This window comes from Nitrosospira briensis C-128, assembly GCF_000619905.2.
Classification (GTDB): Bacteria; Pseudomonadota; Gammaproteobacteria; order Burkholderiales; family Nitrosomonadaceae; genus Nitrosospira; species Nitrosospira briensis.
This window is the reverse complement of the sequence record NZ_CP012371.1, coordinates 1,555,676-1,671,018: the sequence shown is the minus strand read 5'-3', so window position 1 is coordinate 1,671,018 and position 115,343 is coordinate 1,555,676. Positions and strand designations below refer to the sequence as shown.

The 115,343-nt window shown below is 53.8% G+C and carries 107 protein-coding genes, 3 tRNA genes, 4 pseudogenes and 1 riboswitch (2 of these 115 running past the window's edge); of the genes and pseudogenes, 67 read left to right on the top strand and 47 right to left on the bottom strand.

The annotated features are described in order from the left end of the window. Positions 1 to 296, top strand: the 3' portion of a protein-coding gene (locus tag F822_RS07520; RefSeq protein WP_025041428.1) for a RelA/SpoT family protein. The gene continues 1,858 nt to the left of window position 1, outside the view; the window shows 296 of its 2,154 coding nt (coding positions 1,859-2,154); its start codon lies off the left edge, out of view; its stop codon occupies positions 294 to 296. Between the two features lie 93 nt (positions 297 to 389). Here F822_RS07520 and metH read toward each other — a convergent pair whose 3' ends face one another. The 9 genes from metH to F822_RS07475 all read right to left on the bottom strand — a co-directional run bounded on the left by metH (position 390) and on the right by F822_RS07475 (position 12,526). After that, the gene (gene metH, locus F822_RS07515) at positions 390 to 4,121 is read right to left on the bottom strand and encodes a methionine synthase (RefSeq protein ID WP_025041427.1); all 3,732 of its coding nucleotides are present in this window, start codon (positions 4,119 to 4,121) and stop codon (positions 390 to 392) included. 169 nt (positions 4,122 to 4,290) lie between these two features. Continuing rightward, entirely contained in the window at positions 4,291 to 4,827 is a 537-nt protein-coding gene (locus F822_RS07510) for a tetratricopeptide repeat protein (RefSeq protein WP_197272799.1), read from the bottom strand. Between the two features lie 61 nt (positions 4,828 to 4,888). Further along, complete coding sequence (locus tag F822_RS07505; protein ID WP_156304372.1) at positions 4,889 to 5,548, bottom strand: hypothetical protein; 660 nt, start codon at positions 5,546 to 5,548, stop codon at positions 4,889 to 4,891. Beyond that, positions 5,545 to 6,780, bottom strand: coding sequence for an aKG-HExxH-type peptide beta-hydroxylase (locus tag F822_RS07500; RefSeq protein WP_025041424.1), 1,236 nt, complete (start codon positions 6,778 to 6,780; stop codon positions 5,545 to 5,547). Before F822_RS07500 ends, F822_RS07505 begins: the two co-directional genes overlap by 4 nt. After that, positions 6,777 to 8,360, bottom strand: a complete 1,584-nt coding sequence (locus tag F822_RS07495; RefSeq protein WP_025041423.1) for a radical SAM/SPASM domain-containing protein — start codon at positions 8,358 to 8,360, stop codon at positions 6,777 to 6,779. The genes F822_RS07500 and F822_RS07495 overlap by 4 nt, the downstream gene beginning before the upstream one ends. Before the next feature lie 12 nt (positions 8,361 to 8,372). Continuing rightward, complete coding sequence (locus F822_RS07490; RefSeq protein ID WP_025041422.1) at positions 8,373 to 9,485, bottom strand: hypothetical protein; 1,113 nt, start codon at positions 9,483 to 9,485, stop codon at positions 8,373 to 8,375. A gap of 31 nt (positions 9,486 to 9,516) precedes the next feature. Beyond that, a complete protein-coding gene (locus tag F822_RS07485; RefSeq protein ID WP_025041421.1) occupies positions 9,517 to 10,248 on the bottom strand; it encodes a hypothetical protein in 732 nt (243 codons plus the stop codon). A gap of 359 nt (positions 10,249 to 10,607) precedes the next feature. Beyond that, on the bottom strand, positions 10,608 to 12,116 hold the full coding sequence (locus tag F822_RS07480; protein ID WP_025041420.1) for a YifB family Mg chelatase-like AAA ATPase: 1,509 nt from the start codon (positions 12,114 to 12,116) through the stop codon (positions 10,608 to 10,610). 107 nt (positions 12,117 to 12,223) lie between these two features. Next, a complete protein-coding gene (locus tag F822_RS07475; protein ID WP_025041419.1) occupies positions 12,224 to 12,526 on the bottom strand; it encodes an accessory factor UbiK family protein in 303 nt (100 codons plus the stop codon). 102 nt (positions 12,527 to 12,628) lie between these two features. Between F822_RS07475 and F822_RS07470 the strand changes: the two genes are divergently transcribed. The 12 genes and pseudogenes from F822_RS07470 to F822_RS14845 all read left to right on the top strand — a co-directional run. Beyond that, positions 12,629 to 13,636, top strand: coding sequence for an aminoglycoside phosphotransferase family protein (locus tag F822_RS07470; protein WP_025041418.1), 1,008 nt, complete (start codon positions 12,629 to 12,631; stop codon positions 13,634 to 13,636). Positions 13,637 to 13,655: 19 nt separating this feature from the next. Beyond that, positions 13,656 to 14,360, top strand: coding sequence for an N-acetylmuramate alpha-1-phosphate uridylyltransferase MurU (gene murU, locus F822_RS07465; protein ID WP_025041417.1), 705 nt, complete (start codon positions 13,656 to 13,658; stop codon positions 14,358 to 14,360). 108 nt (positions 14,361 to 14,468) lie between these two features. Next, on the top strand, positions 14,469 to 15,815 hold the full coding sequence (gene pepP / locus F822_RS07460; protein ID WP_025041416.1) for a Xaa-Pro aminopeptidase: 1,347 nt from the start codon (positions 14,469 to 14,471) through the stop codon (positions 15,813 to 15,815). Next, a complete protein-coding gene (locus F822_RS07455) occupies positions 15,794 to 16,171 on the top strand; it encodes a hypothetical protein (protein ID WP_051536711.1) in 378 nt (125 codons plus the stop codon). Before pepP ends, F822_RS07455 begins: the two co-directional genes overlap by 22 nt. 96 nt (positions 16,172 to 16,267) lie before the next feature. Next, positions 16,268 to 17,548: an FAD-dependent monooxygenase gene (locus F822_RS07450; RefSeq protein WP_025041414.1), complete on the top strand. Its 1,281-nt coding sequence runs from the start codon at positions 16,268 to 16,270 to the stop codon at positions 17,546 to 17,548. A gap of 358 nt (positions 17,549 to 17,906) precedes the next feature. After that, the gene (gene dusB / locus F822_RS07445; RefSeq protein WP_025041413.1) at positions 17,907 to 18,920 is read left to right on the top strand and encodes a tRNA dihydrouridine synthase DusB; all 1,014 of its coding nucleotides are present in this window, start codon (positions 17,907 to 17,909) and stop codon (positions 18,918 to 18,920) included. After that, a complete protein-coding gene (locus tag F822_RS07440) occupies positions 18,917 to 19,159 on the top strand; it encodes a helix-turn-helix domain-containing protein (RefSeq protein ID WP_025041412.1) in 243 nt (80 codons plus the stop codon). The genes dusB and F822_RS07440 overlap by 4 nt, the downstream gene beginning before the upstream one ends. A 103-nt stretch (positions 19,160 to 19,262) precedes the next feature. Then, a complete protein-coding gene (gene purH, locus F822_RS07435; RefSeq protein WP_025041411.1) occupies positions 19,263 to 20,825 on the top strand; it encodes a bifunctional phosphoribosylaminoimidazolecarboxamide formyltransferase/IMP cyclohydrolase in 1,563 nt (520 codons plus the stop codon). A gap of 172 nt (positions 20,826 to 20,997) precedes the next feature. After that, positions 20,998 to 22,311 (top strand): phosphoribosylamine--glycine ligase, encoded by a 1,314-nt coding sequence (gene purD / locus F822_RS07430; RefSeq protein ID WP_025041410.1) that lies wholly within the window; start codon positions 20,998 to 21,000, stop codon positions 22,309 to 22,311. A gap of 65 nt (positions 22,312 to 22,376) precedes the next feature. Next, complete coding sequence (gene hemF / locus F822_RS07425; protein WP_025041409.1) at positions 22,377 to 23,276, top strand: oxygen-dependent coproporphyrinogen oxidase; 900 nt, start codon at positions 22,377 to 22,379, stop codon at positions 23,274 to 23,276. Between the two features lie 141 nt (positions 23,277 to 23,417). After that, positions 23,418 to 23,493, top strand: a tRNA-Ala gene (locus tag F822_RS07420). A 195-nt stretch (positions 23,494 to 23,688) separates the two neighbouring features. After that, positions 23,689 to 23,838: pseudogene (locus F822_RS14845) on the top strand (Arm DNA-binding domain-containing protein); the annotation flags it as partial. Positions 23,839 to 24,071: 233 nt separating this feature from the next. Here F822_RS14845 and F822_RS15745 read toward each other — a convergent pair. After that, positions 24,072 to 24,698, bottom strand: a complete 627-nt coding sequence (locus F822_RS15745; protein ID WP_025041408.1) for a PEP-CTERM sorting domain-containing protein — start codon at positions 24,696 to 24,698, stop codon at positions 24,072 to 24,074. Between the two features lie 324 nt (positions 24,699 to 25,022). Between F822_RS15745 and F822_RS07410 the strand changes: the two genes are divergently transcribed. After that, entirely contained in the window at positions 25,023 to 25,733 is a 711-nt protein-coding gene (locus F822_RS07410) for a transposase (protein WP_025041407.1), read from the top strand. Between the two features lie 259 nt (positions 25,734 to 25,992). On the opposite strand, the gene F822_RS07405 is transcribed toward F822_RS07410, so the two are convergent. After that, a complete protein-coding gene (locus F822_RS07405) occupies positions 25,993 to 26,706 on the bottom strand; it encodes a hypothetical protein (RefSeq protein WP_025041406.1) in 714 nt (237 codons plus the stop codon). Between the two features lie 863 nt (positions 26,707 to 27,569). On the opposite strand from F822_RS07405, the gene trbK reads away from it, so the two are divergent. Together trbK and F822_RS07395 are read left to right on the top strand one after the other, a co-directional pair. After that, positions 27,570 to 27,758, top strand: coding sequence for an entry exclusion lipoprotein TrbK (gene trbK, locus F822_RS07400; protein WP_025041405.1), 189 nt, complete (start codon positions 27,570 to 27,572; stop codon positions 27,756 to 27,758). A gap of 494 nt (positions 27,759 to 28,252) precedes the next feature. Further along, a complete protein-coding gene (locus F822_RS07395; protein ID WP_051536710.1) occupies positions 28,253 to 28,534 on the top strand; it encodes a hypothetical protein in 282 nt (93 codons plus the stop codon). Between the two features lie 239 nt (positions 28,535 to 28,773). Here F822_RS07395 and F822_RS07390 read toward each other — a convergent pair whose 3' ends face one another. Beyond that, on the bottom strand, positions 28,774 to 29,748 hold the full coding sequence (locus F822_RS07390) for a bile acid:sodium symporter family protein (RefSeq protein WP_025041403.1): 975 nt from the start codon (positions 29,746 to 29,748) through the stop codon (positions 28,774 to 28,776). A gap of 17 nt (positions 29,749 to 29,765) precedes the next feature. Further along, positions 29,766 to 30,482 carry a class I SAM-dependent methyltransferase gene (locus tag F822_RS07385; protein ID WP_025041402.1) on the bottom strand — a complete coding sequence of 239 codons (717 nt, stop codon included), beginning with the start codon at positions 30,480 to 30,482 and terminating at the stop codon, positions 29,766 to 29,768. Here F822_RS07385 and F822_RS15605 point away from each other — a divergent pair. The 4 genes from F822_RS15605 to F822_RS07370 all read left to right on the top strand — a co-directional run bounded on the left by F822_RS15605 (position 30,481) and on the right by F822_RS07370 (position 32,375). Then, positions 30,481 to 30,651: a hypothetical protein gene (locus F822_RS15605; RefSeq protein WP_197272798.1), complete on the top strand. Its 171-nt coding sequence runs from the start codon at positions 30,481 to 30,483 to the stop codon at positions 30,649 to 30,651. The two genes, F822_RS07385 and F822_RS15605, sit on opposite strands and share 2 nt — an antisense overlap. 59 nt (positions 30,652 to 30,710) lie before the next feature. Continuing rightward, on the top strand, positions 30,711 to 31,226 hold the full coding sequence (locus F822_RS07380) for a VOC family protein (protein WP_197272797.1): 516 nt from the start codon (positions 30,711 to 30,713) through the stop codon (positions 31,224 to 31,226). 120 nt (positions 31,227 to 31,346) lie between these two features. Beyond that, entirely contained in the window at positions 31,347 to 32,099 is a 753-nt protein-coding gene (locus F822_RS07375) for a Mut7-C RNAse domain-containing protein (protein WP_025041400.1), read from the top strand. Between the two features lie 200 nt (positions 32,100 to 32,299). Continuing rightward, positions 32,300 to 32,375, top strand: a tRNA-Lys gene (locus F822_RS07370). A 529-nt stretch (positions 32,376 to 32,904) separates the two neighbouring features. Here F822_RS07370 and F822_RS07365 read toward each other — a convergent pair. Continuing rightward, on the bottom strand, positions 32,905 to 33,381 hold the full coding sequence (locus F822_RS07365) for a DUF883 domain-containing protein (RefSeq protein WP_197272796.1): 477 nt from the start codon (positions 33,379 to 33,381) through the stop codon (positions 32,905 to 32,907). A 159-nt stretch (positions 33,382 to 33,540) separates the two neighbouring features. Here F822_RS07365 and F822_RS07360 point away from each other — a divergent pair, with 159 nt between their 5' ends. Together F822_RS07360 and hflX are read left to right on the top strand one after the other, a co-directional pair. Further along, on the top strand, positions 33,541 to 34,245 hold the full coding sequence (locus tag F822_RS07360) for a transposase (RefSeq protein WP_025041398.1): 705 nt from the start codon (positions 33,541 to 33,543) through the stop codon (positions 34,243 to 34,245). Between the two features lie 157 nt (positions 34,246 to 34,402). After that, positions 34,403 to 35,743: a GTPase HflX gene (gene hflX / locus F822_RS07355; RefSeq protein ID WP_025041397.1), complete on the top strand. Its 1,341-nt coding sequence runs from the start codon at positions 34,403 to 34,405 to the stop codon at positions 35,741 to 35,743. A gap of 491 nt (positions 35,744 to 36,234) precedes the next feature. Here the strand turns inward: hflX and F822_RS07350 are convergent, their stop codons facing one another. Both F822_RS07350 and F822_RS07345 read right to left on the bottom strand, forming a co-directional pair. Further along, a complete protein-coding gene (locus tag F822_RS07350) occupies positions 36,235 to 37,443 on the bottom strand; it encodes a glycosyltransferase family 4 protein (RefSeq protein ID WP_231623389.1) in 1,209 nt (402 codons plus the stop codon). Continuing rightward, positions 37,427 to 38,533, bottom strand: coding sequence for a glycosyltransferase family 4 protein (locus F822_RS07345; RefSeq protein ID WP_025041395.1), 1,107 nt, complete (start codon positions 38,531 to 38,533; stop codon positions 37,427 to 37,429). The genes F822_RS07350 and F822_RS07345 overlap by 17 nt, the downstream gene beginning before the upstream one ends. A gap of 463 nt (positions 38,534 to 38,996) precedes the next feature. On the opposite strand from F822_RS07345, the gene F822_RS07340 reads away from it, so the two are divergent. The 3 genes from F822_RS07340 (at position 38,997) to F822_RS07330 (ending at position 41,433) form a co-directional block, all read left to right on the top strand. Then, entirely contained in the window at positions 38,997 to 39,572 is a 576-nt protein-coding gene (locus F822_RS07340) for a CNP1-like family protein (RefSeq protein WP_025041394.1), read from the top strand. 628 nt (positions 39,573 to 40,200) lie between these two features. Beyond that, positions 40,201 to 40,590 (top strand): DUF4398 domain-containing protein, encoded by a 390-nt coding sequence (locus F822_RS07335; protein WP_025041393.1) that lies wholly within the window; start codon positions 40,201 to 40,203, stop codon positions 40,588 to 40,590. A gap of 21 nt (positions 40,591 to 40,611) precedes the next feature. Further along, the gene (locus F822_RS07330) at positions 40,612 to 41,433 is read left to right on the top strand and encodes an OmpA family protein (RefSeq protein WP_025041392.1); all 822 of its coding nucleotides are present in this window, start codon (positions 40,612 to 40,614) and stop codon (positions 41,431 to 41,433) included. Positions 41,434 to 41,782: 349 nt separating this feature from the next. On the opposite strand, the gene F822_RS07320 is transcribed toward F822_RS07330, so the two are convergent. From F822_RS07320 to F822_RS14840, 5 genes are all read right to left on the bottom strand, one after another. Continuing rightward, complete coding sequence (locus F822_RS07320; protein ID WP_025041390.1) at positions 41,783 to 44,206, bottom strand: spermine/spermidine synthase domain-containing protein; 2,424 nt, start codon at positions 44,204 to 44,206, stop codon at positions 41,783 to 41,785. A 2-nt stretch (positions 44,207 to 44,208) separates the two neighbouring features. Continuing rightward, on the bottom strand, positions 44,209 to 44,913 hold the full coding sequence (locus tag F822_RS07315; protein WP_025041389.1) for a protein-L-isoaspartate(D-aspartate) O-methyltransferase: 705 nt from the start codon (positions 44,911 to 44,913) through the stop codon (positions 44,209 to 44,211). A gap of 91 nt (positions 44,914 to 45,004) precedes the next feature. Beyond that, complete coding sequence (locus F822_RS07310) at positions 45,005 to 45,586, bottom strand: YMGG-like glycine zipper-containing protein (RefSeq protein WP_025041388.1); 582 nt, start codon at positions 45,584 to 45,586, stop codon at positions 45,005 to 45,007. 141 nt (positions 45,587 to 45,727) lie between these two features. Continuing rightward, entirely contained in the window at positions 45,728 to 46,204 is a 477-nt protein-coding gene (locus tag F822_RS07305; protein WP_025041387.1) for a hypothetical protein, read from the bottom strand. Between the two features lie 58 nt (positions 46,205 to 46,262). Beyond that, entirely contained in the window at positions 46,263 to 46,607 is a 345-nt protein-coding gene (locus tag F822_RS14840) for a hypothetical protein (protein ID WP_231623388.1), read from the bottom strand. Between the two features lie 388 nt (positions 46,608 to 46,995). Here F822_RS14840 and F822_RS07300 point away from each other — a divergent pair, with 388 nt between their 5' ends. Both F822_RS07300 and F822_RS07295 read left to right on the top strand, forming a co-directional pair. Continuing rightward, positions 46,996 to 47,400 (top strand): hypothetical protein, encoded by a 405-nt coding sequence (locus F822_RS07300; protein ID WP_025041386.1) that lies wholly within the window; start codon positions 46,996 to 46,998, stop codon positions 47,398 to 47,400. Positions 47,401 to 47,475: 75 nt separating this feature from the next. Beyond that, on the top strand, positions 47,476 to 48,090 hold the full coding sequence (locus F822_RS07295) for a YMGG-like glycine zipper-containing protein (RefSeq protein WP_025041385.1): 615 nt from the start codon (positions 47,476 to 47,478) through the stop codon (positions 48,088 to 48,090). A gap of 83 nt (positions 48,091 to 48,173) precedes the next feature. On the opposite strand, the gene F822_RS07290 is transcribed toward F822_RS07295, so the two are convergent. Together F822_RS07290 and F822_RS15300 are read right to left on the bottom strand one after the other, a co-directional pair. After that, the gene (locus tag F822_RS07290; protein WP_025041384.1) at positions 48,174 to 49,328 is read right to left on the bottom strand and encodes an NAD(P)/FAD-dependent oxidoreductase; all 1,155 of its coding nucleotides are present in this window, start codon (positions 49,326 to 49,328) and stop codon (positions 48,174 to 48,176) included. Continuing rightward, positions 49,325 to 49,492 carry a hypothetical protein gene (locus F822_RS15300; RefSeq protein ID WP_156304371.1) on the bottom strand — a complete coding sequence of 56 codons (168 nt, stop codon included), beginning with the start codon at positions 49,490 to 49,492 and terminating at the stop codon, positions 49,325 to 49,327. Before F822_RS15300 ends, F822_RS07290 begins: the two co-directional genes overlap by 4 nt. 463 nt (positions 49,493 to 49,955) lie before the next feature. Between F822_RS15300 and F822_RS07285 the strand changes: the two genes are divergently transcribed. From F822_RS07285 to F822_RS07265, 5 genes are all read left to right on the top strand, one after another. Then, positions 49,956 to 50,903, top strand: coding sequence for a 2-hydroxy-3-oxopropionate reductase (locus F822_RS07285; protein WP_025041383.1), 948 nt, complete (start codon positions 49,956 to 49,958; stop codon positions 50,901 to 50,903). Between the two features lie 17 nt (positions 50,904 to 50,920). Continuing rightward, positions 50,921 to 52,375, top strand: coding sequence for an FAD-linked oxidase C-terminal domain-containing protein (locus F822_RS07280; protein WP_025041382.1), 1,455 nt, complete (start codon positions 50,921 to 50,923; stop codon positions 52,373 to 52,375). Between the two features lie 49 nt (positions 52,376 to 52,424). Further along, positions 52,425 to 53,537: a glycolate oxidase subunit GlcE gene (gene glcE, locus F822_RS07275; protein ID WP_025041381.1), complete on the top strand. Its 1,113-nt coding sequence runs from the start codon at positions 52,425 to 52,427 to the stop codon at positions 53,535 to 53,537. Next, positions 53,538 to 54,848 carry a glycolate oxidase subunit GlcF gene (gene glcF, locus F822_RS07270; protein ID WP_025041380.1) on the top strand — a complete coding sequence of 437 codons (1,311 nt, stop codon included), beginning with the start codon at positions 53,538 to 53,540 and terminating at the stop codon, positions 54,846 to 54,848. A 204-nt stretch (positions 54,849 to 55,052) separates the two neighbouring features. After that, on the top strand, positions 55,053 to 57,347 hold the full coding sequence (locus F822_RS07265) for a DNA translocase FtsK (RefSeq protein ID WP_025041379.1): 2,295 nt from the start codon (positions 55,053 to 55,055) through the stop codon (positions 57,345 to 57,347). 170 nt (positions 57,348 to 57,517) lie between these two features. Here F822_RS07265 and F822_RS07260 read toward each other — a convergent pair whose 3' ends face one another. Continuing rightward, positions 57,518 to 58,327, bottom strand: coding sequence for a methane monooxygenase/ammonia monooxygenase subunit C (locus tag F822_RS07260; protein ID WP_053111338.1), 810 nt, complete (start codon positions 58,325 to 58,327; stop codon positions 57,518 to 57,520). A 393-nt stretch (positions 58,328 to 58,720) separates the two neighbouring features. On the opposite strand from F822_RS07260, the gene lolA reads away from it, so the two are divergent. Genes lolA through F822_RS07240 form a run of 4 tightly spaced genes read left to right on the top strand, consistent with a single transcriptional unit; the run spans position 58,721 to position 62,796 of the window. Further along, positions 58,721 to 59,344 (top strand): outer membrane lipoprotein periplasmic chaperone LolA, encoded by a 624-nt coding sequence (gene lolA / locus F822_RS07255; RefSeq protein ID WP_025042256.1) that lies wholly within the window; start codon positions 58,721 to 58,723, stop codon positions 59,342 to 59,344. Continuing rightward, positions 59,337 to 60,653, top strand: a complete 1,317-nt coding sequence (locus F822_RS07250; RefSeq protein WP_025042255.1) for a replication-associated recombination protein A — start codon at positions 59,337 to 59,339, stop codon at positions 60,651 to 60,653. Before lolA ends, F822_RS07250 begins: the two co-directional genes overlap by 8 nt. Positions 60,654 to 60,691: 38 nt before the next feature. Next, complete coding sequence (serS, locus tag F822_RS07245) at positions 60,692 to 62,050, top strand: serine--tRNA ligase (RefSeq protein ID WP_025042254.1); 1,359 nt, start codon at positions 60,692 to 60,694, stop codon at positions 62,048 to 62,050. A gap of 35 nt (positions 62,051 to 62,085) precedes the next feature. After that, positions 62,086 to 62,796 (top strand): DUF6781 family protein, encoded by a 711-nt coding sequence (locus F822_RS07240; RefSeq protein WP_025042253.1) that lies wholly within the window; start codon positions 62,086 to 62,088, stop codon positions 62,794 to 62,796. A 278-nt stretch (positions 62,797 to 63,074) separates the two neighbouring features. Here F822_RS07240 and F822_RS07235 read toward each other — a convergent pair whose 3' ends face one another. Continuing rightward, the gene (locus F822_RS07235) at positions 63,075 to 63,647 is read right to left on the bottom strand and encodes a redoxin domain-containing protein (RefSeq protein ID WP_025042252.1); all 573 of its coding nucleotides are present in this window, start codon (positions 63,645 to 63,647) and stop codon (positions 63,075 to 63,077) included. A gap of 1,218 nt (positions 63,648 to 64,865) precedes the next feature. Between F822_RS07235 and coxB the strand changes: the two genes are divergently transcribed. The 5 genes from coxB to F822_RS07210 all read left to right on the top strand — a co-directional run bounded on the left by coxB (position 64,866) and on the right by F822_RS07210 (position 69,378). Then, positions 64,866 to 66,005, top strand: a complete 1,140-nt coding sequence (gene coxB, locus F822_RS07230; RefSeq protein ID WP_082204614.1) for a cytochrome c oxidase subunit II — start codon at positions 64,866 to 64,868, stop codon at positions 66,003 to 66,005. 16 nt (positions 66,006 to 66,021) lie between these two features. Further along, positions 66,022 to 67,614: a cytochrome c oxidase subunit I gene (gene ctaD, locus F822_RS07225; protein ID WP_025042262.1), complete on the top strand. Its 1,593-nt coding sequence runs from the start codon at positions 66,022 to 66,024 to the stop codon at positions 67,612 to 67,614. A 119-nt stretch (positions 67,615 to 67,733) separates the two neighbouring features. Next, positions 67,734 to 68,291, top strand: coding sequence for a cytochrome c oxidase assembly protein (locus tag F822_RS07220; protein WP_025042263.1), 558 nt, complete (start codon positions 67,734 to 67,736; stop codon positions 68,289 to 68,291). Beyond that, positions 68,288 to 68,494 carry a DUF2970 domain-containing protein gene (locus tag F822_RS07215; RefSeq protein ID WP_025042264.1) on the top strand — a complete coding sequence of 69 codons (207 nt, stop codon included), beginning with the start codon at positions 68,288 to 68,290 and terminating at the stop codon, positions 68,492 to 68,494. Before F822_RS07220 ends, F822_RS07215 begins: the two co-directional genes overlap by 4 nt. 32 nt (positions 68,495 to 68,526) lie before the next feature. Then, positions 68,527 to 69,378, top strand: a complete 852-nt coding sequence (locus F822_RS07210) for a cytochrome c oxidase subunit 3 (RefSeq protein WP_053111337.1) — start codon at positions 68,527 to 68,529, stop codon at positions 69,376 to 69,378. A 24-nt stretch (positions 69,379 to 69,402) separates the two neighbouring features. Here the strand turns inward: F822_RS07210 and F822_RS07205 are convergent, their stop codons facing one another. Further along, on the bottom strand, positions 69,403 to 69,597 hold the full coding sequence (locus tag F822_RS07205) for a twin transmembrane helix small protein (RefSeq protein ID WP_025042156.1): 195 nt from the start codon (positions 69,595 to 69,597) through the stop codon (positions 69,403 to 69,405). A 60-nt stretch (positions 69,598 to 69,657) separates the two neighbouring features. On the opposite strand from F822_RS07205, the gene F822_RS07200 reads away from it, so the two are divergent. The 4 genes from F822_RS07200 (at position 69,658) to F822_RS07185 (ending at position 72,625) form a co-directional block, all read left to right on the top strand. Next, positions 69,658 to 70,380, top strand: coding sequence for an SURF1 family protein (locus tag F822_RS07200; protein WP_025042155.1), 723 nt, complete (start codon positions 69,658 to 69,660; stop codon positions 70,378 to 70,380). Further along, the gene (locus F822_RS07195; RefSeq protein ID WP_025042154.1) at positions 70,349 to 70,954 is read left to right on the top strand and encodes an SCO family protein; all 606 of its coding nucleotides are present in this window, start codon (positions 70,349 to 70,351) and stop codon (positions 70,952 to 70,954) included. The genes F822_RS07200 and F822_RS07195 overlap by 32 nt, the downstream gene beginning before the upstream one ends. Before the next feature lie 143 nt (positions 70,955 to 71,097). Beyond that, positions 71,098 to 71,994 (top strand): heme o synthase, encoded by an 897-nt coding sequence (cyoE, locus tag F822_RS07190; protein WP_025042153.1) that lies wholly within the window; start codon positions 71,098 to 71,100, stop codon positions 71,992 to 71,994. A gap of 7 nt (positions 71,995 to 72,001) precedes the next feature. Then, the gene (locus F822_RS07185; RefSeq protein ID WP_025042152.1) at positions 72,002 to 72,625 is read left to right on the top strand and encodes an SCO family protein; all 624 of its coding nucleotides are present in this window, start codon (positions 72,002 to 72,004) and stop codon (positions 72,623 to 72,625) included. Between the two features lie 86 nt (positions 72,626 to 72,711). On the opposite strand, the gene F822_RS07180 is transcribed toward F822_RS07185, so the two are convergent. The 3 genes from F822_RS07180 to F822_RS07170 all read right to left on the bottom strand — a co-directional run bounded on the left by F822_RS07180 (position 72,712) and on the right by F822_RS07170 (position 75,193). Further along, positions 72,712 to 74,079 carry an FAD-binding oxidoreductase gene (locus F822_RS07180; RefSeq protein ID WP_025042151.1) on the bottom strand — a complete coding sequence of 456 codons (1,368 nt, stop codon included), beginning with the start codon at positions 74,077 to 74,079 and terminating at the stop codon, positions 72,712 to 72,714. A gap of 85 nt (positions 74,080 to 74,164) precedes the next feature. Continuing rightward, complete coding sequence (locus tag F822_RS07175) at positions 74,165 to 74,746, bottom strand: BON domain-containing protein (RefSeq protein WP_025042150.1); 582 nt, start codon at positions 74,744 to 74,746, stop codon at positions 74,165 to 74,167. A gap of 108 nt (positions 74,747 to 74,854) precedes the next feature. Then, positions 74,855 to 75,193, bottom strand: coding sequence for a YraN family protein (locus F822_RS07170; protein WP_025042149.1), 339 nt, complete (start codon positions 75,191 to 75,193; stop codon positions 74,855 to 74,857). A 107-nt stretch (positions 75,194 to 75,300) separates the two neighbouring features. Here F822_RS07170 and rsmI point away from each other — a divergent pair, with 107 nt between their 5' ends. The 3 genes from rsmI to sixA all read left to right on the top strand — a co-directional run bounded on the left by rsmI (position 75,301) and on the right by sixA (position 77,424). Beyond that, positions 75,301 to 76,176 (top strand): 16S rRNA (cytidine(1402)-2'-O)-methyltransferase, encoded by an 876-nt coding sequence (gene rsmI, locus F822_RS07165; protein ID WP_025042148.1) that lies wholly within the window; start codon positions 75,301 to 75,303, stop codon positions 76,174 to 76,176. A gap of 290 nt (positions 76,177 to 76,466) precedes the next feature. Then, positions 76,467 to 76,706 (top strand): thioredoxin family protein, encoded by a 240-nt coding sequence (locus F822_RS07160; protein WP_025042147.1) that lies wholly within the window; start codon positions 76,467 to 76,469, stop codon positions 76,704 to 76,706. A gap of 265 nt (positions 76,707 to 76,971) precedes the next feature. Beyond that, entirely contained in the window at positions 76,972 to 77,424 is a 453-nt protein-coding gene (sixA, locus tag F822_RS07155; RefSeq protein WP_025042146.1) for a phosphohistidine phosphatase SixA, read from the top strand. 81 nt (positions 77,425 to 77,505) lie between these two features. On the opposite strand, the gene F822_RS07150 is transcribed toward sixA, so the two are convergent. Then, positions 77,506 to 77,736, bottom strand: a complete 231-nt coding sequence (locus tag F822_RS07150; RefSeq protein ID WP_025042145.1) for a hypothetical protein — start codon at positions 77,734 to 77,736, stop codon at positions 77,506 to 77,508. Between the two features lie 224 nt (positions 77,737 to 77,960). On the opposite strand from F822_RS07150, the gene F822_RS07145 reads away from it, so the two are divergent. Continuing rightward, complete coding sequence (locus F822_RS07145) at positions 77,961 to 79,844, top strand: potassium transporter Kup (protein ID WP_025042144.1); 1,884 nt, start codon at positions 77,961 to 77,963, stop codon at positions 79,842 to 79,844. Positions 79,845 to 79,918: 74 nt separating this feature from the next. Here F822_RS07145 and F822_RS07140 read toward each other — a convergent pair. Next, positions 79,919 to 79,995: transfer RNA gene (locus F822_RS07140), tRNA-Arg, on the bottom strand. A 192-nt stretch (positions 79,996 to 80,187) separates the two neighbouring features. Here F822_RS07140 and F822_RS07135 point away from each other — a divergent pair. Both F822_RS07135 and F822_RS07130 read left to right on the top strand, forming a co-directional pair. Then, positions 80,188 to 80,769: a c-type cytochrome gene (locus tag F822_RS07135; RefSeq protein WP_025042143.1), complete on the top strand. Its 582-nt coding sequence runs from the start codon at positions 80,188 to 80,190 to the stop codon at positions 80,767 to 80,769. Positions 80,770 to 80,894: 125 nt separating this feature from the next. Beyond that, the gene (locus F822_RS07130) at positions 80,895 to 81,722 is read left to right on the top strand and encodes a symmetrical bis(5'-nucleosyl)-tetraphosphatase (RefSeq protein WP_025042142.1); all 828 of its coding nucleotides are present in this window, start codon (positions 80,895 to 80,897) and stop codon (positions 81,720 to 81,722) included. Here the strand turns inward: F822_RS07130 and F822_RS07125 are convergent. The 7 genes from F822_RS07125 to gcvT form a co-directional block, all read right to left on the bottom strand. Further along, on the bottom strand, positions 81,649 to 82,452 hold the full coding sequence (locus tag F822_RS07125; protein ID WP_025042141.1) for a lysophospholipid acyltransferase family protein: 804 nt from the start codon (positions 82,450 to 82,452) through the stop codon (positions 81,649 to 81,651). The genes F822_RS07130 and F822_RS07125 overlap by 74 nt on opposite strands. Positions 82,453 to 82,535: 83 nt before the next feature. Then, complete coding sequence (locus tag F822_RS07120) at positions 82,536 to 83,471, bottom strand: carbohydrate kinase family protein (RefSeq protein WP_025042140.1); 936 nt, start codon at positions 83,469 to 83,471, stop codon at positions 82,536 to 82,538. Positions 83,472 to 83,901: 430 nt separating this feature from the next. Continuing rightward, positions 83,902 to 85,356: an aminomethyl-transferring glycine dehydrogenase subunit GcvPB gene (gene gcvPB, locus F822_RS07115; protein ID WP_025042139.1), complete on the bottom strand. Its 1,455-nt coding sequence runs from the start codon at positions 85,354 to 85,356 to the stop codon at positions 83,902 to 83,904. Positions 85,357 to 85,443: 87 nt separating this feature from the next. Next, positions 85,444 to 85,938 carry a thiol peroxidase gene (gene tpx, locus F822_RS07110; protein WP_025042138.1) on the bottom strand — a complete coding sequence of 165 codons (495 nt, stop codon included), beginning with the start codon at positions 85,936 to 85,938 and terminating at the stop codon, positions 85,444 to 85,446. 59 nt (positions 85,939 to 85,997) lie between these two features. Continuing rightward, a complete protein-coding gene (gene gcvPA, locus F822_RS07105) occupies positions 85,998 to 87,356 on the bottom strand; it encodes an aminomethyl-transferring glycine dehydrogenase subunit GcvPA (protein ID WP_025042137.1) in 1,359 nt (452 codons plus the stop codon). 60 nt (positions 87,357 to 87,416) lie between these two features. Next, a complete protein-coding gene (gcvH, locus tag F822_RS07100) occupies positions 87,417 to 87,806 on the bottom strand; it encodes a glycine cleavage system protein GcvH (protein WP_025042136.1) in 390 nt (129 codons plus the stop codon). A 43-nt stretch (positions 87,807 to 87,849) separates the two neighbouring features. Then, positions 87,850 to 88,965 carry a glycine cleavage system aminomethyltransferase GcvT gene (gcvT, locus tag F822_RS07095; RefSeq protein WP_036576815.1) on the bottom strand — a complete coding sequence of 372 codons (1,116 nt, stop codon included), beginning with the start codon at positions 88,963 to 88,965 and terminating at the stop codon, positions 87,850 to 87,852. 9 nt (positions 88,966 to 88,974) lie between these two features. Beyond that, positions 88,975 to 89,083: riboswitch (glycine riboswitch) on the bottom strand. A 735-nt stretch (positions 89,084 to 89,818) separates the two neighbouring features. Here gcvT and F822_RS07090 point away from each other — a divergent pair. The 8 genes from F822_RS07090 to F822_RS07055 all read left to right on the top strand — a co-directional run bounded on the left by F822_RS07090 (position 89,819) and on the right by F822_RS07055 (position 98,227). Next, positions 89,819 to 91,423 (top strand): AAA family ATPase, encoded by a 1,605-nt coding sequence (locus F822_RS07090; protein ID WP_025042134.1) that lies wholly within the window; start codon positions 89,819 to 89,821, stop codon positions 91,421 to 91,423. Between the two features lie 130 nt (positions 91,424 to 91,553). Beyond that, positions 91,554 to 92,849: a glutamate--cysteine ligase gene (gshA, locus tag F822_RS07085; protein ID WP_025042133.1), complete on the top strand. Its 1,296-nt coding sequence runs from the start codon at positions 91,554 to 91,556 to the stop codon at positions 92,847 to 92,849. 121 nt (positions 92,850 to 92,970) lie between these two features. Then, the gene (gene gshB / locus F822_RS07080; RefSeq protein ID WP_025042132.1) at positions 92,971 to 93,921 is read left to right on the top strand and encodes a glutathione synthase; all 951 of its coding nucleotides are present in this window, start codon (positions 92,971 to 92,973) and stop codon (positions 93,919 to 93,921) included. Positions 93,922 to 93,968: 47 nt separating this feature from the next. Beyond that, positions 93,969 to 94,364, top strand: coding sequence for a PTS sugar transporter subunit IIA (locus F822_RS07075; RefSeq protein ID WP_025042131.1), 396 nt, complete (start codon positions 93,969 to 93,971; stop codon positions 94,362 to 94,364). Next, positions 94,364 to 94,633, top strand: a complete 270-nt coding sequence (locus F822_RS07070) for an HPr family phosphocarrier protein (RefSeq protein ID WP_025042130.1) — start codon at positions 94,364 to 94,366, stop codon at positions 94,631 to 94,633. The genes F822_RS07075 and F822_RS07070 overlap by 1 nt, the downstream gene beginning before the upstream one ends. Continuing rightward, positions 94,630 to 96,357, top strand: coding sequence for a phosphoenolpyruvate--protein phosphotransferase (gene ptsP, locus F822_RS07065; protein ID WP_025042129.1), 1,728 nt, complete (start codon positions 94,630 to 94,632; stop codon positions 96,355 to 96,357). Before F822_RS07070 ends, ptsP begins: the two co-directional genes overlap by 4 nt. 340 nt (positions 96,358 to 96,697) lie before the next feature. After that, on the top strand, positions 96,698 to 97,825 hold the full coding sequence (metX, locus tag F822_RS07060; RefSeq protein WP_025042128.1) for a homoserine O-succinyltransferase MetX: 1,128 nt from the start codon (positions 96,698 to 96,700) through the stop codon (positions 97,823 to 97,825). Between the two features lie 60 nt (positions 97,826 to 97,885). Then, positions 97,886 to 98,227, top strand: coding sequence for a hypothetical protein (locus F822_RS07055; protein ID WP_025042127.1), 342 nt, complete (start codon positions 97,886 to 97,888; stop codon positions 98,225 to 98,227). Positions 98,228 to 98,560: 333 nt separating this feature from the next. Here the strand turns inward: F822_RS07055 and F822_RS07050 are convergent, their stop codons facing one another. Further along, positions 98,561 to 99,094 carry a hypothetical protein gene (locus F822_RS07050; protein WP_025042126.1) on the bottom strand — a complete coding sequence of 178 codons (534 nt, stop codon included), beginning with the start codon at positions 99,092 to 99,094 and terminating at the stop codon, positions 98,561 to 98,563. Here F822_RS07050 and F822_RS15290 point away from each other — a divergent pair. Then, positions 98,996 to 99,401: pseudogene (locus F822_RS15290) on the top strand (DDE-type integrase/transposase/recombinase); the annotation flags it as partial. The gene F822_RS07050 and the pseudogene F822_RS15290 overlap by 99 nt on opposite strands. A 7-nt stretch (positions 99,402 to 99,408) precedes the next feature. On the opposite strand, the pseudogene F822_RS07040 reads toward F822_RS15290, so the two are convergent. Beyond that, positions 99,409 to 100,815, bottom strand: a pseudogene (locus F822_RS07040) (IS30 family transposase). 43 nt (positions 100,816 to 100,858) lie between these two features. Between F822_RS07040 and F822_RS07035 the strand changes: the two are divergent. The 6 genes and pseudogenes from F822_RS07035 to F822_RS07015 all read left to right on the top strand — a co-directional run. Continuing rightward, positions 100,859 to 101,159 (top strand): annotated as a pseudogene (locus tag F822_RS07035) (integrase core domain-containing protein); the annotation flags it as partial. 898 nt (positions 101,160 to 102,057) lie between these two features. Continuing rightward, positions 102,058 to 102,258, top strand: coding sequence for a hypothetical protein (locus tag F822_RS07030; protein WP_156304369.1), 201 nt, complete (start codon positions 102,058 to 102,060; stop codon positions 102,256 to 102,258). After that, positions 102,252 to 102,368, top strand: a complete 117-nt coding sequence (locus F822_RS16015) for a hypothetical protein (RefSeq protein WP_197272888.1) — start codon at positions 102,252 to 102,254, stop codon at positions 102,366 to 102,368. Before F822_RS07030 ends, F822_RS16015 begins: the two co-directional genes overlap by 7 nt. A 279-nt stretch (positions 102,369 to 102,647) precedes the next feature. Next, a complete protein-coding gene (locus F822_RS07025) occupies positions 102,648 to 102,977 on the top strand; it encodes a helix-turn-helix domain-containing protein (protein ID WP_025042123.1) in 330 nt (109 codons plus the stop codon). 381 nt (positions 102,978 to 103,358) lie between these two features. After that, on the top strand, positions 103,359 to 105,968 hold the full coding sequence (locus F822_RS07020; RefSeq protein WP_051536776.1) for a fascin domain-containing protein: 2,610 nt from the start codon (positions 103,359 to 103,361) through the stop codon (positions 105,966 to 105,968). 174 nt (positions 105,969 to 106,142) lie between these two features. Beyond that, on the top strand, positions 106,143 to 106,460 hold the full coding sequence (locus F822_RS07015) for an ATP-dependent DNA ligase (RefSeq protein ID WP_231623593.1): 318 nt from the start codon (positions 106,143 to 106,145) through the stop codon (positions 106,458 to 106,460). 89 nt (positions 106,461 to 106,549) lie between these two features. On the opposite strand, the gene F822_RS07010 is transcribed toward F822_RS07015, so the two are convergent. The 4 genes from F822_RS07010 to F822_RS06995 form a co-directional block, all read right to left on the bottom strand. Beyond that, positions 106,550 to 107,350: a hypothetical protein gene (locus F822_RS07010; RefSeq protein ID WP_156304368.1), complete on the bottom strand. Its 801-nt coding sequence runs from the start codon at positions 107,348 to 107,350 to the stop codon at positions 106,550 to 106,552. Beyond that, entirely contained in the window at positions 107,280 to 107,549 is a 270-nt protein-coding gene (locus F822_RS07005; protein ID WP_025042119.1) for a hypothetical protein, read from the bottom strand. Before F822_RS07005 ends, F822_RS07010 begins: the two co-directional genes overlap by 71 nt. Then, positions 107,546 to 108,208 (bottom strand): hypothetical protein, encoded by a 663-nt coding sequence (locus tag F822_RS07000; RefSeq protein WP_025042118.1) that lies wholly within the window; start codon positions 108,206 to 108,208, stop codon positions 107,546 to 107,548. Before F822_RS07000 ends, F822_RS07005 begins: the two co-directional genes overlap by 4 nt. Positions 108,209 to 108,603: 395 nt before the next feature. Further along, positions 108,604 to 109,736, bottom strand: a protein-coding gene (locus F822_RS06995) for an IS3 family transposase (protein ID WP_156304367.1) whose coding sequence is annotated in 2 segments (ribosomal slippage) — positions 108,604 to 109,475 and positions 109,475 to 109,736 — 1,134 coding nt in all. Because the reading frame shifts where the segments join, the coding sequence is not laid out codon by codon here. Between the two features lie 273 nt (positions 109,737 to 110,009). On the opposite strand from F822_RS06995, the gene F822_RS06985 reads away from it, so the two are divergent. Next, complete coding sequence (locus F822_RS06985; RefSeq protein ID WP_025041375.1) at positions 110,010 to 110,804, top strand: PEP-CTERM sorting domain-containing protein; 795 nt, start codon at positions 110,010 to 110,012, stop codon at positions 110,802 to 110,804. A 260-nt stretch (positions 110,805 to 111,064) separates the two neighbouring features. Here the strand turns inward: F822_RS06985 and F822_RS06980 are convergent, their stop codons facing one another. The 3 genes from F822_RS06980 to F822_RS06970 all read right to left on the bottom strand — a co-directional run. Beyond that, complete coding sequence (locus tag F822_RS06980) at positions 111,065 to 111,562, bottom strand: VOC family protein (protein ID WP_025041374.1); 498 nt, start codon at positions 111,560 to 111,562, stop codon at positions 111,065 to 111,067. Positions 111,563 to 111,836: 274 nt separating this feature from the next. Beyond that, complete coding sequence (locus tag F822_RS06975; RefSeq protein ID WP_025041373.1) at positions 111,837 to 114,962, bottom strand: error-prone DNA polymerase; 3,126 nt, start codon at positions 114,960 to 114,962, stop codon at positions 111,837 to 111,839. Positions 114,963 to 115,006: 44 nt separating this feature from the next. Continuing rightward, positions 115,007 to 115,343, bottom strand: the final stretch of a protein-coding gene (locus F822_RS06970) for a Y-family DNA polymerase (RefSeq protein ID WP_025041372.1). 1,166 nt of this gene lie beyond the right edge of the window; the window shows 337 of its 1,503 coding nt (coding positions 1,167-1,503); its start codon lies beyond the right edge, outside the window; its stop codon occupies positions 115,007 to 115,009.

Below are 115,343 nucleotides of genomic sequence, written 5' to 3'. Positions count from 1 at the left end.
GTAACTCGGAAAACTGGCTGGACGTGGCTTGGGGCAAGGATATCAGCAGGCAGTTCGAGGTCAGCATCAAGCTGCTGGTGGCCGATCAACGTGGTGTGCTGGCGAGAGTGGCCGCTGCGATCGCCGAGGCCGGATCCAATATTGACAATGTTGCCATGGACGAAGATGAAGGAGAGGGTACGTACACAACCATGAATTTCATGTTGCAGGTCCGTAACCGCCATCATCTGGCGCAAGTGATGCGCAGCTTGAGGCGTATTCCCGAAGTGGCGAAAATCACCCGCATGAAGAGCTGATCGACTCGTCTCGCATCACCTTTCTACAGAATACCGCATGCCCGCAGTCAGTTGGCCGGCGTCAGCCGACCAACATTCACTTTTCGACCGTAGCTATCGATCATATGCGAGAACGGGCGCCAGCCATTGCTCGGTTTCCTCCAGCGTCCAGCCTTTGCGCTTCGCATAATCTTCCACCTGATCCTTGCCGATTTTGCCTACCGCAAAATAATCGGCGTCGGGGTGAGAAAAATAAAAACCGGATACCGCCGCAGTAGGCACCATCGCGTAAGATTCAGTGATGATAATGCCCGCATTTTCGGGCGCTTTCAGCATTTCGAACAAAGGCCCTTTCTCGGTATGATCGGGGCAAGCGGGATAGCCCGGCGCGGGGCGGATGCCACGATACTCTTCGCCGACGAGTTGCTCGGTATCCAGGTCTTCATCTTTTGCAAAACCCCAGAATTCGCGCCGTACCCGCCAATGCATGTGCTCGGCGAAAGCTTCGGCCAGACGGTCCGCCAGCGCCTTCAGGATGATTGCGCTGTAGTCGTCATGCGCCTCCTCGAATGCTTTTATCCGCGCGTCGATACCCATACCTGCAGTCACCGCGAATGCCCCGATGGCATCCTTTATACCGGTTTCCTTGGGCGCGACGAAATCAGCCAGGCACAGGTTTGGACGCCCGGCCGGTTTCTTGGTCTGCTGGCGCAAATTGTGAAAAGTCATTGCCAGCCGGGTGCGAGCCTTATCCGTGTAGATTTCAACGTCGTCATCATTTACCGTGTTGGCGGGAAAAAGGCCAAACACGGCATTGGCTGTCAGCCATTTCTGCTCGACGATTTTTTTCAGCATGTCCTGGGCGTCGCGGTACAGATTGGTGGCCGCTTCTCCCACCACCTCGTCCTGCAGAATTGCCGGAAACCGGCCGGACAATTCCCACGCCTGAAAGAACGGCGTCCAGTCGATGAAAGGTACCAGTTTTTCCAGTGGATAGTTTCTCAAGGACCTTACGCCGATGAAATCCGGTTCAGGCGGCGTGTAGCTCTCCCAATCGATTTTAAAAGAATTCTTCCGGGCATCCGCTATGGATAGCATTGGCGCAGGCCCCCTTTTATTTTTATGCTGGGCGCGCACTTTTTCGTACTCGGCCTGGAGTTTCTCCACGTAACCCGCCTTCAGATCCTCCGACAGCAAGTTACTGCACACGCTCACGGCGCGGCTCGCATCCGGGACCCATACGGTAATGCCGCTGTAATGGGGAGCCACTTTCACGGCAGTGTGCACACGCGAAGTGGTTGCCCCGCCGATCAATAAAGGAATGGTAAAACCTTCCCGTTCCATTTCCTTCGCCACATGCGCCATTTCCTCCAGCGAGGGCGTAATCAGGCCCGACAGCCCGATCATGTCGGCCTGCTCACGCCGCGCCATTTCCAGAATCTGTGCAGCAGGCACCATTACGCCCATATTCACCACGGCATAATTGTTACACTGAAGGACTACCGTGACGATATTCTTGCCGATATCGTGAACATCGCCCTTGACCGTGGCGATCACGATCTTGCCCTTGGGCCTGGAATCGCCCAGCAGTTTCTTTTCCGCTTCAATAAACGGCAGCAGGTGCGCCACCGCCTGCTTCATGACTCGCGCTGACTTGACCACCTGGGGCAAAAACATCTTGCCCGAGCCGAACAGGTCGCCCACCACATTCATCCCGTTCATGAGCGGCCCCTCGATCACCTGGATGGGGCGCCCGCCTGCCTCAGCGACTTCGAGCCGTGCCGCCTCGGTATCTTCCACGATGTAAGTGGTGATACCCCTTACCAGCGCGTGAGTCAGGCGTTGCTGCAGCGACTCGTTGCGCCAGGCAAGGTCTTCAACGTTCTCCTTGGTCTGTCCCTTGAAGCTCTCGGCAAATTCCACCAGCCGCTCGGTGGCGCTTGCGTCTCCACCTTCTTTGGGGGGGCGGTTCAGCAGCACATCCTCGACCCGTTCCAGCAGATCCTTGGGGATATCCGAATAAACGCCAAGTTGCCCGGCGTTGACGATGCCCATGGTCATGCCGGCGCGAACCGCGTGGTAGAGGAAAGCGGTATGGATCGCTTCCCGCACCGGCTCGTTGCCGCGGAAAGAGAACGACACATTGGAAACGCCGCCGCTCACCTTGACATACGGCAGGGTTTGCTTGATCAGGCGCGTGGCATTGATGTAATCCAGGCCGTAATTGTTATGTTCCTCGATGCCCGTGGCGACCGCGAAAACATTGGGATCAAAAATGATGTCCTCAGGTGGAAAGCCTACCTCATCCACAAGAATGCGGTAGCAGCGCGTGCAAATGTCCACTTTGCGCTCAAGCGTATCAGCCTGACCTGCTTCATCGAACGCCATGACAATTACCGCTGCCCCGTAGCGGAGCGCAAGCTTCGCATGTTCGATGAACTCCGCTTCGCCTTCCTTCAAGCTGATGGAATTGATGATCGCCTTGCCCTGAATACATTTCAGTCCCGCTTCGATCACCGACCACTTGCTCGAGTCCAGCATGATGGGCACACGGCTGATATCCGGCTCGGCGGCGACAAGGTTCAGGAACGTAACCATCGCCTTCTGCGAGTCCAGCATCGCTTCATCCATGTTGATATCGATGATCTGCGCGCCACTCTCGACCTGGTTGCGGGCAACGCTCAGCGCTTCCGAATAATTGTTGTTCAGTATCAAACGGGCGAAGGCCTTCGAACCGGTAACGTTGGTTCGCTCGCCGACATTCACGAACAATGAATCATCGCCAATGGCGAGCGGCTCCAGGCCGGACAGCCGCAATTTTTTTGGAATATCGGGTATGACTCGCGGTGCGATACCGCTCACTGCATCCGCAATCGCTTTGATATGGGCGGGTGTCGTACCGCAGCAGCCGCCGACGATATTGACGAAACCCGATTGCGCAAAATCTTTTATCAGACCCGCGGTGTATTCAGGCGACTCGTCATAGCCTGTCTCAGCCAGCGGATTGGGCAGGCCGGCATTGGGATGCGCGCTGACACGCACACCGGCCACCCTGGATAAATCTTCGATATAGGGACGCATCAACTCCGCCCCCAGCGCGCAGTTGAGCCCGACCGACAATGGCCGTGCGTTACTTACGGAATTCCAGAAAGCCTCCGGCGTCTGCCCGGAAAGCGTACGTCCCGAAGCATCGGTAATCGTTGCCGAAATCATCACAGGAAATCTTGTGCCGTGCGTCTCGAAATATTGATCCACAGCGAACAGTGCTGCCTTGGCATTGAGCGTATCGAATATGGTTTCGACCAGCAGGATATCCGCGCCGCCGTCGATCAGGCCGCGAATGGATTCGGAATAATCCGCCACCAGTTGATCGAAAGTGATGCCGCGGAAACCCGGGTCATTGACATCCGGGGAGATCGATGCCGTCTTAGTGGTCGGACCCAGCACGCCCGCAACAAAGCGCGGTTTTTCCGGCGTTTTCGCCTCCATCGCCTGTGCCGCTTCCCGCGCGAGTTTGGCGCCGGCAAAATTGAGTTCGTATACCAGATCCTGCATGTGGTAATCCGACATCGAGGCGGCGGTGGAATTGAAGGTGTTGGTTTCGATGATATCCGCACCGGCTTCCAGATAGGCATCGTGGATGGCGCGGATAACCTGCGGCTGGGTGAGCGTCAGAAGATCGTTATTGCCTTTGATGTCATGGGGAAAATCGGCAAAGCGAGCGCCACGATAATCCGCTTCGTTGAGCCTGTAGCTCTGGATCATGGTTCCCATGGCGCCGTCCAGCAGCACAATGCGGCGTGCGAGGATTTCTTCCAGCAATTTGGTGCGAGGGGTTTCGTTCATGGCAGTACTACGTTTGAGGTGGAGGTTGATTCTATCACGCCCCTGCGGGCATTTGCCCTAACCATCCCCAACCGTCGCCAGGCGTTGGGTACAAGCCGACAATGCCGCCGCCCACGATCACGACATCGTAGAGTGCGGTTACCGGTTTGCGGGTTTTATTGTTTGGTACCTATGTTTCCCCCAGGCGCTGCAGTTCTTCCAGGGAATAGTGGTAACCAGGGTCCAGTATCAACGCGGCGCGAAAATAGCATACTGCTTCCGGCAATCTTCCCAGATAGCGCAAGCAGACTCCCTTGTTGTGATGTATTACCGCTCGATCACTGTCGATTGCCAGCGAGGCATCATACAGCGGCAATGCTTCCGCATAGCGACCCACATCGAATAAGACATTTGCCCATTCATTGAGTGCTGGCGCATATTCCGGATCAAGGCCGAGCGCAACGCGAAAGGCCGATATCGCGGCTTGCGGTTCGCCAAGGTCGCGGCGAACCAAGCCCACATTACCCCAGTGCATCGGATTCCACGGCGCCAGGTGTAACGCTGCGCTGAAATGGGTAAGCGCGACCGTAAAATCCTTGCGGGACCAGGCAACATTACCTAACCCGCGCCAGACATCAGCCTGGTCCGGTTGCTTCTCTGCGCTTGCCTGAAAGAACAACCGGGCATCCTCGAGCTTTCCAACTCGCCACGCTTCGTAACCTGGCATAAGCGCAGGATCGCTTGGAGGCCAATCATTCCATTGCATGGCGTTAAGGTTGTCTTGTGGGTTATTCCGGGGTTGCTAGCCGGTAGCAGCCCGCCAGCATCGTCATATGTTCCCCCGCAGCCAGAGCGGGCCGCAGGTGCGCCTGCTCCGCGCCGTTCAGGAAAACAATCCGGTTGGACAACCCGGTGATGCGTAGCAGTAACCCGCTTGCTGCATTGTCGCCGCGAAAGACGTGTAGTTGAAGCCCCGTCGACGGTTGGACACCGGGCATCCAGAGGGTCTGAAGGTAGATCAGCAGAGCAATGCGACAGGCTTCCTTTTTGTCGCAGTGCTCGCCCATGTGTTGACCTGGCTCATCGTAATAGGTATAGCAACTGGCACTCCAGGACGGAGCAAGCCGATGGCCGGTGACACGCTCCAGATAGGCCAGTACAGATGCCGACGAGAGAAAGCTCCGTGCGTGCGGTCCGAGATGCGCGCGTACATTATGCTGGGAGATTTCTCCAGGACACTGCTTCGCAACCAGGCTCCAGCTGGCATCCCGCCGTTGCGCAAGCGCCTCGCCGAGAAGATTCATATGCGTATCATGGTTGAGAGCGGGTGGGCCCAATACGGCCGCGCCACGATCAAGGAATTCCATACGCAGCCGGGCAAGCGACGAAGGGTCGATATTCAAACCCGTGCCGGTATCGATCATGCAGTCGGGAGTGAGAGTATTCACAGCAAGCCTTCCTCGCGGGCAAATTCTTCCAGCAGGAGGGCGCCGATCTGCGTCGGCACAGCGTGCTCGCGCAACGTAATGCCTGCCTGAATCACATTCCGTTTTTGTCGCTCATAAATCGTGCCGGCGGTCCATGCATCGGGAAATCGCATCTCCAACCGACGATAATAGCGGCAAACATTGAGAAAAGCATGTACGCCATCCACCAGTCCCCGCAGTGGACGTAAATCCGGCCGCCAGGGGGAGACGAAACCGATGGCTTCCGAGTCTGGATCGCGCGCACGGGCAATCGCATCGTAGCGCCGGAAAATATTCATCCTGATATGGCTCGATTCATGGCACAACAAATCGCCGATATGCTCGACGTCATCGGCACTCATGAATATTGTTCCCGGCAGCTCCGGCGGGCTGTGGCTGCGCGAGTACCCGCGTTGTTTCAGAATACACAATGCCTTGACGTGGCGATGGAGGGCATGGAAGGCGAGCGGCCAGATCTGGTTAAGCAGTTCCAGCGCTGCTTCGATGCGCCCGGCTCCCACGTCAATCTCATCATCCGTTGCGGGTTCGAAAGAGGATAGCAGGGGAGTGACTTCGGCGACTCCATTAAGCACGGGAAAACCTCCAATAGACGGCAGGGCCGCGAGGCGGGGATGACTGAAACCCGCTGGTAATCCGCTTCCGTCATTGACAAGCGTCAGACTCAATCCATCACTCCAGACGAAATGGGTTTTACCGTCATTTTCCACCACCGCCAGTGTGACGCCTGGCGCATCATTGGACAGCACAGCATGGACATGCGGCAGATACAGCGGACCCGTCGAGAAGAGACAACGGGGCAGAATAAAGGTGATGTTGCGTACGTCGGGATGGTGAATGAAATGCCGCACCCCGGACAATATCTTTCCCGCGCCGGGATTACCGGCGTCGTCCGGTTCCGCCCTCGGGGCGGTGTCTATTTCCGCCAGTGGAGTGGAAAACAGCCGGGCGCGGGCATCGGCAGGCAGGTTGTCAAGGGTCGCGATAAGACGCTGCGCGAGCGGGTGCTCGTTCGCGTCCATTGTGTCCATCGCTACGGAGAGCTGGTTCCGTAAGCGTACCGAACGGGCCAGCGTGGAGAATCCGAGCAATATGTCAACGGTTTCGCCGGGCCCGGCCGGGTAACACAGGCCCGCACAGTCCGTCAGTACATGTTTCGGCAGTCCTTCCTTTAGACCGGCGTCGTTGAGCTTCACACTGCTACCGCATGGTATTTTATGGGGGCAAAGTCGCGGGAAAAGCGTTTACCCTCGTTATTGAAATAATTGTAAGTGTTCAGGTGATCGAACGCGATTTCATCGAAGGACAGCCAGCGCATCAAATAGGGATAAAGCGTTTTGTAAAAGGAGCATTCGGGGGTACGGTGGCGGACCGTGCCATAACGCTCCCAGGCCTGCGCGGAACACCCGGACTGACATAGCTGCCGATAGGAGCAGGTGTCGCACCCTTCGAGATCAGTGGGGCGGCGTTCGCGAATTTGCTGTATGACGGCATTATGCCGGGACGGTTGTGATAGGCTTTCCAGGCCGGCATCGAAAATGTTTCCCAGCTTGAGCCCGGGTGATTGCGTGGCACGGCCGCAGGGATAGATATCACCATTGGCGGCAACGGCCTGGAAAGTTTCCCCCGCTCCGCAGTGGGTTCGCATGCAGCGCGTTCTACGCTGTTTACTGGTGAGAAAGTCGCACATGCTGCGGACGTTGTCCTCCAGCAATGGCAATTTTTGCGCCACTACGTGGCTCATCAGGTCTTTGACAAAATCAATAATCTGATCCTGGCTCAAACCAACCTTGTTCCAGTTCTTTCGCGCATCGCCCAGATAGGCCACGGGATTCAGCCGAAAGCCATGGATGCCGAGATTGAGCATGGTGGCGGCCAAGGCCGCCGGGTCTTCCGCATTGGACCGGTTCAGCACCACCAGGCCACCAAAGGGTACCTCGAACCGGTGCAGCAGGTCGATTCCTCTGGCAATCTTGCTGAAGGACTCCTTGCCGTTGACCTGAGGGCGGCTCGAATTCTGCTGTTGTGCGCCTCCATCGAGAGAAATTCCTACCCGGATATCCTCCTCCTTCAGCCAGCGGACCCGTTCCTCATTCAGTAAGGTGGCATTGGTTTGCGTGCTGAGAAATAGCCTGCGGTTGCCTCGTAATGGATGATTACGAATGTATGTCACGGTTTCCTTCATGAGCTCATATTTCAGGAACGGCTCACCCCCGGCAAACTCGAAAGCCAGCGTGTCGCTCTCGCGCATGGCAAATGCAAGATCCACAGTCTTTCGGGCAATATCCCGATCCATGGCCGGCATGGATGAGTTGGCTCCCGCCAGGCAGTAGGGACAGGCAAGATTGCATTTCTCGGTAATGAGCAGCTCGATCAGGTTTCCCTCGTCGTAATTGGGCCCGTCCGCGAACATCCGCCGGTCCACGGCAGCATGTCCATTAAGCGTCAGCAGACCGCGCCGATAGAGTTGGGCGGCAAAATCGAGTGCATTATCCGGACCGTATTGCGATAGATTATGGCGTAACCAGCCAAAGGGCTTTTTATCCAGTTGCCGAAACCACTTTGACTCGCCGGCACTGAGAAATGCCCACGCCGCATTCTCGGGGTGAATGGCAAGCGTCTCGCCCGCGATATCCTCCAGGACAATGCCTTCCGTGCCCAGCACGGTTTGATCGCTTAAGCTGATCGTACCGAAAGGTTCGTAGTGCTTGCTGTGAGCCTCCGCCAAATAGGTACTTTCGGCACTTTCCCTGTAGGGCCTGCTGAAATATTTCATATCGCGATTCTCCTAAACAGCCTCATCGAGGCTGACATCCAGCAGCCAGCCTGGAACGTCGCCACCGGCAATTTTCCAGCCCCCGTTCATACCCGCCGTCAATCGGGACGAAGATACGATTTCATCGGTAAACATACTGTCCATACCGATAATCCGGACCTGTTCGGGATCATAGATCAGGCTTGTGCCGTTGTTCTCACGTATCACGCATCCGCCGCGAAAAAGGCTGTAGCCGTGATTGGGGATCACCAGCAGGGGAGATGCCAAATATCCCAGTATCTCCTGCGCTTCCGCCGGCCAATAGTGTGTAAGTACCGCGAAATAGCGCCGGGCCAGATTTGTCGTGGCGGGACAATCCAGCCGGCAGGGAAAATGCTGAATAATTTCCCACCCAAAATAGCGCGAAAAAATGTTTGTGGTCCAACTCAGATTATGCACCGTCGGCGCCGCTTCCGATTCCTCCAGCAGCATGAGGCCTACGTCCCCTTCGTGGTTCGAAGCAGCGATTGGCCAGCGGTCTTCGAACGCTTTGCAGCAGCAGGACGGATAACCGAGCAGTCTTCCCAGGAAGCTTTCCCATCCAAACAGCTGACATAGCCATGCCATCAGCACGGTTTGTTCGTCGGGAGCAACCAGCAATCCACGCCATGCGCCGGAACCGGCCCGTGCGCTGGTTACCTTTGTCATGCGATTACTGTAGCCACCCTTGCATGAATCGTGTTGCGGCAGGAATTCGTGCGGACCAAGCAGCGTGTAGTAACCGCGGGCCCGCATCCAGGCTGCCAAGGCGGTCAGGCTTTGCTCGCTGCCATGGATCAGGGCCAGAGGCTTGGCGCCCGCAAGTAAAAGGCGCAGCTGCGTTTGCCGCAACAGTGCTTTATCCGTCTCGGTTCGCCACGCTATCGGACCCAACAGGCTCGCGTCATCGATACAGACCGATACCGCGCCCATAGGCGGAGGCAGCGACGCCGGCACGACATCGGATTCCCACTGCCACTCGCGCAGCGCTGTCGCAGGATCAATTTCGAGTAACCGGCGCAACTTTTCATCCTGGCAGGCCGCTTCGACAAAAGCGCGAAGCGATCGGGCGGCACGACCTGACCAGGTCGCCCCCTCAACCAACATGGAGCGGCATATGATTCATCGGCCGGGTTGGCTAACGTGTAATGTGGAAGCCGCGTACGTGCAAATCCACCGGGCCGGCAGCCGGAATGGCGACCTGGCCTCCGTCCGGCAAGGTGACGTTGATGAGCCCGGCGCCCACGTTAACCCTGGGATCGAAATTGGCATGCCCCCCGCCATTGACGAATCCCGGAGGGCCGGAATTCACATGCGAGCCGGCCCTGGCAAGATCGCCTACATTCACGCGATTGCCGATGCCTCTGGCCGGATCGAAATTGGCATGTCCCCCGCCATTGACGAATCCCGGCGGGCCGGAGTTCACATGGACACCTGCCCTGCCGAGATCACCGACATTCACGCGATTGCCGATGCCTCTGGCTGGGTCGAAATTGGCATGACCGCCGCCGTTGACGAATCCCGGCGGGCCGGAGTTCACATGGACACCTGCCCTGCCGAGATCGCCGACATTCACGCGATTGCCGATGCCTCTGGCTGGGTCGAAATTGGCATGGCCACCACCGTTGACAAATCCCGGCGGACCGGAATTCACATGACTGCCGGCAGCGCCTATATTGCCGAGATTGCCCAAGCGGGATGCGATGGCTTTGTTGGTCTCAGCCGCAATAATGGAAGTCAGATCGCCGATCGTAAGATCGGCCAGTCTGGCATTTGCAGCCAGTGAACGAGGCTGCGGCGCTCTCGCTGCCTGTGGATCAATTTCCGGAACGGGTGCTGGAGAATCCTCCGGTTTCTGCTCATCAGACATTATTAACTCCTTTTTATGGAAAGTAGCAGCGATAACTCAAGGGAATTGGGGAATGTAATATCAGGCTGGATTGAGACTGCGATGTTTGTCCTGCGGGATGAACACAGGCTTCTCCCCGGTTTGTTTCTTCCAGCATGTTTAAAATTAGTATACGGAATTATCGCTGTCAAGCCGTTTGATAAAAAATATTTTACGCCGCAAAGCAGAGGTACGTCGGATTCAATAGATCTGGTTTTTTCAGGGTAGCCGGCGTAACTCGACAAAACCATCTGAATGACAAAGGTGGAATCGAATGGGCTCGCCAAGTTGCGCCATATTGATCCATGTGATTGAGAGTGGCTTGATACACCCTGGCTGGTCTAATTCCTGTCCAGCTTCCGGTACTGCACCGCTTCCGCAATATGGGCGCTGGCTATGGTTTCGCTTGCCGCCAGATCGGCGATGGTGCGTGCCACTTTCAGGACGCGGTGATAAGCGCGTGCGGAAAAATTCAGGCGGCTGATGGCTTGTTTGAGCAAAGTCTCCCCCAGCGCATCCGGCACACAGTACCTATCGATATCCTTTACTGCCAGATGGGCGTTGGCCTTGCCTTGCCGGGCTATTTGGCGCTGATAAGCCAATTCAACCCGTTCCCCGATCGCCTTGCTCGTTTCGCCTTGCGCCTGGCGCATCAAATCTTCCTGTGGTACGGCGGGCACCTCCACCTGTATATCGATACGATCAAGCAACGGGCCCGAGATTTTGCCGCGGTAGCGCGCCACCTGGTCGGGAGTACAATGGCATTTCCCGCTGTAATGTCCCAGATAACCGCAGAGGCAGGGGTTCATCGCCGCAATCAGCTGGAACCGAGCGGGAAAATCCGCCTGGCGTGCCGCACGTGATATGGTAATACGTCCCGATTCCAGCGGTTCGCGCAATACTTCCAGAACCTTGCGGTCGAATTCCGGCAGTTCGTCGAGAAACAACACCCCGTTCATCGCCAGCGAAATCTCGCCGGGGCGCGGATTGCTGCCGCCGCCGACCAGCGCAACACCCGATGCCGTATGGTGCGGCGAGCGATAAGGGCGGCGTTTCCAGTTGGCAACGTTGAAGCCGCCACTGCTCAGGGACTGCATCGCCGCGGATTCAAGTGCCTCATCCTCGGTCATGGAGGGCAAAATGCCGGGAAGGCGCGCAGCCAGCATGGACTTGCCCGTGCCGGGCGGACCCACCATCAACACGCTGTGGCCGCCTGCCGCCGCGATTTCCAGGGCACGCTTGGCGTGCGCCTGGCCTTTCACCTCTTCCATGCCCGGATGCTGGAACGTGCTCGTTTCCGTGCCTGCTACGCTGGATGCCGTATAAAGCTGCAACGGCTCGCGCCCGGCAAGGTGTGCGCAAATCTGAAGCAGCGATGTCGCCGGATAAACGGCGGCTTCCTTGACCAGGGCGGCTTCAGGCGCGTTTTGCGCAGGTAGCACGAAACTTCGTCCGGAACGCGCTGCGCCGTACGTCATTGCCAATGCGCCGCGTATCGCGCGCAGCTCTCCAGTCAGGGCGAGTTCACCCGCCCATTCATATCTGTCGAGCTTGTCCGAAGGGGTTTGGCCCGTTGCCGCCAGTATGCCCAGTGCGATAGGCAGATCGAAGCGCCCGCTCTCCTTGGGCAAATCGGCGGGGGCGAGATTGACGGTGATGCGCCGGGCGGGAAATTCGAATTGCGCGTTTTGCAGCGCCGCCCGCACCCGGTCTTTACTTTCTTTCACTTCCGCTTCCGGTAGTCCGACGATGGTAAAGCTGGGCAGACCGTTTGCGATGTGAACTTCCACCGTGACCAGTGGCGCCTCCATGCCGGAGATCGCTCGGCTATAGAGAATAGCTAGCGGCATGCAGAAAGATCCTCAACCAGAAGCAACAGGATCAATAGGAATAGTACGGCGGAATCGAGTCGTTGCTGGATGTCCGAAAACGCGACATTTTAATATCGAATAGCTGATTATTCCGTCTCCGACAGATCATCCAGCGTCTCCACCGGAACATCGAGCGTGCCTGCCGATTTATCCGACTTAGCGGCAGCTTCAAGCGCGGCGACCCTGGTTTCCAGCGCCGTCAATTTCTCGCGTGTGCGTTTGAGTATTTCCTGCTGCACCTCGAATTCTTCGCGGGTTACCAGATCGAGGCGGGTGAATAATCCCGAAAGCATGACCCGCATGTTCTTTTCCACATCCTTTATAGGATTCTGTGACAAAAGCTCATTGACCTTGGTGACGATTTCGTCCACTACTTTTTGACTAGCCATGGTTATCTCCATAATTTTTGCTCCCTCACCCGGCCGGGTGAGGAGTGACGCACGCGTGCTAAAATCTCATACTTCGGCAAAATAGGCAATCAGCGAACTATTATGGAGCGTTTTCGCCTCCTGGAAAACTGGATCGGGACACAATTTCCCGGTAAACCCTTCACATTGGCGCCCGCCTCCGCAGATGCGAGTTTCCGCCGTTATTTTCGTGTGACGTTCAGCGACGGGACGCTGATCGCAATGGATGCACCGCCGCCTCAGGAAGATTGCGCGCCTTTTGTGCACGTGGCCGGGTTATTCGCCGCGGCAGGCGTGCATGTGCCGGAAATCCTGGCGCAGGATCTGGCGCAAGGTTTCCTGCTGCTTTCCGATCTCGGAAGCACAACCTATCTCCAGGCGCTGAACGGCGATGCAGATGATACTGATTGCTTATACCGTGACGCGGTGGCGGCGCTCATTAAAATCCAGCTTGCGAGCTACGCGAATGTAGTGCCGGATTACGACGAAGCGCTGCTGTTGAGAGAGCTGAACCTGTTCCCGGACTGGTATCTGGGCAGGCATCTGCATGTCGTGCCCGGGTCGGCTCAAAAAGCGGAACTGGACCGCATTTTCCAACGAATCATCCAGAACAACCTGGCTCAACCCAGGGTGTTTGTGCATCGTGACTATCATTCGCGCAACCTGATGGTGACCACCCCCAATCCGGGCATTATCGATTTTCAGGATGCGGTCTATGGACCCATTACCTATGATCTGGTGTCGCTGTTCAAGGACGCGTACATAAGTTGGAGCGAGGAACGCATACTGGACTGGCTGATCCGCTATTGGGAACAGGCGCGCAAACTCGGGCTGCCGGTGGCTGGCGATTTTGCCGATTTTTATCGCGATTTTGAATGGATGGGCGTACAGCGCCATATCAAGGTGCTGGGGATCTTCTCGCGCCTGAATTACCGTGACGGCAAAAGCGATTACCTCACCCATATACCATTGGTGGAGGAATATTTGCGAAAGGCGTGCGAGCGCTACCGCGAACTTCATCCTCTGCTGACGCTGCTGGACGAATGGACGGTCACCAAATCGACGGAAGCGAAAGTTGGCTACACCTTCTGAAAATGTCTCCTTCAAGGCCATGATCCTGGCAGCGGGGCGCGGCGAGCGCATGCGTCCCCTGACGGATACATTACCCAAGCCGCTGCTGCGCGTGGGGAATAAGGCGCTGATCGAATATCAGCTGGAAAGTCTTGCGCGCGTCGGCTTTGCCGACATCGTCATCAACCATGCTCATCTGGGGCACATGATCGAGGCTGCGCTCGGCAACGGCGACCGTTATGGTGTAAACATCCGTTATTCGCGTGAGCCGGTCGCATTGGAAACCGCGGGCGGCATCGCCCAAGCGCTACCCTTTCTGAGACATGAGCGGGAAAATCGGGGGGGTCAACCGTTCCTGGCGGTTAATGCAGATATCTATTGTGAAATCGATTTTTCCTCCCTCCTCCCGGTTTTACGGCACATGCAAGCCAGCCTGGATGGCGATCTCGCCCATCTGGTACTGGTCGATAATCCTCGTCATCATCCCGAGGGCGACTTCACCCTTGATTCCGGCAGAGTGGCGCTTTCGGGGAAAAATAACCTTACCTTCAGCGGTATTGGCGTCTACCAGCCAAAGCTCTTCGCCGATATCGTGCCGGGTTCCCTGGCGAAACTTGCGCCCCTGCTGCGCCAGGCAATTTCATCGGGTAAAGTGAGCGGCCAACATTACCAAGGCGTATGGATAGACGTAGGCACGCCGGAGCGGCTTCAACTGATCGATTCCCGGCTAAAACACACCTATTGACTAACTCTTCCGTAGGATGGGTGAAGCAAAGCGCAACCCATCAAAAATCGACCAAAAACCACCGGGATATTTTGCTTTATCCGGCAAATGCTGTAAGAATCTTTATCCATGATCCCCATTCAAGCCTTCAGCGAACGGCGCCATCGTCTGGCATCCCAAATGCGGAAGGGCGTTGCCATCATTCCTACCGCGCCGGAGCGGGTGCGAAATAGAGATGCGCATTATCCCTATCGCTTCGACAGCTATTTTTATTACCTGACAGGCTTTGGCGAGCCCGAGGCAGTACTTGTGGTCGTGGCAGGGGCCGGTACGGATGCACCAAAGAGCATCCTGTTTTGCCGCGAGAAAAATGTCGAATATGAAATCTGGAATGGGTTCCGTTACGGGCCCGAGGGTGCCCGGGAAGCATTCGAGTTTGACGAAACATATCCCATCGCCAAGCTGGACGAAATGCTGCCCCAACTGCTGGCGGACCAACCCGCCGTTTTTTGCGCGCTGGGCGACGACACGGCGTGGGACGCGCGCGTGATTGGCTGGGTCAACCGGGTGCGGCAACAATCGCGTAGCGGTACTGCCGCGCCGGCCGAAATTCGTGACATCCGGTTGCTGCTGGATGAGATGCGCCTGTTCAAAAGTACGGAAGAGCTTCAAGTCATGCGCCGTGCGGCGGAGATTTCCAGCGGCGCCCATCGCCGTGCCATGCAGAACACGCGTCCCGGCATGGGCGAATATGAAGTGGAGGCCGAATTGCTGCACGAGTTTCGCCGCCATGGCGCGCAGGCGCCTGCCTATACATCCATCGTTGCGTGTGGGGCGAACGCCTGCGTACTGCACTATGTCGAAAACAATACCAGGCTGAAGGCCGGCGAATTGTTATTGATCGACGCCGGTTGCGAATTGGACGGCTACGCCGCCGACATTACGCGGACCTTTCCGGTGGACGGAAAATTCAACCCGGCACAACGGGATTTATACGAATTGGTATTGTCCGCACAGGCAACAGCGATAAAGGCGGTGCGGCCGGGCAACACCTGGGATGCCCCGCATAACGCCGCATTGCAGGTGCTGGCTCAAGGTTTCATCGATCTCGGCCTGTGCCACGGCAGTGTAGATGAAGTTATCCGATCGGAAGACTACAAGCGTTTTTACATGCACCGCACCGGCCACTGGCTGGGATTGGATGTGCATGACGTGGGCGAATACAAGCATAACGGAGAATGGCGCCCGCTGCAGCCGGGAATGACCCTGACAGTGGAACCGGGGTGTTATGTCCGCCCGGCCGACAATGTCCCACGGCATTTCTGGAATATCGGTATACGCATCGAAGACGACGTGGCAGTGACGGAGACCGGGTGTGAAGTATTGACGGGAGCCGCGCCCAAAACGGTAGCGGAGATTGAAGAACTGATGCGCGATCGGAAAAAATCGAAATCATGGACGAAAACGATCGGATAATCATAAAGCGCATATCGCGGCAGGGAAATGCCGGCGGTCCCGAAGACGAGACCGTGCATATTTTTCGTGCCGATGGTGGCAGCCCTGGCAAGCGCTGGCTCACTTACCTGCTCCTGGCCCCATTTTTGATCATCATGGTGGTTCTGGGTATTTTCTTTTTTACCGCATTTCTTGCGTTATTCGCGGTCGCTGCCGTTGGATTTGGACTCAGGTTATGGTGGCTGCGCCGCAAATTGCAAAAATCGATGGATGCAGTGGAAGCACCCTATGTCGTTATCGAGGACGCCGAAATTATCGAGGAAAGCATTGACAGGGCAAATCAAAACAAGCGCAATGATCGCCATGAGCAATCATGAACCGCCTTGGGCCCCATGGGCGATAGGTGGCAACAAAGATGAAGTGTGGCAAAAATGAGGCATCGAGCAAGTCCTCTTAAAATCTCCGGCTAAAACATGAGCACCCATCATTACGATTACGACCTGATCATTATCGGCGGCGGCCCGGTAGGGATGGCATTGGCACTCGCACTACGCGGCAGTGGCACATCCGTGCTGTTGCTGGAAGCGCGCGGAATGCCTGCAAAAACGGAAGACTCCCGTCCGTTGGCGTTGTCTCATGGCAGCCGGCTCATCCTGCAGCGTTTAGGTGTCTGGGACAAGCTGCCGGAAGTCACGCCCATCCTTACCATTCATATCTCCAATCGAGGCGGGTTCGGCCGAACCGTATTGACCGCTGACGAAACCGGTGTGCCGGCTTTGGGTTACGTAGTCAGTCACCATGATGTGTTTCGGGCCATGCATGAGGCGTTGCAAAACTGCAATGTCGACTACCTGGCGGGGGCACAGGTAACCCGGCTGGAAACGTCTGCCGGGCTGGGCCAGGTTGAATTTCAGCATGATGGGGTCACAAAGAAAGTAACGGCGCGGCTGCTGGCGGTTGCGGACGGCGGCCGCCTCACTGCGCAAATCGAAGGCGTAACCCAGCACGTGCATGATTACCAGCAGTGGGCTATCGTTGCACAGGTCAAAACGGAGCGCTCCGGGAGCATGCCGCCCGCCACGGTAGCGAAACCCCCCACCGCCGCATTACGCCGGTCCGCAAAACGAACTTCGCAAACGACGAACGCCAGCGGCAACGGCCCTGTGCGTACTCAGCACGACATCGCTTATGAGCGCTTTACGCCGGATGGCCCGGTGGCGCTGCTGCCTTCGGGCGACCGCTTTGCATTGGTGTGGACCGTTTCTCCATCAGCGGCCCAGGAAATTCTTGCACTGGATGACGCAGCCTTTCTTGCCCGGCTACATGGCCATTTCGGCGACCGTCTCGGCAAATTCATCGAAACCGGCAAGCGGGCCGGTTTTCCCCTCGCATTGAAATACGCCACGCCCGTCACGGCTTGCCGCGTCGTATTGATCGGCAACGCGGCACAAACTTTGCACCCCGTTGCGGGACAGGGTTTCAACCTGGGGTTGCGCGATGCGTGGGAACTGGCTGAAGAAATTATTGCATCGCCCGCCGACATAGGCACGCCGTTAATGCTTGCCAGATATGGTGATAAGCGCCGGACGGATAGTAGCGTCGGGCGGATATTCACCGATTCATTGATAAAGCTTTTTTCCAACGACGATCTCGTGCTGGGCGCCCTGCGGAACAGCGGGCTGAGCGCGCTGGATTGTTTGCCGCAAGCCAAGCGATTCGTCGCGCGGCGTATGATGTTCGGTGCGAGAGGATAACCGGACTATAACCCGGATGTTTCATAAATTGATGCGCGCCCTCGCTGGTCTTTTGTTTCGTATGAAAATTTCGTTCAGTCGGGCATATGAATAACTACGCCACCCTTTCACAAAATCCCCCTACAAAACAAAATCCTGCGCAATCATCACGCGAATTTATAAAACGTCCGGGATAAAACCCGAAGATGCTGCCTGTAGCGAGTCGGTGCAGTTAACTGAATTATCGTCAGCCCGTAAAATCCTGCATCTATCCATTGATGGCGCAGTGGTTTTAGAAGTCATGATCATTTCCTGTTAAGATTGCACCTATTTTGTTTCTCTGTGCGCTTTGCCGTCGGCATTGCCGTCAAATCAAGTCATGCGAATCGGTTCTCACATTCTCAAAAACAAGCTGATCGTCGCACCCATGGCAGGGGTGACTGATCGTCCTTTCCGGCAGTTGTGCAAGAGCATGGGCGCGGGTATGGCGGTATCGGAAATGGTGTCGAGCAATTCGCTGCTGTGGGGTTCCGAAAAGACGCGGCGCCGGGCAAATCATGAAGGTGAAGTGGACCCGATTTCGGTACAGATTGCGGGTGCCGACCCGGCGATGATGGCTGAAGCTGCCCGCTACAATGTGGCGCAAGGGGCACAAATCATAGACATCAACATGGGCTGCCCCGCCAAGAAAATCTGCAATGTCATGGCAGGTTCCGCGTTACTGCAGGATCAACCCCTGGTCGGGCGCATACTCGATGCCGTGGTCGGCGCGGTAGATGTTCCCGTTACCCTGAAAATCCGTACCGGTTGGGACACCCAGCACAAAAACGCGCTCGCGGTGGCGAAGATCGCCGAGAGCGCCGGGGTTCAGGCGCTGGCCATCCATGGACGCACTCGTGCTTGCGCCTACACCGGCCATGCGGAATATGACACTATCGCCGCCGTAAAGGCCGCAGTGAAAATCCCGATTATTGCCAATGGTGACATCACTACCCCTGAAAAAGCAAAACACGTGCTCGAATATACCGGCGCTGATGCCATCATGATCGGCCGCGCCGCCCAAGGGCGACCCTGGATCTTCCGCGAAATCAACCACTATCTGGCAACCGGGAAGCATCTGCAGTTGCCCGAAGTCGCCGAGATTCACCGTGTGCTCATCAAGCATCTGCATGATCTATATAACTTCTATGGAGAATATTCCGGCGTGCGCATTGCCCGCAAGCATATCTCCTGGTACACCAAAGGGCTGGTCGGTTCTGCCGGGTTCCGTCATGCCATGAACCAGTTGCAAAGCACGGACCAGCAGTTGTCGGCGGTGAATGAATTTTTTACCAGACTTGCCGGCTATGGACGGCGGTTGACTTACGTTGAGGCTGAGGAACTCGTCGCATGAGCATTATTAATGAAAATGACATCGCCCGGTGCGTACGGAAGGCCGTGGAAGATTATTTCAATGATCTGGACGGCGAAAAACCGCACGCCATCCACGATATGGTAATACGCAGCGTGGAGAAACCGCTGATCGAACTGGTAATGAAGCATGCCGGCGGCAACCAGACCCGAGCTTCGGAGTTGCTTGGTATCAACCGCAATACGCTCCGCAACAAGATGAAGCAGTATCAGATCAAATAGTCCAGGATAGTTCACGTCCGCCACCATCACAGCAGTACAGGTAACCGAAGCATGAACCGCCGCAGCAGTGGCGCTATATACTCAATTCCAATAATGACCTCGAATGTCCATTAAACAAGCACTGATCAGCGTTTCCGACAAAACCGGCATTGTCGAGTTTGCCAGAGAACTGCGCGAGCTGGGCGTAGCCATCCTGTCCACCGGCGGCACCGCCAAATTACTGAAGGAAGCCGGCCTGGCCGTTACCGAAGTCGGGGATTACACTGGTTTTCCTGAAATGCTCGACGGGCGGGTGAAAACCCTGCATCCAAAAATACACGCCGGTATTCTGGCGCGGAAAGACCTGCCCGAGCATATGTCAGCCATGGAAAAGGCGGCAATCCCGGCTATCGAACTGGTGGTGGTGAATCTTTATCCTTTCCGCGAGACCGTTGCGCGGCCTGGATGCAGCCTGGAAGAGGCCGTTGAAAATATCGACATTGGCGGGCCCACCATGGTGCGCGCCGCGGCGAAGAACTATAAAAGCGTAACCATTGTCACCGACCCGGAGGATTACGCGCCCCTATTGGCGGAAATGAAGTCATCCGGAGGCGCGGTTGCGCAGGATTCCCGTTTCAAGCTGGCTTGCAAGGCTTTCTCTCACACCGCCGCTTACGACAGCGCCATCAGCAATTACCTCACCTCGATCAAAAGTGAAGGTGGAGAACGCCAAGCCTTTCCCGAACGCCTCAATCTCAATTTCAGCATCGGCCAGCATTTGCGCTATGGCGAAAACCCCCATCAACAGGCTGCGTTTTATCGCGAACCTGTTCCTGTTCCCGGCAGTCTTGCCAGTTACACCCAGGTGCAGGGCAAGGAGCTGTCATATAACAATATCGCCGATGCGGATGCCGCGTGGGAATGCGTCAAGACATTTGACCTGCCCGCCTGTGTCATCCTCAAGCATGCCAATCCCTGCGGCGTGGCCGTTGCCACCACACCGCTCGCGGCTTACAAGCTGGCGCTTGCTACCGATCCGACTTCCGCTTTCGGTGGCATCATCGCCTTCAATCGCGTGCTGGACGGGGCAGCGGCTGAGGCGGTGATCAAGCAATTTGTCGAGGTAATCATTGCACCCCAGTTAACCGGCGAGGCGCAACAGATTCTCGCCCGAAAGGCGAACTTACGCGTCCTGACCGTGCCGCTCGAGACCGGCAGTAACACTTTCGACTTCAGGCGCGTAGGCGGTGGGTTGCTGGTACAGACACCCGACAACCTCAACGTCACTGCCGCGCAACTGAAAGTGGTAACCAAAGTACACCCGACGCCGCAACAATTGCAGGATCTACTGTTCGCCTGGCGCGTGGCTAAATTCGTCAAATCCAACGCCATCGTGTTTTGCGCCAACGGCCAGACGCTGGGTGTCGGCGCCGGGCAAATGAGCCGGGTGGACAGCGCGCGCATCGCGTCGATCAAGGCACAGAATGCTGGGCTCACGCTTGCCGGTTCGGTAGTGGCCTCGGACGCGTTTTTTCCGTTTCGAGATGGGCTGGATGTGGTCGTTCAGGCTGGCGCCACGGCAGTTATCCAGCCCGGTGGCAGCGTGCGCGACGAAGAAGTCATTGCTGCCGCGGATGAGCAAGGTGTGGCAATGGTATTGACCGGCGTGCGGCATTTCAGACATTGAGCATGTGTCGAAGCGTCATTTCTTTCGGTAAATATGCGCCACTCCCAGTTTAATGCGTATGCAACTTGGGTAGGATGGGTGAAGCGCAGCGCAACCCATCAAAACTACTAGCGCAAAGTCGGATAGCACAGGCATTCCGCAAAGCGGATGTTCGCAAATTCAGGTTAGAAATATGAAACTACTTGTAGTCGGCGGAGGTGGCAGAGAACACGCTTTAGCGTGGAGGCTCCTCCAGTCATGGCGGATCAGTCGCTCCATAAAGGTCTTCGTCGCGCCGGGTAATGCCGGCACGGCAATGGAAGACGGCCTGGAGAATCTTCCCATCACAGCTATTCCCGAATTAGTGGAATTTGCCAAAAAGGAATCCATCGCGTTCACGATCGTCGGGCCGGAAGCACCTCTGGCGGAGGGCATCGTGGATGCCTTTCGCGCAGCCGGGCAGAAAATTTTCGGCCCCACCAAACAGGCAGCGCGACTGGAAACATCCAAGGATTTTTCCAAGGCTTTCATGCAGCGCCACGGCATTCCCACCGCTGCTTATGCTACCTTCAGTTCCGCTGCCGAAGCCCATCAATATGTGGACCAGAAGGGTGTGCCCATCGTCATCAAGGCAGACGGCCTGGCTGCAGGCAAGGGTGCCATGGTGGCGATGACGTTGGCAGAGGCCCATGAGGCAGTCGATGCGATGATGGTCGAAAACCGGCTGGGTAATGCCGGGGCGCGCGTTGTGATCGAGGATTTTCTGGAAGGCGAAGAGGTCAGTTTTATTGTCATGGCGGATGGGCGCCATGTGCTGCCGCTTGCCACCAGCCAGGATCACAAGCGGCTGAAAGAAGGCGACCAGGGGCCGAATACGGGCGGCATGGGCGCCTATTCTCCCGCACCCATGATTACACCGGCCCTTCACGCCAGGATAATGCGCGAAGTAATCCACGCAGCTATGCAGGGCATGGAACAGGAAGGCGAACGGTACACCGGCTTTCTCTATGCCGGATTGATGATCACGCCGGACGGCGGCATCAAGGTGCTGGAGTTCAATTGCCGCATGGGTGATCCGGAAGCCGAAGTCATCATGTTGCGCCTGAAAAGCAATCTGATAACGCTGTTAGAGCATGCCCTGAATGGAACGCTCGATAAAGTGGAAGCCGAATGGGATCGTCGCACCGCCCTGGGTGTGGTGCTGGCAGCCCATGGCTATCCGGATTCGCCGCGTAAAGGTGACGTGATTCATGACCTGCCGGCGGAGTTGGCGTCTACGGAAGAGCCGGAAAAAGACTTTCACGTGTTCCACTCAGGCACGGCATTGGGTGCAGAAAACGGCAAGGAAATCGTGACTGCGGGCGGCCGTGTGTTGTGCGTAGCCGCGCTTGGGGATAGCGTAAAAATGGCCCAGCGCCGAGCCTACGAAATTGCCGAGCAGATTCATTTCGATGGCTGCCAGATGCGGCGCGACATTGGCTACCGGGCTATCAATCACCGTAAATAGCCCATAGACATGGGCACGGAGCACGGCTGCCCGGAAAAAATAACAAAGCGGTATCGGGAGTGTGTATGGACACCACGCAACAGGCTAAAGAGTTCTTCACCGGACTTCAGGAACGCATTGTCGAGCGCTTGGAGAAAGTGGACGGAAAACGCTTTCACCGCGACAGATGGGAGCGCCCGGAAGGTGGCGGCGGGTTAAGTTGCGTGATGGAGGAAGGCAACGTATTCGAGCGCGGCGGGGTGAACTACTCGCACGTATTCGGCGGCGGCCTGCCCGCCTCCGCCACTGCCGCGCGACCCGAATTATCGGGACGCAGCTTTGAGGCGATGGGGGTATCGATCGTGTTGCATCCCCGCAACCCATACGCACCCACCGTGCACCTGAACGTGCGTTACCTGGAAGCGCGCAAGGAAGGTGCCAAGCCGGTATGGTGGTTTGGCGGCGGCATGGATTTGACTCCCTACTACGGTTTTGAAGAAGATGCCGTACACTTCCACCAAACCTGCAAAAATGCGCTACAACCGTTTGGTGCCGACTATCACCCTCGCTTCAAGAAATGGTGCGACGATTATTTTTACCTGAAGCACCGCAAGGAGCCCCGCGGTATCGGCGGCATCTTCTACGATGATTTAGGCAAGCCGGATTTCGATGCCTGCTTCAACCTGACCAAAAGCGTGGGCGAGCATTTTGTGCCCGCCTATGTGCCGCTCCTGGAGCGCCGCCTGAATACGCCGTATGGCGAGCGCGAACGCGATTTCCAGGCATACCGTCGTGGCCGGTATGTGGAATTCAATCTGGTGTGGGACCGTGGAACCTTATTCGGATTACAATCGGGTGGTCGCACCGAATCCATCCTCATGTCGCTGCCACCCATCGTGAAATGGCGCTATGACTGGAAGCCCGAGGCGGGTAGTGCGGAAGATAAGCTTTATACGGATTTTCTGATTGGGAAGAATTGGGTGTGAGCGGACACGGGCTTCGTCAAGTTCCTTTGTAAGTCATCCACCCTACCGGGGTACTCGCTGGTATTGAGTACTCATTTGCCGCTCTTGGGTAACGTAAATATTCTGCTGTCGTTTTTTGTTATAAAATAGCGCTTAATATGTGGGGACGTAGCTCAGCTGGGAGAGCGTCGCGTTCGCAATGCGAAGGTCGGGAGTTCGATCCTCCTCGTCTCCACCAATCACCCGTTTTAAGCAGTTCAAGTTAGTTCAAAAAACCCTCGTAAATCAAATAGATACGCGAGTTTGTTGTTTCCTGCCATCCATTCCCATCTATTGCAAACAAGCTGTCAAAAGGGGCATAATTTGGCAACAAATGCCTCCAATGCAAATTTGATGCCCCCAGTAGGTGAATTGACATGAATTAAACGATGTCGCAGCCCGGAAGGCGAAGCCTGGAACTAAGTCGTACAAACTAACGGATGGTGGTGGAATGTATCTTGAAGTAATGCCGAACGGTTCAAAATACTGGCGGTTCAAGTATCGGTTCGGAGGAAAAGAAAAGCGCTTGGCGTTTGGGGTGTAGTCGAGCACGCTGCCCAGATACTTGCTACTCCTGCACCGAACATTGGCGTAGCAGTGCGGCGCTACTTATCCGCTTTGAATCCGTATTAGAGGTAAGCTGGGAATGAGTCCGGCAGATCGATCCAAGGTTTCGATATTAAAGACCGATGGAGCGGAGAATCTTTATGGGGAGTTTGGGTACAAAAAAATACCCGCTCTAGGCGGGTTAATTTACACACTTCTTTTATTGGCTGATCAATTTCTAACGCTGCGCATTCTCCATCCTAAAAGACCGAGACCAGCCAGGAGCATGGCGTAGGTTTCGGGTTCTGGCGTGATTGATACAGGACCATTAATAATCAGGTTGTCCATAGCGAATCCTGTCCCGGTGCCGCTAAACGTGCTGTTCGGAATTCCCCCTCTTGCCGAAAACAACAGAGTATCAACATGCTCCCAATCAAATGTCATGAGAGTGGGGTGCTGTGTATCAATAGTGAATGATTTACTATGAATGATTAACCCCTCTGATAAGCCTCTGACGTTAACCTCAAGGCCATCATTCCAATCTGCGGCGAAGTAAGCGGAATTTAGTGTAAACGGCGCTATGGAGTATATCTGGGAGGGCAAACCTGAATCTGTATTCGCTACACCGGGTAATGACACACTTGCCTGTACCGCACCGCTATTGGACCAACTGGGATTTGTAACCTCTATTAGATGGAAATTTGTCCATCCTAGCCAGGCGGATCCATAATAACCATCTGGAACAGCAACACCATTCGGGTGACCGATCACCGCGTCAAATTTAATAACCGTGTTGGCGTGCGAAGCAGAGGCAAATACAATGAGAGCAGTTGCAACTAACGATTTGCTGAGAGTCATGACTGGTTCCTAAGAAATAGGTTTTTCTGAGCTTCCCGTTTTTGGTGCTGTTACTTTGCGTGGTTTACTGCACAAACTTATTAAGTATAGATCGCCTTCAGCAACTTGCTGACAAAAAATCTAATCGCGAATTGCCTCAATAAAAAAGTAACCGAAGGAGTACATCAAGGGGATACGTTGCCTCAAATTGTTGGTAACCGAACTAAGTGGGGGTTATCGACATGGGCAAGCACGGAATCAATGCGGAATCAATGGGGTCAGACTCGATTGATCATGCAGTAACGATGACGTTTACTGAAAACTTTTCCGCGACAGGAATTGCAAATGGCGCGCTTACCGAGATTTATCCTTTCTGACCAACCGCAGCACGTAATTTTACGTGGTAATAATCGGACTGAGATTTTTTGTGTGGAGGCCGATTATCGGTTCTATCTTGATAAGTTGCGATTAGCCTGTCAGAAGCATGGTTGTGACATTCACGCCTATGTGCTGATGACCAACCACGTGCACTTACTCATCACCCCCCATAAAGAGCAGAGTTTAAGCAAAGCCTTGCAAAAGCTGGGCCGTTATTATGTCCAATTTTTCAATCATTGCTACCGGCGCACCGGTACGTTATGGGAAGGGCGCTACAAAGCTACTCTGGTTGATACCGAGGCGTATTTGCTGACCTGTATGCGTTATATAGAACTGAACCCTGTACGCGCCGGTATGGTAGCCCATCCATCCGAATACCGTTGGTCAAGCTATGGCTACAATGCCCTGGGCTGGGCCAATGATTTGGTAACCCCACATTCCGAATACCTACGTTTGGGAAGAATTGACGAGGAACGCCAAAGCGCGTACCAGCGGTTATTCGAGTATCCGATTTCTGAAAAGAGCATTAACGTAATCAGAGAGGCAACCAACAAGGCCTGGGTATTGGGAAACGACCGGTTCAAGCAAAGTATTCAAGAGAAATTGAAGAGGCGGGTAGCGCCTGCGGCCAAGGGCGGAGATAGGAAATCAGAACAATTCAAAATGAATCGACTCTGACCCCATTGATTTTCCTCGGTTCAGACAGCTTGGTCTGGATAACGGGCGCTCAACGCCGCAATTGATGGGGCCGCTTGTTTACGATAATTATAGTTAGCCGGCGGATACATACGCTGGTTGCGGTTGCGAGGTATCAGGGTATTTGGATTGCATCGAGTGAAGGTTGAGCGCTCCCCCAATCCGATAATGCCGATAATGCGGCAAAGTGAATCAAGAGCATGCACCGCGACCCCTCGCCTGATCCGTTATAAAACGGCAGTCAGTCACCAACCCGGGTTTTTTGGCTTCGAACGCGCGTCCAGTGCGGGGGCACCTGGAAGTTGGCCTGCGCAGCCTCTACCACCATTCCGATACGGTCAATGATAGAGCCCAGTTGGCTAGCGCACTTGTCTCGAAGGGAGGGTGAAAGCTCCTCAGATAGTTTGATCAGTTCGTTCAAAGCAACGATCTCATATTCGATTGGGGTTTCCCCGAGTCCGACTTGAACCAGGTGGTGCCGCGCTTGGGCCAACCCGATCAGCGCCTGTTCTGCGGGGCCCTTCCGAAGGAGTATGTCCGCAGTCCACATAAGATCGTGGCCCAGCCAATACAGACTTCCGGTCGCACTCGTTCTCAGAGAATGTGGGGGCGCCGCGGATTGAGATTGTGAGTATTTCTGCAAATTCAGATTGTCGAATTTTGCTTGACCGTAAGTAAGTGTAGCAAGATCGGCGAAGACCCGCGGATCAGGGAAGGCCTCGGGCGGATACAGATTCACATGGCGGAAGCTCACGAGCCAAGCAAAGACCAAGAACACAATCACCGGAAACAATACTAGGAACCATACCAGTATGGACTGATTATTCTCTCCGATATTCGTGGTGAACCCAACAACTAGACTGGCAAATCCATGAATTAGCACGATAAAGAGGGCGATAATACCCAAGGGCCTCTGAGAAAGCTTGACGGCCGTACGCTCAAATTGATCGGTCATTGTCCGGAAATTCCTCTGCTTGATAGCCTTTTGAATATTAACGCCCTTTTCCGAAGTCTTCTCTGTTCGTTAGTGAACATAACGCAAAACAACTCTCGATTCGCATAAGGAGGGCGTTAAACGACATGCCAACCGGATGGGTGGCGCTTCAACCTATAGCAACGGACGAAAAAGGTTTTTGATAGAAATTGACCTGGTCGAGCATGCGCGAACGGCAGATTTGGAACTGAAGTCCGACCGTCTCTTTTGGCACTTTCAGTAATTGACATCTGATAAGGCTGCCAGATCAAGCCGGAACTATCTTAAGGAAAGCGGGTTTGTACCTACTGGTGCTACCTAACGGCGGCAAGTATTGGCGGCTTGATTAGCTACGCTATGCAATAGAATCCTGGTTGTAAAACGGTGCTGGGCTGCAATTTGGCTAGGGCGATATCAAGCGAGTGCGAGTTCCTGTTAAAGGGTATCGACCAGTAATCGCCGAGCTTGCTATTCTCTGTTTCCGCTGCTCTAAATCGCTTAGCGTCAGAAACCTACTGGGCGTGGAAAGAAAAAAATAAGTATCCCGATCTTGCGACGCCGAAGCTCATCTTAAGTGTGTTAGCATCTGACAGATAATGTCGGAACTTCTAACTCCCGAGCGAGGGTGACGGATCAAAACAATACTACTCGGAATTGGTTCTGCGTATAGATGATTGGCGAAAGCGGCGTAAAGCGATACAACCCCGACTACGCAAAATGCTGGGAGTTGGAATCCTTTAAGGCATCCTTCGGGGTGCCTGTGAGTTACACCAAGCAACTGCTGGTTGTTGCACTCGATTTTGAATCCGCGCCATATTAATGATTTTTAAAGAGGAAGAAATTTAATGAGTTTCAAACATATTGTATTTATTATTACCCTTAGTGCCGCATTGGTTAGCTGTGGTGGCGGAGCTCCCGAAGTAAATTCAACGAATTGTTCCGGCACAGGAATGCAGTCGGTGCTTACCACTTTCGAAAGCGAAGCTGAGCGGCAAGCTTTTGTTGATAAATGCCAATCTCTTGCAGGAAAATAAAGCTCAGGACAATCTGTTGCATTGAGTGCGACGGTCATCACCGCCAAGATTTAAGCAAATTGTGAGATTTTTGTTGATCGATGACTGGTCGCACTGGACTTTTCCGTAATCAGCGCCTGACAAGGGCTGCCAGATCAGCCTACAAATCCATGGGGCGCATGTTTCGATTGGATCAGCCTCGATCGAACCGAGAACGGTAAGCGGACAGAGACAATAACAGCATTATCAGTCTCAGCGCGCGCAGGAATGCCCTCTTGGCGGACGCATGATGGCGCGAGCTACTTGCTGTCGGGAAGCGCTCAAAACCGAAGATCACGTTCAGAACTGAAGATCAAAGCGGCAATCACCCCTCTATTCCTCGGTTCAAATAAATCGCGCCTGCGTACACTTACCTGAGGCCACCATTTTAGATGGTGGTCTCGCTCACTTACAGGTCCACGTCTCCCGCGTGGGCCTTTTTTTCGCCCTTAATTAACCTTCACAAGAAAAATACTATGCCCTACCTGAAAAAGCTTGAGCACCATATAGCTCACGTCGATAGATTGATGAATATTGCGAATAAGGCCGAACTGGCGGAATGTGCCAGATTACTTGCAATGAATGTCGCACACTATCAAATGCGTTACGGGAAATTGCCGTTGGACGAAACGCTGGCAATGATAGATGTTCCAACGCCAAATAATGAGCAGCTTGAGCTAGTGGCGAACGGCATGGAAACCATGGCTGCCGCATTGGGTAGTGTTATGCACGGATTGGATGGCGAGACCGAGCATTAATAGCCAAGCTGGGATTTCAGCGAGCGTTGCCTGGCTGAAGATGGGATATCCGGACGATATCAGGATACGCGTTAGGAGCGGGACGATCTATCGCTGGGTTACCTCTTCATCCAAAAGTGTAAAAAAACTGGCAACGCGACCGTGCAAATCCAAGGCGTTAACGATTATCGTGTGGCGGTATTGCATTCCTGCAAAAGCGGGCGCCTGGCTCATTCAAGAATACTGAAGTAGTGGATGGACTAGATATTGCTTCGATCCGATACAGAAGCAGTCTGGATTAGCTCGGTCTTGAGTTCCAATGAGCGCGTGCGCCACAACACTGCCAGCAGACTACCCAGCAAAGAATGCATTACCGCTGAAATAGCACCGACAACAGGCGCCAGCGGCAGCAACGGGAAGGCCTGCTTGGCCAGCACAATGGCAAGCCCGGAGTTTTGCATGCCGACCTCGATGGAAATTGTGCGGGCGGTCTGGCGCTCGCAGCCCAGCATCCACGCGAAACTGTAGCCAAGCAGGAAACCTCCTCCATGTAGCAGCGCAACGGCGAGAATCAGTTCAAGGCCATGGTTCAGTATGGCTTCGGCATTGGCGGCAAACACCACGGCACAGATGAAGCATACCCCTATCACTGACAACAGCGGTGCCACCGGCATCACGCGCATGACCAGGCGCGGAACGTAGCGGTTGAGCAGGATGCCCAGCACCACGGGGACAATCACGACTTGCAGGGTTTGCTTGAACAATAGCCAGGTATCTACCGGGACCATGGTTCCCGCAAGGAATTTGGTCAGCAACGGTGTCAAGACGATAGCCGCCAGAGTGGAGCAGACCGTCATTACCACTGAAAGTGCTACATCCGCATCTGCGATATAGCTCACCAGGTTTGAAGCCGTACCACCGGGGCAGCAGCCCACCAGGATCAAGCCTACGGCAAAGTGCGGCGGCAGGTTCAGTGCATTGGCCACTCCCCAGCCCAACAAAGGCATGATTGTATACTGGGCCGCAAAACCGATTGCCACCGCCCTCGGCATGCGGGCAATCCTGCGAAAATCCTCGAGAGTCAGCGTCAGCCCCATGCACAGCATGATGAAGGCAAGGACCAGCACCATCACCGATCCCTGATTCATGGCCACCAGCCATGTCGGCCAGCACAGGGCGATTGCCCCGGAGAGAACCATCCAGACCGGGAATAGAAGGGTCAGTCTCTGGAGCATGGTGGTGGGGGAAATCCTCAGCCTTTGGCCGGAGCAGACCGTGAGAACAGAAGCGTGTAGTGCTGCGCGTGGCGGCTGATCAGCTGGGTGGAGTTCAAACCCGCTGCACCGGCCATTTCCTGCAAGGTTGAAAGACATTCGGGGTAATCGTGGTCATGGACATGTGTACAGGCTTCCTCCAACTGATCCTGCGGCACGTGCGTCCATTTTTCGCGCATGAATTTCAGATAGCCGTCCAGATAGCTTTTCCGGTCCTGATTTTCCTCGCGCACGACATCCACTAGGATCAGCCAGCCGTTTTCAGAAAGGCAGCGCCCGGCCGCGCGGAAAAAACGTGCCTTCTCATCGGGCATCAGGTGATGAATCGCAAATCCCGTGAAGAGGATGTCCCAGGTTTTTCCTGTCGACTCTACCGCTTCCAGAAGATCTCCATGGGTCAAAATGACCTGGCCGGTCAATTCCGCAAGGTACTCGCGCGCCTCTGCCAGTGCCGCCTCGGATAAATCCACCCCTTCATACAACGCAGGGGGTGATCGCTTCAGGCAGGGTGCCAAATAGCGTGCGTTGCCGCAGCCCAGATCCAACAGACGATAATGTTCCTTATCGCTTCGCAGCGCCAGAAGATCCACGACACCGCTATATATCTCACGGTGAAACATATAGTTGTGTTCCGTGAGCAGGTCATAGAGCGACCAGGAGTGCGTGAAGATGGTGGTGGGTTCGGCAGAAGTCATGAGCTGGTGGTTAGCAATCTGGATCGCACTTTACAATATACTGAGGCTCAAAGGTACCCCCATGCCTTACCGATCAGTGTTGAGCTCCAGCATCAAGCGATTCGAAATTATCGGTAAGTGGATTTCAGGCTTTCTTGACGCATTGGCTGGAATGACCTACAAAACATAATGGACCAAGGGAATACGGCATCGGCATTGATGCCTTGTGTCCCGCCGGACAAATGCATAATGACCATTCTTGATAAAAATGAGGCGAAAAATATGTTGGAGCACATCTACTACCATATCGGCATAGTCGCTCGTGATTATCAGGAAGCCGCTGAGCACTACTCGAAAGTGCTGGACGTGAAATTTACCGAACCCGCAGAGAGTGTCCTATATATCGAAAATCCAGATACGCAGCAGGCCGAAACCATAAAAGTGGCCGCGATGTACTCCCGGAACCGACCACCCTATGTGGAGCTGCTTCAAGCCAACGGTAACGGAATATTTTCGGAAAAAAATACTGGGCAAATTCTCTACTTTGGCATCTGGGAATCAGATATAGAAGGCAAGATAGAAGAATTAAAGCAGCAAGGTATCGGCATTGATGCGCTTCTGCATTCGGAGCCTGGGAAGCGCGCTCACGCGATTATTACCGCACCCGACAAGATGGGTGTGCGTATCGAATATGTAAGCACGTTATTGCGACCCGTTATCGACGCGTGGGTGCTCACCGGCAAGTATCCGGGCCGGCAGCATTAACATCAGGCAGAGCCGCTCACCGATAAGGTTTGCGGGAAGCTCTCCACCAGCAAGCTTGCTATCTAGTCGGTTCATAGACGTCGACATGCGCTTTTTGCTGAAAAGTGCAATACTTTCCGGATGGTCACCGCAACATTCCGGTTCTACGAGGAACTGAACGATTTTCTCGCGCCCGAACGGCGCAAGCAAGAATTTGCTTGCCCTTGCGCCCGAGCGGCGACAACCAAGCACATGATCGAAGCGCTCGGCGTGCCTCATACCGAAGTTGAATTGGTGCTGGTCAATGGAGAATCGGTAGGGTTCGAGCGGCTATTGAAAGATGGCGATCGGGTCGCGGTTTTTCCCAGGTTCGAGATGCTCGACATCACCCCCATGTTGCGAGTGCGGGAGAAGCCCCTACGCACGACGCACTTTATTGCAGACGCCCACATGGGTGGGCTCGCCCGGTTACTTCGCATGGCAGGCTTCGATACACTTTACGATAACAACTTCCAGGATGGCAATATAGAGGCTATCGTCGCGCGCGATGGGCGCATTCTGCTTACGCGCGACAGAGAACTGCTCAAGCGCCGCACAATCACCCACGGGTGTTACGTGCACGCATTAAAACCGGCGCAACAGTTGTGCGAAATATTCGACCGGCTGGACCTCGCGCGGAGCGTACGGCCATTTACGCTATGCCTGGAATGCAACACGGCATTGCATTCCATTGATAAAACAGAAGTGCTGACGCGTATTCCACCCTTTATACGCGAGCATTTCGATCACTTCAGCACGTGCGATACTTGCCAGCGCGTTTTCTGGAAAGGTTCGCACTGGCAGCGCATGCTTGCCCTATTGGATGAGTGCATGGCGGGTAGCCAATCCTCCTGAACAATTTATATAGACGATTTTTGAAAGTCGAGCTATCCGCTTGATCGAATAAAAAGCTTCTTGTCGCGTAACATTACGCCATCATTCGTTCGCGTTCCCCATTCGAATTTATCGATGGATGTGGTAGCATTGCATCGCTGAGGTCGGTACACAAAGATAAGTTGTATTTCTTGTGCCGCCCAAGGTCGCTTAGAAATTCCGGGTCGTTAGCTCAGCTGGTAGAGCAGCGGACTCTTAATCCGTAGGTCGAGCGTTCGAACCGCTCACGACCCACCAATAAACAAGCGGTTATCCTATTTATTTTCTTTAGGGTAACTGCTTTTTTTTGTGTAAGTCCTGATGTAAGTGAGTTGTTTTAACTTACTCTGTGGCCATGCCCATGTAACGGCGCGTTTCGTTTGGGGCTATTTCGCGCGGAATTTGGGACTGAGGGCGGAAACCTTTCAGCTATTTTAACGGCAATCCGCCGCTGCCTTCGTCGTCTGTCTCTGTCCGTTGCCTGAGGGACGCTCCGGTATCCATCCTTCGCCAGAATAAATCTGCAAATATTCTATGCCATCGTCAACTTCTGCACATCCGGGCCTGGTTCCCCAGACCCGTACAATATGGATTGTTGCTCCCGGATGATGCCTGTACCACTCCCGTAACGACGGAAGGTCTGGGGCCGAGTAGCAGACACGAGGTACCATTTCCGGATCCCGCACTATTAGAAACTTAAACGGCTCAACCTCTGGCGCTGGCGGCTGTGGAAGGAGTTAAGGTGGAAACAATTCCGCCCGGACGGGCCAGGGGGAGGGGAAACAGATTATTCGGGATTCGATCGACTGTCAAATTCGGTTAGAATTTCCTTCAAGCTCATGTCAGGATTTTTAATGCTGGCCGTACATTCCGGATGCGCGGTATTAAATTGGGTTTTTTTCCGCTCGCGCCGTTGGCGATTATCCGCACTATCGCTAAGCAGGAAGAATGTATCCGCATATCCCATCAAATCCCTGGCAGCTTGCTGGCAAGCTTGATAGGGGAAGATTGCACGGTTTCTGCCATTCATTTCAGGCCAGTTTTTAATCAGCGCTTCCAGTTTTGGCCTTATCTGCAATTGATAGCTGTCTCTATTTGCGCCGGGCAATTCTCCCTGCATTGCTTCTATAGACGTGGCCATTCGTTGTGCTGCTCTCTTTGCTTCCTCGTCAGAAAGCTCACTCTCAGCCATCACTGGAGCTACCAGAGCCATTAGCAAGATCGTGATTAAGTGCTTCATCCCACCCCCAATAATTGAACGCATAATCCTAAAACAAATCCCCTTGCCCGTCATCATCCTCGCTACCGTGCAAAATGTTGCGCACGTGGCGTTCCGTGAGACTGTATTTCCGCAATAATAGGGGACAGACCACGATTATTTCGTGATACGATACCAGTGTCTAGACATTAACTGCAAAGGCCAATGCCGCGCCGCCCTCGCCTGAATCTTCCCGGCATTCCATGGCACATTATCCAGCGCGGTAACAACCGTGCAGTCTGCTTTTATTCCGAAGACGATTACCTCTTCTATCTGCATTACCTGGAGGAGAACGCGGCCCGCTTCGGCTGTGTCGTGCACGCCTACGTGCTCATGACCAACCACGTCCATCTGCTCCTGACACCTGAAAAGGCGGACAGTGCGAGCCTGCTCATGAAACATCTGGGCCAGTGTTACGTGCAGTACATCAACCGCACCTACCGGTGCAGCGGTACCCTCTGGGAAGGACGCTTCCGCTCCTGCCTTACTCAGACCGAGGATTATTTACTTGCCTGCTACCGCTATATCGAACTCAACCCGGTGCGCGCCGGTATGGTACGGCATCCCCGCGACTATCGCTGGTCGAGCTACATGGCGAATGCAGAAGGCCAGCCGAGCCGTCTTATCCGGCCTCACGATCAATATCTTTGCTTGGGCCTAAGTGACGCCCAGCGTCAGATAGCCTATCGCGACCTGTTCAAGACGGATCTGGACGCAGACGTGCTCAGCCAGATTCGGGGCTCAACCAACGGCAATTTTGTGCTTGGGGCTGAGCGTTTTCAAAAGGAAATTGAATCCACGCTCAACCAGCGTGTCACACGCGGCAAGGCGGGCCGTCCGAAAAAAGCCGCCGAAGGCAACAAAGAATAACTGGAGTTGCTCCGGGGGAGACGTGGAAAAATGCATACTGTCTTTCTTATGCACGAGTTGTCAGCCGAAGCATTGTTGTAAATTGCATACTTAGCACAGCGGCTATAGCATTTGCAGGTACTATCTGAATTCGTCCACTCGAGATATGCAATCCCTAATGCAAAGAGAAGTTGAAGAGAAATCCAGGTACGCCGTCGTGGCGGCCGTACAGCTGCCGAGCGTGAGCGATAACGAGTTCGAGGCGTCATTGAGCGAGTTGCGCGAACTTGCAAGAACACTGGGGTATGAGGTCGTTCGCACGTTCGTGCAGAAGCGCTCAAGTTTCGATGTCACAGGATATCTTGGTGCCGGCAAGCGGCAGGAAATACGCGAGTTTGTGAACAACGAACCCGCCGAGTTCGAGGAAATAGCCGCTAGCCCTGATAGCCGGGATATCGATACCCTCCTGGTCGACCACGAGATCTCGCCATCGCAGGCACGCAACCTTGAAAAGGAGGTTGGCTGCGAGGTAATGGACCGCACTATGGTCATCCTCGAAATTTTTCATCGCAACGCCCGTTCTCGTGCTGCGCAGGCCCAGGTGGAGATTGCGCGCCTCGGGTACATGGCGCCGCGCCTGCGCGAGGCGGCGAAGCTTGCGGGGCCGCAAGGTCGGCAGCGCAGCGGTGTCGGTGGTCGGGGCGGCGGCGAGTCGCACACTGAATTGGATCGACGCAAAATCCGTGACCGCATCGCCGAACTTCAACAGGAGATCGCCGCGATGGATGTCGAGCGCAAGACGCAGCGCGTCCGCCGGCAAAAACGTCAAGGGTTCGCTGGCGTGGCGCTCGTCGGCTATACAAATGCCGGCAAATCCACATTGATGCGGGCGCTCACGGGAAGCGAGGTGCTGGTCGCGAATAAGCTCTTCGCTACGCTTGATACCACGGTGCGTGCCCTCTACCCGGAGAGCATGCCACGCGTACTCGTCAGCGACACCGTGGGTTTCATAAAGAACCTGCCGCACGGACTCGTCGCCTCGTTCAAGTCAACGCTGGACGAAGCGCTGGATGCGTCCCTGCTGCTCCATGTCATCGATGCGAGCGACCCCGGGTTTGAGCGCCAGCTTGAGGTCACCGATGGCGTGCTTGAGGAGATCGGTGCGAATGTCGTGCCGCGCATCCGCGTCTTCAACAAGATCGACCACGTCGGCGATGCGGCGGCGCAAGCTGAACGCGAAGCGGCCCTACGGACACAGTACCCGGATTGCGTTGTAATGAGCGCACGCCGTCCTGACGACGTCGCGAAGCTCCGCCAGACGATCATCGCGTTCTTCCAGCAGGACCTGGTTGAGGCCGAGCTTTTTCTTCCCTGGTCGGCACAGCAACTGCGCGGCGGAATCTACGCAAGCTGTCAGGTGCTGGAGGAGTACTCAGACAATGAGGGCACCTTCTTTCGGGTTCGCGGCGAGCCCAATGTGGTGAAGGACTTGCGCGAGCAGTTCAGCCAGTCGCGATAAATTCAGCGCTTTTGATCCCAACGCTCTGATTCTATGTATCAGGTGCTTGGCGCAGGTCAATATTAATTCGAATTATTTACCGGCTGCCAACTGATCATGATGGAACCGATAGAAAGTAAATAACGGTAAGTTGTTGGAATGCAATCGCCCGATCAATTTCAAACGGCACCGATGGTTAATATTACAGGCGGCAACACTAGATAAGTATAAAATGGCTCAAGCCACCTGAAAACTGCAGTCATCGGCGGAAAAGTAATAACGTCAGCTATCGAGCTGGTTGCGTTTATCACTATGTGAGCATCATCAATGCAAGGAGAGCATCATGGCAAAAGGTCAGCAAAAGAAAAACAAAGAAGCAAAGAAACCCAAAAAGAAACCGACACCTGCTATCTAACTCGCTCTTGCGCTGAACAGATGAGAAATAGTCAAATGTTGTAAATGTTGTGTACGGCAGCTTAATGTGCGTAACGCCGCAATGGCCGAGCATGGCTTCATCCAGACCCGGTCGTGGGCGGCAAAGATGCATGTTGCTCCGAAATGGGCAATTTTCGCCCTGCTACAGCCGCATATACTTCACACGTACGTGCCGCGATGTCATGCCAATCGTAGCGCTCCCGCACCCATTGCCGTCGCCGTTCCCGGTCGCTGCCCGCCGAGGGTATCATCGAGAACTCAGTCAGGCGTTGCGATAGAACCGAAACATTTCCGAGGGGAAAATAATGCTCTGCCGCCAGCCCAATCTCCAAATTGGCAGGAATATCGCTGGCAATCACCGGCAACCCATAGCTTAAGGCTTCCAGCATCGCGATAGGCAAACCTTCGTGCGAGGACGGCAACGCAAACATAGCCGCATGGGCATATAATTCGCGCAGCGCCAAACCAGTCTGAAAACCGGTCATCACAACATTGGGTGAACGTTCCGCTATCTCCACCACTTCCCGCATATACGCACCTGGGTGATCGGAACTTCCTACCAGAACCAATTTCCAGCCTGACAGGCCAGCCATCCGGAAAGCCTCAATGAGATCCTTGTGCCGCTTTTCGGGTACCAGGCGACCGACCAGCAAGACATAACGTCCCGCGTCCAGTCCGAAAGATTTCAATGCATGTGATGTAGTCGGCATTTCGGGAACCACTATGCCGTTGGGAATCAGGTCGCTGTCGATTTTGTGCTTTCTACGCACCAGTTCTCTGATGACGTTCGAGATTACGATACGCCTCTGCGAAATCCGCATGGCAAAGAACTCGCCGAGTTGAAGCACGAAACGAGCGAAGCGTCCCCAACCCTGGTGGTCGTAATTAGGTCCATGATGGGTCACAACCACCTTCCGTCCTAGCAATCGGGCAGGCAGGGTCATAATTCCAGGTCCGATAGCCTGTATATGCAAAATATCAGGCCGCTTGGCCGCCGCATATAGCACGCCCAAGAACGTATGAACAAATGCCTCCAGCCCCTTCGACCGAGGGGCCCAGAGGGTCACGAGTTTTACGCCCTTCCATTCCGGCCCGACGTCGGACGGCTGAAAAGAAGAGCGCGTCAGTACGGTCACATCGCAACCAAGATCGACAAGCAACGGACATAAATGTTCGACGTGCGCCTCTACTCCACCCTGAACGCCGGGGCAGCCACGCAGGCCTACCATCATTACCCTCAGGCGCTTAAGCGGCCTTTCCTTCTCTACGTCATGGTTTGAATACATCTAATACCTCTTGGGCCAACTTTTTCCAGTTGTATTCGCGCTCCAGGAGGGCGCGTCCGTTCCTGCCCAATTCCTCGGCACGCTGTGGGTCGGCAAGCAGTTCCAATACCTTGGCTGCCATTGCACTGAAATCATTGGGAGCGGCCAGTAACCCTGTTTCGCCTTCGTTGACCAAGCCACGATAGAACAAGAAATCCCACACGACGGGTGGCAGGCGCATTGCCATTGCCTCCAGGCAGGTGCCTGGCAGTCCCTCGTAATACGACGTGGAAGCATAGACGCGACTGCGATTGTAATAGCTCTGCGTTTCGGAGAACGACACCTTGCCTGTCATGCTCACATTGCGGGCATATAAGCCCATTGCCTCCTTTACCCAACCTTCATCCTCTCCGTATCCGACAATGCAAATTCGAATGTCGTGCTTGAGCGCAACCAACCGATGGCACAACTCAACCATTGCGCGACTGCCCTTGCGGAGCTCGATGCGGCCACAGAACAGCACGTCTATGTCCTTCACAACCGTGTCATCAGGCATAAAATACGAAACATCCGCGCCATTCGGAATAACCGTCACCGGTCCTTGAAACCCGTAGGTCAACACCTCTTGGCGCCCCTGCTCGGTCAAGGTAATTACTTCGCGCGTCAAATCAAAAATTCTATGCTCCATCCACGACTTGGTGGCAAGCGATGCCGCATTCCACTGGCTCTCGAAGTGCCGGGTTGAGTAAAACCGGCCTGACATCCCGAAATAGGTCGTATGCGCCGTTAGCACCACCGGGACATGCGTGGGTAGTAACAGCCCAGGAATTAATGGCGGGAAATGAAGGTTAACCCAACGTATTTTGCCTTCGGCGTACATCCGTATGATCAATTTGCGGGCCTGCCACCCCCAGGTAAACAGGCTTAAGCGGCCGGAACTATATGGAAGGTGGATTATCTCCACGCCCGGGTAGCTGCGTTCCTCTCTATTTTCATCACCGGTAATCAGATATATCGTCGGATATCCCTCTGGCAGATTTGTAAGAAACGAATCGAGATAACGGGCAATTCCGTGAACTCCGTAAAACTGAGGATTAACAATTGCAATCATTTCCCCTCACCTGGTATTGTTTTCGTAGTTAGTTGTTACTCGAGCCTTTCGGTTTTATGAGGTCCGGCTTTTTGTAAGGAACTGCAAAGTAACCGTCGGTAGTATTTTTCCTACTGATTCCCCGTTTGGCCAAAGCCGAGGCGCGTATTCCGCTGGTTTGAATTTGTCAGGGCGACTGCGGTGGCCTCTTATTGTACTGCTGTTATTGCCGCGATCTGCATTTTGGCGCCGCCGGGCTAAAAAAATCAGAGCCGAATTCACCTCGAAATTCGTTACAGCAAATGATTCTGTTTATCAGGGGGTCACTGACGGCGGTATTTGATCCGCTTGATAAATTGGATGTCGAAGTCAAGCAATCGGTGTTTTTGTAGTGTTTGGAATTGATTGGGACAGCAGTGAGTCCGTCCTATTGATTCTAATGTCGATTTCCAGCCTGCCTGATTTCTGCCATGATGCCTATATCATGAAAAGAATTTTGTTGTTGCTATGCTTCCTGCCGCTCGCGGCGTGCGCTCCCCAGAAGGCGTTAAGGGGATTCGATAGTGAATTTGATGGCGGCAAAACCTGGACTGAGCTGCAGGTGCAACTGCCCGCCCACCCTGAAGTTGAGAATCTGTTGCCTTTTGACGCTGGCCCTGCCAGCGATAACCTTCACTATATTGACGCTCCTTCCATCGTTGTGGGAAAAGACAATATCGTGCGCTACACGTTGGTAATCAAATCCCCCCAAGGCGCGACAAACATAAGCTACGAGGGCATGCAGTGTGCGCTCGATGGTGCTGGAGAGAACGTGAGAGCGGAAGTGTTGATAATTAAATTACGGGGTACCGCAAAAAGGCTATACGCCATAGCCCGTGACGACAAGACATGGGTACGGGCACGGGGATCAAAATGGGAGGAACTCGAAGATGTATCACAGCACTATGCGCAACGGGCGCTTTCCAGATATTTCTTCTGTCCGGCTGATATTACCGTAGGAAGCAGGGAAGAGGCCATTTACGCATTGAAGAGAGGCGGCCATCCACGCGTGATTCAGTAGGAAGAGTACGCCCCAAATTCCCACATCTTGGCCCGCACGTGTCGCATGATTCTGGCAGTCGCAGAGGCCCGGATAGCCTGAATGTTAGCCATATTCCCATCTTGTAACGCCACGCGTATCAATTATATTCGAACCCGCTGCCGCTCACAGACCAGCTTGCGTTAGCACAAACTTGAATTCCGGTTTGCTCCAATATCTACAGAAATCCGAAAGTACTATCAACAAAGACTATTGACATTTGGCAGTAATCCACATCTGTAACGCAATCCACACAAATGCCCACCATAACTCCGTGGAAAGTGGCATGAGCGCTGGCTTTCCATCTAAGTGCCTGATAATGCTATCGCATTTTTTTAGTTTAAAAAAAGGTCAGCTGAGTAAATAACGTTACAGAAAGATGACTTACCCCTCGTGTCCAGAGGTTGTCCACAAACTTATCCACAGCAATTGTGGAGAAGAAAGAGGTCGTTTTCGCTAACCACGTTGGCCGGTCCATTTAATCATCTGGCTCATATGCGATGTCTACCATCGCTTACGTGCGCTAACAGACCGATTATTTAAAACTTTCCCCATAAACTCATCAGTAGTCCTGTTAATTAGATTCTATTGATCTTTGGGGAGGTGGGCGATGAAAGACTTTTCGAAATATAAATGGTATCAAATGATGAGCGTAATAGTTCTTGCCGCTGTATTCGCAGCAGGTTGCGCAACCACGGAAAAGAGAGATACGGCGGCTCAGCTTGCAGTTGCGAAAACTGCGGTTGCCGACGCGGTAAGCGCCGGGGCGCCGGAATTTGCTCCGGTGGAATTGAAAACTGCCCAGGAAAACCTGGAGGATGCAGAAAAGGCAGCGATGGACGATGACTACAAACGTGCCATAAGGTTAGGTGAAAACGCGCAAACAAATGCGCAACTAGCGAGCGCTAAAGCGCGTGCGGCGAAAGCACAGCAAGCAGCAGACGCATTGAAGGAAAGCGATCAAACACTACAAAACGAAATGAACCGCAAATTAAAGTAATTACCTGGAGGAGATACGCTCATGAAGAAAAATGGCTATTTAACCATCTCGTTTATGGTTATCGCAGCGCTGGCGGGTTGCGGCTCGACACCAAACGCACTTCTGGATAGCGCTCGTAGCAGCTATCGCAGTGCCCAGAGCGACCCTGAAGTTACCAATCTCGCGCCTTTGGAACTGAAGCAGGCAGGCGACACGTTGGCACAAGCCGACAACGCCTGGAAGAAAGGAAAAGATGCTGCCAAAGTGGATCATCTGGCTTATCTGGCACAACAGCAAGTTTCAATAGCGCAGGAAACCGCAAAGCGCAAAGCTGCTGAAGCAGATGTGTCCGCCGCCGATGCCGAGCGCAATAAAATTCGCCTTTCTGCGAGAACAGAAGAGGCGGAAAAGGCTCAGCAGCAGGCACAGAGTGCCGAAATGCGGGCAAGCACACTTGAATCGCAGCTCAAAGAACTGAATGCAAAAAAATCAGACCGGGGTACGGTCATTACTCTCGGCGATGTGCTGTTCGATACTAATCATGCGGAGCTCAAATCGGGTGGCGTTCGAGAGTTGCAAAAACTTGCTGACGTTCTCAAACAGAATCCCCAACGCAACGTTGCTATTGAGGGGTTCACAGACAGCACAGGGAGCGAGAACTATAATCAGCAGCTTTCTGAACGGCGCGCCAATGCGGTCCGCGATACCTTGATGAATATGGGCATTGATTCCACTCGCATCACAACGCGCGGTTATGGGAAAAGCTTTCCAGTCGCCAGTAACAACACCCAGGCAGGCCGACAATTGAATCGTCGGGTAGACGTCGTTATTTCGGACGAAAATGGGAACATCAAATCACGCTAATTCTCTCGCAGGGCATCTGTCGTATTGGCAAAGAAATGACCGGAAAAAACACACGACAACTTGCGATAGTGATAACCGGTTAACGCTGTGAAGGCATTGCTGGTTCTGTTGTGATATTGCATCTTATTCACTGAGAAATCTTGATTCGCGGGTCGAGCGTTCGAACCGCTCATGATCCACTTATAAATCAGCACGTATTCGAGCTTCCGATTTCGAGATAACAAAAGATAGTTTCCTTCACCCTGCCCTGCTTAGCCTTCCAGGCTGAGCAGGGTTCATAACAACCCAATATCCCCTACCCTGCTCAACTGTGTCTCCCGGATCTCGCTCAAAGGGATGAATCGCTCGCTCAAGCAAACCCCCGCAGCGCAACAGCGGCCAGGCCGTAGATCACGACAGCCAACAGAATCACCACGGCAAAACCAAGGTGAATGGCCAACAACGTAGCGAGGACGGCCCCGACCACCGAGGCAAAACCATTGATCGCCCACGCCCACGGAATAGCATTTTGGGCAATGGACGCCAGCCGCATCATACCCGTGGGAAAAGGCATTCCCATGCATACCGCCAGGGGCGCGATCAGCAACACTGAAATCGCTATCTTCGCCATGTCCGGCAAATGGATGAGCGCCTGGAACAGGCCCGGCAGGATAGCGAGATAGAGTAGCGATAACGCGGCCATGACCATTACAGCCACGATCAGATGGCTGGTGCCCGTCACCTGCTTCTGCCACCGTCCGGCAAGCCAGCTTCCTACTGCCGCAAAAACCAGGAACGCGCACAGCACGACCGCCACGGCATATAGCGGATGAGCCAGGAACAGCACAAATTTCTGGATGAAGGCGATCTCGATGAACATGAAAGCCAGGCCGATGGCGAGGAAGTACAGGGCTACCCGCCCGTTGGGCAATGTATGCCTGCATCGCGATATCGCCAGCGGCGCCAGGATCAGCAGAACGCTGACGACAAATGCCTGTACCAGAGCCGCCACCAGAAGCGGATAACTCCAGTCGAGAAGCGGCATGCCGCCCTGCTCGCGCAAAGCGAATAATTCAGCGGCAGCTTCCCACTTGAAGAAATGGAAAAAAAAAGGCCGGTCATCAGTTGCCGGTTCGATATAGAATTTGTATCGGTCTATGAAGTTCTGCCGCTGCGGACCGAGCAGTGCGACAGCGCCCTCGAAGAAATAGGGTTGCACCAAAATGTTGTAACGGTTTGCCTCGTCGGTGTGCATTCCCGGATAGTAGGCTACGTCGAAAGAGCGCTTGCGGCTGAATTCCTTGATCACCACGATTTCACTCGCTGTGAAATCGCTGTTTTTTACCAGCAAGGTAACGGTTTTCCAGCCGCGTATCATCACCAGTCGCTTGCCAGGATCGGGCACGCCGTTCCGCTCCAAAGCGAGCGTTGCTGTGGCAAACAGCTTCAGCGCATCGCGCGGCGGCAAGGTCAGCCAGCGCGTAACCGCCAATATGCCGCCGGGTCTGAGGCGGTTCAGGTAGGTCTGAAGTGCCTCCACCGTGTAGATATAGCTTTCGCTCAGGCCGTAAAGTCCTGCCGAGGCGACACCAAATGAATCCAGCAACGCCACCTGCACAAGGTCGTAGTGCTCCCGGCTGGCGTTGGCGAAGCCGCGCGCTTCGCCTTCGTGCACGTGTACCCCAGGCTGGGCATAAAGGTCACCGGCAAAGTCATGGAAGCGTTGCCGAACCAAATCGATGACGTTGCGATCGAGTTCTACTGCATCGACAGACGCTGCGCGGAAGTAGAGCGCCTGCAACACGTCGCTGCCGGCGCCTGCGCCCAGCACTAGTACCCGTGGCCGTACATGCGGCTGTGCCAGCACATGGTAAGGCAGTGCTGACGTAAACTGGTCGAGGTAGGCCAGCGGTGCCAGGTTGCCATCAAACCGTGTCAACACGGACGGCCCTTCTCCATCCACGAACACGCCCAACTGGGGCGGTGGCTCGTCCGTTGCGTTGAGACTCATCCCCGGCGCATGGCGGAAGGGGATACGGGTGTTTTCCACTACCGTGATCTGTCCCAGCGGGCTGGAACGTTGTTCGATCACCTTTGCTCCGGCAATATTCAATGTCTGGCTCAGGTCCTTGTAGGGCGAAATGTGCACTTGCAACCAGTCGCCGGGCAGCGCTACAACCACCAGGGAGGCCAGCCCTGCAAACACGCCCGCCAGCCATTTCGGCCGCACTTTCAGCTCGATGATGGCGACAGCGGCAGCCAGCAGGGCCAGCACCGTGAGGACGATGAGCACCTTGTTCGGTGGAACGAGAAACAGCACGCCGATAACGCCCAGGCTGCCCACCCCCGCGCCCAGGATATCAAAGGCATAGATGCGGCCTGCTTCCTTGCCGAAGTGCCACAAGACGAGGCCGATACCCAACCCTCCACAAAAGAAGGGCAGCATCATCAGCAGATAAATGGCGAGCAGCTTGGCTAGCTGTGTTTTATCCCACAGCAGTTCAAGCGGATTGAACGGAACCTGTTGCGTCAGCAGAAACGCTGCAGGCATCAGAAAAGCCATCCCTGCGGCAGCCATGACATAGACTGTTCCAACGTGTGGAATGATTTTTTTCTTCAGCAACGTTAGCGCCGTTCCGCTCGCCCCATAGCCCAGCATTGCCGCGCTGATGATCATATAGGCGAAGTGATGCCACAGCACGATGCTGAACAGGCGCGTCAGCAACACTTCATACGCCAGCACACAAGCAGAGAGCAGCCCGATGGCAACAAATGGTGGGCGTGGCGCATTCACGGCTAATGTCCGCCGACAAGCGGAACGAAACTGACCGGCACGATTTGGTGGGTCGTCACCGAGCCGTCCGCCTGTTTCTCCACCAGCATCAAATATTGGGTCATAAAATGCGTACCGAGCGGGATCACCATGCGTCCGCCCGGTTTTAGCTGCTTGAGCAGAGGGGGTGGCACATGGCTTGCGGCAGCCGTCACCATAATTGCGTCGAACGGTGCCGCTTCCGGCCAGCCGTAGTAACCGTCGCCCACTTTTGTTTTTATGTTGTCGTAGCCAAGGGATTTCAACCGCTCGCCCGCTTGTTTTCCCAGCGGTTCTATGATTTCAATGGTGTAAACCGAGCCGGCTATTTCCGCAAGAACAGCCGCCTGATAGCCTGAGCCGGTGCCGATCTCCAGTACTTTGTCATCCTTCTTGACTTTCAGCAGATCGGTCATGCGTGCGACGATGAGGGGCTGCGAAATCGTCTGGCCGTAGCCGATGGGGAGAGGGCGATTGAGATAGGCAAAAGGAGTTAGCCAGGCAGACACGAATCGATGGCGCTGCACTTTTTCCATTGCCGCCATGACACTGGAACTCGGAGGAAAATTGCCGGATGTGGCCAGCACCTCCTCCATCATTTTATGGCGCGATCCTTCGAATTCCCCGCCTTGGGACGGGAAAACACAGCAGCAAAACAGGAGTGCGCCAAAAGCGAAGCGGCGTTTCATACCCTCATTAAAGCAAATTCCCGGCGGTTTGCCGGGAAAATGGGGTGTTGCAAAACCCGTTCAGCTTCCCCTGATCCAGGGTAATGCAGCTTTAGCGCGGGGGCGGCGGCGGAGGGATGCCCGGAGGCGGTGGCGGAGGAGGCGGAACTACCGAACTCCGCCGTATGCTTCTGGCCGGGGGATAAGATGGGTAAGGTGTATCCATGTATTGGCTGCCGCCATTTGTATATGGGTCATTGGTGACCTGGCCCTGTACGGGGACGCGATGGCCTTTTCCATACATGCATTGTATGTAGCCATTGTCGTAGCGCTGTTGGCTGGCGTATCCCGAGGCCCCGGCGGTACGCGTTCCAGCCAGGCCTCCAGCCACCAGACCGGTGCCGGCCCCGATAGCTGCGCCGCGTCCGCCGCCCAAGGCCGCGCCTGCCGCTGCCCCTAGCGCCGCTCCTATCGCGGCGCTGCCTGCTCCACTGGATATCGATGCCTGATTCGGATCCATGCCACCGACTTGTTCATTAGCGAATTCCCTGCAATAGTAATCGTCGTAGCGAAATTGCTCGAAGCTTCTGCCGGAGCCTGGCAACGCCATCAGGCTGGGCCCTGTCGGGATGCTCGTACAACCGACGAGCACGAATGTGACGAGCAGAGCGAATAATCCAGGTATTTTGCGCATCTTGGCAGTACCTTTAACTTAAATCCGCCTCGTAGCGAGCTCACCAAAAAGGTGAGGCTCACGGAGTATGAAAAATCCTTTTCCATCATAGCGCTTAGTTGGCAAATGAGCCGAAAAGCGATCAACTGCTGGATTAAGGTTTTATTGGCTGGGCTCGGGCGCGACCTGCAGCCACCCGTCCGGGCATTTTTTCACGTAGGGATAATACCCTTCCGGGTCACGGCAATAGTGCCAATAGTTGGCAGCTTGAGCCTGTGGTTGGACCTGCACGACCTCCTGCTGTTGAATGTAAACGGATGGAGCGGGGGGAGCCACAACGGTCGGGGCATACCCATAAGGCTGCGCATATCCGTAATTAGGCGCGTACCCGACAGGAGGATAGCTATATTGGTTTCCGTAGCCATACGAAGGTGGATAATAAGGCGCCCTGTTACCATAGTAGCCCAGGCCATAGCCCAATAATCCCATTCCTAACGCCAATCCATATCCTCCTCCATGGCGGTGATGGTGGTGCCCGTGATTGTGATGGCCATGGTGACCATGCCCTCTGCCCGCCGATGCTAATGGAACCGACCCGAGCAGCATAAGTGCCGCGCACATCAATTTCATTTTTCCCATTTACGTCTCCATACCCCAGTAGTGTTTGTGTTTGATCAACGACAGCGAGCGCTCTTTATCACCATCTCTGCTGGATATAAACCGGCGGTGCGGGAGGAACGATAACGGGAGCATATCCATAACCCGGTGCGTAGCCAGCGGATGGATAGCCATATTGGGGTGGATAGGAGGGTGCTCTATTACTCAGATAGCCCAGGCCATAACCTAACAATCCCATCCCTATTGCGAGTCCATATCCTCCATTACCCCCTCCATGGTTGTGATGGTGATTATGGCCGTGATGATTGCGGTGGTGGCCGTGGTTATTGTGACCGTGGCCATGGCCTCTTCCCGCCCAAACTGAACTGGCGGGGGCCATCCCAAGCATGATAAGAGCGATGCAGGCAAGTTTTATTTTTGTCATGAAAGTCTCCATTTCCTCGATGAGGATCACAGTTGATAAAGAACCACAGCCAAGGCAATTTATTGCCGTTAATCGATATAACGCATCAATAGGCAATCGGTTGTCGTATAGTTACATAAACTTCACAAAAAATTCACAAATAAATATTCGACGTAAACGGATGAAGCCGATCTGCGTTATTGCGAATAGGTAATCGAGATGGACGGCTCTGATTACTCATGCACTGCTGGTTGTACTTTAGTCCAATAGTCAGGGGGTACCAAAGTCAGTAAAGATTGAAAGAATCGAAAATGAGTTTGAAGAGGATACATTCCTGCATTCGTGAGCCGATTGCCGGATAAAACTGTCATCAATATAAATAGTTAATAAACACAAGAGGAGATCGGACATGTATAAAGGTTTGTCGGTATTGTTGGTGGGTATTGTTCTGGTATATGGCAATACGGCGATAGCGCGGGAAAATGGCGGCGGGCACCATGATGGTCATCATGGAATGACTGATGCTGGTCAACATGCGAAGTCGGGGGGAATGGCATCCGAACACATGGGTCAGCAGGGTACCGAAAACTCGAACGCGCAATGGTCTTCCGGGGCAACGAAGGGGCAGGAGCGTTCCGATTTGAGGAATCAGGACCATCATGGGCATGAAGCGGGAGGCAAGGATCAAAATCATGGCGAAGGTAAGCACAAGGGTCATGAACATACGGCAAAGGACAAAAGTGATAAGAACAACAAGGGCAAAAGCGGTGATGGCAATAAAAATGGGAAAGGCGGCAAGCACGGGTCTCACTGAGTAGGCGGGAAGGCGGTGGTTGAATAGATGCAGGAAGATTAAGGACAAAAGCAATACATTTCAGAAGGAGCTACGATGTCAAACGAATCCATTAATTATTGGAAATTCGCGACGATTGGAATACTGCTGGTGGGCGCAACCGTTGCCGCCACACTGCTTGTCACGGGACGAGATTCCAAGACCGAGGTGCCTGATTCTCAAGAGGCAGTTGATGCGTCTCCAACCGTTGGGGTAGAAGACTCGACAAAATCGAGCACGCCGGCGAAGCTGGCCGAAGAGGTGGCGCCGGTCGAGCCTCAGCGGAATACCCGCGTTGCGAAGTCAAGCAGGAACACTTCGGGCGCTATCCCGCCACCCCCATCCTATTCCCCGCCAGCGGGGTACCCTCCCCAACCAGCGTACCCTTCGCAGTCCGTCATGGAAGCGTGCAATAAGTATGCGACTGAGCAGGTGAACAGCAAAACCGAGGAAGTGGTCAAGAACGCAGCGCTGGGCGCCGCTATCGGTGCGGCGATAGGCGCGGCGGGCGGTGCGATCGCAGGTGGAGGCAGCGGCGCGGGGAAGGGAGCTGCCATCGGTGGGATAACAGGTGTGGCGGGAGGAAGCCTGTACGGACTCAACGAAACCAAGTCGCACGACGCGCAGTATCAGGCGGCTTATGCTTCATGCATGCGTTCGAAGGGTTACTGATAGTACGAGCGCGGCGAGAGATGGAAATAGTATGATTCGTCATTCCAGGTCAAGCTTGGAATGACGAATCGACATTGGCGGAGTTATTCCATCACTGCCGGCAACTGCGCGGCAAGCGCATTCTTTTCCTTGGTTGAAACACCCAGCAGCGCGTATCCCAGCAGTTCGCCTTCCACACTTTGAAACAGGGCCTTGACTCCGTTTTCGTCTTCCTCTACCAGCCACTCTCCCTGTTTCCCTGCGTCGGGTGGTGATACCACGGTTGGACAAGCCGGTGTCTTTACCAGCACGGGCATGGCAGGGTAGCGTACTGGTGTCAGGGTCTGGGCAAGCGTCGCCGCGAGTCCGCGCGCCGCATGCATGATCGGCATCACGAACGGCAATACTCTACCTTCCACTTCGGCGCAGTCGCCCAAAGCATAAATATCCTCATAACAGGTTTGCAGCGAGCGATTGACCGAGATACCGCGATTCACCGCAATACCGGCTGCTTGAGCCAGTGCGGTCCGTGGACGCAACCCGACAGCGGAAAGCACGATATCCGTCTGGATGATTTCTCCATTGGCGAGCGTCAGGCGCAGGCTTTCTTGTACACGTTCCACATATTGAGTCGCCGCACCCAAGTGGAAAACGACACCGGCTGCTTCCAGCCTGCGTTGCATGAAGGCACCGCCAGCTTGCGGTAGCAGCCGACCCAGAGGTTGTGTGCTGATATCGATCACGCGTACCCGGTAACCCGCCATGGTCAGATCATTGGCGAATTCACAACCGATCAGGCCCGCACCCAGGATAGTCACCTCTTTTTTTCCTTCCAGAACATTCCGCAAACGCTCGTAGTCATCGAGATCGTTTACGGAAAGAATGTCTCCCGTCCCCTTGCCTTCCAGCGGCAGCCGGATTGCATCAGCTCCCAACGCCAGAACGAGCTGGCTGTAGGATAGTTTCTCTCCACCTTCCAAGGTTATCGTTTTACTGGATGGATCAATGGCCGCCACTCGGCTATAGGGCCGGATGGTCATCTTGAGCTGCGCGGCCATTTTCTCGGCGCTGGCATTCAGTATGGACGCGGGCGTCTTCCCCGTTGCCAGCGCGTTCGAAAGCATCGGCTTGGAGTAAAATCCGCCATGATCCGCGGAAATGATCAGGATAGGCGTTTCCGCATCCAGCTTGCGAAATTCCCGGGCTACGGTGTAACCGCCGATACCGCTGCCGATGATGATTACCGGGTCTTTGCTCATGCCAGCGCCCCCGGCAGTTCAAGACCAGCACTCATGGCACCATTACGTTTTTTTTCGCGCATGGTCGCCACGCAAGCGAGTACGCTTATACTGTGTTGAGCGACTTTTGTATTAACATAGGTAAAAATGCAGCGATTACGCCTGCCTAGTTGAAATTCGATCATTCCATTTCCTTGTAATTATCAAATGGCAATATTCTTTTTTATTTCGACGCTAAAAAATGAGCGCGCGCATTTGGAATGCGGCGTCTGATATTCAAGCTCGGCAACGACAAACCCTGCATGTAGGATGTGTGAATCGAAGCATAACCCATCATTCGGTTACCCACGCCTATCCGTATGCAGCAATGACGCGCCCTAAAAAATTATCTCGTAGGTTGGGGTGACGAAGGAACCCCAACGTTTATTTCCAATAGTAAGAATGTTGGATGCACACCTACGCTAGCTAAAAAACATGAGCATGCGTTCGAAATACGCTCCCGTATTCGGCATCCGGATCGCAAGAAAGTTTACACTAGCGAAACTTCTCTGCCCGCGAAAAAATCCGCGAGTGACACCAGCGAGGCTGGCGAGCCTAAAAGTATAACTGAGATAACCGGCAGGACTTCAAGTGCTGATGAGCAAAAAAATGACAAGCATCGGTTTCATTGGCCTCGGCATCATGGGAAAGCCCATGGCCGGGCACCTTATCAATGGCGGCCACACATTGTTTCTGCATTCTCGCAGCGGCGTGCCGGATGAATTGCTCAAGCTGGGGGGCAAGGCCTGCTCTTCGCCCAGCGAAGTTGCCCAAAGCGCCGACATTGTCATCACCATGCTACCTGATACGCAGGATGTGGAACAGGTGCTGTTCGGCAAGAATGGCGTGGTCGAAGGGTTGCGCGAGCTGAGCGGCAGCAATCGCGAACACCCGATTGCACGCAAGATCGTGATGGACATGAGTTCCATCTCTCCCATCGAAACCAGAATATTTACCGCTGATATCAATAAGCTCGGTTGTGACTATGTGGATGCGCCCGTGTCCGGTGGCGATATAGGCGCAATGAATGCAACCCTTACCATTATGGTGGGCGCAACGGAACCGGTATTCGAGAAGATCAGGCCTGTTCTCGAATTACTGGGAAAAACAATCACGCTGATCGGTGAGAATGGCGCAGGTCAGGTCTGCAAGATTGCCAACCAGATCATCGCTGCGCTTACTATCGAGGCTGTCGGCGAGGGCCTGCTGTTTGCGTCCAAGGCCGGCGCCGATCCTGCCAGGGTGCGCCAGGCGCTGATGGGTGGGTTTGCTTCATCGCGCGTTCTGGAAGTTCATGGCGAGCGTATGATCAAGCGCGCGTTCGAGCCGGGATTCCGCATAGAGCTGCATCGGAAGGATTTGGATCTCGCACTCTCCAATGCACATGCGTTGGGCATCAGTTTGCCCAATACGGCCGCCGTTCAGCAAATGTTCAATGCATGCATCGCCCACGGCGGCGCAAAGTTGGATAGCGCAGCAATGATACAAATGCTGGAAAAATTGTCGAATCATGAAATTAACGATTCGATTCAGGATTCGCAAAAAGAATTAAATTAACCGAGTTTATAATTGAGATGAATGCGCTCGAGCTTGTTTCCAGGCTACGCACCTTTCTGCCACCGGATGCGGTGCTTCATGAGATCGAGGACCTGAGGCCGTACGAGTGCGACGGCTTGTCGGCTTACCGGCAAATGCCCTTGATCGTGGCATTGCCGCGAACCGAAAATGAAGTGATCGAAATTCTAGAGGTTTGCTATGTGGCAAAAATCCCGGTAGTGGCACGCGGGGCGGGAACCGGCCTGTCCGGGGGCGCGCTGCCCCATGCGGAAGGTGTGCTTCTGTCGCTCGCCAAGTTGAAACAAATACTTGAGCTCGACCCGGCAGCACGCACCGCGCGGGTGCAGCCAGGGGTGCGCAATCTCGCTATCAGCGAAGCGGCGGCACCGTATGGCTTATATTATGCACCCGATCCGTCGTCGCAGATTGCCTGCTCCATCGGCGGCAATGTGGCAGAAAATTCGGGAGGCGTACACTGCCTGAAATATGGGCTCACCGTGCATAACATTATTAAATTGCGCGTGATAACCATAGATGGCGAGATCCTTGAAATCGGCGCTGATGGGCTGGATGCGCCAGGTTACGACCTGCTCGCGCTCATGACGGGCAGCGAAGGCATGCTGGGCGTCGTGACTGAAGTTACCGTAAAACTCACGCCCAAGCCAGAAAAAGCCCAGGTGGTCCTTGCTGCATTTAATGACCTGCGTAGTGCCGGTGATGCCGTGGCGAACGTGATCGGCGCGGGTATTATTCCGGCCGGTATGGAGATGATGGATAAAATCACTACCCGCGCCGTGGAGGAGTACGTTCATGCAGGCTACAACCTTGATGCGGCCGCGATTCTGCTATGCGAAGCGGACGGTACGGCAGAGGAAGTGGCGGAAGAAATCCGGCATATTAATGAAATCATGGAAAGAAGCGGCGCGATCGAGATCAGGACATCGCGCGATGAGGCCGAGCGGCTTAAATTCTGGGCCGGACGCAAAGCCGCTTTCCCGGCAGCGGGCCGCATATCGCCGGATTACTACTGCATGGATGGAACCATTCCCCGCAAGAGTCTTGCAAACGTATTGTCTGGAATCGAAGCGCTCTCCGTCGAGTATGGCCTGCGTTGCATGAATGTCTTCCATGCCGGCGACGGCAACTTGCATCCGCTGATTCTTTATGACGCAAATCAGCCGGGAGAGCTTGAATTAACCGAGAAGTTTGGCGCAAGGATACTCCAGATGTGTATTCAGGCCGGGGGGACCATTACGGGCGAACACGGAGTCGGTATGGAAAAAATCGACCAGATGTGTTCTCAATTCAAGATCGGCGAACTGAAGATGTTTCATGCGGTAAAGGCGGCCTTTGATCCGGATGGACTGCTGAATCCCGGAAAAGCCGTGCCGACGCTACGCCGTTGCGCCGAGCATGGCGCCATGCATGTGCATCGGGGCGAAGAAAAATTCCCAGGACTGCCGAGGTTTTGAAAATTGATGAGGCGATTTTGCATAGTCTGAAGACTGGCAACGATTAGGCATGCAATATCTCATTGATCAATTTGCCGACACCATTCAAGCGGCCGGCAGCGCTGACGAGCCATTAATAATACGCAGCGGCGGTACCAAGGATTTCTATGGCGGTCGCGTTGCTCCCCTGGCCCTGGCCGCTCCTCTTCCTTCAGGGGGCGGCATTCTCGATGCCACCGCTTACGCCGGCATAGTCGATTACGAGCCTACCGAGCTGGTGGTCACCGCTCGCGCAGGGACGCGATTGTCCGATCTCGAAACCGAACTGGCCAGGCACGGTCAGATGCTGGCTTTCGAGCCACCCCATTTTGGCGCTGGCGCTACGCTCGGCGGTTGTGTTGCTACCGGCCTGTCCGGTCCGCGCCGAGCATCCGCCGGCGCGGTACGCGACTTTGTGCTGGGAGTGCGCATGCTGGATGGTAGAGGAGAGGATCTGCGTTTTGGCGGCCAGGTCATGAAAAATGTTGCCGGCTACGATGTTTCGCGTTTGATGACGGGTTCGATGGGCACGCTGGGTCTCTTGCTCGAGGTTTCCCTCAAAGTGCTGCCGCTACCGGCAATGGAGCTTACGCTGTGCTTACCGATGAACGAGACGGAAGCCATCGAAAAGATGAATTTTTGGGCAGGTAAACCGCTACCGGTTTCCGCAACCTGTTTCTGCGATGGTGTCCTTTTTTTGAGGCTATCCGGCGCAGCCCCTGCCGTGCGCGCCGCGCGTGCGATAATGGGTGGAGAGGAAATCGATGACGGCGCCGTTTTCTGGGAAACAGTGCGCGAACAGACCCACCCGTTTTTTCAGACAGGGAAGCCGCTCTGGCGCTTGTCCATAAAATCGACGACACCGCCACTATCGCTGCCCGGGAATCAATTGATCGAATGGGGTGGAGCGTTGCGCTGGCTGGTAACTGACTCGGCTGATGCGGATACCGAGGCAGTGCATCTCGCCATACGCACCGCTGCGAAGGTCGCGGGCGGTCATGCTACTTTATTTCGCAGCTACGGATCGTGCGCCCCCGTGTTTCATCCGCTCACCCCGGCTATGATGAATATCACTCGCCGCCTGAAAGAAAAATTCGACCCCATGCGTATACTGAATCCCGGCCGGATATACCCGGAAATATAAATGCAAACTCATCTCGCCGACTTCATCAAAGACTCTCCGGAAGGACAGGAAGCGGAGGCGATACTGCGGAATTGCGTTCATTGCGGCTTCTGTCTTGCCACCTGCCCGACTTATCAGTTGCTGGGCGACGAACTGGATAGCCCGCGTGGGCGTATCTATCTGATAAAACAGGTGCTGGAAGGCGCGCCGGTCACGCAAAAAACACAATTGCATCTCGACCGTTGTCTCACTTGCCGCGCCTGCGAGACGGTTTGTCCCTCCGGCGTGCAATATGGACGGCTGGTGGATATCGGCCGTGGCATTGTTGAAAAAAAGGTGGGACGAAGTTTCGCTGCAGCTACCGTGCGCTACGCATTGCGCCAGACGCTACCCAACCCAGGGGTGTTTGCTTCATTGCTGAAGCTGGGGCGATCTGCGCGCCCGTTACTGCCGGGTGTGCTTCGGGATTCAATACCGCATACAAAGAATTCTCAACTCGCGGGATCACAGTTTTCTCAGCCTCCTGTACAACATCAACGCAAAATGCTGGTGCTGGAAGGCTGCGTACAGCCGACGCTGGCGCCTAACATCAACGCCGCCGCCGCAAGAATATTGGACAAGCTCGGTATATCCCTCATCAAGGCGCCGAACGCAGGTTGCTGCGGCGCCGTGTCTTACCATCTCAATGCCCAACAGGAAGGACTGGATTACATGCGCCGCAATGTGGACGCCTGGTGGCCGTATGTCGGAATGCAAGATGACGGAGGAGGAGAAAGGGTGGTTGGAGTGGAAGCCATCGTCATGACCGCCAGTGGTTGCGGCGTAACCGTAAAGGAATACGGCCATTTATTGCGTCATGATCCCGCCTATGCGGAAAAGGCGGCACGGATTTCCGAGCTGACTAAAGATATCAGCGAAATCCTGGAAGCCGAGACCCAAGCACTCGTCTCACTCCTCGGCAGACCGCTGGCGCACAGGGGTGTGGCAAAAAAAACCCGGCTCGCCTTCCATTCCCCCTGTACTCTGCAACATGGAATGCAAATCCGGGGTGTTGCCGAGAAGATTCTGGTTGCCGCAGGTTTTGAGTTGACTTATGTGCCGGATGCGCATCTTTGTTGCGGATCGGCAGGCACCTACTCCATTTTGCAGCCCGAACTGTCGCAACAGCTACTGAAAAACAAGATAGCGGCGCTGGAATCGGGCCAGCCAATCCGGATTGCGACTGCCAACATAGGATGCCTCATGCACGTCCGGAGTAGTGGTACGTCGATGGCGGTCGATCACTGGATCGAAATACTGGATGAAAAACTCCAGGATAACGACATCCGATGAGTTGAATCGGCCGCGCAAGTAAAGGAATGACAGATCGAGTAAAATTCTTGAGCTTTGCACCGCTGGTAGCGATGCATATGTGATCGCCTTTCTTCATTTTCTTCCATACGATGCCAGGGCGGCGGCGACGCTGCTTTTTAGCCCTGATGTAACCCTATATAATCGGATTTCTTTCCGTATTCTTCTGTTAGCCCGAGACTATCCATGAGCTCTGTCAAGTCTATGGCGAAAAAATCAAGTCCCAATCCTTTGCCGCCGAGGGTTGTCAGGCTGCTACGCGAATCCGCGGGGCTCGCATTGCTCGGCGTGGCGCTTTACCTGGTACTGATATTCCATGGATATGAGCGTGCCGATCCCGGGTGGTCCCACAGTGGCGCGGCGACCGTGCAAAATCCCGGCGGGACGGCGGGGGCTTGGCTGGCGGACTTGTTGCTATATCTATTCGGCGTTTCAGCCTGGTGGTGGGTATTATTTTGTGCTTTTCTCGTAACGTGGTCTTATCATCGTATCGATGGGGGCATATTCGATCGTCGCCCATTGTTTGTTTCGGCTGTTGGTTTTCTTGTTTTGCTATTCGCCAGCAGTGGACTTGAAGCATTGCGCTTTTATACGCTCCAAATAACGTTGCCCCAGACGCCGGGCGGTGTGCTGGGCCTGATAATCAGCAAGAACCTGTCGCGGATGCTGGGCTTTACCGGCACGACGCTGGCACTGGTGACATTGATCGCGATCGGCTTCAGCTTGTTTACCGGCCTGTCGTGGCTGCGTTTCGTCGAGAAGCTGGGCGCGGTGATAGAGGGAAGCTGCCTGATCGTCAGGCGCCGCTGGGAAGACTGGCAGGATCGCCGCGCCGGCTTGGCCTCGGCAATCAAGCGGGACGAATTGGTCGAGGTCGGGAAAAAACGTTTCCAGGAAAATCCGCCTTTACATATCGAGCAGCCTGCCACCATGATTCCGAAGTCGCCGCGGGTGATCAAGGAAAAACAGACGCCGCTATTCGTCGATTTACCCGATTCGCCTTTGCCGCCGTTGCGCCTGCTGGACGAGCCGGCGAAAAAGGATGTGGAAATCCTGTCGACCGACACGCTCGAATTTACTTCGCGCCTGATCGAGCGGAAGCTGATCGATTTTGGCGTGGAGGTCAAGGTGGTGGCCGCTTATCCCGGTCCCGTCATTACCCGGTACGAGATCGAGCCCGCTGTGGGCGTAAAGGGCAACCAGATTCTCAATCTGGTGAAAGATCTGGCGCGTTCGTTGTCGGTTGTGAGCATACGCGTGGTGGAAACCATTCCGGGAAAGACCAGCATGGGTCTGGAGATTCCTAACCCCAAGCGGCAGGTGGTGCGGCTATCGGAAATTCTCAGTTCGCAAGCTTATGCCGAGATGGCGTCGCCGCTGACCATGGCGTTAGGCAAGGACATCGGCGGCCATCCGGTAGTAGCAGACCTGGCCAGAATGCCCCATGTGCTGGTTGCGGGAACGACCGGATCAGGCAAATCGGTGGCAATCAACGCCATGATACTGAGCCTTATCTATAAGGCTACGCCTGAGCAGGTGCGCCTGATTCTGGTAGATCCAAAAATGCTCGAGTTGTCGGTTTATGAAGGCATTCCGCATCTGCTGGCGCCCGTGGTGACGGATATGCGCCAGGCGGCGAGCGCGCTGCGGTGGGGGGTAGCGGAAATGGAGCGGCGCTACAAGCTGATGTCTGCACTGGGTGTGCGTAACCTCGGTGGGTATAACCAGAAAGTTCGGGAAGCAATCAAGAGCGAACAACCGCTAACCAATCCATTCAGCTTGACGCCGGACGCACCAGAGCCGCTGGAAGAGATGCCATTGATCGTAGTGGTAATAGATGAATTGGCGGATTTGATGATGGTGGTGGGCAAAAAAGTCGAGGAACTGATTGCTCGGCTGGCGCAGAAAGCACGTGCCGCTGGCGTGCATTTGCTGCTCGCCACGCAGCGGCCTTCGGTCGATGTGATTACCGGCCTTATCAAAGCCAACATCCCGACCCGTGTGGCGTTTCAGGTATCCAGCAAGGTGGATTCGCGTACCATTCTGGATCAGATGGGGGCGGAGGCGCTGCTTGGGCAGGGCGACATGCTTTATCTGCCTCCCGGTAGCGGTTATCCACAACGGGTGCATGGCGCTTTTGTCGCCGATCAGGAAGTACACAGGGTGGTGGAATACCTGAAGGCGCATGGTGCGCCGCGTTATGTGGACGGCGTGCTTAATTCTATCGAAGATGAGGGCGGCGCGGGCGAAAGCGCTGGCATAGCAGGTCAGGAAGGCGGCGAAGCCGATCCGCTTTACGACGACGCGGTTGCGATGGTGCTCAAGTCGCGCCGCGCTTCGATCTCGCTGGTACAGCGGCACTTGCGTATCGGCTATAACCGTGCTGCGCGGCTGATTGAAGAAATGGAACGCGCAGGCTTGGTTTCAGCCATGCAAACCAACGGTAATCGGGAGGTATTGGTCCCGGCGCGCAACGACTAGTCGATGTGAAAGACGACATCACGACGAATTGCAAGAATACTGGTCTGCTACTTTTGTTTTCGTACCTTAAAAAGGACGAAGTTGTTGCATAAATTAAGACCGCCCCGCTCCCCCTGATTCCTTGGGGAGTGGGGCGGTCCGAGCATGGTTCAGGTTAACTGCCCAGCCGATTACGGTACGATCCGGTTGTTGAGGATGACTTTGCTTTGGCCATTCCAGACGACGTCGGTCAGGTTGGAGTAGCGGGTGATGATCTGTGCTGCAATCCCGCCTGCAAACAGTCCCGACCAGCCCAGGATGACGAAGCCCCAGTGCAGCGGTGCGCTGAAGAGTTCTTCCATGAACCAGAAGGCATGACCCCATTCGTTCAAGCCTACGTTCGGCAGGATCATGAGCGGTCCGGCAATGGCCATGACGAGCGGGAACGAGGTGCCACGGGAGTACAGCGGCAGGCGGGTCATGGCGTACAGGTAGCTTGCCACGCCGCAGACGATGTACATGGGGAAGGAGCCATAAAACACGACGACGTGGCTGGGGGTGAAGCTGGTGTCGCGGATGATGACCTGGTGCCAGGAGGCGTCCTGCTCGGTGAAGAAGCTGCCGCCCCAGTATACGCCAAAGAGGTAGACGCCCAGCCACATCATCCAGTAGAAGTAACGCTTGACTTCCAGTTTGGGGTCAAGGTTGTCAAGATTGGTGTCGCGGGTCTTCCAGATCCAACCCCAGGTGATGAGGGCAAAGATCGGCATGACGATCATGTGGACGCGCCACAGTCCCATCCATACTTTTTCAAACTCGGGTTCCATGGAGTCCATGCCGTGCGAGTAGGCGTAGGTCCGCTGGTACCAGACCCAGAATATCGCTACCAGCAGCATGGTGATGAGCCCGAATTTGTACCACCTTGAGTCATACCACTCCGACATGTCGTAGTCGCGCCCACTTGTCTTGGCGTGGCCCGACGTTCCTAGTGTTGTTGCCATGTTGTTTCCTCCTGTTGCCAATAGTTGAGAGAATAACGACCAACATTAAGTTGACGGGGAACTATTCTCCGCCAGCAAAAATTAGACTTTGTTGTTATAGGACGGTTCCAACATTTTTATGCCGGATTTTCAGCCTGGTCCATATATACAATATCTCCCGGAATACGATATTTTCCGGGAAAATGCTAATCACGGCTTACTCCCCGTGCTTTCGACATAATGCGAGACATTTTTGGCGGGGCAAACAGAAGCCGGTAAAATCGCAGGCGAAACCAGATCAAACCAGCTTGCGATCAGGAAATAGGAAAATGGTATTCTCAGGTAAACCGGGCTTATTCCACACGGGCGAAAGCACTTCTTTATAATACTTCCCTTGATGACTTAAGGAATACCATGAAGCTACCGGAACGATGCTGGGTTTTTTTGCTGTTCTTTTTGTTTATCTCTACCGCCGAGGCAAGTGCGATAAACAGTCTCAAGAATTTCATTCAGAATACCCGTACTGTTAGATCGGTGTTTTCACAGACTGTTCTCGATAGAAGTGGACGCGCGGTACAAAAAGGTGGCGGTACGATGCAATTCGAGCGTCCGGGCAAGTTTCGATGGATTTACGAGAAACCGTACGAGCAGCTTATTGTGGGCGATGGTTCCCGCATATGGTTTTATGATCGCGATCTTAATCAGGTAACCGTGCGCAAGCTTGATGTCGCTATCGGCAGCACCCCTGCGGCGTTGCTTGCAGGGAACAGTGACATTGAAAATAATTTCGATCTAACGGAAATCGGCTTGCAGGGAGACACAGAGTGGCTGGAAGCCAAACCTAAGGCCAAGGAAAGCACGTTTGAATGGGTGCGTCTGGGATTCGCACCAGAGGGCGCCCTGAAGAGCATGGAGCTGCATGATAATTTCGGCCAGACTACGGTGCTTACCTTTAGCCGAGTAGAACAAAACCCCAGGCTTGCGCCGGAATTGTTTAAATTCACCCCACCGGAAGGTGCGGACGTGATCAGTGACTGACTTGTTCGGGCAACGTGAAGCTGCCGCGCCGCTCGCCGAGCAGTTGCGTCCTCATGAGCTGAAGGATGTTGTTGGGCAGTCTCATTTGCTCGGTCCGGGCAAGCCGCTACGTCTTGCGTTTGAATCCGGCAAGCCGCATTCGATGATACTGTGGGGGCCGCCCGGCACCGGCAAAACGACGCTGGCGCGGCTGATGGCGAGGGCGTTTGATGCTGAATTCATCGCTTTGTCGGCGGTGTTATCGGGGGTCAAGGATATCAGGGAAGCGATTGAACGCGCACAGGCCGTATTGCAGCAATCCGGACGTCACACGATCCTGTTTGTGGATGAAGTGCATCGCTTCAACAAATCGCAACAGGACGCGTTTCTACCCTATGTCGAACAGGGGTTGGTGACATTCATCGGAGCCACCACCGAGAATCCTTCGTTTGAGGTTAACAGCGCATTATTGTCCCGGGCACAGGTTTATGTTCTCACTGCCTTATCCGAAGATGAGCTTGCTACTGTGTTCAAGCGAGCGGAATATCTCGCATTGCAGGGATTGAATTTTTCCGATGACGCCAGACGCTTATTGATCGAATATTCGGACGGTGACGCGCGGCGCCTGCTCAACTTTCTCGAGCAGATAAAAACCGCGGCAGCGACCGAGGGAATTGCGGAAATAGAAGCGGAGTATGTGCATAATGCGCTTTCCCGCGCCAAGCGCCGCTTTGATAAAGGCGGAGATGAGTATTTCGACCAGATTTCGGCGCTTCATAAATCGCTGCGTGGTTCCAACCCGGACGCGACGCTCTACTGGATGTGCCGGATGCTGGACGGAGGCGCCGATCCACGCTACATAGCGCGGCGCTTGATTCGAGCATCCGTGGAGGACATCGGCCTGGCCGATCCGCGTGCATTACGGGTAGCGCTCGATGCCTCGGAGACTTATGAACGCCTGGGCAGTCCCGAGGGGGAATTGGCGCTGGCGCAAGCGGCGCTTTATCTCGCTTGTGCGCCCAAGAGCAACGCCGCTTACCTTGCGTATAATAAAACCCGATCTTTTATCGGCGGCGACAAGTCACGCCGCGTACCTGAGCATTTGCGCAACGCACCTACCCGCCTGATGAAGGATATGGGCTTCGGACGAGACTACCGCTATGCTCATGACGATCCCGAAGCCTACGCCGCTGGGGAAAATTATCTCCCGGAAGGCATGCCGGAGATTAAATTTTACGAACCGGCCGCGCGGGGATTCGAAAGTAAGATATCCGAAAGGCTGACGTACCTGCGCGAACTGGACAAACAGGCAAAGAAAAAGCCTGGATAAGAGCTGTTATTGTCCGGCACACGTTTTTTGGAGTTAGGATGTTAGACATTCAATTGTTACGTACCGATCTGGCTCATGTGGCCAGGGTTCTTGCCACCCGTAATTATGCTTTTCCCACTACGGAATTCAGTGCCCTGGAGGCAGAACGGAAGAATCTGCAGACCTATACGGAGGAGCTTCAGGCGCGGCGAAATGCTGCCTCCAGACAGATCGGTAACGCCAAAAGCAGAGGAGAGGACGTCTCGGGTATCCTTGCTGAGGTGGCTAATCTTGGCGACGAACTAAGGCAGGCGGAAGCTCAGCTACAAAAAACTCAAACCGCGTTGCAGCAACTATTGTTGCAAATCCCCAATCTGCCCCATAGCAGCGTGCCGGAGGGCATTAATGAAGCCGATAATCGTGAGATACGCCGTTGGGGAACCCCGCGCATATTCGATTTTATGGTGAGAGATCACGTGAGCATAGGCGAGGGTCTGGGATTGCTGGATTTTCCGACCGCCACCAAGCTCAGCGGCGCACGTTTCAGCTTGATGACAGGCGCGCTCGCACGGCTTCACCGCGCTCTTGCGCAATTCATGCTGGACACGCATACGCAGGAGCACGGCTATACCGAGACATATGTTCCCTATCTGGTCAATGCGGAAAGCTTGCGGGGCACCGGGCAGTTGCCGAAGTTCAAGGAGGACCTGTTCGAGATTCCTCGAAAAAAGACGGGTTCAGTTGAAGTTCTTTCGGGGCAAGAGAATTATCAAGACGCGTTCACGGGTAATTCGCCCTATCAGCCCGAAGGGGATGATCTGTATCTGATCCCCACCGCCGAAGTTCCACTCTCCAATATGGTGCGCGATCGAATCGTTGCTCTTGAATCGCTCCCCATCAAGCTCACAGCGCATACACCATGTTTCCGATCCGAAGCGGGAAGCTATGGCAGGGATACCCGTGGCATGATCCGGCAACATCAGTTCGAGAAGGTAGAGTTGGTGCAGATTGTGCATCCACAACATTCCTACGAAGCACTGGAGGAGTTGACCACTCATGCGGAAACGATTCTTCAGAAACTGGAATTGCCTTATCGCGTAATGACCTTGTGCACGGCGGATATGGGTTTCTCGGCGGCTAAAACATACGATATCGAAGTCTGGTTGCCGGAGCAGAATGTCTTTCGCGAAATTTCTTCATGCAGTAATTGCGAGGCATTCCAGGCGCGGCGCATGCAGGCGCGCTTTCGCAACGAAAAAGGTAAACCGGAATTATTGCATACCGTTAACGGCTCGGGGTTGGCGGTGGGACGGACGCTGGTGGCGATTCTGGAAAATTTTCAAAATTCCGATGGCAGCGTATCCATTCCGGAAATTCTGCAACCTTATATGGGCGGTCTTGTTCGGCTTACAGCGTAGATCACTATTTTTTCATCACTTAGGGAGTTTTTATCATGCAAAACGTAACCGGCGGTGAAGCTTCTCCTGACACAATTTCGGACACATCCGCGCTCGAGGCCAAAGTGCGCAACAGCATTGCGCATGGAAACAACGTCCGTGAAGAAGTTCGGGATTTCACGGTGAAAGCCTTGAGTACGCAGGACCAGGATCAGAAATCGCTACGGAAAGTCGTGACGGCGGTGATGAAAGGAGTGAGTGAAGGCGCGCAGCAAAAATTGCAACAAGCACCTGCGCAGACGCAAGCAATACTGGAGCCCATACGCGATGCGGTCGCCGGATTGGATGCCGCGCTCGCGCAGTTTGCCGAAGCTTCAAAACTGGCTTTGGAGGAGGCTGCAGGCCGGGCGCAAAAATTTTCAAATGAAGAGCTTACCCGCGCCCGCACCGAACTGGAAAGTGTTGAGACACTTTTTCTGGACGTCGTACAGGCATCCGCTTCCGCCGCTCAGGAACTGGTGAAGGAAACCCTGGGGGATTTGATTGGCCACGCCAAACGCAACGGAACCGCGGTTGGTTCTCAGGTGAAGGACACCCTCGTGGTTTTTAATCAGCAGATGGCCTCGGTCGGACAGAACCAGCTAGAGGCGGGCATCAAGCTGACTCATGCCATCACCAATCTGATGCGTGAAGCAACTGCCGAGGTACTTACTGGGATTGCAAAGCGCGTTAAGCCGGACGATATACCCAAGACAGATCAAGGTTAACTGACTTTTCTAAATGAGCGGCTCCGGAAAAACTCCACCGGCTGATCATTGGAATGACACCATAGACCCCAGCTAGCCCGGATGTTTCATAAATTGACGCGCGCCCTTGCTGGTCTTTTGTTTCGTATGAAAATTTCGTTCAGTCGGGCGTATGAATAACTACGCCACTCTTTCACAAAATCTCCCTACGAAACAAAATCCTGCGCAATCATCACGCAAATTTATGAAACATCCGGGCTAAAAGGACAAGTCCTGCAATAACCTATTCAATCTGCAAATCAGACGCTGCAGCCATCCGCGTCGCAGGCGCTACTTCCACTACTTGCGGGGATAGCTTCAACCGCGCCGGAAGATTCATCAATTTCTTCGGAAAGCAGCGTACCGATCGAGAATCCAATCGTAAGGTCGCTCACATGTCCGAATTTATGCAGACGGATGTGTCCGGTTCTATCGATCAGAACCAGGGATGGCGTGCCCTGCATCCGATAAGCATGCATGGTCAATGGAATGCCTTTTGGTTCGCCGTCATACTTGTCGATACCGATCGGAAATCGAAGCCGATACTCATGTATAAATACTTCGAGGGCGTTGGGGCCCATCACGGCGTGATGTTCGAATACCGTGTGCAACCCGATCACTGCTACGCGATCAGGATCGAATTCCTGATATATTCTCTGCGCCTGCGGAATACCTACCTGCACGCAACCGGGACAGAAAATCTGAAAAGTATGCAATACAACCACTTTCCCCCGCAGTGAGGCGAGCGTAATCGGTCGGGGCGTATTGAACCATCCTGATGTTTGTAGCTCCGGAGCCATGCTTGCCGTAGCGGCGTTACTGGTTTCCGCCATTCTCATACCCTCTGGAAAATCTCATCAAATAGAACCGCTGAATAATTAAAACAAAATTGTGCCGCCGCGAAATCTCAAGCCTTATTATAACGAACCCAGTTTGCCGGGGTCGATGTAAGTATCAGGAGACTCCGGAATGCGGCCGTTATTCATGCCTTCGAAGCACCTTCACGCTTCTTTTTGCCGCTGTAATAATAGGCGGAAGCCGTCTGACTCGTCAAGCAAGCACGATTTTTCTTCATCGGATGGCCACGGTGTCATGAATATGGTGTTTCAACCTGGGCGGGCGAAGCCGCATCTTCACCGATATCCTTTCCACCGCTATCCCGTGATAGCTTCAGGGCGAGCTCATTTATTTCATTTTTGCCATACAAAGCCCTTCTAATCATGCAGGTGACGATAGAGATTCAACAATGACAAGCTCAATGGTAAACTGCGCCGTACGGAGCGGGGCCGCGCTATGCCAAAAGGATAAATTGGCGCCTGAATACTCGTATTACCATAATTCAAATAGGGTAAAATTACCACAATTAAAAGAGGGGGAAATACCGTTTTTTAGAATAGGGGCATTATTAATTTTGCTTAACGGGATAAAGTTTCTTTCTTGTACGCTCCATTTTGCTGTGGTAGAATTTTTCCGTTTCAGTAGTGGCGATTCGGATAATAGTTGAAACAGATGTTGTGAAATTCTGAAGAAATTTGATCGGCGCCAACAGAAAATCGGAATAATTTCAGCCTGAAAACCGCATTAAATATGGGTTAAGGCAACTTCGGCAATTTATGTACTATGCTTAATACGATAAGCATAGTACATAAAATTTTCATGATATAAACGTAACCCAGTTTGATGAGCTTTCGTTCGTTTCCTGTTTTGATGATCCGGTATTGAGTATTAATCAGGAAATTAATTGTTTAGATTTTATTAATGACTGCGCATAACAAATTTTTGTTTTCAGTTGAAACTTTGAACTTATGGGCATGCCATTATTCTTAATGTTTAAAATCGGCATAAGGCCGTAGAATAACACAATTACCGACATTCGCAACATGGCTATTAGGCAGAAAACATCCGGTAATCAGGATGCTTTTTCCCGGCTATCAGGTAGGCGCCGAGCTAAACAAAAATGATCTGGAAGCCAGTCCGTGGGACCAGTCAAGGGTCGTAAAATTTTGGAATTATTGGCTCGTACTGTATTCAGCAATCAAGTGGGGGGAGATATGAGTAGCAAAGCAGCAGCAACCATAGTTGGGATTGTGGCGACCGCATTGTATTCCGGGCTGGGAATGGCGGCAGCGGCGGATCCTTACCAGTTAAACTTGCCCGAGCCGCAAACGCCGATAGCCCAGCAGATATATGATCTTCACACGCTGGTTTTATGGATATGCCTGGTGATATTCGTGGGCGTGTTCGGGGTCATGTTGTATTCCATACTCAAGCACCGCAAATCCTTGAACTACCCGGCGGCCAACTTCCATCACAGCACCACGGTCGAGATCATCTGGACCGGCATCCCGTTTCTCATCCTGGTTGGCATGGCCTATCCATCCACCAAGACCATCATCGACATGAAGGACACCTCCAGCTCCGAGATCACCATCAAGAGCACCGGTTACCAATGGAAATGGGGCTACGACTACCTGACGGGCGAAGGAGAAGGCATCAGTTTCCTGAGCAGCCTGTCCACCCCCCGCGACCAGATCGAGAACACCGCGCCCAAGGGTGAGAACTACCTGCTGGAAGTGGACAACCCGCTGGTTGTGCCCACCGGCAAGAAGATACGCGTACTGCTCACCGCCAACGACGTACTGCACGCCTGGTGGGTACCCGCCCTGGGCGTAAAGCAGGACGCCATCCCCGGCTTCATACGCGACGTCTGGTTCACCATTGAAAAGCCTGGCACCTATCGCGGCCAATGCGCCGAACTCTGCGGCAAGGAGCACGGCTTCATGCCGATCGTAGTCCAAGCGGTGGAGCCGGAGAAATATGCCCAGTGGGTGGCTGAACAGAAAAGCAAGACCGCTGCGGCGACCGAGGACGTGAACAAAGTATTTACGGCGGACGAACTGAAAGCCGAAGGCGAGAAAGTCTATGCCGCCAACTGTGTTGCCTGCCATCAGGCCAATGGCCAGGGCATACCCGGGACCTTTGCCGCGCTGGACGGCTCGAAGATCGCCAACGGTCCCAAGGCCGACCATGTCGATATTGTCATGAATGGCAAGACCGGCACGGCAATGGCTGCATTCAAGCACCTGTCGGATGTACAAATCGCGGCGGTGGTCACCTACGAACGTAATGCCTGGGGGAATACCGCAGGAGACGTGGTGCAGCCATCGGAAATCAACCAGTTCAGAAAATAGCATCAAGGAGGACACCATGGCAGCAATACCAGATCACGACGTTCCGCACGACGCACACGACGCTCACGATCATCATCCCAGCGGCATGATGCGCTGGTTGATGACCACTAACCACAAGGACATCGGTACGATGTATCTGTGGTTCAGTTTTCTGATGTTCCTGACCGGGGGCGTGATGGCGCTGACTATCCGCGCCGAGTTGTTCCAGCCCGGCATACAGATCGTCAATCCGGAGTTCTTTAACCAGTTGACGACCATGCACGGCCTGATAATGATATTCGGGGCCATCATGCCGGCGTTCGTCGGCTTTGCCAATTGGCAGGTGCCGATGATGATCGGGGCGCCCGACATGGCTTTTGCGCGCATGAACAACTGGAGTTTCTGGCTATTGCCCCCGGCCGCTTTGCTGCTGCTGACCTCGTTCTTCGTGCCGGGCGGCGCACCTGCCGGTGGCTGGACGATTTATCCGCCGCTGTCGGTACAGATGGGCATGGGCATGGACATGGCGATTTTCGCCATCCATATCATGGGTGCTTCGTCCATCATGGGTTCAATCAACATCATTACGACCATTCTCAACATGCGGGCGCCGGGCATGACTTTGATGAAAATGCCGATGTTCGTATGGACCTGGCTCATCACCGCCTATCTTCTGGTTCTGGTGATGCCGGTGCTGGCGGGAGCGGTTACCATGCTGCTGACGGACCGCAACTTCGGCACCAACTTCTTCAATGCAGCCGGCGGCGGTGATCCGGTGATGTTCCAGCATATCTTCTGGTTCTTCGGTCACCCCGAAGTCTACATCATGATATTGCCGGCATTCGGCATCGTCTCGGAAATTATCCCGGCCTTTGCGCGCAAGCCATTGTTCGGCTATTCCTCGATGGTGTATGCCACCGCCTCGATCGCCATTCTGTCCTGCATCGTTTGGGCCCACCACATGTTCACTGCCGGCATGCCGGTGACCGGACAGCTGTTTTTCATGTACGCCACCATGCTGATCGCAGTGCCGACCGGCGTGAAAGTGTTCAACTGGACCGCCACCATGTGGCGTGGTTCCATGACCTTCGAAACACCCATGCTTTTCGCCATTGGCTTCGTTTTTCTGTTCACTCTTGGTGGATTCAGCGGAGTCGTTTGCGCGATAGTGCCGATCGATGTTCAGGTACAGGATACCTACTATGTGATTGCACACTTCCACTATGTGTTGGTATCGGGTGCGCTGTTCGGAATATTCGGCGGAGCCTATTACTGGCTGCCGAAATGGACCGGGCATATGTACGACGAGACGCTGGGTAAATGGCATTTCTGGTTATCCATGGTCTTTTTCAACCTGACCTTCTTTGTGCAGCATTTCCTGGGACTGGCGGGCATGCCGCGTCGTATTCCCGACTACGCACTCCAATTCGCCGATTTCAACATGATTTCCAGCATAGGCGCATTTGGTTTCGGCCTTAGCCAGTTACTGTTCCTTTACGTAGTGCTGAAGTGCATCCGCGGGGGTGCAAAAGCACCGGCAAAACCTTGGGAAGGTGCGACCTCACTGGAGTGGACATTGCCGTCCCCTGCGCCATACCATAGCTTTGTAACGCCGCCGGTCATCAAGTAGGAACAGGAGCGGAACGTGACGCAAAATGCAGAGAGAAGGCGCGGAGCAATTAGAACAGCGCTGTTTCTGCTGGCAATCGCCGTAGCTATTTTTGTAACAGTTATCGTAAAAAACTGGAAATGAGCGTAATCCAAGCAAATACCGTAATAATGAAGAAGCTACTGATTTTTTCAGTGGTCATGTTCGTTTTCGGCTTCGCGTTGGTTCCGTTTTACGAGAAGATTTGCGATGTGACGGGACTCAATAATCTTTTGCAGGCGGATACGCTTACCGAGAACTCGCAAGTAGATACCGCCCGTTGGGTAACGGTCGAATTAGACGCCAATACGCGCGGGCTGCCTTGGCAGTTCAAATCCCTGCAATCCAGTCTGCGTGTACATCCCGGCGAATTGGTGGAGGTAATGTACGAAGTTACAAATAACTCCAATCGGGAAATCAGCGGTCAGGCGATACCCAGCTACAGTCCGATGCTGCTGGTCAAACATCTGAAGAAACTTGAGTGCTTTTGTTTCAGCAAACAGGTAATGAAGCCCAATGAGACACGGCAGATGCCGGTTCAATTCATGATAGAACCCGGGCTTCCAACAGATGTGAATACCGTTACTATTTCGTACACCTTTTTTGAAATTGGAGTCGACCAGGCTGCGAATACGAAAAGCGAAGTCGATAAAGGTTGAAGGACGACAGCACAAAACCGAAAAAGGCGACTTTTTTGCAGGTTGCAAAGGCAGTATCCTGGGCTTTCTTCGGTGTTCGCAAGAAAAGCGATCTCGAAATGGATGCAAGTTCGTTGACTCCGGCGCAGGTGGTAATCGGGGGAATTATTGGTGCCGCGGTGTTTGTATTAGCCTTGGTGTTGCTAGTTAAGTTGGTGACATAGAAAATTAATCAATTACAAGCAGGAGAAAGAGCATGAGCCAGGAAGGAAGCAATTATTACGTTCCAGCGCCATCGACCTGGCCTATGACCGGGTCGATAGCATTGTTTTTCATGGGGTTTGGCGCGGCGTTCTCGGTCAATAAGATGCCAGTGGGCTACGCGATGCTGACATTGGGCTTTGCCATACTCTTCTACATGCTGTTCGGCTGGTTTCGCACCGTGGCGCGGGAAAGCGAGAGCGGCAAGTTCAATAAGCAGGTGGATGCGTCTTTCCGCTGGGGGATGAGCTGGTTCATTCTTTCCGAAGTCATGTTTTTTGGCGCCTTCTTTGGCGCGTTGTACTACATGCGGGCGCATTCCATTCCCGACCTGGGCGATCTCGAACATAAAATACTGTGGCCGAATTTCACGGCGGATTGGCCGACAGCCGGTCCCGGCATCACCGAGAAATTCCTCCCCATGGGCCCGTGGGGCCTGCCGGCAATCAATACCGTCCTGCTGTTGACCTCGGGGGTGACGGTCACTTGGGCGCACTGGGCGCTCAAGCTGAATAAGCGCGGCCAGCTCAAACTGGGATTGTTCCTCACCTTTGCCCTGGGGTTTCTCTTTGTCGGCCTGCAGGCTTATGAATACGGCCATGCCTACTCCGACCTCAACCTCAAGATGACGAGCGGCGCCTATGGCGCAACCTTTTTCATGCTGACGGGTTTCCACGGCTTCCACGTGACGCTGGGTTCCATTATGCTGTTCGTCATCTATTGCCGCGTACTGTCGGGTCATTTCACGCCGGAGAATCATTTCGGCTTTGAAGGTGTTGCCTGGTACTGGCACTTTGTGGACGTGGTCTGGCTGGGCCTGTTCATATTCGTCTACTGGCTTGTATAAGCAGGTAAATCGTACCGCTGGGTATTAATGACTCAGCGGTATGAATCCCAAATAGGTCCCCAGCATGAGCATGGCAAACAGAAAAACTGATAGCCCAACGCGCAGAGTCAAGGACTTAACCGCACGTATGCCGTTTCCTTTATCCTTGATTACGTAATATAGCGCGGACGCCAGACTGCCGAGGATAAAGAGGAGAAATAGAACGACAACGATTTTCAAGGTCAGTCCTGTAGTTATTGGGTCTGAGAACAAGTTTAGCCGAGTTCTGCATACTATCCAATGACTATTTTAGGCTGGCGATTCACGCCGCAATTGTGGTCAACAGTGGCAGCCACAGCCGGTATAGTAATCTTCATACAACTCGGCAATTGGCAACTTTCCCGTGCCGACGAAAAGGAATCGCGGCAGGAACGACTTGATCTTCTTTCGAAAGAACCTGCTGTAGCGGTACCCGAAATTCCGGTCAGGGTCGAAGATTTTCAGTACCGTCAGGTCGAGGTACGAGGCGAGTATGTGCCGGCACACACGATTTACCTCGACAATAAGATATTTCAGGGAATGGCTGGTTACCAGGTAATCACCCCGCTGAGGATAGGTAAAAGCTCAATGCACGTTCTGGTGAACCGGGGTTGGGCGCCAGCAAATCGGGACCGTAGTAAATTGCCAGAGGTGCCTGCACCAAATGGCGAGGTGGTTGTCTCAGGATTAGCAACGATAGCGTCACAAAAAACACTGGAACTGTCAACGGAAGTTGTATCGGGTAAAGTGTGGGAAAATCTTGACCTTGAGCGTTATCGGCGCGCTACAGGATTGACGTTGCAGCCGGTGATGATATTGCAAAAAGACGATGTGAAGGATGGGTTGGTGCGTCAGTGGGTGCGGCCTGATTCGGGTGCCGCCAAGAATCTCGGATATGCGCTTCAGTGGTTTGCCATGGCGCTGGCTGTACTGATTATTTATTTGGTGTTAAGTGTCAAACGAAATCGCCCCAAAGAAAAATAGACGGACGCTGATCTTACTGCTGCTAACGTTTTGCGCGCCCATTATTGCTTCTTATGCATTATTTTTCTCAAGCGTACGGCCTGACAGTGTTAACTATGGTGAACTACTCGAAGTTAAGTCCCTGACAGGGAGCGCTTTAAATCAAACTGACCAGACGATTTTTCGCATGCGTCAAGTTCGTGGCAAATGGGCGTTAGTATCAGTTGACTCAGGAAAATGTGACGAGCGATGTCACAAAAAATTATATTACATGCGTCAGGTGCGCCTGGTGCAGAATGCCGAACGGGATCGAATCGAGCGGTTATGGCTGATCGATGATAATGAAATCCCTTCACCGGAACTCGCAGGTGAGTTTGAAGGCACCCTGTTTATTAATGCGAAGGATAGCGACCTGCTCAAAGCCATCCCCGCGAAGGCTTCCCAGCACGACCATATTTACCTTGTCGATCCTATAGGAAATCTTATAATGCGTTTTCCGAAAGACGTGGATCCTACAAAGATGTCGAAGGACATCAAGCGACTGCTCAAGGTTTCCCAATTGGAACATGCGATGGGAACGGACAAGCGCCACTGAACCGATATTCGCCGGCGCCGCCGGAACATTGAAACGAAAGTCGAGGTCATTGCAACAGTTGACAAATTCTCGCGATTGCAGCGATCCCTTGAAGTCGGTAAGTGCAGGTATAGTGCCTGCGCCTGAATTAGGAGATGAACATTATGTCTACTACGAGTATTGCCTGGCAACAGACCGCCTCACGTATGCAACACTTTTATCGGTTAGCGAAGCCGAGGGTTGTATCACTGATCGTCTTTACTGCGGTTATCGGCATGTTTCTCGCGGTACCCGGCGCTGTGCCGCTAAACGCGCTGATATTTGGTACGCTGGGAATTGCGCTTGTAGCCGGCGCGGCTGCGGCAGTCAATTGCCTGGTTGAGCAAAAGATCGATGCGATAATGAATCGTACACGTGGCAGGCCATTGCCGCAGGGAACGGTTACCTCGCCCGAAACCTTGTTCTTTATTGCGCTGGTCGGCGGGGCCGGATTACTCATGCTTCACCAGCTGGTGAATCCGCTAACCATGTGGCTCACGTTGGGGACGTTTGTCGGATACGCGATCATATATACCGTCATACTGAAGCCCAACACACCGCAGAATATCGTCATCGGCGGCGCTTCCGGCGCTATGCCGCCCGTGCTCGGCTGGGCGGCGGTGACGGGAGAAGTGTCCTCGGATGCGCTGCTTCTGTTTCTCATCATCTTCGCCTGGACGCCGCCCCACTTCTGGGCGCTGGCGCTGTACCGCAAGCTTGAGTATGCAAAGGTGGGAATGCCGATGCTCCCGGTTACTCATGGCGATAAGTTCACGCGCCTGCATGTCCTGCTATACACGCTGATACTCATCGCAGTCACGTTGATGCCTTATGCTACACAAATGAGCGGGCTCATCTATATCACCGGTGCTTTGGTGCTGGATGCGGTATTTCTGTACTACGCAGTAAAAATATACCTCGATTATAGCGATCAGCTTGCGCGCCGGGCATTCCGCTATTCGATCTGGTATCTGGCCGCGCTGTTTACGGTACTGCTGGTGGATCATTACATCCGGTTATAGCAGGCGTGTGAAACATAGGCAATTCCATTCGAGCACACTATGGCCAGCGGCGGCAACGCTTCTGGCCGCGCTCCTGCTTATAGCCTGCAGCGACGGCAATGCACCCAAACCGGCATTTCTCTCAACGGATATCACCAACGCCAACTTCGGTGCGGATTTCGACCTGGTCGACCACACCGGCAAAATGCGTACGCTTGCGGACTTCAAGGGTAAAGCGGTAGTCGTATTTTTTGGCTATACCCATTGCCCCGATGTATGTCCCGCCACGATGGGCAAACTCGCGGCTGCGATGAAAGAGCTCGGTCCCGAGGCTTCACGTGTCCAGGTATTATTCATTACCGTAGACCCTGAACGTGATACTGCAGCGGTGCTCAAGGAATACCTGTCGGCTTTTGATCCGACATTTCTTGGTTTATACGGTGATGAGCGGGCGACAAAAAAGGTTGCAAAAGAATTCAAGGCCATTTATCAAAAGCAGGAGGGAGAATCCCCCGGACATCACACCGTGGATCACTCTACCGGTACCTATATCTATGATACGAAGGGAAAGCTTCGGTTATACGTAAGCAGTGAGAAGGACGCCGATGTTTTCGCTCATGATCTTTCCGAGTTATTGAGAACGACAAGTTAGCATAACTGCAGCAAAAGCTGATTTAGTCCCGGCTCTCCACATCATGGCGGGTCTGGAATAGACTCAGGCTGAGGTAATTCCACGATTCAAGGGAATAGCTTTCCCGGATTCAGTATATTGTTAGGGTCAAACACGCGTTTGATCGCTTTCATCAACGTTATCGTTGGTGCATCGATCTCCTTCCCGACAAACGCGCGTTTTTCGCTGCCCACGCCATGCTCGCCTGAAAGCGTGCCATTGAGCTCGATCACCAGATCGAATATTTCATTCAGGCATTTTTCCGCACGGCTCATCTCATCGGCGCAGTCCGGATTTACGAGCAGATTGACATGAATATTACCATTGCCCGCATGACCAAAATTGACATTGGCAATACGATATCTACCGCTCAGCTGCATCAAACCGTCCAGAAATCGAGGTAGTGCCGAAACCGGTACAACCACATCCTCATTAATCTTCTTGGGTGCGATATCGCGTAGCAATGGAGACAACGTTTTTCGCGCCAGCCATAAACTTGCGGCATCCACTGTTTCATCCGCATGGATGAGTCCCTCGCTGCGGCATGCGGAAAGGATCGCCGCACGCGATTCCGAAATATATTGCTCGGACCCATCCATTTCAATCATCAGCATCGCATTGGCGTCCAGCGGCAGCATCTCGGGGAATCGGCCACGTATCAGGTTGAGTGAGCCGGCATCCAGGAACTCAAGTGCGCTAGGCGTCTGCGGCAGCGCCATAACCCGGACTATTGCTGCGGCACAGCTCGCAAGGTCCCGGTAATGCACAGTGAGGCCGCCATACGCTTGAGGGAGCGGAGTAAGCTTGAGTGTTGCTTCCGTAATAACGGCCAGCGTACCCTCCGAGCCTATTAAAAGTCGTGTGAGGTCATAACCCACCACGCCTTTGGTGGTATAGCAACCCGTCCGGATTATCTCTCCCGCGCCCGTAACTGCCTTGAGCCCCAAAACGTGATCACGTGTCGTTCCATATTTGACGGCGTGTGGCCCCCCCGCGGAGGTCGCCAGATTTCCCCCTATGCTTGAGTAGCCCGCACTGGACGGATCAGGCGGCCAGAAGTAGCCATGAGGCCTCGCCGCTTCCTGGATCGACTGATTGATAACGCCGGGTTCCGCCACAATCACACGATTGGCGGGATCGATGTTGACAATGCGTAGCATCCGCTCCAGGGATAACGCCACCCCGCCCTGCTCAGGAAGACTTCCGCCCGAGGTACCTGTGCCGCGTCCGCGCGGCGTTAGCGGAACCTTGAAGTCGTTACAAAGCGCCACTACCGCCTGCACTTCGGCGGTGGTAACCGGAAATACCACTGCATCCGGTGGAAAAATCTTTCGCGTGTTGTCATACGCATAGGCATAGCAATCCACCGGGTCCGTATATATCCGATCCGGTGGAAGCAGACTGACAAGTTTGGCGACAAAACTAGGCGTAATCACAATGGGTCTCTTATTACCCGTCAGCTCCGCATTTCCAGCTTAAAAAAGCACAAGTATCTTGGCTCGGCCAACCTTTCCAAAAAGTTTAATCCAGGTATTCGAAAACTTTCACAACCTTCCGGACACCACTTGTAGATCGTGCAATGTCCACCGCACTGTCTGCCTCCTTGGCCTTTACCAGGCCCAGCAGATAAACCACAGCATTTTCAGTAACGACTTTAACGTGATTGACCTGAAACTCCCCGCCATCCAGAAAACGTGCCTTGACCTTGGATGTGAGCAACGCATCATTGCTGCGGGAACCGAATGAACTCACCTCACCTACCGCTATCTCATTGGTGACTTTCCGTACGTTCTCAACACCCGTCACCAGTTTCCCAATCTCTTTCTTCAATCCATCGGTCGGCGCCTCGCCTGTAAGCAGCACGTTACGATTGAAGCTGGTGACGTTGACATTAACATCTCTGCCCATCTTCTCGCTGATCCGCCGGCCGCCCTTAAACTCGATCCCCTCATCTTCCACGAACATGCCACTGGTGCGCCGGTCCTGGGATACCGCCGCGCCGGCGCCAACACCCGACACCACGCCGGCCGCCACCAGCACTGCACAGCCTGAAAGGAAGGGAAACAACAATATCAGCAACCACTTCAAATTCCGATTAAGCATTCATACCCCTAACAAAAATAAATAACCGCATCAGCATCATGCGGCGCGGTTCCAGCAATTTTATAATCCAAACGAGCACAAGCCGTTTCCATCACGCATGGTATGCTGCTATTCTCCAAAAGCGTTCCTGATCCATTCAACCTCCTTACCGTCACGGCCCGACAATAATACCGCATCGAAACGGCACGACGGCTCGAACTTCAGGGCAGCGAGATAGTGGCGCGCCGCACATAGCAATTTTTTTTGCTTCACAAAAGTTATGCTGCCTGCCGCGCCACCGAAGGCTGGACCTGTACGCATACGCACCTCGACGAACACCAATGTCGTACCATCTTGCATGATGAGATCAATTTCGCCAAAGCGGCAACGGTAATTCCTTTGGAGCAAAACGAGATCATGGCGCCGAAGAAACGCTTCCGCATAGCGCTCCGCCTCGTTCCCATTCAATTTGAATGCCCCATAAATGCACCGCGCAGTTATCCAGATACCGATAAAGATATATTTTACAATACCCCGCATCCCAGCAATCGCCAAACACCGCCAAACACCGCCAAATGCAATCAAAGGAATTACCCGCGCCGGGCACGTTATATATAGTGGCTACACCGATAGGAAACCTGCGCGACATCACCCTGCGCGCGCTGGATATACTTTCGGCAGTGGATGTGATTGCCGCAGAGGATACCCGCACCACCGCTAATTTATTGAGGCATTATTCGATAAATAGAAAGATGATGGCCTTGCATCGCCACAATGAAAACGCCACGGTAGAAAAGGTCGTCAATTTGTTGTCGCGCGGCCAAGCAGTGGCGCTCGTTACCGATGCAGGCACCCCGGGAATATCCGACCCCGGGGCAATTCTCGTTAAGTTGGTGCGGGAACAGGGATATAAAGTAGTCCCGATCCCTGGCCCCAGCGCGGCAGTGTGCGCTCTCTCGGCAGCAGGAATCACCACGGCCCAGTTTCTATTTTATGGTTTTCTCCCCGCCAGCGGTGGGCAGCGGCGGCGGGAGCTGGAAGCGTTGAAATTACAGTCATACACCATCATATTCTACGAGGCGCCCCACCGCATTCTCGAGTGTCTGACCGACTTGGCCAAGGTGCTGGGCGACCAACGCCGAGTCACGATTGCGAGAGAATTGACAAAATTATTCGAGACCATCCACAGTTGCGAGCTCGGCGACGCTCTGGTCTGGCTCCAGGCTGACACCAATCGTCAAAAGGGCGAGTTCGTACTGCTGGTATCCGGCGCAGAAGCGCCGAACCCGGCGGAATTGACTGAACAGGCCCAACACATACTGAAGCTATTGTTGCGCGACTTGCCGCTAAAGCATGCGGTAACACTATCTGCGGAGATCAGCGGCGAAAGCAAAAATACACTTTATTCGCAGGCTCTTTTACTACAACGGGAGAAAAATCAACCAAAGTAGCCACAGGTGCCCTCCAGTGCCAGTAACCGCGCCCTAGTTGGGCTTATGCGGACACATCAGCGTAAACCAAGGGGGCCAATCAATAATCCGGGTATTTGATCGAGCGTGCGCTACTCGATACCTCATCCGTTCCGGATGTGCCGTCAAGGAGTTAAGGCTGAGCATAATCCTGATGAGGCTGGCGCAAGGTTGGGGCAACGACTATAATACCCGGTCGCATGGTAACATCAACTGGTTCTTGCGAACGTGGGTAGCCCCCACTGACATTTAAATTTTTTGGAGAGTCGACTATGAAAACACCTGCTACCTTTTATCACGCTGGCTGTCCCGTATGTGTCGAAGCCGAGCGGCAGATTGCGGACGCTCTGGACACCGACCGTTACGAGGTTGAACTCGTGAATCTCGGCGAGCAAAAGGATCGTATCGCGGCTGCTGAAGCGGCTGGCGTCAAGTCGGTGCCCGCAATTGTCATCAATGGCGCACCTTTCCACATCAACTTTGGTGCACCGATGTCGGCACTGAAGTCCTAATTGCCGGGAATGGCGGGCGAATTGCTCGCCATTTGCAGGACCTTTTTCCCTTATAAAATAAGATATAACATTACTTCCCGCCGCTCCGCCCGGCCTACATCCTCCACATTTCCCCCTGTCCTGGGCGCCCCCATCTGGCGAACACCGGAATTTTTTAAAAATCAGTAGCGCAGCCGAGCATACGTTGACGGTATAAAGTCGAGTTTTCTTCTATACTGAGAAAATATCATCGGCATTATCATGACCACCAACTGCAGGAGGAACAATGGAACTCATCCTATGGCGCCATGCTGAAGCTGAGGACGGTACTCCGGATAGCGCACGAGAACTGACCGACAAGGGGGTGAAACAAGCGCGTGCGATGGCGGAATGGTTGAAACCAAGGCTACCCAAAAACACGCGGATGATAGTCAGTCCCACTGAGCGAACCCAGCAGACTGCCGCCGCACTTGACGAAGATTTTGAAACCGTCAAAGAGATTGGACCCGCCGCGTCGGCGAAAGCAATTCTTGCAGCCGCTGGTTGGCCTGATGCCAAAGGCGCAGTCGTGGTGGTGGGCCATCAGCCCACGTTAGGGGAAGTCGCAGCCTTACTTATATCCGGCGAACCCGCGGGATGGCCCATGCGGAAGGGTGCGATATGGTGGTTCAGTCACAAAACAAAGGAGGGCGTCGAGGAAACGGCGTTACACGTCAGCATTTCACCCGACATGTTGTGAAATAGTTGTCGGCTGATCTTAAAAAAAAGCTCACACCATTTGCCGATCTTGACCCGGCAGATACTCAACTGTCTGTGGCCATTAATGGTTTTTGATTGGGGCGAGAGGCAACATAAACAGAATCAACAGTACCATGCATGACATGGTTCGCCAACGCCGCTCGTCTCCGATAATGCCGCTGGCAATTTTCAGTACATACACCGTGACGTCAAGCCTGAACCCGCGACTGGCGACGCCTGACAGGTCGCCTGTGTCGGTGCATGCGGCTCGTGTACAATGCATCAACGTGCCGCGGCGGTCAGTGGCGATCATTAAATTATCAAGTTCAGCTAGAACAGCCGAACCGGATATCCGGGTGCGTTAAATTTAGCCCGTCCAAAGGCGTCCAAATTTAATTAACGTGTACCGTATTTTGTACTCGCAAAAATCCCCCTTGAGTTTACGCGGCTTTTTGCTTACATACGACTTCCCACCCACTGCTTTTTTCTCATCCGGTGACCGTGCATTCCGGTGCACCGATCAAGACTAGCCAAAATATGGAACCAAAAAAAACCGTTGGCCACCAATCCCTGGGTTTGCTGAGCCTGGCTGCGCTCGGCGTCGTTTATGGGGATATCGGCACCAGTCCCCTATACGTCATGAAGACTGTTTTTGACCCTGTCCACGGACTCGCGGTCAACGAAGGCAATGTAATCGGCGTCATTTCGCTCATTTTCTGGACGCTCATGATTGTGGTCTCGCTCAAGTACATCACATTGATCCTGCGGGCGGACAATCATGGGGAGGGCGGCATCATGGCGCTGCTATCGTTAGCGAGCTCCTCGGTCGCGGGTCGTCCGCGGCTGCGCAATTTCCTGTTTCCCATTGGCGCGTTCGGTGCCGCGCTATTCTTCGGCGATGGCGTCATTACCCCGGCTATCTCGGTATTGAGCGCCGTGGAAGGACTGGAGGTCGCGACCCCCCTTCTCAAACCCTACGTACTTCCCATAACGTTGATTGTGCTGATCGCGCTTTTTTTGCTGCAGCAGCGTGGCACAGGAGGCATCGGTACCCTATTCGGACCAGTGACGCTCATATGGTTCGCTACCCTGGGACTGGCCGGCCTGGCCAACATCGCTGTTGCGCCACAGATATTGGCAGCGTTTAATCCCATTCATGCCGTCGCTTTTTGCCTCAACAATGGCTGGCTGGCGTTTATTGCTTTCGGCGCCGTGGTGCTGGCGGTAACGGGCGGAGAGGCCCTCTATGCCGATATGGGACACTTTGGACCAAAACCGATACGTCTGGCATGGTATGGATGCGTTCTTCCCGCACTCATACTAAACTATCTCGGCCAGGGAGCACTTGTGCTCTCAAATCCGCTGGCAATCGCCAATCCTTTTTTCCTGCTTTTCCCCTCCTGGGCTCTCTACCCCGCAGTAGGACTGGCTACCGCAGCGACAGTGATTGCATCGCAAGCCGTTATTTCCGGGGTCTTTTCGGTGACCAGACAGGCGATACAGCTGGGATTCCTGCCGCGCATGCAGATCAAGCATACTTCGGATCGAACGATCGGCCAGATCTATATTCCCTTCGTCAATTGGATGCTGCTGGCAGCCGTGATCATGGCGGTACTCGGGTTTGGCTCGTCATCCAGTCTTGCGTCCGCCTACGGTGTCGCCGTGACCGCTACCATGGTAATTGAAACCATACTTACTTTTTTCGTACTTCGTTATGCTTGGAATTACCCGTGGCTGCTATGCGTTCTGGCGACCGGATTCTTCCTGACGATCGATACGGTATTTTTTGCCGCCACCATTCTCAAAATCGCTCAAGGGGGGTGGTTTCCACTCGCAATTGGAGCAGTTATCTATTTTGTCATGGTTACGTGGAATCGCGGGCGTCACATTCTGCTTGAGCACTTGCGCTCGGCTGCAATACCGCTCATGCCGTTCCTCGAGTCACTGACTGCGCACCCGCCGGTGCGCGTTGCAGGGACGTCGGTTTTTTTGACGGCTGATCCGGATGGGGTGCCACACGCGCTATTGCATAACCTTGCGCATAATCAGGTCTTGCATGAGCGCGTAGTGTTTCTGACTGTAACGTATATCGAAACTCCCTGGGTTCCAGCAGACGAGCGAATATCGGTAACGCCACTAGTGGAAAACTGCTACCAGATTACCGTTCGATACGGCTTCAAGGATGAACCCAATCTGCCGTATGCGCTCGAATTATGTGAACCCCATGGGCTCGTGTTCGAACAGCTTAAAACGTCGTTTTTTCTTAGTCGCGATATCGTGGTACCCAGCCCCGGGGCCGGGATGGCAATGTGGCGGGAGCGTGTTTTTGCAACCATGGCGCGCAACGCCAGCAATGCGGCCGAATATTTCAAGCTCCCTGCAAATCGTGTTCTTGAACTGGGCGCGCGGGTTGAGATATGACGGGTTTCAGAATGACTAACTCAGCAACCAGCGTGCACGGAGCCGGAAGAAGAAACGCAGGATGGTTCCAGGAATGGCGCGCCCAACACGATTCGAACGTGTGACCCCCGCCTTCGGAGGGCGGTACTCTATCCAGCTGAGCTATGGGCGCTAATATAGATAAGCTTATCGCTGAAAGAATCTCTGATAGACCCCATCTTTGATAGTGACATGCTTCACGAAGAACTAATCCAAGACCTGGGCGATAGAATAGCTTTTTTTAAACCCTACGTCCAACGTAACAAATCACTTTTTGCTTCGGTAGGCATGAACCTATACAATAATCACTTTACTTGGAGTTATCGTGAGCGCCGCTGAAGACGAAGAAGAGCATTCCTCGATTATCAAAACACCAAAACAATTGATGGTGGTCGTTCTGGCCGCTTTCGTGTTTCCTGTTCTGATTATTTGGCTACTGGGGAAATATGTTACCGGAGATATTCCGATAGACCAAAACAGCCCTGTTTTTTCAAATGAAGTGGTGGCGCAACGCTTGAAACCGGTGGGCGAACTGGTGCTTGCAAGTGACCCTTCGCAGCCTGGAGTGCAATCTGGAGAAGGAACTGGCGAACCGGCGAGTGCGGTAGCTGCTACTCCTCCGGCAGTGGATGCGGTAGCTGCTCCAGTAGCGGATGCAGGAGGCCCGGATAAAATAAAGGCAATCTATACTGCCAGCTGCGCTGCGTGTCACACCACCGGCGCGGCGGGCGCACCCAAGCTTGGCGATAACTCCGCATGGGCTCTCCGCATCAAGGCTGGCAACGAGGCGCTCTACGACAGCGCACTCAAGGGCAAAAATGCGATGCCTCCAAAAGGCGGAAATGCCAGTCTCTCCGATGCCGACGTGAAAGCAGTAGTCGATTACATGGTGAGTCAGTCCAAGTGAATCTCTGAGCAATTTGCGAGTTAATAAGATAAGGGGCGATAGATAAGTGCATATCGCCCTTTATTTTTTGTGAAGAATGCCCGCGTACGTGTATTTGATCTGCCGGGATTATTGATTCCGTAAATATGGCCACGTTCGCAATCGGTGATTTACAGGGTTGTTATCAGGAGTTTCGGGATCTCCTCGAACTGGTTCGTTTTGACCCTGCAGAGGACAAGCTGTGGCTGGTAGGGGATATTGTCAATCGGGGTCCGGATTCTCTGGCTATATTGCGCTTTGTCAGAGGGTTAAAAGACGCGGCAATAATGGTCCTGGGCAATCATGATCTCCATCTACTCATGGTGGCCGAAGAATGCGTCAAACTGCATCGGAACGACACACTGAACGATATTCTCGGTGCGCCTGACAGGGATGAGCTGCTCCACTGGCTGCGGCAACAGAAGTTGCTGCATGTGGAGGGTAGTTACGTCATGGTACACGCGGGTTTATTGCCTTCCTGGAGCGTCGCACAGGCCTCGCTCCTCGCGAAAATAGTGGAAACTGCGCTGCGCAGTCCGGATTTCCACGCGCTTTGCCGCAATATGTATGGGAACCAGCCAGACCATTGGGACGGCAGCTTCGAAGGTTATGAGCGCCTGCGAGTCATTATCAATGCCATGACACGCATGCGTGTATGCACAGCGGACGGAAAAATGGATTTCGGCTACAAGGGTGTGATACAGGACATTCCGGCCGGTTATCTGCCGTGGTTTGATATCCCAAATCGCGCCAGCCAAGAGGCAACCATCATCTGTGGACATTGGTCGGCGCTGGGGCTGCAAATCAGGGACAATTTGATAGCGTTGGATACGGGTTGCCTCTGGGGCGGAAGCCTTACCGCTATTCGCCTTGAGGATCGGCGGATTTTTCAGGTGCCTTGTGCGGCAGGGGAAGGGATAAGGCATCTGCAATAGCCTGTTCCGCACCTCGCGCGAGTTCTCGTCGGTTTTTCCCACCACTGTCGATCGGGTCGGCAAAGATCAGTTCCAAGTCAATCCACGGTTGCCTTAACATCTGCCGTAACGATTCCAACAGTGAGATTTTGACGTATGGCACTGCCCTGCTGATTTCCCCTGCTGTGTCCGTATAACGTATCGCCACTGGATAAACCAGGGCTGCAACCATGATTGCGGGCTGCAACAGCGATGCATGAAAATGTCGAAGCAAAGTACCATCGCTGGTAGTGCCTTCGGGGAATACCGCAACCCGATCGCCAATTGTCAATGCATCCCCGATATGTTCATTTATCCGGGCAGTATCGCGGCGTTTTGTGCGTTCAATGAACAATGTGCCCACGTTACGGCTCAACCAGCCGAATAGGGGCCAGTCACGAATTTCAGCTTTGGCTACGAAACGTGCGGGACATACAGCGATGAGAGCATGCACGTCCACCCAGGAAACATGATTCGCCGCCAACATCACGCGTTGCGTTTCGGCGCCAGGGGGGGTGCCACGACAGCGCAATCGGATACAAAGGATCGCGAGCAATCCAGCGCACCAATTTTGCGCCATACGTCTTTGTGACGACTGACCAAGATGTGGGTAAATCGCGGATTGGACCAGACCCGAAACGATATGCAACAACAGGCGGACGGAGCGAAAAACCTGTATCAACCGGCTATTGGTATTGATTTCGTTTTTCATGTCATTATTATTGCATCAATAATGACATGTGCCTCAGTAGCAGCGCCAGGTACTTTTTTCAGTCGGTTTCATTGCGCCTTCCGTTATAGAATGCGGCTACCGAAAATTTCAAAATATCGCTGATCTATTTCATCCCGGGTGAAGCTGTGATTCTGGCCACCGCGTTGGGCAATTTTCAACGCGCCCATCAGTGAACTGAGTTGCCCGGTGCTCTGCCAATCCAATCCATTGGTAATTCCGTAAAGCAGGCCAGCGCGAAAAGCGTCACCGCATCCGGTGGGATCCACCAGTTTATCCGCCTTGACGCTCGGAATATCGATTTGTTGACCATCAGAATAAATTACCGACCCTTCACCGCCTTTTGTGACAATAAGTCCCTTTACCAATTTTGCCAGCGCTTCCAGCGTACATCCGGTACGCTCACGCAGCAATTGGCCCTCGTAGTCATTAACGGCTACGTAATCCGCTTTGTGGACAAAATCCAGGAGCTCTTCACCGTTGAACATGGGTAATCCCTGGCCCGGATCGAACATGAATGGAATGCCGGCTTCGTGAAATTCACGTGCGTGCTGCATCATGCCTTCCCGGCCATCCGGGGCAACGATGCCCAGGCTTGCAGATTTCGCGTCCGCTACGTGATTTTCATGAGAAAAATTCATCGCACCTGGATGAAAAGCGGTTATCTGGTTATCCGCCAGATCGGTTGTAATGAATGCTTGCGCGGTAAATATACCCGGAACGCGGCGTATATGAGTTTGCACAAGATCCAGGCTCGTCAACCGGTATGCATACGGCTGATAGTCATCCCCAACGGTCGCCATAATGAGTGGCTTGCCACCTATCATTTTCAGGTTGTAGGCGATATTCCCTGCACAGCCGCCGAATTCCCTGCGCATATCCGGCACCAGAAAAGCCACATTCAGAATATGAATTTTCTCGGGCAGGATATGGTTCTTGAAATGATCGTTAAACACCATGATGGTGTCGTAGGCAATAGAACCGCAAATGAGTGTATTCATGGGCCTGGGGGTAGTGAGAGTTTGCGTGCTTCAGGTCGGAATGACCATTCAACCTAAATCCGGTAGTTGACCGCTTATTTTATTTAATAGATCAGCGTTATGATTAACAGCAATATTTCATATTATTTGACGCTCACCTTTCGGGTGAGGTCGCTACGAGGTGAATTGCACAGTTTTTGCGGCACATGGCTGCGTTGCAACTTCTTGGAATGGAACGGCGCCCCGAAGCGGCGCCTGAGGGGCCCCGCGTAGCGCAGGGGATGCCGCGATCGCGTTCCACACGCAAGTGGGCGCCCGCATCCCGCTTCAGGGTCGCACCTTCCTGCGGAAGGCACTGCTCCGCCCTGCGCGGTCGCATTCCGCGTCGTTGCGCCTTGCCCTGCACCTCAAAAACCGTACACTTCCCCCCGTCCAACTACCGGATTTAGGTTCAAGCACTGTGCTGTTTCCATACCAGATCCAGCTCCCGTGCGGCCTTTACATCGTCCAGCCTGCGCACGGGAGTTGTATGAGGCGCATTTTTTACCAAATCCGGCTGAGCGTGGGCTTCTTCCAGGATTTCCTTCATGGCTGCAACAAATGCATCGAGCGTTTCCTTGGATTCGGTTTCAGCCGGTTCGATCAGCATGCATTCCGGCACCAGGAGCGGAAAGTAGATGGTAGGGGCATGGTAACCCTTGTCCAGCAGTCGCTTGGCCACGTTCATCGCGGTTACGCCTGTGTTTTCCTTCAGGTCTTTCAATGTGACGATAAACTCATGGCTGGCTCGGCGGTTCGGATAGGCAATCTCGAAACCTGCCTTGCTCAGTTCCGCCATCAGGTAATTAGCATTGAGTGCAGCGAACTCAGCCACGCGATGCATTCCTTCCGCGCCGAGCAGACGCACGTAGATATAGGCCCGGAGCAATACGCCCGCGTTGCCCATGTGAGCCGAAAGCCTGCCGATGGATTGCGGTATCTCCTTTTCCGTGAGCCAGCGATAAAGTCCATTCTCGAGTGCTACCACCGGTACGGGCATGAACGGCAATAGTCGAGGAGCAACGCCGACGGGCGCTGATCCTGGGCCGCCGCCGCCGTGGGGCGTTGAAAAAGTCTTGTGCAAGTTGATGTGAATGACGTCGAAACCCATATCGCCGGGCTTCACCTTGCCGAGTATGGCGTTCAGGTTTGCGCCATCGTAATATAGCAAGCCACCCACCTGGTGGACGATTTTGCTCATCTCAGCCACGTTTTTTTCGAACACGCCAAGCGTCGAAGGGTTGGTCAGCATCAATCCAGCCGTTTGCGGACCTACCGCTGCCTTCAGCGCGTCCATGTCCACGTCGCCGTCTTTGTCAGTGGGTATTTCCACCACCTTATAGCCGCACATGACCGCCGTGGCGGGGTTGGTCCCGTGCGCCGCATCGGGAACGATGATTTCAGTGCGGGCGGAATCGCCGCGCGACTCATGATAAGCGCGAATCATCGATATCCCGATCAATTCGCCCTGTGCCCCCGCCATCGGCGTAAGACATACTCCCGCCATGCCGGTTACATCTTTCAGGATTTCCTGAAGCTCGTACATGCAGGCAAGAAATCCCTGACCGGTACTTTCCGGCGCCCGCGGATGCCGCGCCAGAAATTGAGTCAGCATCGCAAGCGAGTTGCATGCTCGAGGGTTATATTTCATCGTACAGGAGCCAAGCGGATAGAACTGCGTGTCTATCGAGAAATTCTTTTGCGACAAGCGGGTGTAGTGACGTACGGCATCCATTTCAGACACTTCCGGCAGCAGCGGCGGCGCTTTACGCAACAAGTTTTCCGGGATGCCGGCTATCTCCGCGCTTATTGCCGGGGATTGGGAATAATTGCGCCGACCGGGGCGTGAGTGTTCAAATATCAACATAGTGAAATCCGATTCTTTACAGTAAATACTTATTGAAAGGGGGGCCCGCCAATACGGGCTGCCTCATCGTATCGTTGGTGTCCGGGTCTATTGCAGAGCAGCCAGGGCTGCGTCGTAGTTGGGCTCATCCTTGATTTCAGGCACGAGCTCGGCATGAATCACTTTATCGTTCTCATCCAGCACCACGACGGCGCGGGCAGTGACCCCAGCCAGGGGACTATCGGTAATCGCCACGCCGTAATTTTTCATGAATTCGGAACCGCGCATGGTCGAAAGCGTTACCACTTTGTCCAACCCTTCTATATCGCAGAAGCGGCTCATTGCAAAAGGCAGGTCGGCAGCAATTATCAGCACCGCTGTATTGGCCATATTACTGGCCTTTTCATTGAACTTGCGCGTCGACATGGCACAGACCGGGGTATCCAGGCTGGGAACAATGTTGAGTACTTTTTTCTTGCCGGCAAAATCAGCTAGCGTCACATCCTTCAGATCCTTGTTTACCAGCGAGAACGCCGGTGCCTTTTCACCGATTTTCGGAAAATTACCTTCAACTTTAATCGGATTGCCGGCTAACGTAACCATATTGTTGCTCCTTGTGTGAGGGCGATATCGCTTCGCGTGGTTGAGAATCAACTGACAAGTTACAAATTATCGATGGCGTGCATCAACTTCTCGGTATAGTTTTCCAGATCAGCAGATGTCTTGGTCTCCGTGGCGCATACGAGCATCGCACTGCCAAGCTCCGGGTAATATTCGTCCAGATTCAGCCCGCCCAATATTCTCTGGTTTTTTAGCGCCTGCAGTACATCCTTGGCTGGCGCGGGTAGGGAAACTACTGTTTCGTGAAATAACGGCCCACTGAAAATTCTTTTAACGCCCTTGCAGCTCTCCAGTTTTTCCAGCAATGCCAGCGTATTCGCATGGGACTGCGCGGCAATGCGCCGCAACCCTTCCGGCCCCGTCAGGGATAGGTAAATAGTGGCCGCGGTGACCATCAATCCCTGATTGGTGCATATATTCGATGTGGCCTTGGAGCGCCGGATATGCTGTTCACGTGCCTGCAGCGTCAGCACAAAACCGGTCTTGCCATCCAGGTCCGTCGTGCGTCCGATAATGCGTCCCGGCATTTGGCGTACCAACGCCTGCTTGCAGGCCATGAAGCCGAAGTAGGGTCCGCCGCTCGAAAGTGGAATGCCCAATGGCTGGCCTTCACCCACTGCGACATCAGCGCCCTTCTCGCCCCACTCGCCGGGGGGCGTGAGTATGGCGAGCGCCATGGGATTGACCACGGCAATAGCCAATGCATTTTTGCTGTGCGCCCAATCGGTGAGGGCATCGACCTCTTCGAGCACGCCAAAAAAATTGGGCTGGGGAATGACCAGCGCGGCAAATTCTTCCTTGCCGAACTCATCCAGCGTTTCAACCAGTACTTGACCGGTTTGCTTGCAGTAAGGTAGCTCAACAACGTCGATACCCTGGTTTTTGACGATGGCCCGCACCACGCTGCGATAAACGGGATGAACGGTTGTCGGTATCAGAATACGACGTGAGGATTTGTGAGAGCGTACCGCCATCAATGCCGCTTCCGCCAGCGCGGAGGCGCCGTCGTACATGCTTGCATTGGACACATCCATACCTGTCAGCGACGCCATTATCGTCTGGTATTCGTAGAGCAATTGCAGTGAGCCCTGGCTGGCTTCAGCCTGATAAGGGGTATAAGAGGAGTAGAACTCACCGCGAGTGGTTATCTGCCATACAGCGGCCGGGATATGGTGTTCATAGGCGCCGGCGCCTATGAAATTGAGATACCGTCCATCCATCTCGGCCCGTTCCAGCATCAGCCGTGATATTTCCATTTCGCTCAAGCCGGGGGGCACGCGTTTCAGGCTGCCGGTTTTGAGGGAGGCCGGAATTTCATCGAACAGGTCGTCAATGGCGTTTGCGCCGATGCTCGCAAGCATCGCATTTATATCTTCTTCAGTATGGGGAATGAACGGCATATTTTTTCCGCGAAATCATTGAGTGAACGGTAAACCTGGTAAATAACCTCGAGTCATTTATCAGTCGCCCTCGGCTTCGAGTAGTTTCTGATACGCTGCATAATCAAGCAGATTATTCAGGTCGCCGGTATTTTCCGGCTTCAGCTTGAAGAGCCAGGCCGAGTAAGCGTCCTGATTTATCTTCTCGGGAGCCGATTCAAGCTCGGGGTTGACAGCGGTCACCTCTCCTGCGATGGGCGCATACACGTCAGCCGCCGCCTTTACCGACTCGACAACGGCACACTCTTCTCCCCGCTTGAGTTTGCGACCCACGTTCGGCGTTTCCACGAAGACCATGTCGCCCAGTAACTCCTGAGCGTGCTGGGTAATGCCGATGGTTACCGTGCCATCATCTTCGAGCCTCACCCATTCGTGGGATTTGGTGTACTTCAGATTGTTTTGGGTATTCATGTCTTCACTCCAGAATTAAATGACAACCGCGTTGCCGCCAATATCAAACCAGGATCTTGCCATTTCGCACGAACGGGTATTTCACTACCTTCGCTCTCAGCATCTTGTCCCGCACCACGACTTGCACTTCATCTCCGGCAGATACGCTTAAAGGCAGGCGTGCCAATGCGATGGATTGATCAAGCGTGGGGGAAAAGCCGCCACTGGTAATTTCACCTTCATTCTGATCGGGGCGAGTTATCACCCGCTGGTGACTGCGCAATACGCCACGATCCAATAATATCAAACCGATGAGCTGCTGTTTTACCGGCTTTTCCAGAAGTGCCTGCTTACCGATAAAGTTACGGTCGCTTTTCAACTCAACCGTCCAGCCCAACCCTGATTCCAGCGGATTGGTCGTATCATCCATATCCTGGCCGTAAAGGTTCATGCCCGCTTCAAGCCGTAACGTGTCGCGCGCACCTAATCCCGCCGGTGTCACGCCCGCAGCATGGAGCGCATTCCAGAATTCTACGGCATCAACCGCAGGTAGCATGATTTCAAAGCCGTCCTCGCCAGTGTAGCCGGTACGGGCGATAAAATATTTATCAAAAAAAGTTGCCTGGAACAGCTTCAGGTTTTCCGTTTCCGCCTGAGATCCCGCGATGACTTGCCAAACCCTGGCACGGGCTTCAGGCCCCTGTACCGCAATCATGGCGAGGTCACGGCGCGGAATAATTTCAAGTCCGGGCGCGATCTCATCACGCCGCGCCAGCATCCATGCCAGATCCTTGTCGGCAGTGCCGGCATTGACGACCAGGCGGAAATGCGATTCCGTCAGAAAATAAATGATGAGATCATCTATTACTCCACCCTCGGGATTCAGCATGCAGGAATAGAGTGCTTTGCCGGACTGCGTCAGTTTGTCCACATTGTTGGCGACCAGCTGCCGCAGGAAATCACGTGTGGTCTCACCCTTGATATCAAGGGCCAGCATATGAGATACGTCGAACATGCCCGCGCCACTGCGCACCCGGTGATGTTCGTCAAGCTGGGAGCCATAATGCAGGGGCATATCCCAGCCGCCAAAATCGACCATCTTGGCGTTCATATCGCGGTGAGTTTGATTAAGGGAAGTTGCTTTCACAGATCGATACCTCAAAAAAAAGGGTGAAGTCATGTCATATGACTTCACCCCTCTGTCCTTTTTACCTGAGAGATTACGGAATATTTGTTTCTCTACTCCGTCTGCCCCTTCGGTGGCCAACTCAATGCCGGCGCTCTCCAGATTGCCTTTTCGCAAGCGGTTCTCAGGGATCAGGATCAACCTGCTCCACGCCTGGGCGATTCCGGGGGGTTGCGCCTTCGGCGGCGACGATGAAACCGGCGCACTCTTCCGCTTGGATATAAATAAACGGCAGACTCGAACTATACTCCAGCAGTTGGGATCAAGACAAGGCATATCACATGGCGGAACTGTTCTGGTCTGTAATTCTAAATAAGCGAATCAATGTGTTTTGACTTTAAAATGGTATCTTATTCAAGCCCGGCAGCGATTAACTTCAACCTAAATCCGGTAGTTGGGCGGGGTGAAGTGTGCTGTTTTTGGGGTGCAGGGCAAGGCGCAACGACGCGGAATGCGACCGCGCAGGGCGGAGCAGTGCCTTCCGCAGGAAGGTGCGACCCCGAAGCGGGATGCGGGCGCCCCCTTGCGTGTGGAACGCGATCGCGGCATCCCCTGCGCTGCCCGATCCCCGCTGTGCGGGGCCCCTCGGGCGACGCTCCCGGGCGCCGTTCCATTCCAAGAAGTTGCAACGCAGCCATGTGCCGCAAAAACTGTGCAATTCATCCCGTAGCGCTCTCACCCGGAAGGTGAGCGTCCAATAATATGAAATATTGTTATTAATCATAATACTGATCTATAAAATGAGCGGTCAACTACCGGATTTAGGTTCAAACCTTTGTGCTGCTTATATCCGGACGAGGAAGCGATTTGTCCATGATAGCGGGGCTTTCTGAATGTGAGGATAAAAATGTATCCTGGCCACATTGGGTTTTCTGAGCAACCCTTTGCCGATTCATCGGTCACCGATTTTTTTTACGAAGGAGCCAATCGGGGCGCGACCCTGGATGCGCTCTTTTATGTGCTTACCCATGGTGAGGGGGCGGAGGGTGTCATTCAGGTCATCGGCGAGGCCGGCAGTGGTAAAACCACGCTATGCCGATCGTTGATAAAACGATTGCCTGCACAAATGCAGGCGGTTTATCTCGCCAAGCCGGATTTTTCGCGAGAGGAATTTCTCCATTCGATCAGGGATGAGTTGAATGCCGGAGTCGCTGAAAGCACCGCTACCGTTGCGCAGACCCCTGTTGCGATAGAAGAACTGCAACGTGCATTGTCCGAGAAACACGCCGCTGGTGGACAGGTCGTGTTACTCGTGGATGATGCGCATACCCTGTCTGCGGACGCGCTTGAAGAGGCACTGGCGCTGCACGACCTGGAATCGTCCCGTCACAAGTTGCTTCAAATCGTCCTGTTTGGTCAGGTCGAACTTGAAAACAGGTTGGCTTTGCCACAGATGCGCAAGCTTAAGGATCGCGTCACTCATCACTTTGCCTTGCAGCCTTTCAATACCAAAGCCGTGGAAGAATATCTGATGGGACGCGTGCATGCGGGGGACCATCGCGACCCCGACGTCTTTTCGGCTAAGGCGTTAAAATTGATTTCAAGGGCTTCCGGTGGACTCGTTTGCCAGTTGGACATTCTGGCGGATAAGTCCCTGCTGGCGGCATCCATCGCCGGAACTCGTGAAGTAGAAGCACATCATGTTGAAGCAGCCATCGAGGATCTGGGAATCAAGCGCGGCTCCAGCGGGGGAAGCCAGCGAAATTGGCGGATTTTTCTGGGCTACTGCACAGTCGATGCGATCGCCATATTTTTCACGGTCGCTGTCGTAATGCTGGGCGTGCTGGGCTGGCAGGATATTCACTCCCCCTCACCGGAGATTACCTCGCTTGTTGCTTCGATGCCGCTTGAACCAAAAACGCCAGTGCCTGTTTCAATTCCCACACCCGGTCCCGTATATTCCACAAATTCCACAGTGACCACAGCAGTTCCTCCCAGTATTCCCCCTTCAGTTTCAGCGACTGCAACAGTGTCTTCCGGCATTTCCCCTTCAGTTCCGGCAGTTGTCTCTAACCCTGCACCCCCCGAGGCTACAGCAGGGATAGCATCTTCCGCAGAGAGTAAGCCCGCGGCTGAGATCGGGCAGCGCAGCACGACCAGAACGCATATTGCCGGTGTTGAGCTGGCGGGAAATGCATTGCTGGAGCAGCGAATTGAAGCGACAACCAACACCATGCGCAAGACGGATAAGAATTTCTATACGATCCAGTTATTCGCCACCGACAATATACAACCCGACCGTATGGAACGATTTCTGATACGTGCCCGGAGTCAGGTTGATTTATCCGATCTCTATGTGCATCCGGTAAGTAACGGGAACCAGGCTAAATTTATCGTCACATATGGCATTTATCCCAGCCGTGACGAAGCTGACGCGGCAGTGGCAGGACTTCCAGAGAAATATCAAAGCTCGTTTCAGCCGGCCTTGTATGCCTTGAGCGAGCTCCACTGATCCTCGTGTTCGTATGGAAATTCCCAATGGCCCGTTTTCAATATCCGCGGCGCGGCCGTTTCCGATAGCAACGGGCGCGGTAATACCTGATGCTACAATGGTAATTGTCCGCTAAACATCAATCTTACTCATGCCCGCCCCCTATCTTGCCACTGCCTTGACCGGCCCGATCCTTGATCTGGAGACAGGCATCATCAATGCCATGCCCGCCATCGAGCACTGGTTGAGCAATGCATGGCAGAAGCATACAGTGCCGTTTTATTGCTCCGTGGATTTACGCAACAGCGGGTTCAAGCTGGCACCGGTGGATACCAACTTATTCCCCGGCGGTTTCAACAATCTCAACCCCGAATTTTTGCCGTTGTGCGTACAGGCAATGATGGCGGCGGTTGAGAAAATATGTACCGGCGCGCGCAGCGTGCTGCTGATCCCGGAAAACCACACGCGCAATATTTTTTACCTGCAAAACCTGGCAGTTTTACAAGCTATCCTGCGCCATGCCGGCATCGATATTCGCATTGGTACCTTGTTACCGGAGATTACTGCGGCCACCGTGATCAACTTGCCCGATGGCGGCAAGCTTACGCTGGAACCGGTCCAGCGCAGAGGGGATCGCTTATCGATAGAAGGCTTTGACCCGTGTGCCGTGCTTCTCAACAACGATCTCTCGACAGGCATACCGGCAATTCTGCAAAATCTCGAGCAGACTGTCGCTCCACCCCTTCGCGCGGGATGGGCGACCCGACGCAAGTCTCAGCATTTCACAGCTTACGACAACGTGGCGCGAGAATTCGCCGACCTGATCGGCATCGACCCGTGGCTCATCAATCCCTATTTTGCCGCTTGTGGCAAAATCAATTTTCGTGAAAAGAAAGGTGAAGACTGCGTCGCAAATACCGTGGACGAGATCCTGAGCGATATTCGGGAAAAATATGCTCAATATGGCGTCAAGGAAGACCCGTTCGTCATTGTCAAGGCCGATGCCGGCACTTATGGCATGGGCATCATGACCGTGAAGGATGGCGCCGAAGTCCGCGCGCTTAACCGCAAGCAGCGCAACAAGATGGCGGTCGTGAAAGAGGGTCTGCAAGTGACGGAAGTTATGGTGCAGGAAGGCGTATACACGTTCGAGAGCATTAATGAAGCGGTAGCCGAGCCTGTAATATATATGATCGACCGTTACGTGGTGGGCGGATTCTACCGAGTCCACACCAGCCGTGGAATCGATGAGAACCTCAACGCTCCAGGTATGCAGTTCGTGCCGCTAGCCTTTGAGGATACCTGTCTCATGCCAGATCGTGAAGCCCGGCCAGGCTGCAGCCCTAACCGATTTTATGCTTATGGCGTGATCGCGCGCCTTGCGTTGCTCGCGGCAGCGCAAGAGTTGGAAAAAAGCGAAGGGCGAACCGAGGCCTTTGTCGCTTAGTGTGGCGCAATAACTTCTTCTTCAACTATTTCATCAGAACACTGAGCATGCAGGCGCATCTTGGAAAAATCGGTTCGCTTTTTCATGCTGCCAGCTAGCGTAACCGAGGGGTTCATAATTCATGAAAATAGCCTTCATTCTCGACCACCTCGATTCAATAAAAACATATAAAGACTCGAGCTTTGCCATGATGCGCGAAGCGGTTTTCCGCGGCCATGACCTGTTTGCCCTGCAGCAGGGCGATCTGGTCTGGAAAGGCGGCGAGACAATAGGACTGGCGCGAGCCCTGGAATTAACGAACGAGACTGATAAAGGACGTCCGTGGTATCGGACGGATGAACCCAAAGAAACGCTGCTGCAGGAATTTGACGCCGTACTGATGCGCAAGGACCCGCCGTTTGACATGGAGTATGTTTATAGTACCTATCTGCTGGAGTTGGCTGAAGACCACGGCGCTCATGTCATCAATAGCGCACGAGCAGTGCGGGACCATAATGAGAAGCTCGCGATAGCGAAGTTTCCCGAATACACCGTGCCTACGCTGGTGACAAGGCAGGAACACCTGATTCGCGATTTTCTTGCTGAACACCGCGATATCATCCTCAAGCCACTGGACGGCATGGGCGGTGCGGGCGTGTTTCGCATTCACAGCGCCGATCATAATATAGGCGTCATAATAGAAACCTTGACGCATTACGGTATACGCACGATCATGGCTCAGCGTTACATCCCCGAAATCACCCAGGGAGACAAGCGTATTCTGCTGATAGCGGGAGAGCCGGTGCCCTACACACTCGCGCGCATTCCCAAGCCGGGCGAGACCCGCGGCAATCTTACTGCAGGCGCCAAGGGCTTGGCGCAGCCGCTTACGAGGCGCGATCGGGAAATTGCTGAAGCATTGGGTCCGGCGTTACATGATAAAGGCTTGATGCTTGTCGGGCTAGACGTAATCGGTGATTATCTTACCGAAATTAACGTCACCAGTCCGACAGGGATGGCGGAAATTACTGATCAGACCGGCTTCAACGTAGCAGGGATGATGTTGGATGCGATTGAAAAAATGTTCGATTGAAAAAATGTTCAACTGATGTATTCATCTCCAGATATTACTGACCGAACATGATCGGAATTTTAATTATCTCGCACGGCAATCTGGGTGACAGCCTTATCCATTGCGTTGACCACGTCATGGGTCAAAAATCCGAGCGGTTGACATACCTGAGCATTACCGTTCGGGATGACCCCGATGTCGTCGTGCCCAAAGCGCTGGAATTGGTGAAACAACTTGATCGCGGCGATGGCGTGCTGGTGTTGAGCGATATCTGCGGGGCAACGCCATGCAATATCGCCAGCCGGCTCGTTAGGCCCGGTAGTGTGGAATGCCTTGCCGGGGTCAATCTGCCGATGCTGATACGAGCGCTTACCTATCGCAACGAACCACTCTCAACCGTGGCGGAGAAAGCGCTATCCGGCGGCAGAGAAGGCGTCATGCGTATTGATGCAGGACCAACATAATGCAATACCAGGAGGTCAAAATCCTGAACAAATTGGGTCTTCATGCGCGTGCTTCCGCGAAGCTCACGCAGTTGGCCTCTCGATACCGCAGCGAGGTCTGGCTATCGCGGGACAGCCGTAAAGTTAATGCGAAAAGCATTATGGGCGTGATGATGCTCGCTGCCAATCAGGGTGTCATTCTGGGCATTGAAACCACCGGTACGGACGAGGCCGAGGCCATGCAGGCGCTGGTGAATTTGATCGAGGATGGTTTCGGGGAAAGCGAATGAGCTTTGTGCTGCACGGCGTGGGCGTTTCCAGCGGCATTGCCATAGGACATGCATCTCTCGCTTCGCACGCCGCACTGGAGGTGGCGCATCACATCGTGCCGGAGGATCAAGTCAGCAATGAAATATCCCGGCTCGACATCGCATTCAATGGTGTTCGTGAGGAGCTTGAAGCGCTGAATGCTTCCGTGGTCAGCGGCCCCGCCACGCCGGAATACGGCGCGTTTCTTGAATTGCACCGGATGATTCTGGACGATCCCACTCTCTCCACCGCTGCTAAAACTTATATTGCCCAGAACCAGTGCAATGCCGAATGGGCCATTACCCAGCAAATGGGCGTATTAATGGCGCAGTTTGAAGAAATTGAAGATCCTTATCTGCGCGAACGCAAGACCGATGTGATCCAGGTAGTCGAACGCGTGCTGAAAATCTTGCTGGGGCATCCGGGTTACGTTCCGATCCCATTGAAGCATGATGGCGACAGCATTCTGGTTGCTCATGATCTAAGCCCCGCTGATGTGATTCAGTACAAGCAGCACCGTTTTACGGCATTCCTGACCGACCTGGGCGGCTTGACTTCGCACACGGCTATCGTGGCACGCAGCCTCAATATTCCTTCTATCGTTGCGCTTCATCACGCACGCGGATTGATCCGCGACAATGATGTTCTGATCGTGGACGGTGCTCAGGGCGTGGTAATAGTGGGCCCTGACGAGCATGTGCTGACGGAATACCGGCTTCGCCAGAACGAACTGGAGCTGGAAAAGCAGAAACTGAAGCGCATCAAGGCGACCCCTGCTACGACCCTCGATGGTACAGCCGTGGAATTGCAAGCCAATATAGAACTACCTCAAGATGTCGAGCAGGTAAAGGAAAACGGAGCCACAGGCGTTGGCCTGTTTCGCAGCGAATTCCTGTTTCTCAATCGCGATAGTTTGCCCGGCGAGGACGAACAGTTCGAAGCTTATCGTACCGTGGCGCGAAAAATGCGGGGAATGCCGGTAACGATACGCACATTTGACCTGGGCGCCGACAAGAATCTCGACAATGCAAAGCGCGTAGCTGCCAATCCGGCGTTGGGATTGCGCGCTATTCGCCTATGTCTTGCTGAACCTCAGATGTTCAATACGCAGTTGCGTGCGATTCTGCGCGCTTCCCGTTATGGCCAGATTCGTATTCTAGTGCCGATGCTCTCCAGCGTTTCGGAAATTGCCCAGACATTGCAATTGCTGGAAAACGCCAAGCAAAGCCTGCGCCAGGAAAAAATTCCGTTCGATGAGAAAATTCAGATAGGCGGTATGATAGAGATTCCCGCCGCAGCGCTATGTCTCGATGTTTTTATGCGCAAGCTGGATTTCCTGTCCATCGGAACCAATGATTTGATTCAGTACACGCTGGCCATAGACCGTGCCGATGATTCTGTGGCACACCTCTACGACTCGCTGCATCCTGCGGTACTGCGGTTGGTGGCTCACATCATACGCACCGCCAACCGAACCGGAGTACCTGTTGCAATCTGCGGCGAGATCGCGGGAGACATCGTATTTACCCGGCTTCTGCTTGGTTTTGGGCTGCGGACGTTTTCCATGCACCCGGCACAACTGCTGACCGTGAAACGAGAGGTATTGAGAAGTAATCTGCCTGATATCATACCGCTTGCGCAAAAAATACTTAAAGCCGATGACCCGGAGCGAATTCAAGGGTTGTTGACAAAGCTGAACGGCTGATTTATACCTGCAAGAGATTTATACCGATCCAGATAAACTGCTTACCGGCTACGCATGAAAATAAATTGGCGCGAGAGGTGGAGATTATATGTACGGAACATTTTTGCTGAATGGAAAGCATACTTACAGCGACGCGTAATTGGCGGCAGGTTAAGTGTGCCTGCCGGCTACCGATAGTGTTAATACATGTGCTCTGTTAACCTTCCAGGTCATGCTGAATTTTTAGCCGTACGATGCAGGAAACCGATGTCGATATCATTTATTCTACTAGGCATGTCACGGAACATGTATTTGCAGACCGTTAGCCCTACACAATTCTGCTGACGATCCTTTTACGTTAATGCAAGATTCCGATTCAATTGACATCGTCGCTCCGCAAACCGCGCGTTTCGACACACCTCTGCATTTAAAAAGCGGACCCGTGCTCGAGAATTACGAGTTGGTTTATGAAACCTACGGCCAGCTCAATGCAGCCAAATCCAATGCTGTCCTGGTTTGCCATGCGCTCTCCGGTAATCATCATCTTGCGGGGGTTTACGCGGACAATCCCAAGAGCGGTGGGTGGTGGAATAATATGATCGGTGCGGGTAAATCCATCGACACGGACAAGTTTTTCGTAGTGGGGGTCAACAACCTTGGCGGCTGCCATGGTTCTACCGGACCTGCCAGCATCGATGCAAGGACCGGTAAATGTTATGGCGCGAATTTTCCGTTAGTAACAGTGGAAGATTGGGTAAGAACACAGGTGCGATTGGCAGACTACCTGGGCATCGATCAGTTCGCCGCGGTGGCGGGCGGCAGCCTCGGCGGGATGCAGGCATTGCAATGGACGCTTGATTTTCCGGACAGGGTGCGGCACGCATTGATTATTGCCGCTGCGGCAAAACTGACTGCGCAAAACATCGCTTTTAACGACGTGGCGCGCCAAGCTATCATCACCGACCAGGATTTTCACGGTGGAGATTACTATTCGCACGGCGTGGTGCCGCGGCGGGGTCTGCGCCTCGCGCGCATGCTGGGGCATATTACTTACTTATCGGATGACGCGATGGCCGCGAAGTTCGGGCGTGAGTTGCGTAACGGCGCGCTTGCATTCGGTTTCGACGTGGAGTTCGAAATAGAATCCTATCTCCGCTATCAAGGGGATAAATTTGCCGACCAGTTCGATGCAAATACCTATTTGCTGATGACCAAGGCGCTGGATTACTTTGACCCGGCGCACCAGCACAATAACGATTTGAGCGCGGCATTTCGCGCCGCCAAGGCGAATTTCCTAGTGTTGTCATTTACCACTGACTGGCGTTTTTCGCCAGAGCGCTCCCGCGCCATTGTCAGGGCATTGCTAGATAACGAGCTGAATGTCAGTTATGCGGAAATCACCTCCAGTCATGGACATGATTCCTTCCTGATGGAAGATCGCCATTATCACAAGCTGGTGCGTGCTTATATGGACAATATTGCCACATGAGCCGGTTGCAGCGCTCCACCCAAGCGGCAGGAGGCGCTTCGGCACTCAAGGCGGCGTACGATGCGGCGCACGATAATATGGGAAGCGGCGGCGGCATGTTCACCGGGGCAGGGTGGTGAATCGCCATCTGGCGGCGGTGGTGGATTGGGCGGGGCGATGGGTACAGGGGCGCGCTTTGCGGCCGACGTGGGATCGCATCTTGCCAAGGGAAGCCTGGACGTCGCGAAAGCGCGCGTTGCCGGCACGACTGACCGCGTTAGCCAGACCCCTGGCGGAAAAATCGCCTCGGCCATCCGCGCCAACATGGGTCAACCCGAATTCACCGGAAACAAATTTGCCGGTTCCACGGATACAACCGTGGATAGGCAAGCCGAAACCGAAGCTTTCGTGAACAGCAAATAAGCCATACCAATGCAATGGCTGATTTGCCGCCACACATTCAAGAGCGAATCGTTTGCTCCATTACAGCGGCGGTGAAATATGAAGTGCCGGCAAATATCGTTCAGGCCGTGGCAGAGAAGGAAAGTGGCAGGACGGGGCGGGTACGCAATTCAAACGATACCTGCGATGTAGGCCCGATGCGTTCAATACCGCCTATCTATCCAACCTGGCCAGATACGGCATTACTGCAAGCCATGTCGAACAATCCGGGTGCTATGCGTATGATCTGGCCGCCTGGCGGCTCAGGATGCATACAGCCGTTCTCTGCAGGGCAGGTTACGTATGAATTGGTAACTATTTTTCATATTCCCATGTCCCTCTTGTGTAGTTCGACAAGGCCCTATAACAAGTAAGTCTGTTCGAATCAAATTCATATGTGCCATTAGGATTTTTCCTTGCCTTCATGCGTTCCAGGTTTTGTTCGGCTACAGCAATCGATCTGTTAATCGCTATAATTGTGCTGGCTGCGGAATTCATGATTGTGATTTCAAGCATTTCGTTACAATTAGTATATTCGTTGAGTTCAGCCTTCCTCAGCTCCTCACCTTTTTGCTGCCATGCCCGATAGGGTTGAGATAATTGTTGGGTGAGGGTTTCGGTATCATGTGCAGCATGCGTTTTAAGTTGTGCAGCAAAACCAAGCAGATATAATGGTTGGCGCTTTGCGGCGCACTGAAAAAGCAGGCCGTCCAACAATTTGTCTACTAACGTTGCCTTCCTAATCGTTTCAAAGTCTGGGCTGTTCTCGCCGCAAATAAGCGCACCAGCAAACAATTCAGGTGTACGGTTGAACGCTTGATGCGGCGCATGGGGCCGCAAGGCGTACAACGGGGTAAAACCGTACGCACCACGATTCCTGACACATCGGTCCCTGCCCGCTGGACAAGGCAATCGACAATTCAAGGCGGGACACCCAAATCAGCTATAGGTTTCGGACTTTACCCATGTTTTGACTTGGCAAGGCTGGTTGTACGTGGCCTTCGTCATTGACGTATTTGCCCGGCGTATCGCAGGTTGGCGCGTGAGCAGTTCCATGCAGACGGGTTTCGTACTCGATGTGCTGGAGCAGGCGCTCCATGCTCGCCAGCCAAAGCTCTCCGATAGCTTGATCCACCACAGCGATAGAGGCTCCCAGGGCGAATTCAACCGGTCGTCGCAACACTACCGATTTTAACATTTGCAAGGAATTGGTCGATTGCCTCCGCCGGTGTTTTCCAGCCAAGTGTTTTACGCGGTCTTGTATTAATAGTGTGGGCGACTGCATCGAGTTCATCGGAGGTGTGTTGGCTGAGATCGGTGCCTTTAGGAAAGTACTGCCGCAGCAACCCATTCGTGTTTTCGTTCGTACCGCGCTGCCAAGGACTTTGAGGATCACAGAAGTAAATCTGTAGTCCGGTATCGATCCGTAGACGAGCATGTTGGGCCATTTCTGCGCCCTGATCCCAAGTAAGTGACTGGCGCAGCATCTCTGGAAGGCTTGAGATAGATCTCGTTATGGCGTCGCGTACAGCTTCAGCACCGTGACCGGCCAAGGCCGGGCCATTCTTGATGCTCTTCCCCGGTTGATAGTCCCCCATGCGCGGCAGGTGCAACAGCATCGTAAAGCGCGTAGCACGTTCGACCAATGTACCGATTGCAGAGCTTCCCAAGCCAAGGATGAGGTCACCTTCCCAATGTCCGGGCAAGGCTCTATCCTCAACTTCGGGCGGCCGCTGGCTGATATTTATCGCATCGGCAACGAAGGACTTGCCGCGATTTCAGACCCGTTCGCGAGGCATACGCAGAGCCCGCCCGGACCGCAGACAGGCGGTAAGGTCGCGACGTAATGCGCCACGGCCTTGAATATATAGCGCTTGGTAAATGGCTTCATGGCTGATGCGCATGGTCGGATCCTCGGGGAAATCGAACCGGAGCCTATGCGCAATCTGCTCCGGGCTCCAGGCCGTTGACCATCGCCTGCTCTGTCGGTGAACGGCACGACGCCCCTTCCATATTACATCAGGGCCGGTAAATTCGACGCCATCTGCTTTGGTAATCGTCCCTGCAAGCCTTGCTTGGACATAATCACGCAGCGCAGGATTCGTAACGAGCTTGCTTGGCCTTGGGCGCTGGAAGGCGCGATCAGCATGCCATTGCGCCGTACTGGCACGATAATCCAGATTCCCACTTCGCGTAGCTGCGTTACGTCGCAGCTCACGAGAGATAGTGCTTGCCGACCTTCCGATTTTGCGAGCAATGGCCCGAACGCCAGCGCCTTTTGCGAGTTCGATTGCAATGTCCTCGCGCTCCAAAAATGTTAGGTAACGCCCGCTCGGTGGCTTTGCCGATGGGCTCAAATGAGTAGCTGGCATTCCCCCTGAATTCCGAAACCATCGCGCTCCAACCGGTGCCGAAACGCCGGCGTTAACCGCCGCATCCTCAGTCGTCTGACCAGACGCGACAGCTTGCCAGAAACGGCATAGCGTCTCACGCTGCCAGACTGGCGGCCTGCCAGGCGAATATAGTTTGTTCCGTGTAGAGCGGTTCGAACGACGTTTATGAGCCTTCATCGTAACATCCTTATTCAAGGTGTTGCGACGACCGGTTGAATTCGCCCAGTATGTCTCTATCCGCTATACCAAGCGTCTAGCCGAAGCAGGCATTGAACCCTCGGTGGGCAGCCGGGGAGACAGTTGCGACAATGCCTTGGCTGAAACCATCAACGGCCTGTACAAAGCCGAATTGATACACCGCGCGCTGGAAGACAAAGGCGGCGGAGGAACTGGCCACCCTGGAATGGGTATCGTGGTTCAACCATCAACGTCTGCTCGAACCCATCGGTTATATTCCACCGGTTGAGGCCGAGGAAAATTATTATCGACAGCAGGCAGAAAAGGCCACGGTAGAGGTCTGACTTAAACCAACCAGCCTCCATGAAACCGGGGGCGGTTCAGAGAATAAAGCGAACACAAGTCGCGGATGAAATAGAGTTTTCTTCCCAACCTTTTACCCTGGATAAAATACATTATCAATTGTAAAAGAAAAAATTAGATGTACTTCAGTCCAATATGAAAACATCCCAAATCTCGTAAGATGAGAGCCATCGAATGGAGACCAAAGCAAAGATGGTTCCTCACCTTACTTCATAAGGGATAACCGTGATAGTCAAACAACCTGCCAATGTAGTTTTTGTATGGATTGCGCTTACCCTCAACGGAGCCGTATATGCTAGTTTCATCGGTACGCAGATGAGCGTAGCCTACTATTATCTTTAGCGCCATAAATCCTTTAGGCTTGGGAAGCGCACTATAGATACATCTACACTAGCTGGGTTTGATAACTCTCGTGTTTCATATACCGACGATCAAATCCTGCTGAATTGGCAAGGCCTGAGCTATGCTGATGGCGCTGTGTTAAAGATCAACTTTACTGAGCAGGCAATTCCAGCGGAAATTCCAGAACCTCGCATCGTTGTGCTCATTAGTCCCGGCTTGCTTGGGTTTGTTGCTACTCGTCGCAGAACGCAGCACCTCGATTAGTGGATCGATAGAGACATAAAGGGGTGGGATTCGGGGCATATTTTCGCATATGCAAAATCTCAGTTTAGGGGCAACTACCAGCTGGCCGAAGTTTTTGCAAAAGTGGATCGTGGGTCCAGACTGAGCCAAAAACCCCAATGTGCTCTACATAGGGCCGGCCCGCGACCAGTAGGAAACGTAAGAATTGAAGGAACATAACCGCCTTTGACAGCTTGAATTCCGTCACCTAATTTGAAGCAATGGATGCTAAACGCCCCCTTGCCGGAGGATATCATGACACTCAACCATTGCTTCAAAGCCAAAACCCTCATCCTTGCCGCAGCCTTGTTTAGCGGTCTAGGTCTTGTTACTCATGCCACTGCCCAGGAACGCTCACTCCTTGTCGACCTCAACAGCGAGACAGTAACCGAGCTTGGCAGTTTAGGCGGTGAGAGCTCCCGCGCGAGGCCATCAATGATGCCGGGCAGGTGGTAAGAGAGTCAGGTGCGGCTAAAGGTTATCGCCATGCCTTCATCACCGATCTTGATAGAGCTGGCATCACGACCTCAATTCGCTCGTTGATTTACCGGACGGAGTCGTCTTAACCGGCGGCCTGGGGCAAACTCCTGCTTTCATCACCAGTCCAGATGGGTTGGGCATAATGGACCTTAATTCGCTGGCTGACCACCCGAGGGGGTATTCTATCGCACGCCTTCGATATCAATAACAATGGACAGGTGATTGCTGCAGCGGTTGTTCCCGAACCCGAAACGTATGCTTAATGCTCACTGGCTTAGGGGTTTGTGGCACGATGTAAGAAGGCAAATTCCATCACCTAATTTGAAGCAATGAATGTAGATACCACCCCAGAAGTGGGAGTTACTATGACACGACTAGACCATGTTACTTTTGGTAACTATATTGCCGAGGCGCGCAAGAAGCTACAGATGAGCCAGAAAGAGCTAGCAACTCGTATTCTACGTGAAGAAGATGGACAGCCTATCTCCCCACAATATCTTAGTGACATAGAGCGTGACCGTCGGAGTCCAACATTCGATCACTTAATCCAGCAGTTCGCAACGGTTCTCCAGATAGATGCTGATTACCTGCACTACCTCTCTGGCAAATTACCTGACGAAATTAGGCAGCGGAACCTCTCCGAAAATGCCGTGAAGGCGGCTTTCATGGCCTTCCGCAAGCCCAATAAAAAATAATTCCATGGTTACTTACGTATGAAACCAGACCGCGCGTTTTCAGGAGCGTCCCCATAGCCTGATCTAGTTCGGCGCGGCCTGTATGCGTTATAAGCTCGGTTTTTGACCGATGCCGTACCTACACGCCCCGTTTCGTTAATTGTGCTGCATCTAATTGCAGAGCTTGCTCGTCCCGTGATAAGCTAATCCGCTAATCCGCTAATCCGCATATTAGCGATGCTTGCATCCCTACCCCATCATTTAAGTAGTTACACTTCAACGTCATTATTGAGTTATTCAACACACCTCCATCCGGAGAACACATTCAGGGAGAAGATATGCGGAAATTTTATAATCGCTTGTTAGGCTATACCATTCAGCGCACAAAAGATGAGGCTGGCCATGGTCGATAAAATCGTCGCAATTGCCGCCAAAGCCTTTCCAAATATTTACCTCCGCATGGACGGCACGGAGGTCGCTCGCAGAGGTCGTCCGGGTGACGGGGGGCTGGTCAACTGTCACTTCGGCGCTGGGCCTTGGGAGCAGTTTCGCATCCATTCGCAGCCTGACGGCCTAGTGACGATCGAGTCTGCAGCCTTCCCTGGTGTTTTTCTTCGCATGGACGGCACGGAGGTCGCTCGCAGAGGTCGTCCGGGTGATGGGGGGCTGGTCAACTGTCACTTCGGCGCTGGGCCTTGGGAGCAGTTTCGCATCCATTCGCAGCCTGACGGTCTAGTGACGATCGAGTCTGCAGCCTTCCCCGGTGTTTTCCTTCGCATGGACGGTAGCGGGATCACTCAGCCCGAAAATGCCGGCGCTGGCGTCGTCAATTGCCAGTTCGGCGCGGGGGGGTGGGAGCATTTTCGCATTCTGCCAAGGGGCATGGTTACAGAAACCAGGTTTATCGGCAACCAGGGCGGGGCGTCCTCGATTTCATTCGCATCAGAGAATGGCATTGCCACCTTCATAGGCGTTCGTTGGGACGGCGACAAGGTCCGCGGTATCCGGGTCGAACTGAATGACGGATCCAGTCGACAGTCAGGCGGCTATGACGACTCTGGCTATCCGCTTACCGAATACCGCTTTGCCGCTGGTGAGATGCTCACTAAGGCATGGCTGAGGGATTCGGGATATGGATACCGAAGCGTGCGTCAGGTGGAGTTCGAGACGTCCACAGGTGGCCATTTCATGGCTGGGCCAGCAGGTTTCGACAACGAAGTGGCGCTTGCAGTGGAGGGTACGCTCCTAGCCGGCTTTCATGCCTGGGTAAATCCGGACAATTTCATCAACGCACTTGCCTTCATGGTTCATAGCGATCTTCCAACGCCCATTGTGCATCGCCCATGGTTCGAAACCAACGTGATTGGGAATAGCTCAGCCGGGACAAATGAAACCAAGCTGGAATCGGAAACCTCCGTAGCCCGCTCCATCAGTGTTCGGTGGGACGGTGACAAGGTTCGTGGTATCCAGATCGAATTGCGTGATGGCAGCATCGCCAGCGCCGGTGGGATCAATGACGACCGATACGCGCTCACTTCGCACACATTCTTGGAAGATGAAACGTTGCAGTCCCTGTCACTCAGCAGCAGCGGATACGGCTATGGAAGCTTACGTCACTTCGAGTTTACGACGAACAAAGGCAAGCATTTCATTGCAGGTCCTGTAGGCATCGACGACATTGTTACCCCGCCAGTCGCCGATGGTTGTTTGGTCGGGTTTCATGCTTGGGTTAATCCTGACAACTTCATCAACGCGTTGGCCTTTCGTGTCACCAATGATGCTCCACTGAAAGTCGCTGTTCGCAACTATTCCCCATGGAATTGCAACTACGCGAATGGTGTCGTCACAGTGGATGGAAAGAACGTCATTCAAGTCGTAGATGAAGGAACGAACAAGCATGGGATGAGCAGCCGACACAACAGGGTTGCCAAGATCACGTCCGGAAGTGTGGCGGGCTATTGTTGCTATGACGGGAATACTCCTCTCTTGATCTCGATCTTCGGTGATGCTACCTTCGAAGCTAAGTTCGCCGTCGACGATGGCGATGGGGTAGTTTATGGAGCAATGAATGGCGTGGCGCCGCTTGTCGACAAGCTTGCGCTCAAAGACGCGCTGGTAAGGAAGTATGCCCCGATCTTCATGCTAAACGTAGATGAAGTTTATTGGCCAGGCACAATTGACCCCTTTCTCACTCAAATGATAATGCAGAAGGTAGAAAATGGGCATACTTCCGATTTCTATATTGAAAACTTGAACCGGAATGGTCTGGCGGAACAAGCAGCGCTTCTTGGCCCTAGCAATGCGAACGATCATGCTTGCCTGCGCACGCGACATGACCTCAACCAGCCATCGGATACGCAAGACTGGTTCAATGGATCGATTCCCAAGGATTCATCAGAGGTGACAGCTTATGCAACTGTGGTAGAGGGCCAGAATAACAAGCTGGATATCATCTACTGGTGGTTCTTCAATTACAACCAGGGAAAAAACGTGGCTAACACCAGTTGGGGCAACCATGTTGCTGATTGGGTGCATGTTAAGATCCATCTAGGGAGCGTTGATTTCAACCATCCACAGCAGGAAAAGCTGTTGGCGGTCACGTTCGATCACCATGGTGATAAGGAAACCCATGCACCCGGGAGCGGCTTGGCTGAGTTTTCGGGTTGCCAAGTTCTGGTTCACCTTGCAAACGGCAATCATGAAGCCTATCCCAAGGCCGGTATTTACAGCCGCCCCGGAGATACCCACGACTACTGTAAGGAAAACGCGTATCGCTTCGATCAACGGGTTGGAACTATTGAGATCTACGAGTGGGGCGGCTCTGATTTCTTGCCGTTACCAACTTCTGCTCCGGCAGCATTCAAGGATCCGAACTGGTTGAAGTACCGAGGCCGCTGGGGGAACTGGGAGAGAGGAGCGGTGAAAACACGTTGGGGTAGCGTCTCGCAACTTGAATCGGGCCCTGAGGGTCTCTTTCGACCCGCTGAATATACCTTCCTGGCCACAAACTGATCCCTACCTATGGATGAGCGCGCGGCGGGTTCAAAGAAGCTCGCCGCGCTGAACAGAGAACGTTCTGCGTACAGTGCACGCTTTAAACTTCACCCATTAGATTAAGAAAATCTATTCCTCCTGCCGGTGCCAAAGCAGCGCCCAAAAAGAAAAAAGTATCCGGTTTGCCGCATTTTGCCGGGAAACGCACTCGAAGCTGACCTTCCTCACGCGCTCAAGCCGCAGCTCGCCACGCTGGTCGATGGGCCTCCCAATGACCCGGCTGAATGGACCTACGAAATCAAGTTCGACGGTTACCGGATACTGACTCGCATAGACGGCGAAAAAGTCCAGCTTTTCACCCGTAACGGCAATGACTGGTTCCATAAACTGACGCATATTTTAAAAGCGATCGGCGCAATGGGCTTCAAGAGCGGATGGTTCGATGGGGAAGTCGTCGTGCCCGACGAGAAGGGAATTCCAGACTTCCAGGCATTGCAAAACGCCTTTTGATCATACGCATCAGTATCGAAGCAGCGTCCTTGAGGGGGCGCATTGTAAAAGACTGGTGGCTGATTCGTCTTTTAGTGAGTTACCCTGGGTTATGGGCCATAAACATCAACTCCGCCCGAGTAGTTGGCCAGATAGATCCTGCCGTTGGCGGGTGTTGGCGGCAGAAATTTGTTGAACACATAGGCCAGCAAGCGGCCGTTGGTGATCTCCGAGTTGGCGTTGCCATAGGGGACCGATGCCCACAACACCGCCGACCCCGGTGTCGAACCATTGGCCGACAGGCTGATCATGCCGCCTGGCATTCCACCCACGCCGCCGGTATTCGGCGATGCCGTTTCGTCGCTCGATGCCAGGAAAGTCAGGGTAAGGTTCGCATTCACCTTCCAGGCGCGCAAGCTCGCATTCTCTCCCCAGCAGAACACCATCCACCCATGTACCGGCGACTTGTAGACCACAGGTGTCGAGTGCTGATGATGGGTTTTGCCGTCGAACAGCTTGTTGAGCCGGGTCATGTCGGTTGGAGTCGGGCTGACGTCGAAGCCGGGGAAGAATGTGAACCAGCCGATATATTTCGCCTTCGCATAGTTGCTGGCGATCTTCGCAGGTGCAAAATCCTCATTTTGCCTCTTGCCGAACGCGCCGAGCCGCAAGATATAGACAATGCCATCTTTGCCCGCGCCGATCGCGCATCCCAGTTCAGGTATGATGCCCAGGCCGCCGGAGCCAAGGTCCATACCCGTAAAGGCGTTCGTGTTGCTGGCGCCGTCACCGTTATCATTGCCGTCTTCTTTCGGCTCCGGCAGCGTCGGGTCGTCGCCGTTACGCGCGGCGTCGCTGAACGGGGCGAACCAATCCGTGGCATGCAACCGTCGTCGTCGTGGCTGGATCATACTGCAACTCCACCAGGCACTCGCCAAGATCGGCCGGCGGATCGAAGGCACCATTGCCGGTCATGAGATACAGCTTGTTGCCCTGCACCGCCGGCGCCTGCGCACCCATCCAGATACCGCCGCCCGAATACCTTGCGGTCGAGGACCAGGCCGCCGCGATCTTCGTGATGCCTTTCGTCGTTACGTCTACCGCGATCACCCAGCCGCGGTTGCTCGCGAGGCTTCCGAGACGGAGCCGGCCGCGATGAAAACTGTCTTCGCACCGCCAATCGTCATCATGGCAAGGCCGCATCGCTGTTTGCGCGCCGCGCTCGAAAATTTCTGGCTGGCGATGCCGCCGCCCGGGTTGTAAATCGCGCCATCCAGGCTCAACGGAGGAGCCAGATGCGACCCATCGACAATGCTGATCCAGTGGAACCAGAAGCTCGCCTTCGCAACGCCGCCATCGGGTGATGACCACGACACACCGCCCCAGGCGCCGTCGGCAAGGTCGAGTATGCCGGTGCTCAGGAAACCCCAGTGATCATTGATCAGGTAGGTGTCAATCGCCTTGCTGCCCCGTATCGCCACCCCCAGGCTTTGGCGCCAGATGGGCTGCCCTGTCATGGCGTCGTGGGCCTCGACATAGTCGGACATGATGCCGTGAATAACCAGGTCTCGAGTTTTCCCGTCGCGCGTTTTAATGCCTGGCGCGATCAGCGTGGTGGCTTCGGTGCCGCGGCCGTCGCCATAAAGCGGAATGGTAAACAACCGGCGGATGCCGTTCTGCCGGACCGACGCCTGGGTGAAGATGATTTCATGAAGGTTGGTATTGGAATGGGCGGGCTCGAAGCCCCGCTGGGTGACTGCGATCGACATATCGGAACTCCTTTGTAACGAGATACGGTCTGCCCGCGACGATAATGGAAAACCTGAACGGCCCGCCTCTCAGTGGGTGATCGGTCTGCTTTCGTTTCCAATCGATAATTTTCCATTCTTGCGTCCGTAACAAATACGCCTTCTCCTTGAGTCATTCGGTACGCTATCGAACGTATCGACCGCCGGAAATTTTCTATCGGTAAGGCGAACAGGATGGGATTGGCGATCATTTATTTTCGGCTTTATAACCCAGGCTAACGCGGCTGTCGTACCCGTGTATCTGGAGAAACAATAACCTTAGGATAAACCAGGATCCATTCATGGAATGCAGTAAGAAGTGGTTCCGTTTGTTTGAACAACACCTTGAATATTTTAAGTGGAATCTCTGCTGATTCTCACGCTGCCAGTTCGACCGTCGGCAGCATCACGGCATAAGCCTCATCAGGCGTTTTCTTGCCCAGGCTCGCATGTGGCCTGGATCGGTTGTACCAATCCATGTATTGCATAATTGATGCTCTGGCTTCTGCGATCGAGTCATAGGCATGCAAGTACACCCGCTCGTATTTCACCGATTTCCACAGGCGCTCGACGAACACATTGTCCCTCCAGGCTCCGCGCCCGTCCATGCTGAGGTTACAGCCCTGTTCCCTGACGGCCTGCACGAACTCATGCGCGGTGAACTGGCTGCCTTGATCGGTATTCACGATCTCCGGCTTGCCATGGCGATGAAACGCCTCTTGCAGCACATCGACGGCATGGCAGGCTTCCAGCGTGATCGCTACCTTTGCGGCTAATACCCGGCGCGAGGCCCAATCCACGACGGCGGTAAGGTAGATGAATCCTTTGGCCATTGGAATATAGGTCGAATCGAGCGCCCAGACCTGGTTGGCCCGGTTGATGGCGAGGCTGCGCAACAGGTAAGGATGAATTTCATGGCCAGGGTGCCTCTTGCTGGTTCCAGGCTTTCTATATAGCGCCTCAATGCCCATACGCTTCATCAACGTGCCAACATGCTTGCGTCCAACATCGAGCCCTTCCCGATTGAGTTGGTCGCGCAGCATGCGCGCGCCCATGAACGGATGTTCCAGGTGCAATTCGTCAATGCGGCGCATGAGCGCCAGATCCACGGCGCTGACTGGTTTGGGCAGATAATACACGCTGCCCCGGCTGATGCCGGCCAACCGGGCCTGACGGCTGATCGGAAGTGCGTGGTGGACGTCTATCATCGCTTTGCGCTCAACAATCCCACCTTGGTGAGCGCACCTTCTAAAAAATCATTCTCCAGCGTCAGTTGCCCAATCTTGGCGTGCAACACCTTCAAATCAACCGGTGGCTCCGCCGCAGTGCCGCCTCCGCCAAACACGTCGACCGCCCGTTCGTTCAGTTGCCGTTTCCACTCGGTAATCTGGTTGGGATGAACTTCAAACCGCTGTGCCAGTTCGGCCAGCGTCTTGTCACCAGCCAGCGCTGCCAGTGCCACTTTGGCTTTGAACGCCGCTGAGTGCGTCCGTCTTGCTCTTTTTGCCATTTCTCTGCTTCATATCAAAGCCCAGCAGGGACCATCAAAAGGTAGCAGATTTTCCACTTATGGATTTGTTCAAATTCTTGGGGCCACTTCTGTACGTTTACGCTGGATAGCTTATATTGCCGCGCCTGTATTGGCCTGCGACAATTTGCCACATGCGGCAATATGTCACATTGATTTGTAGATATGGATAATGAATACTCTGCCGCATCGGTCCCGGCAACGGGCATGCCGATGCTAATGACATTTAATATCATCCATGAAAAGGGACTACATATGAAAAAACCCCTCAGATATGCACTTTTCCTTGCGGGCATGACTTCCTTGCCGGCATTCGCTCACGTCGGCTATACCGGCCGCAACTTCGGCGCTTTCGATAATACTTACGCTATTTCCAGCATATCAAATCAGGCAGTTACCGGTAATTACGGCTGGATCGACGGCACGGACGCAGACTACGGCGATGCTCACAAAACACTGGCTTACCGGTTTACGTTGCTTAACCCGACAAATGTGACGCTCTCGTTCGCTAGCCAGGTTTACACCGCAGCAGCGGGTGCTGCCCCCGTGCTCGATGGATTGACGCCCGGTTTCTCGCTCTATCAGGGGCTTGCGCATGTTGCACCGATGGGGGCGGATTATGATTCTTCGGATATCTCAAAAGCATATCGGCCCGCTGACACCGAAGGTTCATTCAGAGCATTGAATGACTGGAAAATCGGCAATGCGCCCGATCCGGTAAAAGATTTGCCCGCTGCCCTGAGCTTTTTTAAATATGTTGGGCATGCTTACGATGGAATGGGAACGATCCCCGGATTCGACGGTGTAGCGGATGGCAAGGTTTCGCACACTTTCATGAACCTGGCCGCAGGTGATTATTCAGTGTTCGTGGGAGGATCGGATTATCTGGCTCAGGATATCGCCAATCCGCATCTCCTGGATAAGTATGGCGTTACGGGCACCTTGGTGGCAGGCGTGGTACCCGAACCGGAAACCTACGCCATGCTGCTGGCCGGCCTGGGGCTGATGGGTACTATCGTTCATCGGCGCAAGTCGAGGCAGGCCCTGTAGATGAGGCGAATGCCAGTCGTCTTGATACAGTCAGGCTTTCCAGTCGTTACTAATCCCGCTTTTGTTCTTCCGGTTCAGCGAGGAGTTCGTTTTAATGAATGAATGCATCCGACGCTGATTCGGCCTTCGATTCGGCGTCGGATGCATTGTTTTAACGCGAAGAAGATCGGCCAATAACGCGCAGCGGGTCAGTCGCCATCCCGCAGCGCGTTGTCGAGGCAGCTTATGCGACAATACCACCGGCTTTGCCGCGCTAAAAATTATCCGGCATATGCGCGCCTTAGTTCATCAATATCCATCTTCTTCATATGAAGTATTGCTTCCATGATCCTTTCGGATTTTTCCGAATCGGCATCATTCAGCATCTCGAGTAGAACGCCGGGAACAATTTGCCATGATGCGCCGTATTTATCCTTCAGCCAACCGCACTGCTGTGCTTTTTCGTCCCCGCCTTCAGACAGCTTCTCCCAGTAATAATCCACTTCTTCCTGCGTATCACAATTGACCTGAAATGAGATGGCTTCGTTGAATTTGAACGTCGGGCCACCGTTAAGCGCGGTGAATGCCTGTCCATCGAGTTCAAATGAGACGGTCATTACTGTTCCCGCCGGTTTTCCGTGGATTTCATATCCCGCCTCTCCATAGCGAGAAATATTCAATATCTTCGAATTCCGAAAAATACCGGTATAAAACTCAGCCGCTTCTTCGGCCTGATCATCGAACCACAAACATGGGGTGATCTTTTGATTGTTTTGCATGGTATTTCTCCAAGAATTGGTAACGATGAGATGACTGTGACCACAGCCTGGTCGCCTGCGAAATCCTGATATCGACAAGGCCGAGCTAACGGGATTGATATCATTTCGGCAATCAACCGGTTCCAAGCCTATTTAACATGGAGACTTGTAAAGCCAAAAACTGGTGTGGTTGCGAGCTTTCCCTATTTTCCAGGTATAGGCGTACAACTTTTGCCAGCTCCATTGAACTATAGTCTTCAAGAAAAGGGCTTTCAAGAGAACCGGATTCATGGGATTAATGAAAATCCCGGCTCTCTACCATGAGATTACCCAACAAATGACTATGGTCTACCAGCCGCTTGGCAATCAAATGCTTGACTTCACCTTCACGTTGCCATACCCCATACACCGTTAAAAGCCTTGAGTTTAATATTTCACGGCGTTGTTTCCGGACAAGCTGGCTCCATACCACGACGTTCGTTATCCCGGTCTCATCTTCGAGCGTAACAAAGACCACGCCGCTTGCCGTTCCAGGACGCTGACGGCAGGTTACGATACCGGTGGTTCGCACCAGCCGCCCCGTTGGGTAATTGTCCAGCTCCATTGCCGAATTTAAATTCATCCTGGTCAATTTTGGCCGCAACAGGGCAAGGGGGTGTCTGCGCAAAGTGAGTTCCGTGCTGGCGTAGTCAGCCGTGATTTCCTCTCCTTCACGCGCAGCGGCAATGTTGGGCAGCGTCTCCTTCACGGGGACGTCTCGCATCAGATCCAGTTGTTTTATGTGAGATGCAACCGCCCATAAAGCCTGCCGCCGATGACCCGACAGCGCGCACAGCGCATCGGAGCGGGCGAGGGAGCGCATCTCAGCGCTATTCAAGGATGCGCGGCTTGCCAAATCGCCCGTATTTTCAAATGGTGAGATTTTTCTTGCCTCAACGATATGCCGGGCAGCTTTAATGCCGATCCCTTTCGCCCTGCTCAGGCCCAGCCGGACAGCAAGCTGAAAAGATTTATCCATCTGTTCTTCAAGCGTGCAATCCCAGTCACTGATTGTCACGTCCACAGGCCTGACTTGAACGCCATGCCGCTGCGCATCCTGGATCAGTTGCGATGCGCTATAAAAACCCATGGGCAAGCTGTTCAGCATGGCGCACAGGAAGGCAGCGGGCTCGTGGCATTTAAGCCAGGCCGATACATAAACCAGCAACGCAAAGCTTGCGGCATGAGATTCCGGAAACCCATATTCGCCAAAACCCTGGATTTGGCGGAAGATCCGTTCAGCAAAATCGAGGGTGTAGCCTCGGCTGGTCATTCCCTCGATTAATTTCTTATGGAAAGAACCGAGCTCCCCTTTTCTTTTCCAGGCGGCCATGGAACGTCGCAACTGGTCTGCCTCGCCTGGAGTAAAGCCGGCGGCCAGCACTGCCAGTTGCATCACCTGTTCCTGGAAAATCGGAACGCCATAGGTTCGCTTCAAAGCGGTTTTGACTTCCTCGCTTGGATAGCTCACCGGTTCCAGCCCTTGACGGCGCCGTAAGTAGGGATGCACCATGCCTCCCTGAATCGGCCCCGGACGAACGATGCCGACCTCTATCACCAGATCATAGAAATTCCGCGGCCTCAAGCGCGGCAGCATGGACATCTGTGCTCGGGATTCGATCTGGAAAACACCGATGGTGTCGGCTTTGCAGATCATGTCGAAGGTGGTTTCATCTTCCGCCGGGATATCCTGCATCTGGAATGGCTTGCCGTGCTGTATGGAAACCAGATCGAGCGTGCGGCGGATGGCCGATAGCATACCCAGTGCGAGCACATCGATTTTCATCAGCCCTACCGCTGCAAGATCGTCCTTATCCCATTGGATAATGCGGCGATCCGGCATGGCGGCATTCTCGATCGGGACAATGCGGCACAGCTTGTCGCAGGTAATGACAAAACCGCCTACATGCTGCGATAAATGGCGTGGAAACCCATATAAGGCTGGGATCAGCTGAATCAGCTTCCGGATGACGGGACTATCGGGATCGAAGCCGTTTTCAATGAGCCGCGTAGAAATATCCGAGGTCTTGTCCCACCAGGCAAAAGAACCGGATAACCGTTTGATGCGTTCGATATCGAGCCCCAGCGCTTTGCCAATGTCCTGGACCGCCGAGCGGGTACGGTATGTGATTACCGTTGCCGCTATCGCCGCACGGTCCTGACCATACTTCTGATAGATATGTTGAATGACCTCTTCCCGGCGTTGATGTTCGAAATCGACATCGATATCGGGGGGCTCATTACGTTCTTTAGAAATAAACCGTTCAAATAGCAGGCTGCTGCGTTCCGGATCAATCTCGGTAATACCCAGGCAATAGCAGACCGCCGAATTGGCCGCCGATCCGCGTCCCTGGCAGAGAATGCCGCGCGACCGGGCGAACTTTACGATATCGAATACCGTCAGGAAATAGGGCTCGTAGTTCAGATCGGCGATCAGCTTCAATTCATATTCGACCTGTTTCCTGACTTTGACCGAGGCGCCTTCGGGAAACCGTCTTGCCATGCCCTCCTCAACCATGCGTCGCAGATAGGCGGCATAGGTCTCGCCAGTTCCTGCTGATTCATCAGGATATTCATAGCGCAACTCGTCCAGCGAGAAAGTACAACGCGCTGCAATCGAAACAGTCTCCTGCAAGAGCTGCGGCGAATAGATTTCTGTCAATTGCAATCTTGTACGCAGATGCTGTTCCGCATTAGGCTGGAGAGAATAGCCGCATTCGGAAAGCGGCTTGCCGATACGAATGGCCGTCATCGTATCGTGAAGAGGTTTGCGAGAACCGTCATGCATGGTGATATCGCCGGCGGCCACGAGCGGTATCCTTGTGATAGCCGCAGCCTGCCGTATTCGTTCGAGCAGGTGATCCTCGCCGGCATGAAGCAATAGCTCGACAGCAGCCCAGCAGCGGCCAGGAAATAGCGACAGTGCCCAGCGCATGTCATTTACCAGACAGGTTTCTGTTTGAGTAGAACGAGGAATCAATAAAATCAGACAATCTCGCAACAGGGCAAGATGAGGCGCATCAGGACAGCTTTCAAAATCCGCGCGGCTTATACGATAAGCCTCTTTCTTGTCACGCTGTCTTGCCAGCGTTATCAGTTCGCATAGATTGCCGTAGCCTTCCCGATTCATGGCCAGGCAGACCAACCGCAGTCCATCCTCCAGGATAAATTGGCTTCCGATCAGAAGAGGGAGGCCGGTTTTTTTTGCTTCGGAATGGGCTCGCACCACCCCCGCCATGGAACACTCATCCGTTATGGCCAGTGCGCTATAGCCCAGGCTTGCCGCGCGTTCAACCAGCTCTTCCGGAAAGGAAGCACCTTTCAGAAAGCTGAAACTGGAGCAGCAGTGCAGTTCAGCGTAGGGAGGAGGGAAAGAATACATGTTCAGAAATAACTCAGAATGCCCCGGATGGAGGCAAAATCGATCTATCCAAACAGCCCCTGCAAATACCAGTCTTTTTTCTTATTGTCTCCTGTCGAGTTGTGCTCGCAGTAAATCCATAACAATTGGCCAAGATTATTTTCCGCAATAAAATAGTCGCGTGTGATCGCGCCATCGTCCCACCAGCCTGCCTCGATTCGTTCCGGTCCTGAAATTAATTTCAATAGCGACCCGTAAACCGGCCGCTGACGTTGCAGCTTCAGTTTCAGCGGTGTTTCCATTAACCAGGCGGGACGAATTAATTCCGATGAAATTCTGTCCCGATGCATTCCACGGCATGAAAATCCACCTATTCCTGAAGCATTGAATCTTTGGCTGCAC

What these genes read in the sequence shown, in the direction of transcription:
- serS (WP_025042254.1), top strand. Translation starts at nt 60,692, where the DNA reads ATGTTAGACATTCAATTGTTACGTACCGATCTGGCTCATGTGGCCAGG.
- ptsP (WP_025042129.1), top strand. Translation starts at nt 94,630, where the DNA reads ATGAGCTTTGTGCTGCACGGCGTGGGCGTTTCCAGCGGCATTGCCATA.
- dusB (WP_025041413.1), top strand. Translation starts at nt 17,907, where the DNA reads ATGCGAATCGGTTCTCACATTCTCAAAAACAAGCTGATCGTCGCACCC.
- F822_RS07075 (WP_025042131.1), top strand. Translation starts at nt 93,969, where the DNA reads ATGATCGGAATTTTAATTATCTCGCACGGCAATCTGGGTGACAGCCTT.
- pepP (WP_025041416.1), top strand. Translation starts at nt 14,469, where the DNA reads ATGATCCCCATTCAAGCCTTCAGCGAACGGCGCCATCGTCTGGCATCC.
- F822_RS07440 (WP_025041412.1), top strand. Translation starts at nt 18,917, where the DNA reads ATGAGCATTATTAATGAAAATGACATCGCCCGGTGCGTACGGAAGGCC.
- gcvH (WP_025042136.1), bottom strand. Translation starts at nt 87,806, where the DNA reads ATGAATACCCAAAACAATCTGAAGTACACCAAATCCCACGAATGGGTG.
- purD (WP_025041410.1), top strand. Translation starts at nt 20,998, where the DNA reads ATGAAACTACTTGTAGTCGGCGGAGGTGGCAGAGAACACGCTTTAGCG.
- F822_RS07340 (WP_025041394.1), top strand. Translation starts at nt 38,997, where the DNA reads ATGAAAAGAATTTTGTTGTTGCTATGCTTCCTGCCGCTCGCGGCGTGC.
- F822_RS07510 (WP_197272799.1), bottom strand. Translation starts at nt 4,827, where the DNA reads ATGCCAGGTTACGAAGCGTGGCGAGTTGGAAAGCTCGAGGATGCCCGG.
- F822_RS07390 (WP_025041403.1), bottom strand. Translation starts at nt 29,748, where the DNA reads ATGCTCCAGAGACTGACCCTTCTATTCCCGGTCTGGATGGTTCTCTCC.
- cyoE (WP_025042153.1), top strand. Translation starts at nt 71,098, where the DNA reads ATGTCTACTACGAGTATTGCCTGGCAACAGACCGCCTCACGTATGCAA.
- metX (WP_025042128.1), top strand. Translation starts at nt 96,698, where the DNA reads ATGCAAGATTCCGATTCAATTGACATCGTCGCTCCGCAAACCGCGCGT.
- F822_RS07455 (WP_051536711.1), top strand. Translation starts at nt 15,794, where the DNA reads ATGGACGAAAACGATCGGATAATCATAAAGCGCATATCGCGGCAGGGA.
- gcvT (WP_036576815.1), bottom strand. Translation starts at nt 88,965, where the DNA reads ATGACTTCACCCTTTTTTTTGAGGTATCGATCTGTGAAAGCAACTTCC.
- F822_RS06980 (WP_025041374.1), bottom strand. Translation starts at nt 111,562, where the DNA reads ATGCAAAACAATCAAAAGATCACCCCATGTTTGTGGTTCGATGATCAG.
- F822_RS07240 (WP_025042253.1), top strand. Translation starts at nt 62,086, where the DNA reads ATGCAAAACGTAACCGGCGGTGAAGCTTCTCCTGACACAATTTCGGAC.
- gcvPB (WP_025042139.1), bottom strand. Translation starts at nt 85,356, where the DNA reads ATGTTGATATTTGAACACTCACGCCCCGGTCGGCGCAATTATTCCCAA.
- F822_RS07490 (WP_025041422.1), bottom strand. Translation starts at nt 9,485, where the DNA reads ATGTTGGTTGAGGGGGCGACCTGGTCAGGTCGTGCCGCCCGATCGCTT.
- gshA (WP_025042133.1), top strand. Translation starts at nt 91,554, where the DNA reads ATGCCCGCCCCCTATCTTGCCACTGCCTTGACCGGCCCGATCCTTGAT.
- F822_RS07310 (WP_025041388.1), bottom strand. Translation starts at nt 45,586, where the DNA reads ATGCGCAAAATACCTGGATTATTCGCTCTGCTCGTCACATTCGTGCTC.
- F822_RS06985 (WP_025041375.1), top strand. Translation starts at nt 110,010, where the DNA reads ATGAAAAAACCCCTCAGATATGCACTTTTCCTTGCGGGCATGACTTCC.
- rsmI (WP_025042148.1), top strand. Translation starts at nt 75,301, where the DNA reads ATGCAATCAAAGGAATTACCCGCGCCGGGCACGTTATATATAGTGGCT.
- F822_RS07475 (WP_025041419.1), bottom strand. Translation starts at nt 12,526, where the DNA reads ATGGCTAGTCAAAAAGTAGTGGACGAAATCGTCACCAAGGTCAATGAG.
- F822_RS07345 (WP_025041395.1), bottom strand. Translation starts at nt 38,533, where the DNA reads ATGATTGCAATTGTTAATCCTCAGTTTTACGGAGTTCACGGAATTGCC.
- F822_RS07265 (WP_025041379.1), top strand. Translation starts at nt 55,053, where the DNA reads ATGAGCTCTGTCAAGTCTATGGCGAAAAAATCAAGTCCCAATCCTTTG.
- F822_RS07350 (WP_231623389.1), bottom strand. Translation starts at nt 37,443, where the DNA reads ATGTATTCAAACCATGACGTAGAGAAGGAAAGGCCGCTTAAGCGCCTG.
- metH (WP_025041427.1), bottom strand. Translation starts at nt 4,121, where the DNA reads ATGAACGAAACCCCTCGCACCAAATTGCTGGAAGAAATCCTCGCACGC.
- tpx (WP_025042138.1), bottom strand. Translation starts at nt 85,938, where the DNA reads ATGGTTACGTTAGCCGGCAATCCGATTAAAGTTGAAGGTAATTTTCCG.
- F822_RS07055 (WP_025042127.1), top strand. Translation starts at nt 97,886, where the DNA reads ATGCGGCGCACGATAATATGGGAAGCGGCGGCGGCATGTTCACCGGGG.
- F822_RS07290 (WP_025041384.1), bottom strand. Translation starts at nt 49,328, where the DNA reads ATGAGCAAAGACCCGGTAATCATCATCGGCAGCGGTATCGGCGGTTAC.
- F822_RS07495 (WP_025041423.1), bottom strand. Translation starts at nt 8,360, where the DNA reads ATGAAATATTTCAGCAGGCCCTACAGGGAAAGTGCCGAAAGTACCTAT.
- F822_RS07175 (WP_025042150.1), bottom strand. Translation starts at nt 74,746, where the DNA reads ATGCTTAATCGGAATTTGAAGTGGTTGCTGATATTGTTGTTTCCCTTC.
- F822_RS07150 (WP_025042145.1), bottom strand. Translation starts at nt 77,736, where the DNA reads ATGATCGCCACTGACCGCCGCGGCACGTTGATGCATTGTACACGAGCC.
- F822_RS07010 (WP_156304368.1), bottom strand. Translation starts at nt 107,350, where the DNA reads ATGATCCAGCCACGACGACGACGGTTGCATGCCACGGATTGGTTCGCC.
- F822_RS07030 (WP_156304369.1), top strand. Translation starts at nt 102,058, where the DNA reads ATGACACTCAACCATTGCTTCAAAGCCAAAACCCTCATCCTTGCCGCA.
- hflX (WP_025041397.1), top strand. Translation starts at nt 34,403, where the DNA reads ATGCAAAGAGAAGTTGAAGAGAAATCCAGGTACGCCGTCGTGGCGGCC.
- F822_RS07335 (WP_025041393.1), top strand. Translation starts at nt 40,201, where the DNA reads ATGAAAGACTTTTCGAAATATAAATGGTATCAAATGATGAGCGTAATA.
- F822_RS07235 (WP_025042252.1), bottom strand. Translation starts at nt 63,647, where the DNA reads ATGGCGGAAACCAGTAACGCCGCTACGGCAAGCATGGCTCCGGAGCTA.
- lolA (WP_025042256.1), top strand. Translation starts at nt 58,721, where the DNA reads ATGAAGCTACCGGAACGATGCTGGGTTTTTTTGCTGTTCTTTTTGTTT.
- F822_RS07200 (WP_025042155.1), top strand. Translation starts at nt 69,658, where the DNA reads ATGACTATTTTAGGCTGGCGATTCACGCCGCAATTGTGGTCAACAGTG.
- F822_RS07405 (WP_025041406.1), bottom strand. Translation starts at nt 26,706, where the DNA reads ATGACCGATCAATTTGAGCGTACGGCCGTCAAGCTTTCTCAGAGGCCC.
- gshB (WP_025042132.1), top strand. Translation starts at nt 92,971, where the DNA reads ATGAAAATAGCCTTCATTCTCGACCACCTCGATTCAATAAAAACATAT.
- coxB (WP_082204614.1), top strand. Translation starts at nt 64,866, where the DNA reads ATGAGTAGCAAAGCAGCAGCAACCATAGTTGGGATTGTGGCGACCGCA.
- F822_RS15300 (WP_156304371.1), bottom strand. Translation starts at nt 49,492, where the DNA reads ATGATCGAATTTCAACTAGGCAGGCGTAATCGCTGCATTTTTACCTAT.
- F822_RS07090 (WP_025042134.1), top strand. Translation starts at nt 89,819, where the DNA reads ATGTATCCTGGCCACATTGGGTTTTCTGAGCAACCCTTTGCCGATTCA.
- murU (WP_025041417.1), top strand. Translation starts at nt 13,656, where the DNA reads ATGATCCTGGCAGCGGGGCGCGGCGAGCGCATGCGTCCCCTGACGGAT.
- F822_RS07470 (WP_025041418.1), top strand. Translation starts at nt 12,629, where the DNA reads ATGGAGCGTTTTCGCCTCCTGGAAAACTGGATCGGGACACAATTTCCC.
- purH (WP_025041411.1), top strand. Translation starts at nt 19,263, where the DNA reads ATGTCCATTAAACAAGCACTGATCAGCGTTTCCGACAAAACCGGCATT.
- F822_RS07125 (WP_025042141.1), bottom strand. Translation starts at nt 82,452, where the DNA reads ATGAAAAACGAAATCAATACCAATAGCCGGTTGATACAGGTTTTTCGC.
- F822_RS07280 (WP_025041382.1), top strand. Translation starts at nt 50,921, where the DNA reads ATGAATGCGCTCGAGCTTGTTTCCAGGCTACGCACCTTTCTGCCACCG.
- F822_RS07025 (WP_025042123.1), top strand. Translation starts at nt 102,648, where the DNA reads ATGACACGACTAGACCATGTTACTTTTGGTAACTATATTGCCGAGGCG.
- F822_RS07260 (WP_053111338.1), bottom strand. Translation starts at nt 58,327, where the DNA reads ATGGCAACAACACTAGGAACGTCGGGCCACGCCAAGACAAGTGGGCGC.
- F822_RS07360 (WP_025041398.1), top strand. Translation starts at nt 33,541, where the DNA reads ATGCCGCGCCGCCCTCGCCTGAATCTTCCCGGCATTCCATGGCACATT.
- F822_RS07385 (WP_025041402.1), bottom strand. Translation starts at nt 30,482, where the DNA reads ATGACTTCTGCCGAACCCACCACCATCTTCACGCACTCCTGGTCGCTC.
- F822_RS07070 (WP_025042130.1), top strand. Translation starts at nt 94,364, where the DNA reads ATGCAATACCAGGAGGTCAAAATCCTGAACAAATTGGGTCTTCATGCG.
- F822_RS07000 (WP_025042118.1), bottom strand. Translation starts at nt 108,208, where the DNA reads ATGTCGATCGCAGTCACCCAGCGGGGCTTCGAGCCCGCCCATTCCAAT.
- F822_RS07300 (WP_025041386.1), top strand. Translation starts at nt 46,996, where the DNA reads ATGTATAAAGGTTTGTCGGTATTGTTGGTGGGTATTGTTCTGGTATAT.
- F822_RS07020 (WP_051536776.1), top strand. Translation starts at nt 103,359, where the DNA reads ATGGTCGATAAAATCGTCGCAATTGCCGCCAAAGCCTTTCCAAATATT.
- gcvPA (WP_025042137.1), bottom strand. Translation starts at nt 87,356, where the DNA reads ATGCCGTTCATTCCCCATACTGAAGAAGATATAAATGCGATGCTTGCG.
- F822_RS07145 (WP_025042144.1), top strand. Translation starts at nt 77,961, where the DNA reads ATGGAACCAAAAAAAACCGTTGGCCACCAATCCCTGGGTTTGCTGAGC.
- F822_RS07450 (WP_025041414.1), top strand. Translation starts at nt 16,268, where the DNA reads ATGAGCACCCATCATTACGATTACGACCTGATCATTATCGGCGGCGGC.
- F822_RS07330 (WP_025041392.1), top strand. Translation starts at nt 40,612, where the DNA reads ATGAAGAAAAATGGCTATTTAACCATCTCGTTTATGGTTATCGCAGCG.
- F822_RS15745 (WP_025041408.1), bottom strand. Translation starts at nt 24,698, where the DNA reads ATGACTCTCAGCAAATCGTTAGTTGCAACTGCTCTCATTGTATTTGCC.
- F822_RS07365 (WP_197272796.1), bottom strand. Translation starts at nt 33,381, where the DNA reads ATGCGTTCAATTATTGGGGGTGGGATGAAGCACTTAATCACGATCTTG.
- F822_RS06975 (WP_025041373.1), bottom strand. Translation starts at nt 114,962, where the DNA reads ATGTATTCTTTCCCTCCTCCCTACGCTGAACTGCACTGCTGCTCCAGT.
- F822_RS07480 (WP_025041420.1), bottom strand. Translation starts at nt 12,116, where the DNA reads ATGCCGCTAGCTATTCTCTATAGCCGAGCGATCTCCGGCATGGAGGCG.
- F822_RS07395 (WP_051536710.1), top strand. Translation starts at nt 28,253, where the DNA reads ATGCCCTACCTGAAAAAGCTTGAGCACCATATAGCTCACGTCGATAGA.
- F822_RS07380 (WP_197272797.1), top strand. Translation starts at nt 30,711, where the DNA reads ATGACCATTCTTGATAAAAATGAGGCGAAAAATATGTTGGAGCACATC.
- F822_RS07295 (WP_025041385.1), top strand. Translation starts at nt 47,476, where the DNA reads ATGTCAAACGAATCCATTAATTATTGGAAATTCGCGACGATTGGAATA.
- F822_RS07160 (WP_025042147.1), top strand. Translation starts at nt 76,467, where the DNA reads ATGAAAACACCTGCTACCTTTTATCACGCTGGCTGTCCCGTATGTGTC.
- F822_RS07315 (WP_025041389.1), bottom strand. Translation starts at nt 44,913, where the DNA reads ATGAAACGCCGCTTCGCTTTTGGCGCACTCCTGTTTTGCTGCTGTGTT.
- F822_RS07210 (WP_053111337.1), top strand. Translation starts at nt 68,527, where the DNA reads ATGAGCCAGGAAGGAAGCAATTATTACGTTCCAGCGCCATCGACCTGG.
- F822_RS07285 (WP_025041383.1), top strand. Translation starts at nt 49,956, where the DNA reads ATGACAAGCATCGGTTTCATTGGCCTCGGCATCATGGGAAAGCCCATG.
- F822_RS07485 (WP_025041421.1), bottom strand. Translation starts at nt 10,248, where the DNA reads ATGTCTGATGAGCAGAAACCGGAGGATTCTCCAGCACCCGTTCCGGAA.
- F822_RS07305 (WP_025041387.1), bottom strand. Translation starts at nt 46,204, where the DNA reads ATGGGAAAAATGAAATTGATGTGCGCGGCACTTATGCTGCTCGGGTCG.
- ctaD (WP_025042262.1), top strand. Translation starts at nt 66,022, where the DNA reads ATGGCAGCAATACCAGATCACGACGTTCCGCACGACGCACACGACGCT.
- glcF (WP_025041380.1), top strand. Translation starts at nt 53,538, where the DNA reads ATGCAAACTCATCTCGCCGACTTCATCAAAGACTCTCCGGAAGGACAG.
- glcE (WP_025041381.1), top strand. Translation starts at nt 52,425, where the DNA reads ATGCAATATCTCATTGATCAATTTGCCGACACCATTCAAGCGGCCGGC.
- F822_RS14840 (WP_231623388.1), bottom strand. Translation starts at nt 46,607, where the DNA reads ATGACAAAAATAAAACTTGCCTGCATCGCTCTTATCATGCTTGGGATG.
- F822_RS07375 (WP_025041400.1), top strand. Translation starts at nt 31,347, where the DNA reads ATGGTCACCGCAACATTCCGGTTCTACGAGGAACTGAACGATTTTCTC.
- F822_RS15605 (WP_197272798.1), top strand. Translation starts at nt 30,481, where the DNA reads ATGAGCTGGTGGTTAGCAATCTGGATCGCACTTTACAATATACTGAGG.
- sixA (WP_025042146.1), top strand. Translation starts at nt 76,972, where the DNA reads ATGGAACTCATCCTATGGCGCCATGCTGAAGCTGAGGACGGTACTCCG.
- F822_RS07220 (WP_025042263.1), top strand. Translation starts at nt 67,734, where the DNA reads ATGAGCGTAATCCAAGCAAATACCGTAATAATGAAGAAGCTACTGATT.
- F822_RS07120 (WP_025042140.1), bottom strand. Translation starts at nt 83,471, where the DNA reads ATGAATACACTCATTTGCGGTTCTATTGCCTACGACACCATCATGGTG.
- F822_RS07410 (WP_025041407.1), top strand. Translation starts at nt 25,023, where the DNA reads ATGGCGCGCTTACCGAGATTTATCCTTTCTGACCAACCGCAGCACGTA.
- trbK (WP_025041405.1), top strand. Translation starts at nt 27,570, where the DNA reads ATGAGTTTCAAACATATTGTATTTATTATTACCCTTAGTGCCGCATTG.
- hemF (WP_025041409.1), top strand. Translation starts at nt 22,377, where the DNA reads ATGGACACCACGCAACAGGCTAAAGAGTTCTTCACCGGACTTCAGGAA.
- F822_RS07130 (WP_025042142.1), top strand. Translation starts at nt 80,895, where the DNA reads ATGGCCACGTTCGCAATCGGTGATTTACAGGGTTGTTATCAGGAGTTT.